The 86,068-nt window shown below is 68.5% G+C and carries 76 protein-coding genes and 2 pseudogenes (1 of these 78 cut by a window edge); 31 read left to right on the top strand and 47 right to left on the bottom strand.

The features are described 5' to 3' along the window. Nucleotides 1–426: 426 nt before the first annotated feature. The 8 genes from AC1DGC_RS18370 to AC1DGC_RS18335 all read right to left on the bottom strand — a co-directional run bounded on the left by AC1DGC_RS18370 (nucleotide 427) and on the right by AC1DGC_RS18335 (nucleotide 11,132). Nucleotides 427–1,641, bottom strand: a complete 1,215-nt coding sequence (locus AC1DGC_RS18370; protein ID WP_259210243.1) for a D-alanyl-D-alanine carboxypeptidase family protein — start codon at nucleotides 1,639–1,641, stop codon at nucleotides 427–429. A 75-nt stretch (nucleotides 1,642–1,716) separates the two neighbouring features. Next, on the bottom strand, nucleotides 1,717–2,964 hold the full coding sequence (locus AC1DGC_RS18365) for a septal ring lytic transglycosylase RlpA family protein (RefSeq protein ID WP_478048529.1): 1,248 nt from the start codon (nucleotides 2,962–2,964) through the stop codon (nucleotides 1,717–1,719). Beyond that, the gene (gene mltB, locus AC1DGC_RS18360; RefSeq protein ID WP_449336382.1) at nucleotides 2,961–4,106 is read right to left on the bottom strand and encodes a lytic murein transglycosylase B; all 1,146 of its coding nucleotides are present in this window, start codon (nucleotides 4,104–4,106) and stop codon (nucleotides 2,961–2,963) included. The genes AC1DGC_RS18365 and mltB overlap by 4 nt, the downstream gene beginning before the upstream one ends. A 1,024-nt stretch (nucleotides 4,107–5,130) precedes the next feature. Continuing rightward, on the bottom strand, nucleotides 5,131–6,243 hold the full coding sequence (gene rodA, locus AC1DGC_RS18355; protein WP_259210249.1) for a rod shape-determining protein RodA: 1,113 nt from the start codon (nucleotides 6,241–6,243) through the stop codon (nucleotides 5,131–5,133). Then, entirely contained in the window at nucleotides 6,240–8,318 is a 2,079-nt protein-coding gene (mrdA, locus tag AC1DGC_RS18350) for a penicillin-binding protein 2 (RefSeq protein WP_478048528.1), read from the bottom strand. The genes rodA and mrdA overlap by 4 nt, the downstream gene beginning before the upstream one ends. A gap of 1 nt (nucleotide 8,319) precedes the next feature. Then, a complete protein-coding gene (mreD, locus tag AC1DGC_RS18345) occupies nucleotides 8,320–8,805 on the bottom strand; it encodes a rod shape-determining protein MreD (protein ID WP_259210253.1) in 486 nt (161 codons plus the stop codon). Then, entirely contained in the window at nucleotides 8,802–9,956 is a 1,155-nt protein-coding gene (gene mreC, locus AC1DGC_RS18340; protein ID WP_449336384.1) for a rod shape-determining protein MreC, read from the bottom strand. Before mreC ends, mreD begins: the two co-directional genes overlap by 4 nt. Nucleotides 9,957–10,085: 129 nt before the next feature. Next, nucleotides 10,086–11,132, bottom strand: coding sequence for a rod shape-determining protein (locus tag AC1DGC_RS18335; RefSeq protein ID WP_038686189.1), 1,047 nt, complete (start codon nucleotides 11,130–11,132; stop codon nucleotides 10,086–10,088). 284 nt (nucleotides 11,133–11,416) lie between these two features. Here AC1DGC_RS18335 and AC1DGC_RS18330 point away from each other — a divergent pair, with 284 nt between their 5' ends. Further along, complete coding sequence (locus AC1DGC_RS18330) at nucleotides 11,417–12,355, top strand: carbohydrate kinase family protein (protein WP_259210255.1); 939 nt, start codon at nucleotides 11,417–11,419, stop codon at nucleotides 12,353–12,355. A gap of 293 nt (nucleotides 12,356–12,648) precedes the next feature. Here AC1DGC_RS18330 and AC1DGC_RS18325 read toward each other — a convergent pair whose 3' ends face one another. The 4 genes from AC1DGC_RS18325 to ubiE form a co-directional block, all read right to left on the bottom strand. After that, nucleotides 12,649–13,287 (bottom strand): HAD family hydrolase, encoded by a 639-nt coding sequence (locus AC1DGC_RS18325; protein WP_449336385.1) that lies wholly within the window; start codon nucleotides 13,285–13,287, stop codon nucleotides 12,649–12,651. Next, nucleotides 13,284–14,015, bottom strand: a complete 732-nt coding sequence (locus AC1DGC_RS18320) for a hypothetical protein (RefSeq protein ID WP_394164917.1) — start codon at nucleotides 14,013–14,015, stop codon at nucleotides 13,284–13,286. The genes AC1DGC_RS18325 and AC1DGC_RS18320 overlap by 4 nt, the downstream gene beginning before the upstream one ends. A 412-nt stretch (nucleotides 14,016–14,427) precedes the next feature. Then, complete coding sequence (locus tag AC1DGC_RS18315) at nucleotides 14,428–16,356, bottom strand: M1 family metallopeptidase (RefSeq protein ID WP_478048533.1); 1,929 nt, start codon at nucleotides 16,354–16,356, stop codon at nucleotides 14,428–14,430. Nucleotides 16,357–16,517: 161 nt separating this feature from the next. Beyond that, nucleotides 16,518–17,279 (bottom strand): bifunctional demethylmenaquinone methyltransferase/2-methoxy-6-polyprenyl-1,4-benzoquinol methylase UbiE, encoded by a 762-nt coding sequence (gene ubiE / locus AC1DGC_RS18310; RefSeq protein ID WP_259210257.1) that lies wholly within the window; start codon nucleotides 17,277–17,279, stop codon nucleotides 16,518–16,520. Nucleotides 17,280–17,414: 135 nt separating this feature from the next. Between ubiE and AC1DGC_RS18305 the strand changes: the two genes are divergently transcribed. The 4 genes from AC1DGC_RS18305 (at nucleotide 17,415) to AC1DGC_RS18290 (ending at nucleotide 19,326) form a co-directional block, all read left to right on the top strand. Continuing rightward, the gene (locus AC1DGC_RS18305; RefSeq protein WP_259210258.1) at nucleotides 17,415–17,867 is read left to right on the top strand and encodes a nucleoside deaminase; all 453 of its coding nucleotides are present in this window, start codon (nucleotides 17,415–17,417) and stop codon (nucleotides 17,865–17,867) included. A 243-nt stretch (nucleotides 17,868–18,110) separates the two neighbouring features. Further along, entirely contained in the window at nucleotides 18,111–18,398 is a 288-nt protein-coding gene (locus AC1DGC_RS18300; protein ID WP_478048527.1) for a hypothetical protein, read from the top strand. A gap of 62 nt (nucleotides 18,399–18,460) precedes the next feature. Next, nucleotides 18,461–18,802 carry a hypothetical protein gene (locus tag AC1DGC_RS18295; protein ID WP_259210260.1) on the top strand — a complete coding sequence of 114 codons (342 nt, stop codon included), beginning with the start codon at nucleotides 18,461–18,463 and terminating at the stop codon, nucleotides 18,800–18,802. Nucleotides 18,803–18,876: 74 nt separating this feature from the next. Next, entirely contained in the window at nucleotides 18,877–19,326 is a 450-nt protein-coding gene (locus tag AC1DGC_RS18290; RefSeq protein ID WP_259210261.1) for a low affinity iron permease family protein, read from the top strand. Between the two features lie 389 nt (nucleotides 19,327–19,715). On the opposite strand, the gene AC1DGC_RS18285 is transcribed toward AC1DGC_RS18290, so the two are convergent. The 3 genes from AC1DGC_RS18285 to smeD are packed head-to-tail and all read right to left on the bottom strand — an operon-like array spanning nucleotide 19,716 to nucleotide 25,488. Next, nucleotides 19,716–21,107, bottom strand: a complete 1,392-nt coding sequence (locus AC1DGC_RS18285; protein ID WP_478048526.1) for an efflux transporter outer membrane subunit — start codon at nucleotides 21,105–21,107, stop codon at nucleotides 19,716–19,718. Beyond that, nucleotides 21,100–24,288, bottom strand: coding sequence for a multidrug efflux RND transporter permease subunit SmeE (smeE, locus tag AC1DGC_RS18280; RefSeq protein WP_478048525.1), 3,189 nt, complete (start codon nucleotides 24,286–24,288; stop codon nucleotides 21,100–21,102). Before smeE ends, AC1DGC_RS18285 begins: the two co-directional genes overlap by 8 nt. 12 nt (nucleotides 24,289–24,300) lie before the next feature. Continuing rightward, entirely contained in the window at nucleotides 24,301–25,488 is a 1,188-nt protein-coding gene (gene smeD, locus AC1DGC_RS18275) for a multidrug efflux RND transporter periplasmic adaptor subunit SmeD (protein ID WP_449336186.1), read from the bottom strand. Nucleotides 25,489–25,719: 231 nt separating this feature from the next. Between smeD and AC1DGC_RS18270 the strand changes: the two genes are divergently transcribed. Continuing rightward, nucleotides 25,720–26,388, top strand: coding sequence for a TetR family transcriptional regulator (locus tag AC1DGC_RS18270; RefSeq protein WP_259210265.1), 669 nt, complete (start codon nucleotides 25,720–25,722; stop codon nucleotides 26,386–26,388). 200 nt (nucleotides 26,389–26,588) lie between these two features. On the opposite strand, the gene hslU is transcribed toward AC1DGC_RS18270, so the two are convergent. The 8 genes from hslU to AC1DGC_RS18230 all read right to left on the bottom strand — a co-directional run bounded on the left by hslU (nucleotide 26,589) and on the right by AC1DGC_RS18230 (nucleotide 34,123). Continuing rightward, entirely contained in the window at nucleotides 26,589–27,962 is a 1,374-nt protein-coding gene (gene hslU / locus AC1DGC_RS18265) for an ATP-dependent protease ATPase subunit HslU (RefSeq protein WP_259210267.1), read from the bottom strand. Between the two features lie 148 nt (nucleotides 27,963–28,110). After that, on the bottom strand, nucleotides 28,111–28,662 hold the full coding sequence (gene hslV / locus AC1DGC_RS18260) for an ATP-dependent protease subunit HslV (RefSeq protein ID WP_017356659.1): 552 nt from the start codon (nucleotides 28,660–28,662) through the stop codon (nucleotides 28,111–28,113). A 91-nt stretch (nucleotides 28,663–28,753) separates the two neighbouring features. Then, nucleotides 28,754–29,644: a tyrosine recombinase XerC gene (xerC, locus tag AC1DGC_RS18255; RefSeq protein WP_478048524.1), complete on the bottom strand. Its 891-nt coding sequence runs from the start codon at nucleotides 29,642–29,644 to the stop codon at nucleotides 28,754–28,756. A 22-nt stretch (nucleotides 29,645–29,666) separates the two neighbouring features. Beyond that, nucleotides 29,667–30,344, bottom strand: coding sequence for a DUF484 family protein (locus AC1DGC_RS18250; RefSeq protein WP_259210269.1), 678 nt, complete (start codon nucleotides 30,342–30,344; stop codon nucleotides 29,667–29,669). Then, on the bottom strand, nucleotides 30,341–31,192 hold the full coding sequence (gene dapF / locus AC1DGC_RS18245) for a diaminopimelate epimerase (protein ID WP_259210270.1): 852 nt from the start codon (nucleotides 31,190–31,192) through the stop codon (nucleotides 30,341–30,343). Before dapF ends, AC1DGC_RS18250 begins: the two co-directional genes overlap by 4 nt. After that, a complete protein-coding gene (gene lptM, locus AC1DGC_RS18240) occupies nucleotides 31,185–31,427 on the bottom strand; it encodes an LPS translocon maturation chaperone LptM (protein WP_259210271.1) in 243 nt (80 codons plus the stop codon). The genes dapF and lptM overlap by 8 nt, the downstream gene beginning before the upstream one ends. Before the next feature lie 92 nt (nucleotides 31,428–31,519). After that, nucleotides 31,520–31,942: a YbaN family protein gene (locus tag AC1DGC_RS18235; protein ID WP_259210272.1), complete on the bottom strand. Its 423-nt coding sequence runs from the start codon at nucleotides 31,940–31,942 to the stop codon at nucleotides 31,520–31,522. A gap of 60 nt (nucleotides 31,943–32,002) precedes the next feature. Then, nucleotides 32,003–34,123, bottom strand: coding sequence for a S9 family peptidase (locus AC1DGC_RS18230; protein ID WP_478048523.1), 2,121 nt, complete (start codon nucleotides 34,121–34,123; stop codon nucleotides 32,003–32,005). 112 nt (nucleotides 34,124–34,235) lie between these two features. On the opposite strand from AC1DGC_RS18230, the gene AC1DGC_RS18225 reads away from it, so the two are divergent. Then, nucleotides 34,236–35,423 (top strand): pyridoxal phosphate-dependent aminotransferase, encoded by a 1,188-nt coding sequence (locus AC1DGC_RS18225; RefSeq protein ID WP_478048522.1) that lies wholly within the window; start codon nucleotides 34,236–34,238, stop codon nucleotides 35,421–35,423. 676 nt (nucleotides 35,424–36,099) lie between these two features. Here the strand turns inward: AC1DGC_RS18225 and AC1DGC_RS18220 are convergent. Together AC1DGC_RS18220 and AC1DGC_RS18215 are read right to left on the bottom strand one after the other, a co-directional pair. Beyond that, nucleotides 36,100–38,193, bottom strand: coding sequence for a prolyl oligopeptidase family serine peptidase (locus tag AC1DGC_RS18220; RefSeq protein WP_259209566.1), 2,094 nt, complete (start codon nucleotides 38,191–38,193; stop codon nucleotides 36,100–36,102). A 34-nt stretch (nucleotides 38,194–38,227) separates the two neighbouring features. Continuing rightward, nucleotides 38,228–38,587, bottom strand: a complete 360-nt coding sequence (locus AC1DGC_RS18215; protein ID WP_478048521.1) for a hypothetical protein — start codon at nucleotides 38,585–38,587, stop codon at nucleotides 38,228–38,230. A 161-nt stretch (nucleotides 38,588–38,748) separates the two neighbouring features. On the opposite strand from AC1DGC_RS18215, the gene AC1DGC_RS18210 reads away from it, so the two are divergent. Beyond that, nucleotides 38,749–39,354 carry a lipocalin family protein gene (locus tag AC1DGC_RS18210; RefSeq protein ID WP_259209569.1) on the top strand — a complete coding sequence of 202 codons (606 nt, stop codon included), beginning with the start codon at nucleotides 38,749–38,751 and terminating at the stop codon, nucleotides 39,352–39,354. A 9-nt stretch (nucleotides 39,355–39,363) separates the two neighbouring features. On the opposite strand, the gene AC1DGC_RS18205 is transcribed toward AC1DGC_RS18210, so the two are convergent. From AC1DGC_RS18205 to AC1DGC_RS18190, 4 genes are all read right to left on the bottom strand, one after another. Next, complete coding sequence (locus AC1DGC_RS18205) at nucleotides 39,364–39,588, bottom strand: HigA family addiction module antitoxin (protein ID WP_394164248.1); 225 nt, start codon at nucleotides 39,586–39,588, stop codon at nucleotides 39,364–39,366. Nucleotides 39,589–39,619: 31 nt separating this feature from the next. Beyond that, entirely contained in the window at nucleotides 39,620–40,309 is a 690-nt protein-coding gene (locus tag AC1DGC_RS18200) for a methionine ABC transporter permease (RefSeq protein ID WP_259209575.1), read from the bottom strand. Beyond that, nucleotides 40,306–41,313, bottom strand: a complete 1,008-nt coding sequence (locus tag AC1DGC_RS18195) for a methionine ABC transporter ATP-binding protein (RefSeq protein WP_259209576.1) — start codon at nucleotides 41,311–41,313, stop codon at nucleotides 40,306–40,308. Before AC1DGC_RS18195 ends, AC1DGC_RS18200 begins: the two co-directional genes overlap by 4 nt. 141 nt (nucleotides 41,314–41,454) lie before the next feature. Continuing rightward, on the bottom strand, nucleotides 41,455–42,351 hold the full coding sequence (locus AC1DGC_RS18190; RefSeq protein WP_394164247.1) for a DMT family transporter: 897 nt from the start codon (nucleotides 42,349–42,351) through the stop codon (nucleotides 41,455–41,457). A gap of 79 nt (nucleotides 42,352–42,430) precedes the next feature. On the opposite strand from AC1DGC_RS18190, the gene AC1DGC_RS18185 reads away from it, so the two are divergent. Further along, nucleotides 42,431–42,913 (top strand): YajQ family cyclic di-GMP-binding protein, encoded by a 483-nt coding sequence (locus tag AC1DGC_RS18185; protein WP_259209580.1) that lies wholly within the window; start codon nucleotides 42,431–42,433, stop codon nucleotides 42,911–42,913. Nucleotides 42,914–43,013: 100 nt separating this feature from the next. Here AC1DGC_RS18185 and AC1DGC_RS18180 read toward each other — a convergent pair whose 3' ends face one another. The 3 genes from AC1DGC_RS18180 to AC1DGC_RS18170 all read right to left on the bottom strand — a co-directional run bounded on the left by AC1DGC_RS18180 (nucleotide 43,014) and on the right by AC1DGC_RS18170 (nucleotide 46,813). Further along, complete coding sequence (locus tag AC1DGC_RS18180; protein WP_478048520.1) at nucleotides 43,014–44,114, bottom strand: helix-turn-helix domain-containing protein; 1,101 nt, start codon at nucleotides 44,112–44,114, stop codon at nucleotides 43,014–43,016. Nucleotides 44,115–44,203: 89 nt separating this feature from the next. Next, nucleotides 44,204–45,331, bottom strand: a complete 1,128-nt coding sequence (locus AC1DGC_RS18175; protein ID WP_478048519.1) for an NAD(P)-dependent alcohol dehydrogenase — start codon at nucleotides 45,329–45,331, stop codon at nucleotides 44,204–44,206. Nucleotides 45,332–45,346: 15 nt separating this feature from the next. Continuing rightward, complete coding sequence (locus tag AC1DGC_RS18170; protein ID WP_449336192.1) at nucleotides 45,347–46,813, bottom strand: benzaldehyde dehydrogenase; 1,467 nt, start codon at nucleotides 46,811–46,813, stop codon at nucleotides 45,347–45,349. Nucleotides 46,814–47,052: 239 nt separating this feature from the next. Between AC1DGC_RS18170 and AC1DGC_RS18165 the strand changes: the two genes are divergently transcribed. Then, complete coding sequence (locus AC1DGC_RS18165) at nucleotides 47,053–47,646, top strand: DUF1415 domain-containing protein (protein WP_259209588.1); 594 nt, start codon at nucleotides 47,053–47,055, stop codon at nucleotides 47,644–47,646. Further along, complete coding sequence (locus AC1DGC_RS18160; RefSeq protein WP_478048518.1) at nucleotides 47,637–48,437, top strand: SDR family oxidoreductase; 801 nt, start codon at nucleotides 47,637–47,639, stop codon at nucleotides 48,435–48,437. The genes AC1DGC_RS18165 and AC1DGC_RS18160 overlap by 10 nt, the downstream gene beginning before the upstream one ends. Before the next feature lie 350 nt (nucleotides 48,438–48,787). On the opposite strand, the pseudogene AC1DGC_RS18155 reads toward AC1DGC_RS18160, so the two are convergent. The 3 genes and pseudogenes from AC1DGC_RS18155 to AC1DGC_RS18145 form a co-directional block, all read right to left on the bottom strand. Further along, nucleotides 48,788–48,916, bottom strand: a pseudogene (locus tag AC1DGC_RS18155) (M3 family metallopeptidase); the annotation flags it as partial. A gap of 248 nt (nucleotides 48,917–49,164) precedes the next feature. Further along, nucleotides 49,165–49,290: pseudogene (locus AC1DGC_RS18150) on the bottom strand (M3 family metallopeptidase); the annotation flags it as partial. Between the two features lie 260 nt (nucleotides 49,291–49,550). Further along, nucleotides 49,551–51,587 carry a M3 family metallopeptidase gene (locus AC1DGC_RS18145; RefSeq protein WP_478048517.1) on the bottom strand — a complete coding sequence of 679 codons (2,037 nt, stop codon included), beginning with the start codon at nucleotides 51,585–51,587 and terminating at the stop codon, nucleotides 49,551–49,553. Between the two features lie 161 nt (nucleotides 51,588–51,748). On the opposite strand from AC1DGC_RS18145, the gene AC1DGC_RS18140 reads away from it, so the two are divergent. Then, nucleotides 51,749–52,144: a hypothetical protein gene (locus AC1DGC_RS18140; protein WP_259209596.1), complete on the top strand. Its 396-nt coding sequence runs from the start codon at nucleotides 51,749–51,751 to the stop codon at nucleotides 52,142–52,144. A gap of 119 nt (nucleotides 52,145–52,263) precedes the next feature. On the opposite strand, the gene AC1DGC_RS18135 is transcribed toward AC1DGC_RS18140, so the two are convergent. Continuing rightward, nucleotides 52,264–53,376: a PLP-dependent cysteine synthase family protein gene (locus AC1DGC_RS18135; RefSeq protein ID WP_259209599.1), complete on the bottom strand. Its 1,113-nt coding sequence runs from the start codon at nucleotides 53,374–53,376 to the stop codon at nucleotides 52,264–52,266. A gap of 112 nt (nucleotides 53,377–53,488) precedes the next feature. Between AC1DGC_RS18135 and gloA the strand changes: the two genes are divergently transcribed. The 11 genes from gloA to AC1DGC_RS18080 all read left to right on the top strand — a co-directional run bounded on the left by gloA (nucleotide 53,489) and on the right by AC1DGC_RS18080 (nucleotide 64,664). Continuing rightward, nucleotides 53,489–54,016 (top strand): lactoylglutathione lyase, encoded by a 528-nt coding sequence (gene gloA / locus AC1DGC_RS18130; RefSeq protein WP_478048516.1) that lies wholly within the window; start codon nucleotides 53,489–53,491, stop codon nucleotides 54,014–54,016. Nucleotides 54,017–54,180: 164 nt separating this feature from the next. Next, complete coding sequence (locus tag AC1DGC_RS18125; protein ID WP_394164239.1) at nucleotides 54,181–54,609, top strand: VOC family protein; 429 nt, start codon at nucleotides 54,181–54,183, stop codon at nucleotides 54,607–54,609. Nucleotides 54,610–54,733: 124 nt separating this feature from the next. After that, nucleotides 54,734–55,579 carry an extracellular medium-chain-length polyhydroxyalkanoate depolymerase gene (locus tag AC1DGC_RS18120; RefSeq protein WP_478048515.1) on the top strand — a complete coding sequence of 282 codons (846 nt, stop codon included), beginning with the start codon at nucleotides 54,734–54,736 and terminating at the stop codon, nucleotides 55,577–55,579. 76 nt (nucleotides 55,580–55,655) lie between these two features. Beyond that, a complete protein-coding gene (locus tag AC1DGC_RS18115; RefSeq protein ID WP_449336162.1) occupies nucleotides 55,656–56,954 on the top strand; it encodes a putative DNA modification/repair radical SAM protein in 1,299 nt (432 codons plus the stop codon). A gap of 1 nt (nucleotide 56,955) precedes the next feature. Then, nucleotides 56,956–58,419, top strand: coding sequence for a UdgX family uracil-DNA binding protein (locus AC1DGC_RS18110; RefSeq protein WP_478048514.1), 1,464 nt, complete (start codon nucleotides 56,956–56,958; stop codon nucleotides 58,417–58,419). Between the two features lie 134 nt (nucleotides 58,420–58,553). Continuing rightward, entirely contained in the window at nucleotides 58,554–59,570 is a 1,017-nt protein-coding gene (locus AC1DGC_RS18105; RefSeq protein ID WP_259209614.1) for a 3-oxoacyl-[acyl-carrier-protein] synthase III C-terminal domain-containing protein, read from the top strand. Between the two features lie 2 nt (nucleotides 59,571–59,572). Then, nucleotides 59,573–60,565, top strand: coding sequence for an NAD-dependent epimerase/dehydratase family protein (locus tag AC1DGC_RS18100; RefSeq protein ID WP_478048513.1), 993 nt, complete (start codon nucleotides 59,573–59,575; stop codon nucleotides 60,563–60,565). Beyond that, the gene (locus AC1DGC_RS18095) at nucleotides 60,552–61,385 is read left to right on the top strand and encodes an MBL fold metallo-hydrolase (protein WP_478048512.1); all 834 of its coding nucleotides are present in this window, start codon (nucleotides 60,552–60,554) and stop codon (nucleotides 61,383–61,385) included. Before AC1DGC_RS18100 ends, AC1DGC_RS18095 begins: the two co-directional genes overlap by 14 nt. After that, on the top strand, nucleotides 61,382–62,545 hold the full coding sequence (locus tag AC1DGC_RS18090) for an ATP-grasp domain-containing protein (RefSeq protein WP_478048511.1): 1,164 nt from the start codon (nucleotides 61,382–61,384) through the stop codon (nucleotides 62,543–62,545). The genes AC1DGC_RS18095 and AC1DGC_RS18090 overlap by 4 nt, the downstream gene beginning before the upstream one ends. Further along, on the top strand, nucleotides 62,542–63,654 hold the full coding sequence (locus AC1DGC_RS18085) for a GNAT family N-acetyltransferase (protein ID WP_478048510.1): 1,113 nt from the start codon (nucleotides 62,542–62,544) through the stop codon (nucleotides 63,652–63,654). Before AC1DGC_RS18090 ends, AC1DGC_RS18085 begins: the two co-directional genes overlap by 4 nt. After that, complete coding sequence (locus tag AC1DGC_RS18080) at nucleotides 63,651–64,664, top strand: Rieske 2Fe-2S domain-containing protein (RefSeq protein WP_478048509.1); 1,014 nt, start codon at nucleotides 63,651–63,653, stop codon at nucleotides 64,662–64,664. Before AC1DGC_RS18085 ends, AC1DGC_RS18080 begins: the two co-directional genes overlap by 4 nt. Nucleotides 64,665–64,722: 58 nt before the next feature. Here AC1DGC_RS18080 and AC1DGC_RS18075 read toward each other — a convergent pair whose 3' ends face one another. From AC1DGC_RS18075 to glmS, 3 genes are all read right to left on the bottom strand, one after another. After that, nucleotides 64,723–65,154, bottom strand: a complete 432-nt coding sequence (locus AC1DGC_RS18075; protein WP_259209626.1) for a CBS domain-containing protein — start codon at nucleotides 65,152–65,154, stop codon at nucleotides 64,723–64,725. A gap of 235 nt (nucleotides 65,155–65,389) precedes the next feature. Further along, entirely contained in the window at nucleotides 65,390–66,757 is a 1,368-nt protein-coding gene (locus tag AC1DGC_RS18070; RefSeq protein WP_478048508.1) for a protein-disulfide reductase DsbD family protein, read from the bottom strand. A gap of 190 nt (nucleotides 66,758–66,947) precedes the next feature. Continuing rightward, a complete protein-coding gene (glmS, locus tag AC1DGC_RS18065; RefSeq protein WP_394164229.1) occupies nucleotides 66,948–68,789 on the bottom strand; it encodes a glutamine--fructose-6-phosphate transaminase (isomerizing) in 1,842 nt (613 codons plus the stop codon). 204 nt (nucleotides 68,790–68,993) lie between these two features. Between glmS and AC1DGC_RS18060 the strand changes: the two genes are divergently transcribed. The 7 genes from AC1DGC_RS18060 (at nucleotide 68,994) to AC1DGC_RS18030 (ending at nucleotide 76,744) form a co-directional block, all read left to right on the top strand. Beyond that, on the top strand, nucleotides 68,994–70,262 hold the full coding sequence (locus AC1DGC_RS18060; RefSeq protein ID WP_259209631.1) for an efflux RND transporter periplasmic adaptor subunit: 1,269 nt from the start codon (nucleotides 68,994–68,996) through the stop codon (nucleotides 70,260–70,262). Between the two features lie 31 nt (nucleotides 70,263–70,293). Then, on the top strand, nucleotides 70,294–71,013 hold the full coding sequence (locus AC1DGC_RS18055; RefSeq protein ID WP_259209633.1) for an ABC transporter ATP-binding protein: 720 nt from the start codon (nucleotides 70,294–70,296) through the stop codon (nucleotides 71,011–71,013). A gap of 8 nt (nucleotides 71,014–71,021) precedes the next feature. After that, complete coding sequence (locus AC1DGC_RS18050; RefSeq protein WP_259209635.1) at nucleotides 71,022–72,323, top strand: ABC transporter permease; 1,302 nt, start codon at nucleotides 71,022–71,024, stop codon at nucleotides 72,321–72,323. 16 nt (nucleotides 72,324–72,339) lie between these two features. Continuing rightward, nucleotides 72,340–73,560 carry an ABC transporter permease gene (locus AC1DGC_RS18045; RefSeq protein ID WP_259209637.1) on the top strand — a complete coding sequence of 407 codons (1,221 nt, stop codon included), beginning with the start codon at nucleotides 72,340–72,342 and terminating at the stop codon, nucleotides 73,558–73,560. A 1-nt stretch (nucleotide 73,561) separates the two neighbouring features. Further along, a complete protein-coding gene (locus tag AC1DGC_RS18040; RefSeq protein ID WP_478048507.1) occupies nucleotides 73,562–73,975 on the top strand; it encodes a PDZ domain-containing protein in 414 nt (137 codons plus the stop codon). An 82-nt stretch (nucleotides 73,976–74,057) separates the two neighbouring features. Continuing rightward, on the top strand, nucleotides 74,058–75,401 hold the full coding sequence (locus AC1DGC_RS18035; RefSeq protein ID WP_259209640.1) for a sigma-54-dependent transcriptional regulator: 1,344 nt from the start codon (nucleotides 74,058–74,060) through the stop codon (nucleotides 75,399–75,401). After that, nucleotides 75,398–76,744: a sensor histidine kinase gene (locus AC1DGC_RS18030; protein ID WP_394164227.1), complete on the top strand. Its 1,347-nt coding sequence runs from the start codon at nucleotides 75,398–75,400 to the stop codon at nucleotides 76,742–76,744. The genes AC1DGC_RS18035 and AC1DGC_RS18030 overlap by 4 nt, the downstream gene beginning before the upstream one ends. A gap of 108 nt (nucleotides 76,745–76,852) precedes the next feature. Here the strand turns inward: AC1DGC_RS18030 and glmU are convergent, their stop codons facing one another. Continuing rightward, nucleotides 76,853–78,220: a bifunctional UDP-N-acetylglucosamine diphosphorylase/glucosamine-1-phosphate N-acetyltransferase GlmU gene (gene glmU / locus AC1DGC_RS18025; protein WP_449336172.1), complete on the bottom strand. Its 1,368-nt coding sequence runs from the start codon at nucleotides 78,218–78,220 to the stop codon at nucleotides 76,853–76,855. Between the two features lie 85 nt (nucleotides 78,221–78,305). Here glmU and AC1DGC_RS18020 point away from each other — a divergent pair, with 85 nt between their 5' ends. Beyond that, entirely contained in the window at nucleotides 78,306–78,689 is a 384-nt protein-coding gene (locus AC1DGC_RS18020) for a GtrA family protein (RefSeq protein WP_394164226.1), read from the top strand. On the opposite strand, the gene AC1DGC_RS18015 is transcribed toward AC1DGC_RS18020, so the two are convergent. The 7 genes from AC1DGC_RS18015 to AC1DGC_RS17985 all read right to left on the bottom strand — a co-directional run. Beyond that, complete coding sequence (locus AC1DGC_RS18015) at nucleotides 78,680–80,893, bottom strand: hypothetical protein (protein WP_478048506.1); 2,214 nt, start codon at nucleotides 80,891–80,893, stop codon at nucleotides 78,680–78,682. The two genes, AC1DGC_RS18020 and AC1DGC_RS18015, sit on opposite strands and share 10 nt — an antisense overlap. Nucleotides 80,894–80,973: 80 nt before the next feature. After that, entirely contained in the window at nucleotides 80,974–81,396 is a 423-nt protein-coding gene (locus tag AC1DGC_RS18010) for a F0F1 ATP synthase subunit epsilon (RefSeq protein WP_005411127.1), read from the bottom strand. Between the two features lie 112 nt (nucleotides 81,397–81,508). After that, on the bottom strand, nucleotides 81,509–82,915 hold the full coding sequence (gene atpD / locus AC1DGC_RS18005; RefSeq protein ID WP_017354878.1) for a F0F1 ATP synthase subunit beta: 1,407 nt from the start codon (nucleotides 82,913–82,915) through the stop codon (nucleotides 81,509–81,511). A 37-nt stretch (nucleotides 82,916–82,952) separates the two neighbouring features. Then, nucleotides 82,953–83,816, bottom strand: a complete 864-nt coding sequence (gene atpG / locus AC1DGC_RS18000; RefSeq protein ID WP_259209679.1) for a F0F1 ATP synthase subunit gamma — start codon at nucleotides 83,814–83,816, stop codon at nucleotides 82,953–82,955. Between the two features lie 108 nt (nucleotides 83,817–83,924). Then, on the bottom strand, nucleotides 83,925–85,472 hold the full coding sequence (gene atpA, locus AC1DGC_RS17995; RefSeq protein ID WP_259209681.1) for a F0F1 ATP synthase subunit alpha: 1,548 nt from the start codon (nucleotides 85,470–85,472) through the stop codon (nucleotides 83,925–83,927). A gap of 44 nt (nucleotides 85,473–85,516) precedes the next feature. Next, nucleotides 85,517–86,044 (bottom strand): F0F1 ATP synthase subunit delta, encoded by a 528-nt coding sequence (locus AC1DGC_RS17990; RefSeq protein WP_259209683.1) that lies wholly within the window; start codon nucleotides 86,042–86,044, stop codon nucleotides 85,517–85,519. A 3-nt stretch (nucleotides 86,045–86,047) separates the two neighbouring features. Next, on the bottom strand, nucleotides 86,048–86,068 hold the end of the coding sequence (locus AC1DGC_RS17985; protein WP_038686094.1) for a F0F1 ATP synthase subunit B. It continues 450 nt past the right edge of the window; only the last 21 of its 471 coding nucleotides appear in the window; its start codon lies off the right edge, out of view; the stop codon is at nucleotides 86,048–86,050.

The following is an 86,068-nucleotide window of genomic DNA, read 5'->3' as shown; positions in this document are numbered from 1 at the left end:
CCTATGCCCTTTCCGGCGAATGTCCCCCGGCGTCGGCCTGCGGCCGCCCCCTCCTCCTTTATTTCGCCTCCAAGGGCATAGGCGCCCAGCGCCCGATCCACCGACAGCCAGAAGCCTCGCTTCCACCTGCTTACCGCAAGCCGAGCCCCGTGGCGGCCGGTGGGCTCCCGGGCAAAATAAGGAAGGAGGTCGCCAGGCCGGTGAACACTACGCCAGGGGTCTACCGGCCGCGAGGGGCCCTGACGCTGGCGACAAGCCCCACTGAAAAAGTGCCCCGATCCCAAAGCCGCCCGGACCACCCGATCACACGCGTACAGCCGTACGCCCTCTGCAACAGCCCCTGAAAAAAAACGCCCCTCCATCGGGGGAAAGAACCCAAAAAAAGACCGGCTTTCGCCGGTCTTTTTTCAATTCAGTGGTGCCGGATCACTCCGATTCCCACCACATCCAGAAGCTGTCCCACAGACGCTTGAAGAAGCCGGCCTCTTCCACCGCGGCCACCGCCACCAGCGGCGCCTCGGCGACGGTCTTGCCGTCCAGGGTCACCTTCAGCGTGCCGATCTGCTGGCCCGCGGTGAACGGCGCCTCCAGCGTCTTGGGCACGTCGATGGTCGGCTTCAGGTCGTTGTAGCGGCCGCGCGGCACGCTCACCAGCAGCGGCTGGGCCACGCCCAGCTGCACCGTGTCGGCCTTGCCCTTCCACACCTTGTGCTCGGCCACGGCCTTGCCCGGCTCATACATGCGGTGGGTTTCGAAGAAGCGGAAGCCCCAGTTGAGCAGCGCCAGGCTGTCATCGGCACGCTGCTTCTCCGAGCTGCCGCCCAGCACCACCGCGATCAGGCGCTGGTCGCCGCGCTGCGCCGAACTCATCAGGCAGTACCCGGCTTCGGACGTGTGGCCGGTCTTGATGCCGTCCACGCTGCCATCGCGCCACAACAGCAGGTTGCGGTTGGGCTGCTTGATGCTGCCCACCGTGAATTCCTTCACCTTGTTGTAGGCGTAGGTTTCCGGGTAGTCGCGCACCATCGCCCGGCCCAGCAGCGCCAGGTCGTAGGCGGTGCTGTGATGGCCCGGCGCGGTCAGGCCGTGCGCGTTGACGAAGTGCGAGTTCTTCATGCCGATCTTGGCGGCATAGCTGTTCATCAGCGAGGCGAAGGCTTCTTCGCTGCCGGCCACGTGCTCGGCCAGGGCGATCGCGGCATCGTTGCCGGACTGGATCGCCATGCCCTTTTCCATGTCTTCCAGGCGCGCGGTCTGGTTGACCGGGAAGCCGCTGTAGCTGCCATCGGTACCGGCGCCACCTTCGCGCCAGGCGCGCTCGCTCATCATCACCTGGTCGTCGGGACGGACCTTGCCGTTCTTGACCTCGGCGGCGACCACATAGGAGGTCATCACCTTGGTGATGCTGGCCGGGGCCAGCTGTTCATGCTCGTTTTCGCCTGCCAGGACCTGGCCGGTGGCGTAGTCCATGAGGACCCACGCCTTGGAAACGCTGGGCTTGGGCGCTGGCGGGGTGGCGACGGTGGCCGGGGCGGCGGCAGGCGCGGGCACCGGCTGCGGGGCCGGCTGCGGGGTCTGGGCGGAGACCATGCCCACGAACAGGGTCGTGGCCATGGCAGCAGCGGCAAAGCGGAATTTCATCGGACAGCAAGCTCCAGGGAGGGCGCCAAGGGTGGAGAGGTTGGGTATGGGCATTGTAGGCCCATGCGACGGCGGTCAGTCTTTCACGATCTGCGGCGAGCCAAAGCCCAGACCGGCGATGCGGCCGGCAAGTTCCGAGGCACTGGCGTGGTCGGCCGCCGGCACGCGCAGGCGCCACAGCGTGCGGCCGCCGCTGACGATGTCACTGATGCTGGCCCCGACGATGCCGGCCGACGACAGCTGGCCGAGCGCACGGGTGGCGTTGTCGCGGCTGGCGAAGCTGGCCACCTGCAGGAACACGCTGCCCACCTGCTGGGACAGGCTTGCCGGCGCGGTTGCCGGCACGGGTGTCGGGCGGGCTACCGGGCGCGGCGGCACGACGGCAGCCACCAGCGGCGCGGCCGGCAGCGCACTGACGGTCACCGGCGCATCGTCGATCTGCGCGGCCTGGGTCGCGGCCGGCCGGCCACTGGCCACCGTGGCACCCGTGTAGGCCGGGGCCGTGGTGGCCGGCAGCCGGCCGACCAGCTTGTCCATGTCGCTGGGCGAGCGCGTCGGCGCGGCGGCCGCCACGCTTGCGGCGGCACGACGCTCACGACGCTCACGACGCGAGGGCTTGTCGGCCAGCAGGTTGTCTTCGCCCGGGGTCAGCGCGCGCACTTCGACGTTGCCGGTGCCGCGCTGGGTGATGCCCAGGCGGACCGCAGCGGCATAACTGAGGTCGACCACCCGGCCATCGTGGAACGGGCCACGGTCGTTGACGCGCACGATCACCGACTCGCCGTTGTCCAGGTTGGTGACCCGCGCAAAGCTCGGCAGCGGCAGGGTCTTGTGCGCCGCGGTGAAGGCGTACATGTCGTACACCTCGCGGTTGGAGGTCAGGCGACCATGGAACTTGGCCCCGTAATAGGAGGCGGTGCCCTTCTCGGCATAGCCGCTGGTCTTGTCCAGCACCTGGTATTGCTTGCCCAGCACCACGTACGGCGACTTGTTGCCCACCGGTGAACGCGGCAGATCCACCACCTCCGGCTCGGGGATGCAGGCCACGTTGGGGATATAGGTGGGGGTGCTGTCGTTGACCCCCGGCTTGTACAGCCCACCGGCACGGTAGTCGCCGCGGGTGCTGGGGTCTTCGGTGGCGGCCTTGTACGGCGACCCTTCCGGGCAATGCGACGGGCGCCCGCCCTTGCCCTGCACCACCGTGCCGCTGCCGGGCTTGGCGCTGCCGGCGCTGGCCGGCTTCTTCGGCGCGCTGCTGCAGGCGGCGAGCGCCAGGATCAACAGACCGGGGACCAGCCATCTGCAACGTGCGCGTGCGTTCATGCCGGCGGCAGCTCCTGACCGGCGATGGCCTCGGACAACTGGTACACGGCCATCGCGTACATCTTGGAAAGGTTGTAACGGGTGATCGCGTAGTAATTCTGGAAGCCCAGCCAGTACTGCTTGCCGGTGCTGCCTTCGAGCGTGATCGGGGTGGCGGTCAGGCCCGCGGGCACCGCCACGCTGGGCTGGTAGCCGCGCTGGGCCAGATCGGACAGGGTCCAGGTCGGCGCCCATTCGGTGGGATCGAACGCCTCGCGCCCGGCGGCCAGCGTGGCCGGCACGGCGACCGGACCGCCGCGCACCCAACCGCCCTTCTTGACGAAGTAATTGGCGATCGAGGAGAACACGTCGTCATAGCTGTTGAACAGGTCGCGACGGCCGTCGCCGTTGCCGTCCACCGCGAAATCCAGGTAGCTGGACGGCATGAACTGGCCCATGCCCATCGCGCCGGCGTAACTGCCCTTGATCGCGAGGATGTCGAGCTTCTCGTCGCGGGTCAGGGCGAACAGGCGCGCCAGTTCATCGCGGAAGTAAAGCTCGCGGCGCACTTCGCGTTCGAGCTTGGCCGGGTCGCCGCTGCGCGGGTAGTTGAAGGCCAGCGTGTACAACGCATCCAGCACGCGGTAGCTGCCGGCGTTGCGGCCGTAGCTGGTCTCCACGCCGATGATCGCCACGATCACCTCGGCCGGCACGCCGGTGCGCTGCTGCACGCGGGCGAGTTCGGCGCGGTGCTCGGCGAGGAACTTGCGGCCGCCATCGATCCGCGCCTGGCTGATGAACATCGGCCGGTATTCGTTCCACGGCTTGACCCGCTCGGCCGGCCGCGACATCGCCGCGATGATCGGATCGCGCACCTGCGCCTGGGCCAGCGTGGCCTCGATCTGCGCGGCGGGGATGCCGTAGCGTTGGGCGGTGTCGCGCACGAAATTGGCGCGGGCCACCGCGAACGGCACCGGGGTCAGGTCCACCGGCGTGGCGTTGGCCGCGGCGGCTTCCGGCGCGGCCTCGGCCGGCCCCTTGCTCGCATTGACCGGCTTGTTGGGCGCACCCGAGGCCTGCGGCGTCGGGGATGGAGAGGGCGGCTGGGTCGCGCAAGCGACCAAACCGAGCGTGAGCATGCAGGCCAGAGTGCGTCGAATCATCGCGGCAGGTTAGCAGGTCAAGGATGAATTAAAACCCCTAACACCATGAATCACAACGAATTGCCCGCGAAAAGGGACAATCGTTAACACCGCGTCTAGATTGATCGCAGTCACATTCCCTATTCAGTAGAGGATGGCGTCGGCGTGCCCGAACGCACCGACGCCCATGGACAGCGTCGAAGCGACGGCCAGGTAGATGGACGCTGATAGTGCCAAGGGTGGAGAACCTGCATGCGGGAAGCGCAGCGACGGATGCGGGGCGCGGGGCCCGGTGTATTGTCTGGATCACTGAAGCAGCGGGCGAAAGAGGTTCCGCCGGTTGCGTCCCCATCCCCATGGACGCAACCGGCCAAAACCGACCAGGTCGGTACCGGCGCGGCGCGCAACTCCCCAGCGCGCGCCTCGCCCCTGATACCCGTCAGGTCAACTGCTCCCCGCCAAGCTCCCCATGTGCGTCGCTTGGCTCGACACACCTCTGCTGGCGGGCCGCCATTGTGCCGGCCGTTTACGACAAGTCCATTGATCCGAATCAACTCACGTCATATTTGTGCGCCGCATCCCACTTTACCGTCACTTTGTTGACGACACCTGCACCAAACCCGCCAAAAGCTGACGCGATCAGCCTGTTCATGCGCGAATCTGTCGCCCCGTAGAGCCACCCATGGGTGGCGGCGAGGGATGCCCACCATCTCGTAGAGCCACCCACCCCATGGGTGGCTGGACGCGGTGCTCGATCTAAGCGCGCGGTGCCGGATCGAAGCCCGCGCGGTGCCGGGCCGAAGAGCAGCCACGCATGGCGTGGCTCTACGGGTTGCCGATCTCGTAGAGCCACCCCATGGGTGGCTGGACGCGGTGCCTGATCGAAGCGCGCGGTGCCAGATCGAAGAGCAGCCACGCATGGCGTGGCTCTACGAGTTGCCGATCTCGTAGAGCCACCCCATGGGTGGCTGGACGCGGTGCCAGATCGAAGCCCACGCGATGCCAAACCGACGCCCACCCACGCATGGCGTGGCGCTACGGGACTTCAGCCGTAGCCGCCGTGCACCGGCTGGTGCTTGCGCGCGGCCATCACCAGGCCGAACCCGGCCAGCAACGATACCGCCGAGGTGCCGCCGTAGCTGATCAGCGGCATCGGCACGCCCACCACCGGCAGCAGGCCGGAAATCATGCCGCCGTTGACCAGCACGTATACAAAGAACGCCAGGCCGGTGGCGCCGGCCAGCAGCCGCGAATACGAATCGCGCGACTGCGAGGCGATCCACAGGCAGCGCCCGATCACCACCAGGTACAAGGCCAGCACGGTCGCCACGCCGATCCAGCCGAATTCCTCGCTGAGCACCGAGAACGCAAAGTCGGTGGTCTGCTCGGGAATGAAGTTCAGGTGCGACTGCGAACCCTGGCCCCAGCCCTTGCCATCGAACCCGCCCGAGCCGATCGCGATCTTGGACTGGATGATGTTCCAGCCGGCGCCCAGCGCATCCATCTCCGGATCCAGGAACATCATGATGCGGTCCTTCTGGTAGGGCCGCAGCAGCCAGAACCACGCCACCGGCGCCGCCGCCGCCACGCCGCCGACCGCCACGCCCACCCACCACCACGGCAGGCCGGCCAGCAACAGCACGAACGCGCCGCTGGCCGCGATCAGCACACCGGTGCCGAAGTCCGGCTGCAGCATCACCAGCCCGGTCGGCACGCCGATGATCACCGCGCTGACCATCACCGTGGAGAAGCGCGGCGGCAGCGGCATGCGGTGCAGGTACCAGGCCACCATCATCGGCAGGCTCACCTTGAGCAGCTCGGCCGGCTGCAGGTAGAACAGCTTCAGGTCCAGCCACTGCCGCCCGTACTTGCCGGTGCCCAGCACGAACACCGCCAGCAGCGGGATCATCGAGATCGCATAGATCAGCGGGGTCGCCGAGCGGATGCGCAGGATCGACGCGCGCGAAATCGCCCACATCGCGCCCAGCCCGACCACGAAGCGCGCGCCCTGCGCGAACACCAGGCCATCGCCGCCGGCGCTCTTGAGCACCGCCAGCCCGATCAGCATCAACGCGCCCAAGGCCAGGCACAGCACCCAGTCCAGCGAGCGGCTGAAGCGCACGACCATGTCGGTCGCCCAGCGCAGGAACACGTTCATCGGGCACGCTCCGGCGCGCCGGGCGCGGTCGGCGCCGGGGCGGCGGCAGGCAACGGCGCGCCCGGCAGCGGTGCCGGGGCCGGGGCCGGTGCAGGCGGCACGCCGACCACGATCGGCAGCGTCTCCAGCGCGGCGGCGGCCGCATCGCCGGCGGCGCGCGCGTTGCTGTCGCTGCCGTCGAAGGCCGTGATCCCGATCGCGGTGGTGCCGCGCTCGCTGTCCAGCGGCTCCAGCCCCTCCGGCATCTTGCCCAGCAGCCACGCATCGAACAACTTGCGCGCGATCGGTGCGGCGGCCGAACCGCCGTAGCCACCGCCTTCCACCGCGATCGCCACCGCGATCACCGGGTTCTCGGCGGGGGCGAAGCCGACGAACAGCGAACGGTGGCGCAGGTGCATGGGCAGGCTCTTCGGGTTCACCGCGGCGGTACCGCGGCGGCTGATCACCTGCGCCGTACCGGTCTTGCCGGCAATGGTGTACGGCGCGCCGGCGGCGGCGCGCGCGCCACTGCCGCCCGGCCGCATCGTGCCCATCATGCCCTCGCGCACGGCCTGCAGGTTGCTGGCGCTGGGGCTGACCGGCTTGCTGTCGCCGACCGGCATCGCGGTCCAGTCGGCATCGAAACCGGCGCGCTGCTGCATCACCAGGTGCGGCGTGCGCAACTGGCCGTTGCCGATCCCCGAGACGCCATGCACCAGCTGCAACGGGGTGACCTTCCAGTCGCCCTGGCCGATGCTCACGTTGACCGTGTCGCCCGGGTACCAGCGCTCCTTGCGGGTCTTGTACTTGTGCTGCGGCGAGGGCAGGATGCCGCCGATCTCGCCGGTCAGGTCGATCCCGGTCGGCTCGCCGAAGCCGTAATAGCCCATGTAGTGGTCGAAGCGGTCGATGCCCATGTCCAGGGCCAGCTTGTAGTAGTACGTGTTCACCGACTGGGTGATCGACTTGCGCAGGTCGGTCCAGCCGTGGCCGCCACGGTTGGCATCGCCCCAGCCGCGCGAAGTGCCCGGCAGGTAGAACATGCCGGTGGAGAGGATCTTGTCTTCCGGCTTGCGGGTGCCGCTGTCCAGGCCGGCCAGGCCGATCAACGGCTTGATGGTCGAGCCCGGCGCCACCCCGCCCAGCACCAGCCGGTTGAACTGCGGGCGCGAGGGGTTGCTGTTGAGCGCCTGGAAATCGGCGTGCGAGATGCCGTTCACGAACAGGTTCGGGTCGTAGGACGGCAGGCTGACCATGGCCAGGATCTCGCCGGTGCGGGGGTCCATCGCCACCGCCGCGCCCTCGAACTCGCCGAACGCGGCCACCATCGCCCGCTGCAGGTCTGCGTCGATGGACAGCCGCAGGTCGCTGCCGGACTGCGCCGCGACCCGGCCGATGGTGCGGATCGCGCGGCCCTGTACGTTGGTCTCGACCTGCTCGTAGCCCACTTTGCCGCGCAGCTGCTGCTCGTAGAAGCGCTCCAGCCCGGACTTGCCGATATGGGTCAGCGCCGCGTTGCCCTCGCCGAGGATCTCCAGGTCCTTGTCATCCACCCGGCCGACGTAGCCGATGATGTGCGCGAACAGGTCGCCGTAGGGATAGCGACGGGTCAGGTACGGCTCCAGCTCCACGCCTGGATAGCGCCAGCGGTCGACCGCGAAGCGGGCCATTTCCTCATCGCTGACGCGCAGCTTGAGCGTGACCGGCAGGAACTTGCGGCGGGCCTTGCGCGACTTGTTGAAGGTCTCGATGTCCTCCGGGCTGAGGTCGAGGATCCTGGCCAGCCCGGCCAGGGTGGCATCCATGTCCTTGACCTTGTCGGGGGTGATGTCCAACCGGAACGCAGGCACGTTCTCGGCCAGCAGCCGCCCGTTGCGGTCGTAGATCATCCCGCGCCCGGGCACCACCGGCCGCGGCTTGATGCGGTTGGCTTCGGAGCGGGTGGCGTAGATGTCGTGGTCGAGCACCTGCAGCTTGAAGTACCAGCCGCCCAGGCCAAGCAGGCAGACCAGCACGCCCAGGAAGCCCAGCGCGGCACGGCGCCGGAACTGCTCGGCTTCGGCGTGGGGGTTCTTGGCCTGGCGGCGCATGTACATGTCAGCGCCCGCGACGCCCGAAGCGGACGGCGTCGAGCAGCACGAACAACAGCGGCCACAGGGCCATGCCCAGCAGCGGCGCCCACCAGTACGACCACGGCAGGGTCGGCTCGCCGACCACGATATGCACCACCGCACTGACGATGCGGTCGTTGAACAGCAACCCGCCGATGGCCAGCATCTGCTGGGACATCGGGAAGAAACGGATGCGCGCGCGGAAGCGCTGCAGGATGAAGGTCAGCATGACCAGGCGCAGCGCCTGTTCGCCGAGCACCCCGCCATACAACAGGTCGGCCACCACGCCGCTGGCGAAGGCGATGCCCAGCCCGACCCGGTCCGGCGCTTCGATCACCCAATAGGCCAGCACCAGCGCCAGCCAGTACGGGCGCAGCGGCTGCAGCAGCGCCGGCAGCGGCAGCAACCCCAGCAGCAGCGCCAGCACCACGCTGACCGGCAGCACCCACGGTTTGTCGCGCAGGCGGCTCATTCGCGGTTCTCCACGGATTCGGCCGGCCGAGCGTGGCTCGGCACGACCGGAGAGGTGGCTGCGGCAGAGCCCCCGTGTTGTTGAAGGGGGCGCGCCGGCGACGCGGGGTCTACGGAGGATGCGCGGGCCGGTTGCGCCGCAGGTGCGGTCGGCTCCAGCGGGCGCGCAGAAGGCGTCGGGTTGGCGGGGGATGCCCCGCCGGCAGCCGGATTCGCCGCAGACGGATCGGGCTGAGGCGGTTCGTGCGCCGCAGGCAACGGCGCTGCCGGCCCACCGGCCTCATCCTGCAGACGCAGGTTGGGCGGAATCCGGATCGCCGCGCCGGGGCGCAGCAGGAGCACGTCGCGGCCACGGTCCAGCTGCGCGGCTGGTTTCAGTTCGCCGACCAGGAAGGCGTGGCTGTCGTCGGGGCGCAGCGCGGTGATCTTGCCGACCGGGAAGCCGGCCGGGAACCGCCCGCCCAGGCCGGAGGTGACGATCTCATCGCCCACCTCCACGCCGGCGCTGAGCGGGATGTCGCGCAGCTCCAGGGTGTCGCCACGGCCATAGACGATCAGCCGCACGCCGTTGCGTGCCACCGTGACCGGCACTGCGTGGTCGGGGTCGGTGAGCAGCAGTACGGTGGCGTTGCTGCCGGTGGTGGCGATCACCTGCCCCATCAGCCCGCCCGAGTCGATCACCGCCTGGCCGATGTGCACGCCATCGCGGCTGCCGGCGGCCAGCACCAGGCGCTGCCGGACCGGGTCCAGGTCGATGTCCAGGATCGGCGCCAGCTGGACGTCCAGGCCACTGCGCTCGGCCACGTTGAGCAGCTCGCGCAGCTGCGCGTTGTCCAGCGCCGCGGTCTGCAGGCGGGTCAGGCGGGCATTGGCGATCAGCAACTGGTTGCGCAGCTCGCGGTTTTCATCGACCAGCTGGCCGTGGCTGGCCGCGTTGTCCTTGACCTGGGTGCCGAGCTTGCCGGGCAAGCCGGCCAGCGCCCACACCGGCTGCACCAGTACGTTGGCCTGGGCGCGCAGGCGCGACAGCCAGCCGGCCTGGTCGTCGAGCACGATCAGGGTGATGGCCAGGGCCAGGTAGGCGAGCAGCCGCAGCGGACTGGCGGCATCGCCCTGGCGGGAGGCTACGGGAGGACCGGCGTAGGGCGGCACGACTGGCTTCGACTGGAGGCAAACAGGAGGGGGATGCGACAACGCCCCGGCGCTGCGATGCCCGGCGTGCCAGGCACGCAGCGGGCATCACGCCGCAGGGGCGTGTCCATGGAGCAAGGCGGGTGCCGCTTACTCCGGCGCAAAGAACTCGTTGCCGTGCATGTCCACCAGCTCCAGCGCACGACCGCCACCGCGGGCCACGCAGGTCAGCGGGTCGTCGGCCACCTGCACGTGCAGGCCGGTTTCTTCGGAGATCAGGCGGTCCAGGTCGCGCAGCAGGGCGCCACCGCCGGTGAGCACGATGCCGCGCTCGGCGACGTCGGCGCACAGTTCCGGCGGGGTCTGTTCCAGCGCCAGCTTGACCGCGCTGACGATGCCCGAGAGCGGCTCGTGCAGGGCTTCCAGCACCTCGTTGGAGTTGATCTTGATCATCTTCGGCACGCCCTCGGCGAGGTTGCGGCCGGAGATTTCCATCTCGATCACTTCCGCCTGCGGGTAGGCGCAGCCCAGTTCCACCTTGATGCGCTCGGCGGTGGCTTCACCGATCAGCATGCCGTGGTTGCGGCGCACGTAGTTGGTGATCGACTCGTCGAAGCGGTCGCCGCCGATGCGCACCGAGGCCGAGTAGACGATGCCGTTCAGCGAGATCACCGCCACTTCGGTGGTGCCGCCGCCGATGTCGATGACCATCGAGCCACGCGCCTCGGTCACCGGCATGCCGGCGCCGATCGCGGCGGCCATGGGTTCTTCGATCAGGAACACGTCACGCGCACCGGCCTCTTCGGCCGATTCCTTGATGGCGCGGCGCTCGACCTGGGTCGAGCCGGCCGGCACGCAGACCAGCACGCGCGGGCTCGGGCGCAGGAAGCGCGACTTGTGCACCTTCTTGATGAAGTGCTTGAGCATCGCCTCGGTGTAGGTGAAATCGGCGATGACGCCGTCCTTCATCGGGCGGATGGTGGTGATATGGCCCGGGGTACGGCCCAGCATCTGCTTGGCTTCGGCGCCGACGGCAGCCACGGAACGGGTACCACCGATGGCGCGATCCTGGCGCACGGCCACCACGGACGGCTCGTTCAGCACGATTCCCTGCCCGCGCACATAGATGAGGGTGTTGGCCGTGCCCAGGTCGATGGACAGGTCATTGGAGAACATGCCGCGCAGTTTCTTGAACATCTGGGAGTTGATCCTGGGGGTGTCGCGCCCAACGCGGGATGGCGAAAAAATGGGCAGAATTCGAGGGCGACAAGCCTAGCAATCCCCCTGTGTGCGAGCAAGGACAAATCTGGTGCAACGCAAGCCTTCACGGCCATTCAGCCGATTTTTCATGTCGCCCGAGGGCCCCGGTTCTGGCCCAAAGCCGCCTCACCCGTTAACCTTTGCGCCGCAGGGCGCCTCACGGCGCCGTTTCGTTGCCCGCCCGGCGGGCCTCAAACTCCTTTCCGCATAGGCCTTAATCGATGTCCGCTTTGATCTGTGGTTCTCTTGCCTTCGACACCATCATGGTGTTCCCGGACCAGTTCAAGAATCACATCCTGCCGGACAAGGTGCACATCCTGAACGTGTCCTTCCTGGTGCCGCGGATGCGTCGTGAATTCGGGGGTTGCGCAGGCAACATCGCCTACAACCTGCACCTGCTGGGTGGCGATCCGATCCCGATGGGCACGGTGGGGTCGGACTTCGGGCCCTACCGCGAGTACTTCCAGGGCCTGGGCATCGACCTGACCCGGGTCAAGGTGATCGACGAGCTGTTCACCCCGCAGGCGTTCATCACCACCGACCACGACAACAACCAGATCACCGCCTTCCACCCGGGCGCGATGATGCGGTCCTACGAAAACCACGTGAAGGACGTGCCGGGCGTGACCCTGGGCCTGGTCGGCCCGGACGGGCGCGAGGGCATGATCCAGAACTCGCAGGAGTTCTTCGACGCGGGCGTGCCGTTCATCTTCGACCCGGGCCAGGCCATGCCGCTGTTCAACGGCCCGGAACTGCGCACCTTCATCGAGCAGGCCGACTACGTGGTGGTCAACGACTACGAGTCCAACCTGCTGCAGGAGCGCACCGGCTGGGACGAAAAGGCGATCGTGAGCCGGGTCAAGGCCTACATCACCACCCGCGGCCCGAAGGGCGCGGTCATCCATACCCCGGAAAAGACCTACGACATCCCGCCGGCGCACGAACGCCGCGTGGTCGACCCGACCGGCTGCGGCGATGCGTTCCGCGCCGGGCTGATCTACGGCATCGAGAAGGGCTACGACTGGCTGACCATCGGCCGCATGGGCAACCTGATGGGCGCGCTGAAGGTCGAGCACCCGGGCACGCAGAACCAGCGGTTCACCTTCGATGAGTTCAACGAGCAGTTCAAGCAGCAGTTCGGTTACGCCCTGACGGCGTAACCGCACTGCCCGCGCATTCCGGCTGGACCCCGCGCCGTTGGCGCGCCCCCTTGGACACCAAGGGGGCTCTTCACCCAGACGGTGGATCGGGGACGTTTCAGCGCAGCGCCGGGCCATGCCCGGCGGCTTGCAGGTCCGTCGCCGCGGCACCGTGAATCGTTCGCCGTCCCCGGCGGTAGGCGTTGCAGATCATCGCTTCCGTCACCTCGATCACGGATGACGGCGGACGATCGGCATTCCGATCCTGGCGGCGTCGCCGAGCCGGCATAGCGCCTGCCCCACCGGGGCCGCGATCAGGCCGCAGGGCCCTTCCCTGCCCACTCCGCCAGCACGGCGCCGCAATCGGCGCGATGCCAGCACGCCAGGCCCGGCCACGGGTTGTCCGGGGCGTTGACGAGCAGCGTGCGGGTGCCGGCGGCGCGGCCGCATTCCAGGTCGAAACGGTGGTCGCCGACCATCACGAGCTGCTGTGGGTCCGCCTGCCAGCGCCCCACGAAGTACTGCAGCCCGGCCGGCGACGGCTTGGGCGTGGCCTCGTCGCGGCCGACGATGTCATCGGCGCCGAACGCGTCAGCCAACCCGATGGCCTGCAGCGTCACCTGCGCCAGTTCGCGCGCGTTGCGGGTGAGGATGCCCAGCCGGCAGCCGGCACTGTGCAGCGCGCGCACCAGCGCCACCGCGCCAGGGGCTGCGCGTGCGCCCTCGGCGAGCTCGCGCTCATGGGCAAGCAGCCACGCGTGCTTGGCGTCGGCCTCGTCGGCCGGCAGCGCGGCCAGATGGGCGAGGATGTCCTCCCCCGACGGAATCGCCAGCGCGCGCTTGATCTGCTCGAAATCGTGCACCGCGACGGTCAGCGTGCCGTCCATGTCGAACACCCAGTGACGCATCGCCGACAACGGCGGTGCCGGCGACGCCAGCGCGGTGCCGGTCATTGCCACCACGTCGGCATGCGGTGGGTATCCACGCCACCGGTCTCGAACACCGCGGTACGCGTGCCACCGGCTTTGACCGGGAATTCGATGCTGATCACCTTGGCCTTGCGCGCCAGCGTCCACAGCGCCTTCTGGTCGGTGATGAACATCGCGATGGCTTCGTCGGTTTTGGGCCGCCACGCGGCCATCGCGATCGGCTTGCCGCCATCCACGCTCACCTGCACCTTGCACTGCGGGCAGCGGAAGTCGCCGGCCTGCAGCACCAGGTAGGCATGCCGCTTCCACTCGGGGTGGTCGCGGAACACCAGCTGCACCGGCTTGGCGCCGCTGCCATCCACGTCCACGCGTTCCTTGCTGTAGATTTGCGCCGAGACCTGGCTGCCCTTGCTGCCCACCGGGATCTGGTTGTACTGCCACAGCCCCTGCATGCGGCGCAGGTCGCGCGCCGCGTCGCCCTTGGCCTGGACCTCGGCGAAGCCCGGTTCGATGCGGGCGGCCGCGTCGGTGTCCTTGTACTGGTCAAGCAGGGCGCCGCCGTGGATGCGCGCACGCTCCCAGTCCTGCGACGCCACGGCCATGTCGTACTGCTTGGCCACGCCCTCGGCCTTTTCTTCCTGCTGCGCCCTGGCGGCCGCAGCGGCGGCTTCCTGCGCCTTGCGCGCTTCCTCGGGGTTGCTGCAGGCGGCCAGCGCGAACGCGCAGGCGGCGGCCAGGATCAGTCGTTTCATTGCGTACTCCGTGATTGGCAAGGCGCCCGATGGCGTCACCCAACTACTGTATCGTCTGAGGCGGCGAAGAGCAGCCGGGCATGGCCCGGCTCTACCCAATTGCATTGTGTCCCGACGCGTAGCCGGGCATGGGCCGGCTCTACCCACTTGCATGGTGTCCCGACGAGCAGCCGGGCATGGCCCGGCTCTACCCAATTGCTTGATGTCCCGAGGCGCAGCCGGGCATGCCATCGGTGCGCGGCGCATGCCCGACCGGCATCGCGCGCGTCTCGCACGGTACCGGCCCGGTAGTGCCGAGCCATGCTCGGCAGCGGCACCGCATGGACACAAAAAAACGGCGGGTTTCCCCGCCGTTTTCAGGCATTGCCTCGCACCGTAGCCACTGACCGGCCATGCCGGCCAGCGACGGGCATTATTTGGCGCTTGCCTTGTCCAGCATGTCCTGCACCGACGCGGTGGTGATCGGGTGGTAGCCCGGCTTGGCCTTGTCGAAGGCGGCCTTGGCGAACGCCAGGCCTTCCGGGGTCTTCACCAGTTCGGCGTAGATCGGCAGGATCAGCTTGCGGCGGCCGACGCGCTCGATGAACGCCGCGGCCGGTTCATTGGCCGCCGTGTAACCGCTGCGGATCGCCAGCGGATACCAGCGCATCGCGATTTCGCCGTTGGCGGTGCCGGTGAAGTGGTAGGCCTTGTCCAGCGCCGCCAGCTTCTCCACCGGCAGGGTCTTGCCCAGGCCGTCGATGAAGTGGACCCACTCCTGGGTGCCCCACTCGCTGCTGATCTGCACGTTCGGCAGCGTGTCGCTGCCCTGCCAGGCGATGCGCGCGGTGTCGACGATGGAGAAGTTGCGCGAGCGTGCCTTGGTGGCGAACGCCGGGATGCCCGGCTCGTCCAGCCACGCCTTCAGCTCGGCATCGGTGACCGCGCCAGGCTTCTTGGACAGCAGGTTCTTCTTCAGGTACACGACGAACTGGTCGGTGTTCGCGCTCTGGAAGGCATGGTCATCGAACCAGCCGCGCAGGAACGGATCAAAGGTCTCGCGGCCAAAACGCTGCTCCAGGAACTGCAGGAACCACGCGCCCTTGACGTAGGCCACCTGGCTCAGCGCATCGTCGGGGTCACGCTCGGTCAGCGGCGGCAGGGCCAGCGCCTGGTCGGCCGGGCTCATGTCCTTGACCTCGGCCAGCAGGTCGTTCTGGTCGATTTCGCGCTCCATCTCGGCCATTTCCTGGCCGTACAGCGCTTCGGTGATGCGGCCCTGCACGTAGGTGGTGAACCCTTCGTTGAGCCAGATGTCCTTCCAGCTGGCATTGGTCACCAGGTTGCCCGACCAGCTGTGCGCCAGTTCATGGGCGACCAGCGAGACCAGCGACTTGTCGCCCACGATCACGGTCGGGGTGGCGAAGGTCAGGCGCGGGTTTTCCATGCCGCCGAACGGGAACGACGGCGGCAGCACCAGCATGTCGTAGCGGCCCCAGCGGTACTCGCCGTACAGCTTCTCGGCCGCGCCGATCATCTTCTCGGTGTCTTCGAACTCCTTGGCGGCCTTGCCGACCATGGTCGGTTCGGCCCACACGCCGGAGCGGCCGGAGATCGGCTCGAACACCAGGTCGCCGGCGGCGATGGCCAGCAGGTAGGACGGGATCGGCTGCGGCATCTTGAAGGTGTAGTCACCGTCACGCGCGGCCTTGGGATCGTTGTCGGCGCTCATCAGCACCATCACGTCCGGGCGCGAGACCACGTGCGCGCTGTAGGTGAAGCGCACGCTCGGGGTGTCCTGCAGCGGCACCCACGAACGCGCGTGGATGGCCTGGGACTGGCTGAACATGAAGGGCAGCTTCTTGCCCTCGGTCATCGACGGCTCCAGCCACTGCAGGCCCGAGGCGGTCGGGGCGGTGTGGTAGGTGATCACGACCTTGCCCGGCTGTTCCGGTGCGTCGATGCTCAGCTTGCTGCCGAACACCTTGTCGGCCGGGGCCAACGCGAACTGGAGCGGGGCGGCCTTGCCGTCCGCGCCGATCGCCTCGACCTTCTCCACCGTGAGTTCGCGGGTATCCAGCACCAGCTGTTTGGCCGCCTTGTCCTTCCACTCCAGGGTGTAGGTCGCGGTGCCGCCGATCTGCTTGGCGTCGAAGTCCAGCTTCAGGTCCAGCGCCAGGTCCTTGACCACCACCTTGTCCGGCTCGGCATAGGAGCTTTCATCATGGCTGCGGCTGTCGGCTTTCATGGCAGTGCTCGCCGGTGCGGTGGCGGTGGGCGCGGCCGTCGGGGCGGCCGGTTCTTTGGAGCAGCCGGCGGCCAGCGCCACGGCCAGGGGAATCAACAGGAACGGAGATCGCATGGACATCGGGACCGATCAGGGTGAAACGACCAGTTTACCCCCTGGCCGCACCGCCCGGGCAGCGGTGCCGTCCCGCCTGCGCATTCAGCCTGATCGGTCCGCCGGCGCGGCGCAGGAGGCGCGCACCCCTGGCGCGCGCCTGCAGAACGCAGCGCGTGGGGTCAGATCTTGTAGCCGGAGTGGATCGACACGATGCCGCCGGTCAGGTTCTTGTAATGGCAGCGCGCGAAGCCGGCCTCGCCCATCATCGTCTTGAGCTGTTCCTGCGGCGGGTGCTTGCGGATGCTCTCGGCCAGGTACTGGTAGCTGTCGCCATCGCGGGCGAACAACTGGCCCAGCTTGGGCAGGATCTTGAAGGAGTGGAAGTCGTAGATCGGCTTGAACCAGTCCGCGGTGACTTCGGAGAACTCCAGCACGCGGGCCTGGCCGCCCACTTTGAGCACGCGGTACATCTCGCGCAGGCCGGCGTCCTTGTCGGTCACGTTGCGCAGGCCGAAGGCGATGGTCACCAGGTCGAAGCTGGCGTCCGGGAACGGCAGCGCCTCGGCGTTGCACTGCACGTACTCCAGGCCCGAGACCAGGCCCCGGTTCATCAGCCGGTCGCGGCCGACCGAGAGCATGCCGGCGTTGATGTCGCCCAGCACCACCTCGCCGTCCTCGCCCACGCGCTCCTTGATCAGCGCGGCGATATCGCCGGTGCCACCGGCCAGGTCGAGCACGCGGTCGCCCGGCTTCACCTGCGCGGTGGCCACGTAGTAGCGCTTCCACGCCCGGTGGATGCCCAGGCTCATCAGGTCGTTCATCAGGTCGTAGCTGCGCGCGACCGAGGTGAACACTTCGCCCACCAGCTTCTGCTTGTCCTTGGCGGCGACATCGCGGAAGCCGAAATGGGTGGTGCCAGTCTTGTAGGGGGATTCGCTCATGGCCGGATTATCGCACCGCTGGGCACGCGGCGGCACCTCCGCGCTGCGACCCGGTGCCGCAGGGCCGCCACGCGGGCCGCTGCCGCGGCGGCGACAGGCCACTATCATGGCGGTCCAGATGCCTACGGATTGCCCATGATCAGCACCCCCGACTACGCCGCCCTGCTTGAAACCGCCATCGCCGAAGCCCGCCAGGGCCTGGCCGAGGGCGGCATCCCGATCGGCGCGGCGCTGTACCACACCGACGGCCGCCTGCTCGGCTGCGGCCACAACCGCCGCGTGCAGGAAGGCGATCCGTCGGTGCACGGCGAGACCGATGCGTTCCGCAAGGCCGGGCGCCAGCGTCGCTACCAGGACACCATCATGGTCACCACCCTGGCCCCGTGCTGGTACTGCAGCGGGCTGGTGCGCCAGTTCAACATCGGCACCGTGGTGGTGGGCGAATCGGTCACTTTCCAGGGCGGCATCGAGTGGCTGCGCGAGAACGGGGTCAAGGTGATCGACATGCAGAGCCAGGCCTGCATAGACCTGCTCGGCGGCTTCATCAGCGCCCACCCCGAGGTCTGGAACGAAGACATCGGCGAGTAATGCGCGTGGCGGCGCGCAATCGCGCCGTTGCCAGGCGCTGCGACCGCGTGTCGCAGCGCGCGCTGTTCTGAACGCTTCAGTTCCATACAGACAGGTGAACACGCTGTGCTGGCAGCGTATCAGGCACCCGAGCGGGCGCTGCGCGCACGGCTGGCGCACCTGCTGCATACGCTGCGCTAACAATCGCGCGGTAGCCACGGCCTATGGTGGGTGCACAGGGGGCAGCAACGTCGAGGAGACGTCATGAATGCCCGAATAGCCTGCACCGCGCTGGATCCGGCGTTATCCAACGCCTGGACACAGTTGCAGGTGCTCCATGCCCAACACGACAACGGCGCCCCCTTCTGGAGCGCCTACCAGGCCATCCAGGCGGCGCTGACCGAGGCCCACCCGCACGAGCGCGTGGCGGTGTGCAACCAACTGGCCACGTTCGCCGAGCGCCTCGGTGCGGTCGAGCACGCGCACCTGCTCGGCGAGTCGCCGGCTGAACTTTTCAGGCTCCGCGGCCACGCCGACTCGACATCACCATGACGCTGCATGCACTGCGCTTTACGCACTCTGATCCAACCCCTTCCCTGCATATCGACACCACCATGTCTTCCGCCCAGCTTTCCATCCCCGCCGTGATCGACGTTGACGCGGAAGTCGCCTACTGGCGCCAGCGCCACGCCGACGGCACCCTTGGCAGCGGCACTGGCTCGTTCGGCCACTACGTGCCGTGGATCAAGTTCGCCTGCGATTCGCTGATCACCCAGCCGCGCGCCAGCGACGAGCAGCGCGACGAATCCTTCCAGACCCAGTACGCCCTGCAGATCATGCCGCGCCTCAGCGAAGACCAGGCGCGCGCCTTCGTCGAAGAGGTCTGGGAGCACGTGTACCTGAGCAGCCGCCACGACGTCGCCGCCCGCCCGCGCCTGGGTGCCGCCCGCGTCTGACTCGGCGCAGACTGCACGGCGCGTACACGGCGCGCCGCCAATGATGTGGCACCGTCGCTACCCTGCCGTGCCGCATGAAACTCCGCAGTATGTTCAACCTGGTCGCCAAGAAGGCGGCCTACGCCGCCGGTACGCCCTGGACGTTCCTGGCCGCGCTGTCGATCGTGCTGCTGTGGGCGGTCAGTGGCCCGATCTTCAAGTTCAACGACACCTGGCAGCTGGTGATCAATACCGGCACCACCATCATCACCTTCCTGATGGTGTTCCTGATCCAGCACAGCCAGAACGCGGACGCCGCCGCGGTCCAGATCAAACTGGACGAACTGATCCGGGCGACCGCCGAGGCCAACAACGAACTGCTCGACTTGGAAGAACTGGACGAGGAGCGGCTGGAAGAGATCCGCAGCGAATACGAGCGCATGGCACGCGAAGCCGGCGATGCGCTGGAGCGCGCCCGCCGCTGCCATGGCGACGGGCGCAAGGACGATCCGCGTCATGACCGGGCGGATGAACCGCGCTCATGAGCGCGTTGATGGTCACGACGATGACCGGGGGAGCCGACGGGTAGAGCCGACTGTTAGTCGGCTGCTGTCCGCTCGTCGGCATGGCCAGCCGACCAACGGTCGGCTCTACCGCGGTGCATGGCCAGCCGCGACCAACGGTCGGCTCTACCGCGCTGCATGGCCAGCCGCGACCAACGGTCGGCTCTACCGCGCTGCATGGCCAGCCGACCAGCGGTCGGCTCTACCGCGCTGCATGGCCAGCCGACCAACGGTCGGCTCTACCGCGGTGCATGGCCAGCCGACCAACGGTCGGCTCTACCGCGCTGCATGGCCAGCCGACCAACGGTCGGCTCTACCGCGGTGCATGGCCAGCCGACCAACGGTCGGCTCTACCGCGCTGCGCGCCTCGCTCAGCCGCGCTCGTGCCAACCGCCGCCCAGCACTTTGTACAACGCCACCTGGTTGGACTGCTGCGCCAGCTGCGTGCTGACCAGCGACTGCCGCGCGGTGTAGGCGGTGCGCCGCGCGTCGAGCAGGGTGAGGAAGCTGTCCAGGCCGGCATCGTAGCGGGCCTGCGACAGGCGCTGGGCCTGGTCGGCCGCGGCCACCAACGCCTGCTGCGAGGCCAACTGCGCATCCAGGCTGTCGTTGAGGGCCAGCGCATCGGCGGCCTCGCGGAAGCCGGACTGGATCGCCTTTTCGTACTGCGCCAGCGCGATGTCGCGGTCTGCGGTGGCCACGCCGAGGTTGGCGCGCAATTTGCCGCCCTGGAAGATCGGCACGGTGAGCTTGGGAATGAAACTCCACGCCCGCGTGCCGCCATCGAACAGGCCGGACAGCGCCGAAGAGGCCGAACCGACGCTGCCGGTGAGGCTGATCGAGGGGAAGAACGCCGCCCGCGCCGCGCCGATGTTGGCATTGGCCGAGAGCAGCGTGTGTTCGGCCGCCATCACGTCGGGGCGCCGCAGCAGCACCTCGCCCGGTACGTTGCCCGGCAGCGCGCGCACCGCGGCCACCTGGTTGATTTCGCCGCCGGGCAGCAGGCCATCGTCGATCGGACCACCGGCCAGCAGCACCAGCGCATTGCGGTCCTGCGCGACCTGCCCGCTGAAACGGGCCACGTCGGTACGCGCGGTTTCCACCAGCGTCCGGGTCTGGCTGAGTTCCAGCGAGGATGCATCGCCCAGCTGATGCCGGGCCTCGGTCAGCCGCAGCGAGTCCTCGTAGGTGGCCAGGGTCGCCCGGGTGATCGCCAGCTGTTCGGTGTCCGCGCCCAATGTCAGCCACGCATTGGCCACTTCGGCCACCAGGCTCAGCTGCGCGCTGCGCCGGTTGGCGGCCTGGGCGAAGTACTGCTGCAAGGCCGCCTGGCTGAGGTTGCGCACGCGCCCGAACAAGTCCAGCTCGAACTCGACCACGCCGAGATTGGCGCTGAACTGCTCGGTCACCGGGGTGTCGCCGCCACTGCGGGTCATCTGCCCCTGCGCAGCGATCGCCGGCACCCGGTCGGCACGCTGGATGCGGTACTGCGCACGCGCTTTCTCGACATTCAGCACGGCCACGCGCAGGTCGCGGTTGTTGGCCAGCGATTGGTCGATCAGCGACTGCAGGCGCGGGTCGCTGAAGAAATCGCGCCAGCCGATGTCGGCCACCTCGACGGTGGCCGCGCCGCTGTCGGCGCGGGTCGCCGGCCACTGCGCCGGGATCGCCGGGGCGACCTCGGTGCTGGCCGGCACCAGCGTGGCGCAGCTGGACAGCGCGATCGCCACCGCGGCGGCAAGCAGGCAGGAAGCCTTATTCATGGGTACCACCCTCCGGCGTGTCGCCGTTGTTGCGTGTATCGGCCACGGTGCCGGTGCCGCCCTTGCGCAGCGAACGGTTGAACACGCGCTGCACCACCACGAAGAACAGCGGGATGAAGAACACGCCCAGCAGGGTGCCCACCACCATGCCGCCGAGCACGCCCGTACCGATCGCGCGCTGCGCGCCGGAGCCGGCACCGGAGGCGATCGCCAGCGGCAGCACGCCGAGGCCGAAGGCCAGCGAGGTCATGATGATCGGGCGCAGGCGGTCGCGCACCGCGTGCATGGTGGCCTCGATCAGGCCGGCACCCTTCTCCAGGTTTTCCTTGGCGAACTCCACGATCAGGATCGCGTTCTTGCTGGTCAGGCCCACCGTGGTGAGCATCGCAACCTGGAAGTAGATGTCCCGTTCCATGCCACGCATGCTGTTGGCCAGCACCGCACCGAGGATGCCCAACGGCGCCACCAGCAGCACCGAGGTCGGCACGCTCCAGCTCTCATACAGCGCCGCCAGGCACAGGAACACGATCAGCAGCGACAGCGTGTACAGCAGCGGGGTCTGCGAACCGGCCTGGCGTTCCTGGTAGGACAACGCGGTCCATTCGATCTCGAAGCCCGGCGGCAGGTCCTTGGCGATGCGCTCGATCTCGGCCATGGCATCGCCCGAGGCCACGCCCGGCGCGGGCTCACCCTGGATCTCCATCGCCGACACGCCGTTGTAGCGCTCCAGGCGCGGTGAACCATAGTCCCAGCGCTTGCTGGCGAAGGCACTGAACGGCACCATTTCGCCCTGCGTGTTCTTGACCGACCACAGGTTGAAGTCGTCCGGATTCATGCGGAAATCCGCATCGGACTGCACATACACGCGCTTGACCCGGCCACGGTCGATGAAGTCGTCGATGTAGCTGCTGCCCCACGCCGCGGCCAGGGTCTGGTTGACCGAGGCGACCGACAGCCCCAGGGCATTGGCCTTTTCCACGTCCACGTCGATGCGCAGCTGCGGCGTGTCTTCCTGGCCGTTGGGCCGCACGTTGGCCAGCAGCTTGCTCTGCCCGGCGCCGCCGAGCAGCTGGTTGCGCGCGTTGAGCAGGGCCTCGTGGCCCTGGCCGCTGTTGTCCTTCAGGAAGAAGGTGTAGCCCGAGCCGATGCCCAGTTCCGGCATCGCCGGCGGCGGGAAGGCGAAGATGAAGGCGTCCTTGATCTGCCCCAGCGCGCCCATCGCACGCCCGGTGATCGGGCCCACGCCCTGGTCGGCACTGCGCTCCTTCCAGTCCTTGAGCTTGATGAAGGACATGCCCGCGTTCTGGCCCATGCCGGCGAAGCTGAAGCCCTGCACCGAGAACACCGATTCGACCGCCTCGGTCTCGTTCTTCAGGAAGTGCTCTTCCAGCTTGTACATCGCCTCCAGGGTGCGCTCCTGGGTGGCGCCGACCGGCGTCTGCACCAGCGCCATCAGGATGCCCTGGTCTTCATTGGGCAGGAACGAGCTGGGCAGGCGCATGAACATCACGCCCATGATCAGCACGAGCGCGGCGAAGATCGACATGAACCGCCACGGCCGCGCGAGGATGCCCTTGACGCCCCGCTGGTAGGTGTCGCTGGAGCGGTCGAAGCCGCGGTTGAAGCCGTTGAAGAAGCGACCCAGCAGGCCCTTGTGCGCCACGTGGTGCTCGCCCTTTTTGAGCGGCTTGAGCATGGTGGCGCACAGCGCCGGGGTGAGCACGATGGCGACCAGCACCGACAATGCCATCGCCGACACGATCGTCGCCGAGAACTGCCGGTAGATGACGCCGGTGGAGCCGCTCATGAAGGCCATCGGCACGAACACCGCCGACAGCACCAGGCCGATGCCGACCAGTGCGCCGGTGATCTGGCCCATCGACTTGCGGGTGGCTTCCAGCGGCGACAGACCCTCTTCGGACATGATGCGCTCGACGTTCTCCACCACCACGATGGCGTCATCCACCAGCAGCCCGATCGCCAGCACCATGGCGAACATGGTCAGCATGTTGATCGAGAAGCCCAGCGCGGCCAGGATGCCGAACGTCCCCAGCAGCACCACCGGCACCGCGATCGTGGGGATCAGGGTGGCGCGGAAGTTCTGCAGGAACAGGTACATCACCACGAACACCAGCACGATCGCTTCGATCAGGGTCTTGATGACGCCCTTGATCGAGACCTGCACGAACGGGGTGGTGTCGTAGGGCACCACCGACTCCAGCCCGGCCGGGAAGTTGGCCTTCATGTCCTCCAGTGCGGCGCGCACGCCATTGGCCGTATCCAGCGCATTGGCGCCGGTGGCCAGGGTGATGGCGATACCGGTGGACGGCTTGCCGTTGTAGCGGGTGACGAAGTCGTAGCTCTCCGCGCCGAGCTCGACCCGGGCCACGTCGCCTAGGCGCAGCTCGCTGCCGTCGGTGCCGCCGCGGACCAGGATGTTGCGGAACTGTTCGGGGGTCTGCAGGCGATCCTGGGCATTGATGGTAGCGTTGAGCTGCTGGCCCTTGACCGACGGCGCGCCGCCGAGCTGGCCGATGGCGACCTGCGCGTTCTGCGCGGTGATCGCCGCGGTCACTTCATCCACCGACAGCTTGTAGGTGTGCAGCTTGTTGGGGTCCAGCCAGATGCGCATGGCGTACTTGCCGCCAAACACCTGGATGTTGCCCACGCCCGGCACGCGGCTGAGCGGATCGACGACATTGGAGCCGACGTAGTCGGAGATGTCGTTGGCATCCATGCTGCCGTCGTTGGAGACGAAGCCGATCACCTGCAGGAAGCCGCTGCTCGACTTGGCCACGTTGATGCCCTGCCGCTGGACTTCCTGCGGCAGCAGCGGCATGGCCAGCTGCAGCTTGTTCTGCACCTGCACCTGGGCGATGTCCGGGTTGGTCCCGCTCTCGAAGGTGAGGGTGATGGTGGCCTGGCCATTGGCCGAGCTGTTGGAGGAGAAGTAGATCAGGCCATCGATGCCCTTCATGTTCTGCTCGATGATCTGGGTCACCGAGTCTTCGACCACCTTGGCCGAGGCGCCCGGGTAGGTGGCGCTGATCTCGACCGCGGGCGGGGCGACTTCGGGGTACATCGAGACCGGCAGCTTCACCACCGCCAGCGCGCCGGCCAGCATGATGATGATGGCGATCACCCACGCGAAGATGGGGCGATCAATAAAGTAACGAGCCATGGGATTCTCCGCTTACTGCTTGTCGGCCGAGGCCGGGGCTGCAGCGGCGGGCGCGGCCGGCGTGGCCGGCGCGGCCCCCCGCTCGGTGGCCTGCACGGGCATGCCCGGCTGGATCTTCTGCAGGCCTTCGACGATGACCTTGTCACCGGCCTTCAGGCCGTCCTCGACCAACCACGCGCTGCCCACCGCGCGGCTGACCTTGACCGGGCGCACGTCGACCTTGTTGTCCTTGCCGACCACCATCGCGGTGGTGTCGCCCTTGGGATCGCGGGCGATGCCCTGCATGGGCACCAGCAGGCCGTTCTCGCGCACGCCGCTGCCGACCTGCGCACGCACGTACATGCCGGGCATCAGCACCTGGTCGGGGTTGTCCACCTTGACCCGCAGCGCGTAGCTGCCGGTGGTGGGATCGACGCTGACTTCGGAGAACTCCAGGGTGCCCTTGTGGGCGAACTCGGTCCCGTCGTCGAGCAGGATGGTGACCGGCAGGGTCTGGTTGTCCTGCAGGCGGCCGCTGGCCAGTTCGCGGCGCATCTGCAGCAGTTCGCTGGCCGACTGGGTCAGGTCGACGTAGATCGGGTCGAGCTGCTGCACGGTGGCGAGCGCGTCGGCCTGGCCGGCGCTGACCAGCGCGCCCTGGGTGACCGAGGACTTGCCGATGCGGCCGCTGATCGGGGCGGTGATGCGCGCGTAGCCGAGGGTGACGTTGGCGGCGTCCAGCGCGGCCCTGGCGGCACCGACATCGGCCTCGGCCTGCTTCTGCGCGGCCACGGCGTTTTCCAGGTCCTGCTTGCTGACCGCATCGACCCTGGCCAGTTCGGTGATGCGCTTGGCGCTCAGGCGCGCCGCGTTGGCAGTGGCCTCGGCGCGGGCGAGCTGGGCGCGGGCGCTGTTGGCCTGGGCGCGGTAGCTGGCGTCGTCCACCTGGTACAGGGGCTGGCCGGCAGTGACCAGGCCGCCCTCGGTGAACAGACGCTTGGCGACGATGCCGCTGACCTGGGGGCGCACTTCGGCCACCAGGAAGGCGTTGGTGCGACCGGGCAGTTCGCGGGTGAGGCTGACCTGTTCGCTCTTGAGGGTGGCAACGGTGACCTGGCCCGGGCCGCCCTGCGGCCCCTCCTGCTCACCGCCGCCACAGGCGGACACGGTCAAGGCGATCGCGAGGGACAGCGCGAGAAGACGGTACGGGGATCGGGACATGGTGGGGGCTCACAGGAAACGAAAAGGGTCGCCTGCAGCACTACCCCGCCTTGAAAAGCGACGAATGACAGCCAACAGGTCGGCAAATACAGCAAATCTGACGACTCCGGCGCTGCCGCGGCTACGCGCGCACCTCGCCGAGGTTCAGTGGGACAGAAATATACATACATGCATGTTTGTTTGTAAAGCGGTACAATTCAGGTCGGTTTCATCCAGCAACTGCACAGCGCAATGGCCAGAAAAACCAAAGAAGAGGCGCAGGCCACCCGCGCGGGCATCCTTGATGCAGCGCAGGCCTGTTTCCATGAATACGGCGTGGCCGGGACCAGCCTGGCGATGATCGGTGCGCGCGCGGGTTACACGCGCGGCGCGGTGTACTGGCACTTCAAGAACAAGACCGAAGTGCTGACCGCGATGATCGACCGCGAGCGCATTCCGTTCATCGAGCGCCTGCGGCGGACGACCTCGTCCAAGCGCAACACGCCGGTGCTGGACCTGCGCTCGGCGCTGCTGGTGTCCTTCCAGGAGCTGGCCGACGACGAGCGGCTGCGCAACATGATGGAGATCATGCTGCGCAACGATCTGTCGGTGGAGAGCCAGGCGATGCAGGCGCTGCAACTGGAAGCATCGCGCGAGGAGCTGGCCATTTTCGCCGCCGCGTTCGAGCGCGCGCGCGAGTTGGGCCAGTTGCGCGAGGGGGTGGACGTGGACACGGTGGCGCGCATCGTGAGCACGAGCCTGACCGGCGTGCTGTACAGCGCGATGCTGGAGCCGGAACTGTTCGAGATCAAGCGCGATGGCCTGCAGACGCTGGATGCCATCCTGAGCGCGTTCGTGAAGCCGGGTGTGTTCACCCCGGGCGCGGCGCCGACGGCGTTGCCGACTGAGGACGAGGCGTAAGGCCTGACGCCAAGACTCGAACGCCAAAGGCGCTCATTGGCGTCGCTGGCCAGGCTGGGCAGGTGCGGCAGGAAAGGCGTCGTGCTTACCCTGCGACGGCCCTTGGCAAAAGACGCTTCCCTCCGACGGGAGAAGAGCCAAAAAAAAAGCGGCGACGCTTTCGCGCCGCCGCTTTCCTACCACCCGACCGGTGTGATGCGTTACAGGATGTAGCGGCTCAGGTCCGGGTCCTGCACCAGCTCGCCCAGGTGCGCATCCACGTAAGCCTTGTCGATGCTGATGGTCTCGCCATCGCGGTCCGGGGCCTCGTAGCTGAGCGTGTCCAGCAGGCGCTCCAGCACCGTGTGCAGGCGGCGGGCGCCGATGTTTTCCTGGCGCTCGTTGACCTGGAAGGCGATCTCCGCGAGGCGGTCCACCGCATCGTCGGTGAACGTCATCGCCACGCCTTCGGTCTGCAGCAACGCTTCGTACTGCTTGGTCAGCGCCGCCTTCGGTTCGGTGAGGATGCGCACGAAATCCTGCTTGCTCAACGCGCCCAGCTCCACCCGGATCGGGAAGCGGCCCTGCAGCTCCGGGATCAGGTCGCTGGGCTTGGCCAGGTGGAACGCGCCGGAGGCAATGAACAGGATGTGGTCGGTCTTGATCGTGCCGTACTTGGTGGACACGTTGGAGCCTTCCACCAGCGGCAGCAGGTCGCGCTGCACGCCTTCGCGCGAGACATCGCCGCCGCCCACGTTGTCGCCGCGCTTGGCCACCTTGTCGATCTCGTCGATGAACACGATGCCATGCTGCTCGCAGGCCTCGATCGCCGCGCTGCGGATGTCGTCTTCATTGACCAGCTTGCCGGCCTCTTCCTCGATCAGCAGCGGACGCGCCGCCTTGATGCTCAGCGTGCGCTTCTGCGCCTTGCCGCCGCCCATGCTGGAGAACATCTGGCGCAGCTGCTGGCCCATTTCCTCCATGCCCGGCGGGGTCATGATGTCCATGCTGACGTTGGCGGTGACTTCCAGCTCGATCTCGCGCTCGTCAAGCTCACCGTTGCGCAGCATGCGGCGGAACTTGATCCGGGTCTCGTTGTCCTGCGCCGATGGCTCGTTGCGCGCCGCCTCGGCATCGAAGCCGATGCCCACGCTGCGGCGCGGCAGCAGCGCATCCAGGATGCGGTCTTCGGCGCGCTCCTCGGCCTGGGTGCGCACGCGCACCTTGGCCTGCTCGCGATACAGCTTGACCGCGGTGTCGGCCAGGTCACGGATGATCTGTTCCACGTCCTTGCCGACATAGCCGACTTCGGTGAAGCGGGTGGCTTCGACCTTCACGAACGGCGCGTTGGCCAGCGTGGCCAGGCGGCGCGCGATCTCGGTCTTGCCCACGCCGGTCGGGCCGATCATGAGGATGTTCTTGGGCATCACCTCGTTGCGCAGTTCGGCCGGCAACTGCATGCGGCGCCAGCGGTTGCGCAGCGCGATGGCGACCGCACGCTTGGCATCGTGCTGGCCGACGATATGCCGGTCCAGCTCCTGCACGATCTCGCGCGGGGTCATGGTGGCGGAAGAAACTTCGATCTTGTGCGGCATGGATGTGCTCACGAGGATATGGGGTGGAATGACGTATCACCGGCCTGCCTGGCAGCGACGTAACGCTGATGCAGCGCCACGCCATGCGTGGCTGACCGGAAACCGCAGCCACGCATGGCGGGGCTCTAGCGAGCGTTGACCCTGCGGGTCAAAGCTCCTCGACCACCACGTTGCGGTTGGTGTAGATGCAGATGTCGCCGGCGATGTTGATCGACTCGGTGGCGATGGTGCGGGCGTCCAGTTCGGTGTGCGCCAGCAGCGCGCGCGCGGCCGACAGCGCGTAGGAGCCACCGGAGCCGATGGCGATGATGCCGTCTTCCGGCTCAATCACATCGCCGGTGCCGCTGATGATCAGCGAGGTGTCCTTGTCGGCCACCGCGAGCAGCGCCTCGAGCTTGCCCAGGCGGCGCTCGGTGCGCCAGTCCTTGGCCAGTTCCACCGCGGCGCGCTGCAGCTGGCCATGCTTTTCCAGCTTGGCTTCGAACAGCTCGAACAGGGTGAAGGCATCGGCGGCCGCGCCAGCGAAACCGGCCAGCACCTGGCCCTCACGACCCAGCCGGCGCACCTTGCGGGCGTTGCCCTTCATCACCGTGTGGCCGAGGGTGACCTGGCCATCGCCGGCAACCGCGACATGACCGTTGCGGCGCACCGAGATGATGGTGGTGGCGTGAAACACATTGGGATTCTGACTGGGGTCCATGGAGCCTCCGGGGTGACAGAGACTGAGGTGGGGTCGTTGCCGGGGGCTTCAACCCACCCTGCCCTGCGCCCGGGTGACGCAGCGGATCGATTCAGCTTTCGTTGCCGTTCTTGCGCCGCTTGGCACGCGGGTGCGCGGCGTCGTAGACCTTGGCCAGGTGCTGGAAATCCAGGTGGGTGTAGATCTGCGTGGTGGCGATGTCGGCGTGGCCAAGCAGCTCCTGCACGCCACGCAGGTCACCGGACGATTCCAGGATGTGGCTGGCGAAGCTGTGCCGCAGCATGTGCGGATGGACGTGCTTGAACAGGCCCTGGCGCTGGGCCAGCTGGCGGATGCGGATCTGGATGGCGCGCTGGGTGATCGGGCCACCCTTGCGCCCGGGGAATACCGGCTGGCCTTCGCCCCCGCCGCTTTCGCCGCGCCAGCCTTCCAGCGCGGTGCGCGCGTGCGAGCCGAACGGTACGCGGCGCTGGCGGTTGCCCTTGCCCATCACGTTGACCAGACCGGTGGCGAAATCCAGGTCGCGCCAGATCAGCGCGCACAGTTCGCTCAGGCGTAGCCCGGAGGAATAGAACAGCTCCAGCAGCGCGCGGTCGCGCAGGCCCAGCGGGCCATCGGTGGGCAGTTCCACCAGTTGCACCGCCTCGTCGGCATCGAGCACCTGCGGCAACTTGCGCGGTGCCTTGGGAGCCTTCAGGCCCGCCGCGGGGCTGGCGTCGATGCGCTGGTGCTTGAGCAGCCAGGCGTAGAAACTGCGGTAGGCCGACAGCCGCCGCTGCAGTGACGTCGGCGACAGCCCGCGACGGTGCTCGGCCGCGATGAACTGGCGCAGCTGCTCGCCGTGCAGGGTCTCGATCACCGCGCCCTGCCCCTGCGACCAGTGCGTGAGCGCGTCGAGGTCACGCCGGTACGCGTCCAGCGTATGCGCCGACATGCGCCGCTCCACCTGCAGGTGCGAGAGGAACTCGGCGGCGGCGCTCATGGCAGCGGGGTCGCGACCGGGCTCAGCCCTGCGCGAAGCGCGTCAGCGCCACGCCCAGCGACTCGCCCATCATGCGCAGGAACAGCGTGCCCATGCCCGGATAGAATCGGTTGGCATCGTGGCTGCCCACCGCGATCAGGCCCACGCCCGGCAACGGCAGCAAGGCACTGGATTGCACCTCGCCGACGCGCTCGCCATAGAGCACGGCGTTCTTTTCTGGCTGCAGGCGGCCACAGATCGGTTCGCCATCCTGGAGGCAATCGCGGAACGCGGCCAGGGCCGGACTGTCCGCGGCGATCACCTGCAGCCACGGTGCCTGCTCCAGTCCGGCCACCGGGTGCAGCAGCACCAGCCGCACCAGGTCACCGGCAAAGTCTTCTTCCAGCGAGGCGGCCATGGCACGCAGGGTATCGGCGGCCGAGGTCTGCTTCATCAACGCCAGGGTCAGCTGGTGGGTGCGCACTGCCAGGCGTTCGTTGACCTGCGCGTTGGCGGCCAGCTCGGCCAACCGCCGCGACAGCTCGCGGTTCTTGTCGCGCAGCACCTCGAGCTGGTAGCTGGCCAGCGAGGCGGTCGGGCCGTCGTCGCGCGGCACGACCAGGGTGAGGGTCAGGTCGGGGAACTGCTTGAGGAAGGCCGGGTGCCGACGCAGCCAGGCGGCGACGTCATGCGCAGCGATCTTTTCGACGGTCTCGCTCATGGGTTCCACTCCCCTTCAAAGACGAACGCTGCCGGGCCGGACATCACCACCTGGGCGTCGTCGGCCGGCCAGCGCAGGCGCAGGTCGCCGCCCGGCAGCGACAGCGTGGCATCGCGCTCGAGCCGGCCGCGCTGCATCATCACCACCGCCGCGGCGCAGGCACCGCTGCCACAGGCCAGGGTTTCACCGACGCCGCGCTCGTACACGCGCAGGCGCGCATGCCGCGGGTCGATCACCTGCACGAAGCCGACATTGACCGACTGCGGGAACGTGGCGTGCTGCTGCAGCAACGCGCCCAACCGCTCCACCGGTGCCGCGTCGACCAGGCCGACCTCGATCACCGCATGCGGATTGCCCATCGATACCGCCCCGAAACGCACGGTGTCGCCCTGCAGGGGCAGCAGGTATTCATCGCGGGCGCGGGCGAAGCCGAGCAGCGGCACCTGCGCCGGTTCGAAGCGCGGCACGCCCATGGCCACCGCGTACTGGTCGCTGCCGAGGCGCTCGATGGTGTGGGTGGCCAGCGGGCTGTCGATGGCGAAGCGGTCGCCGCTGGCCGCGCCATCGCGGACCAGCCAGGCCGCCACGCAGCGCGCGCCGTTGCCGCACTGCTCGGACTGCGAGCCGTCGGCGTTCCAGATCCGGTAGGACGCGACCGAGCCCTCGGCACGCGGCGGCTCGATGGTCAGGATCTGGTCGCACCCCACGCCGGTATGGCGGTCGGCCAGGTGCGTGGCCAGGGCCGGGCTGGGTTCGGGCGTACCGTCACGCAGGTCCAGCACCACGAAGTCATTGCCGGCACCATGCATCTTGCTGAAGCGCAGCGCGGTGGACGCGGCCTTAGTCATTACCGTCTTCGGACTTCAGCGGCGCATCGACCGGATCGGGCACCACCGGCGGGGTGTCGGTGTCATCCACGGCGGCCGGCGGCGGGGTGGCGTCGGTGGCCGGTTCGGCGACTTCCTCGACCGGCACCGGCTTCTGCGGCAGTACCAGCGGGCCCTTGTTGCCGCAGGCGGCAAGGAGAAGCAGCGAGGCCGCTGCCAACGGAATCAGGATTCGGTTGCGATGGGGGATGCTCATGCCCCGAGTATAGCCGTGCCCTCTTTGGCCGAGGGTATCGATTCAGTGAATGGGGTAAAGCCACCCCATGCGGGGCCTGGCGGTGCCACGCGTCATGAGGCCGGCGGCAGCGGCCGGCTCCACAGCCAGATCGCCACCACGGTCATGCTGCCGATGGACAGCCACTTCACCCAGGCGATCGGCACGCACCACAGCATGATGCCGGCGCACGCGGTCATGGTCAGGGTGGCCATCCATTTGGCGTAGCGGCTGACCGCACCGTGGGCCTGCCAGTTGACGATGGCCGGGCCGAAGCGCGGGTGCTGCAGCAGCCAGGTGTGCAGGCGCTCCGAGCCGCGCGAGGCGGCCCAGGCAGAGATCAGGATGAAGACGGTGGTGGGCAGGCCCGGCACGAAGATGCCGACGATGCCGGTGCCCAGGCTGGCATAGGCCAGCAGCCACCACGCCCATCGGAACCGCACCGGCGGCCGCGGGGCCGGGGCATCAGGAACGTCGGGGCGCTCGGGAAGAGTCATGCGCGCAGCATAGCGAGCCAGGGCGGCCACCGCGATGGTCGCCGCCCTGCCCGCCATGGGTCATTTCGCCGCAGGCGTCACCCCGAGCTGGTCGAGCACGAACGCATACGCTTCGGCCAGCTCGTGATAGCGCTGGAAGCGGCCGGACTTGCCGCCGTGGCCGGCCTCCATGTTGGTGCGGAACACGATCGGATGCGTGCCGGTGTTGTCATCGCGCAGCTTGGCCACCCACTTGGCCGGCTCCCAGTACTGCACCTGCGAATCCCACAGGCCGGTGCCGACGAACAGCGCCGGGTAGGCCTGCTTCTTCACGTTGTCGTAGGGCGAGTAGCCGAGCATGTAGTCGTAATACTCGCGCTGCTCGGGATTGCCCCACTCGTCGTACTCGTTGGTGGTCAGCGGGATGCTCGCATCGAGCATGGTGGTGACCACGTCGACGAACGGCACCTGCGCGACCATCACCCGGTAATCCTGCGCCGCCTGGTTGGCCACCGCGCCCATCAGCAGGCCGCCGGCACTGCCACCGGAGGCGGCCACCCGGTTCTTGGATGCATAGCCGAGGCGGACCAGTTCGCGGGTGACGTCGACGAAGTCGTTGAAGGTGTTCTGCTTCTTGAGCAGCTTGCCGTCCTCGTACCAGGCGCGCCCCATTTCCTCGCCGCCGCGGATATGCGCGATGGCATAGACCACGCCGCGGTCGAGCAGGCTGACCACGGTCTGGCTGAAACCGGGATCCATGGACATGCCGTAGCTGCCATAGGCGTACTGGTACAGCGCGGCGCTGCCGTCCTTCTTGAAGCCGTTGCGGTAGACCAGCGAGACCGGCACCTTGACCCCGTCGCGCGCGGTCACCCAGACGCGCTCGGTGGTGTACTGCGAGGGGTCGTAGCCCAGCACCGGCTGCTGCTTGAGCTGGCGACGCTCACCGGTGACGGTGTTCAGCTCGAAGGTGGTGGTGGGGGTGGTCATCGAGTTGTAGGCGTAGCGCAGCCACGGGCTGTCCGGCTCCGGGTTGGCGGCCAGGCCCATCGAGTAGGCCGGCTCGTCGGCCTTGACGTATTCCTGGCGACCGTCCGCATACAGCAGGCGGATCCGCTCCAGGCCGTTGGAGCGCTCGGCAATCGCGCTGAAGCCATCGAACAGCTCGACGCCCTCCACCAGCACCGCGTCATCGTGCGCGACCCAGTCGGTCCACTGCGTGCGCGAGGTGGCATCGGTGGGGGCAATGACGAGCTTGAAGTTCTTCGCACCGGCATCGTTGGTGCGGATCACCCAGCGACCGTTGAAGTGGTCGGCGTCGTACTCGACATCGCGCGCACGCGGGGCCAGCACGGTGAATGCCTGCGGGTCGGCGGCCGGGGCGTAGCGGGTCTCCGAGCTGACCGTGCTGTGCAGTTCGATGGTGAGGAATCTGTCGTCGCGGGTGCGGCCGACGCCCATGTAGAAACTGTCGTCCTTTTCTTCGTAGACCAGCACGTCGCTGCTGGCCGGCGTCCCCAGCACGTGCTTTTTCACGCGCACGGTGAGCAGGGTGTCCGGATCGTTCTCGACGTAGAACAGGGTGCGGTTGTCGTCGGCCCAGACCACGTTCGGCGAGACGTTCTCGATGCGGTCCGGCAGTACCTGGCCGGTGCGCAGGTCCTTGAAGCGGATCACGTACTGGCGACGGCCGACATCGTCTTCGGCCCAGGCCAGCAGGTGGTTGTCCTGGCTGACGTCGGCATCGCCGACATCGAAGTAGTTCTTGCCCTCCGCCATCACGTTGACGTCGAGCAGGATCTCTTCAGGGGCGTCCATGCTGCCCTTGCGCCGTGCCTGGATCGGGTAGTCCTTGCCGGTCTCGAAACGGGTGTAGTACCAGTAGCCGCGATCGCGCGCGGGCACGCTGGCGTCGTCCTGCTTGATGCGCGCGACGATTTCCTTGTACAGGGTGTCCTCGAGCGGCTTGAGCGGCGCCATCACCTGGTCGGTGTACGCGTTCTCCGCGTTCAGGTAGGCCAGCATCTTCGGGTCTTCGCGCTTGTCGTCGCGCAGCCAGTAATAGTCGTCGCTGCGGGTGGCACCGAACGGCGCCTTGACCGTGTGCGGATGCTTCTCGGCGTCGGGCGGGGTCAGCGCGGGGGCGGCATGCACGTTGGAGGTCATCAGGCTGGCAACCAGTAAACAGAGGGCGGGCTTCACGAGATAAGGTTCCTTTCGGGGGAATGCAATGGCGTCCGTGTTCAGCCCAGTCTGGGCGGGCCTGGCGGCGGCGGCAAGCCTGCCGGTGGTCACAGCGCCTATCATCGGCGGCATGAGCACTCCCACGTCCCCGCGCGGCTACAGCCGCCGCAGTCAGGAAATCGAACCCTTCCACGTGATGTCGCTGCTGGCCCGCGCGCAGGCGCTGGAGCAGGCCGGCCACGATGTCATCCACCTGGAGATCGGCGAGCCGGACTTCACCACCGCCGCGCCGATCGTGCGTGCCGGCCAGGCCGCACTGGCTGCCGGCCACACCCGTTACACCGCGGCGCGCGGCCTGCCGGCGCTGCGCCAGGCGATCGCGGGGTTCTACCGCGCGCGTTACCAGTGTGAGATCGATCCGGAACGGATCCTGGTCACCCCCGGCGGCTCGGGCGCGTTGCTGTTGGCGAGCAGCCTGCTGGTGGACCCGGGCAGGCACTGGCTGCTGGCCGACCCGGGGTATCCCTGCAACCGGCACTTCCTGCGCCTGGTGGAAGGCGCGGCGCAACTGGTGCCGGTGGACCCGTCGACGGCCTACCAACTGACCCCGGACCTGGTGGCGCGGCACTGGGACGCCGACAGCGTCGGCGCGCTGGTGGCCTCGCCGGCCAACCCGACCGGCACGGTGTTGTCGGCGGCGCAGTTGGGCGGCCTGTCGCAGGCACTGAAGTCGCGGGGCGGGCACCTGGTGGTGGACGAGATCTACCACGGACTCACCTATGGCATGGACGCAGCCAGCGTGCTGGAGGTGGACGACGAGGCGTTCGTGCTCAACAGTTTTTCCAAGTATTACGGGATGACCGGCTGGCGGCTGGGCTGGCTGGTGGCGCCACCGCAGGCGGTGCCCGAGCTGGAGAAGCTGGCGCAGAACCTGTACATCAGTGCGTCGAGCATCGCCCAGCACGCGGCGCTGGCCTGTTTCGAGCCGGACACGATCGCCGTGTTCGAGCAGCGCCGCGCGGCCTTCCGCGAGCGCCGCGACTACCTGCTGCCGGCGCTGCGCGCGCTGGGTTTCCGTATCGAGGTGGAGCCGGAAGGGGCGTTTTACCTGTACTGCGACGTGAGCGCGTTCACCGACGACGCGCAGGCGTTCTGCACGCACTTCCTGGAAACCCAGCACGTGGCGTTTACCCCGGGCCTGGATTTCGGGCACTACCGCGCGAACGAGCATGTGCGGCTGGCCTACACGCAGGAGGTGCCGCGGCTGGAAGAGGCGGTGGCGCGTATCCGGCGCGGGCTGGAGACGTGGGTGCGGTGATGCGGCAGTGTTTTAGAAGCTTTGGAAGCTGAAAAGCTGCAAAAGCTGCAAAAGCTGAAACGGCGCAAAAGCCGCAAAGGCGGCGAACGGTCGAGCTGGGCGGGGATGTGTGGATTCGCGGGACACGCCGTAAATCCATCCGTGGAGGCTCGCGTACGCCATCCATGGCGTACGACGGTCCCGCGAATCCACACACCCCCACCCCCAGACAACGGGTCGGTGGCCATGGCACAACGCGAAAGCGCCAGCAGAAGGCATCGCCGGCTTCACCGCTCTTTGCTTCCCTGCTTCTTGGTTGAGCACCCGCACACTGTCAAGGGCGGGTACGGGTGGGTTGGCGGGACCGTCATGCGCCATGGATGGCGCATGCGAGCCTACAGGGATGTATTTACGGCGTGTCCCGCCAACCCGCCCGTACCCGCCCAAACCAGCGAAAGCACACACGAGCAGCGGTGGACGTTGACGTTGATCCTGCAGTTGCCTTCGGCACTTGAAAGCCCGCCGCAGGCGAAAGAAAAACCCCAAAAAAAAACGCCACGCATTGCTGCGTGGCGTTGAAACTGGGGTGAGGCCAACCTGACGCCCCACCACCCGGAGGCGGGCCGAAGATGCCTTCGGCTATTCCCTGCGGCTACCGGGCCGATGGGCCATCCCAGCAGTCGAGCAACGCTCGACTCTACCGCAACTGCTCCCACAGGAAGCTATAGGCCAATGCCGACATGTGCGCGGCCTGCGCATTGTTGGCCGCCCCGCCATGACCGCCCTCGATGTTCTCGTAATAGGTCACGTCCTTGCCCGCCGCGATCATCTTGGCCGCCATCTTGCGGGCATGGCCCGGATGCACGCGGTCGTCGCGGGTGGAGGTGGTGAACAGCACCGGCGGGTAGGTCTTGGCCGGATCGAACAGGTGGTACGGCGAGAACGTCTGGATGTAGGACCAGTCGGCCGTATCCGGATTGCCGTACTCGGCCATCCACGAGGCGCCCGCCAGCAGGTGGCTGTAGCGCTTCATGTCCAGCAGCGGCACCTGCACCACCACCGCCCCGAACAGCTCCGGGTACTGGGTGAGCATGTTGCCGGTGAGCAGGCCACCGTTGCTGCCACCCTGCACGCCCAGGTGCTTGGCCGAGGTGATCTTGCGGGTCACCAGGTCGCGGGCGACCGCCGCCATGTCCTCATACGCCTTGTGCCGGTTCTGCTTCAGCGCGGCCTGGTGCCAGCGCGGACCGTATTCGCCACCACCACGGATGTTGGCCACCACGTACACGCCGCCCTTCTCCAGCCACGCCCGGCCCATGCCGCCGGAATACGACGGGGTCAGCGAGATTTCGAAGCCACCGTAGCCGTACAGCAGGGTCGGGTTGCTGCCATCGAGCTTCATGTCCTTGGCATGCACCACGAAGTACGGCACGCGGGTGCCGTCCTTGCTGGTGGCGAAGTGCTGCTCGATCACCTTGCCGTCGGCATTGAAGAACGCCGGCATGGTCTTGAGCACTTCCGGCTGCTTGCCGATCTCGGCCAGTGCCAGCGTGGTCGGGGTCAGGTAGTCGGTGACCGTCATCCACACTGCGTCGCTGTCATCGGCATCCACCGCACCCACGGCCACGGTGCCGAAGGCCGGCGCGCCGGTGAAGGCGCTCTTCTTCCAGCCGCTGTCGGTCGGGGTCAGCACGCTCAGGCGGCTCTTGACGTCGTCCAGCACGTTCAGCACCAGGTGGTTCCGGGTCCAGCTGCTGCCGGCCAGCGAGGTGGTCTCGGTCGGCGCGAACAGCACCTCGAAATCACGCTTGCCGGCGATGAAATCGTCCAGCTTGGTCACCAGCAGCGAACCGGCGGTGTAGGTCTTGCCGCCCACCGTCCACGGCTCGCGCAGCTCCAGGGTCAGCCACTGCTTGCGCAGGCCCTTCTCGGCCGAGTTGGGTGCATCGATCTTGGTCAGCGTGCCGTCGTCGCCGCGCAGGTAGACCTCGTTGTTGTAGAAGGCCAGCGTGCGGCTGACCAGGTTGCGCTCGTAGCCGGGCGTGTCGTCGTGCATCGCCGCGATGTACATGTCATCCGGCTTGCCCTCGTAGACCACGCTCGCCGAGGCCATCGGAGTACCGCGCTTCCACAGCTTGGCCACCCGCGGATAGCCGGAGCTGGTCATCGTACCGTCGCCGAAATCGGTATAGACGAACACCGTGTCGCGATCGATCCAGTTCAGCCCGCCCTTGGATTCCGGACGGAAGAAGCCGTCCTTGATCCAGGACTTGTTGGCCAGGTCGAACTCACGGGTGACGTCGGCATCGGCACCGCCGCGCGACAGCGCGATCAGGCAGCGCGAGTAGTCCGGGCGCAGGCACTCGGCGCCATGCCATACCCAGTTCTCGCCTTCGGCCTTGTTCAGCGCGTCCAGGTCGAGCACGGTTTCCCACGTCGGCGACGCCTTGCGGTACTCGGCCAGCGTGGTGCGGCGCCAGAGGCCGCGCTCGTGCTGCTTGTCCTTCCAGAAGTTGTAGTAGTAGTCGCCGATCTTCTGCACGCCGGGGATCTTGGCGTCCGAATCGAGCACCTCGCGGATGCTGGCTTCCATCTGCTTGAACGCCGGGGTCTGGGCCAGGCGCCCCTCGGACTTGGCGTTCTGCTGCTTGACCCAGTCAAGCGACGCGTCGCCGGTGACGTCTTCCAGCCAGGCGTAAGGGTCGGCGGGGGCGTCAGCGGCCATGGCGGTGCCTGCCACGGTGGCGGACAGCAGGCCTGCCAACAGGCAGGCGGAAGCGATTCGGGACATTGGGGCTCCAGACAGTCATAGGCCCCGGACGCTATCACACGGGCTGGCCCGCGCCCCCGTGTCGAAGGTCAGGGCGCGCGGCGCGCGGGACCATGCGCGCCGTGCGGCGCCTGGCCTGCGGGCCACGCCGGCGACGGCTGCGGCGTTGCAGCAGGGCCTGCGGCAGGCGGAAGCGGTACAGGCTCCACCAGGCCAGCCACGGCATGCCGACCAGCCACATGGGCATCCAGCCCAGCCACTCGCTGCTGCCACGGGCTGCCGGCCACACCAGCACCAGCGCCAGGCCCGCCAGGGCCACCTGGCGTACGGCCCGCAGCACCTGCGGATCGGGGCAGGTGCCGGCACGCGCGGAGCGCTGTGAACGCGGGCAATGACGCGAAGACGACAAGGACATGACACGACTCCGTGCGAAAGTGATGCGTCACCTTGCCGTGCCACCATCTCACCGGCTGCGACCTGCCGACGCAGCGGCTACGGCAAGCGTGAACGCCACCATTGACGTTCTCCCCCGTCCCACCCACCATGCCCGTGCCAGCCACTGGAGCCTTCTGCCGCATGTCTCTGAACCGCCCGCTTCGCGCTCTCCTGTTGCTGTCGACGCTGTCGCTGCTGTCCGCCTGCGCCTTCCGCCACGAGGCCAAGCCGACCCCGGCGCCGGAGGCCGCCAACGCCATCGGCGCCCCGATCGACCTGCAGCGGTTCATGGGTACCTGGTACGTGATCGGCCGGGTGCCCAACCCGGTGGAGCGCGGCCACGTGGCCAGCGTCAACGAGTTCAGCCTGCGCGGCGACCAGAAGGTGAGCATCACCTACCGCTACCGCAACGGCTTCTCCGAACCGCTGCAGCAGCTGACCGTGCGCGCCTCGGTGGACGAGGACAGCGGCAACCACAACTGGCGCACCTGGTTCTACAAGATCGTGCCCACCCACACCCGCGTGCTGGAAGTGGCGCCGGACTATTCGTGGGCGATGCTTGGCTACCCGGGCCGCGAAATGGCCTGGATCTTCGCGCGCAAGCCGGACATGGACAAGGACCTGTACAAGGAACTGGCTACCCGCCTGCGTGACGAGTACGGGGTCAATACCGACAAGCTCAAGCGCGTGCCGCAGCACCCCGAGCAGGTGGACCGGCTGGGCTATGAGGTGCCGAACGTCCGGTAAGGGCGGCGGTCAGGCCGCCTCGCGCGGCTGCACCCTGCGCTCGATTTCCTGACGGGTCGGCAGCGTCTTCAGATCGTACTCGGCCTGGAGGGCCAGCCACGACGCGGCGTCGCCGCCGAAATGACGCGCCAGGCGCACCGCGGTATCCGCCGTTATGCCACGGGTTTCATGCACGATGGCGTGCAATCGCGTCGGCGGCACATCCTGGGGCCATGCCACGTCGCCCCTGGGCATGGCGTACCGACCAACGGTCGGTACCGACCGGTCATTTCCGGCTGTAGTGCGAGACCAGGCGGTCGCCGATCATCTGCAGCACCTGCACCAGCACCAGCAGCAGCACCACGGTGACCAGGGCCACGTCGGTGTGCGAGCGCTGGTAGCCATCGCGGAAGGCCAGATCGCCCAGGCCGCCGGAACCGATCGCACCACCCATCGCGGTGAAGCCGATCAGCGCGATCACCGTCACGGTGGCGCCGGCGATCAGGCCGGGGCGCGCTTCGGGCAGCAGCACCCGGGTGACCAGCTGCCAGGTGGTGGCGCCCATCGCCTGGGTGGCTTCGATCACGCCACGGTCCACTTCGCGCAGGGCGGTTTCCACCAGCCGTGCATAGAACGGCGCCGCGCCGATCACCAGCGGCACGATCGCGCCACGGACGCCGAGCGAGGTGCCCATCATCCACAGCGTGAGCGGGATCAGCACGATCATCAGGATGATGAAAGGCACCGAGCGCAGCAGGTTGACCAGCAGCGCCAGCGCGCCATACAGCACCGGCTTGCGATGCAGCTGCGGCGAACCGGTGAGGAACAGCAGCACGCCCAGCGGCAGGCCGATCAGCAGCGTCAGCGGCAGCGAGCCGCCGAGCATCAGCAGCGTATCCAGGGTGGCCTGGCCGATATCGGCCCACTTGCCTGCGTCCAGGTGGCGGAAGAACCCGCCGGCGGTAGCCAGGATCATCGACGCAGCTCCTCGAGGTGGACACCGGCGGCAACGAAGCCGGCCTGTGCGGCCGCCACGTCACCGCCGACCAGCGATACCGTCAGCTGGCCATAAGGCGTGTCCTTGATCCGGTCGATGCGGCCGGACAGGATGTTGTAGTCCACGCCGGTCTCGCGCGCGATGCGCCCCAGCAGCGGTTCGTAAGTGTCGGCACCGAGGAAGGTCAGGCGCACGATGCGGCCGGCGACGGCGTCGAAATCCTTGTGCAGCTCGCCTTCGTCCACCTGCTCCGATTCGCTGACGAAGCGGCGGGTGGTGGGGTGCTGCGGGTGCAGGAACACCTGGGTGACCGGGCCGGTCTCGACCAGGTGGCCGGCATCGAGCACGGCAACGCGGTCGCAGACGCGGCGGATCACGTCCATCTCATGGGTGATCAGCACGATGGTCAGGCCGAGTTCGCGGTTGATCCTGCCCAGCAGCTTGAGCACCGAGGCGGTGGTCTGCGGGTCCAGCGCACTGGTGGCCTCGTCGCACAGCAGGATCTGCGGGCGGGTGGCCAGGGCGCGGGCGATGCCCACGCGCTGCTTCTGGCCGCCGGACAGCTGCGCCGGGTACTTGGTGGCGTGCGCTTCCAGGCCGACGGTGCGCAGCAGTTCGTCCACGCGCGCATCGATCTCCGCGCGCGGGGTGCCGGCCAGTTCCAGCGGGAAGGCGACGTTGGCGGCCACCGTGCGCGAGGACAGCAGGTTGAAGTGCTGGAAGATCATGCCGATCTTCCGGCGCAGCACGCGCAGGCCGTCGGCATCCAGCGCGGTGACGTCCTCGCCCCCGATCAGCAGCCGCCCACCGGTGGGTTCTTCGAGCCGGTTGATCAGGCGGATCAGGGTCGACTTGCCCGCACCGGAATGGCCGATGATGCCGAACACTTCGCCGGCCTCGATGGTCAGGTCCAGCGGCTGCAGCGCGGCAATCGCGCGGCCGCCGACGGCATAGGATTTGTGCAGGCGCTGGAACTCGATCACTTCGCGGTCAACCGGGGCATCGACGGGAGGGGGCGTGCAGCCTACCAGCGCGGGACGGCCCTGGCCCGTGCGGCAGCGCGCAATGATATTCCGTTTGGTTCTAAGCCGACGTGATCGGGCCCGCTGTGGGCCCGGCACGGCTCACGGGTGGTCCAGCGGGCTGGGCGGCTGGACCTGGCGGACCCGCTCGCGGTGCAGCAGGTACAGGCCGGAGGCGACGATGATCGCCGCGCCCAGCCAGGTCGCCCCGTCCGGCAGCGCGCCCCAGAACAGCAGGTCCCAGCCGATCACCCAGACCAGCCCGGTGTATTCCAGCGGCGCGATCAGCGAGGCCTCGCCCAGCTGGAAGGCCCGGGTCAGCGCAACCTGCCCGCCGGCCCCGGCCAGGCCCATGCCGGCGATCAGCGCGGCGTGGCCGAGCTGCAACGGCTGCCAGTCGGGGATGGCCAACAGCCCGGCACCCACGGCCATGATCACCAGGAACCACACCACCATCGACTGCGGGGTATCGGTGCGGGTGAGCATGCTGACGGTGATCGCGGCCACCGCGTAGGCGGTCGCCGCCAGCAGCACCATCAACCCGGGCACCGAGATGAAGCCGCCCACGCCCGGGCGCAGCACCACCAGCACCCCGACCAGGCCGATGCCGATGGCGATCCAGCGGCGCGGGCCGACGTGCTCGCCCAGCAACGGCACCGACAGCGCGGCGATCAGCAGCGGGGCGACGAAGTAGATGGTGTAGGCGGTGGACAGCGGCAGGCTGCGCAGGGCGTAGACGAAGCAGCCGATCATGGCCATGCCGAGCACGCCGCGCAGCAGGTGCAGGGCCCAGCGCCGGGGCACCAGCGAGCGCGGGCCGGCGGTGGCCAGCACCCAGACCAGCACGAACGGCAGCGAGGCCGCGCCGCGCAGGAAGGTGACCTGCAGGGTGGGATAGCTGGCCGAGAGCTGCTTCATGCCGGCGTCCATCAGCGAGAAGCAGGCGACCGCCATCAGCATCCAGGCGACGGCACGGGTGGGGGATTTCTGCATGTTCATGGCCCATTATCACCGGCATGGCCGGGGCGTCCACGGTGGCTTGATAGAATGTGGGCATTCACCCGCTGGAGTTTCGCCCATGCCCTCTTTTGACGTTGTTTCCGAAGTCGACATCCACGAGTTGACCAATGCGGTCGACCAGGCCAACCGCGAGCTGTCCACGCGCTTCGATTTCAAGGGGGTGGAGGCGAAGTTCGTGCTGGAAGACAGCGTGATCACCCAGTCCGCGCCGAGTGACTTCCAGTTGCAGCAGATGACCGACATCCTGCGCCAGCGGCTGACCGCGCGGAAGATCGACGCGGCGTGCCTGGAGTTTGGCGATATCGAATCCAATCTGGCCGGTGCGCGCCAGAAGATCACGGTCAAGCAGGGTATCGAGCAGAAGGTGGCCAAGAAGATCGCGGCGAAGATCAAGGAAGCCAAGCTGAAGGTGGACAGCCAGATCAACGGCGACAAGCTGCGGGTGACCGGCAAGAAGCGCGATGATCTGCAGGACGCGATGGCGCTGCTGAGGAAGGAGACCTTCGAGGTTCCGCTGCAGTTCGATAATTTCCGCGATTGATCCAACGCCGATCGGCCGCGTGGCGCCGTCCAAGGGCCGGCACTACCGGCCGGTCGCGCGGATTCGGTGATGCCGGCCGTGGGCCGGCACCCCCGCGCCGCTACCCGCGCAGGTGCTTGTACAACGTGGTCCGCGAGATCCCCAGCTGGCGTGCCGCGGCGGCGATGTTGCCCTCGTGCGCCGCCACGGCGTCTCGCACGGCCTGCGTGCCCTGTGCCCGCAGTGACGGCATGCCGGCCCCCCGCGCGGTGGCCGTCGTGCCCCGCCCTGCCCGCGCGGCCAGCGGCCCCCGCAGGTACTGCACGTAGACTGCATGGTCTTCGTCCAGCCGCACCCGGTGGGCCGGGCCGGCCAGCAGCAGGCGGCGGCGCTGGTGGACGCTGGCGCCGGCGAACAGGCCGTGCAGGGTGAGGAGCGGCAACGGCCCGCGGCGCGGCAGGCCGAACAGGCGTCGCGCCACCCGGTTGGCCGCGCGCACGCGCCCGTCCTCCTCGATCGCCAGCAGTCCCTGCAACGGCGACTGCAGCCAGCGCGCGTCGTGCTGCACGGCCAGCAGGTGGCAGGGCCGGTGTTCGACCATCAGCCGGTTCTCGGTGGACAGCGCGGCCTGGCGGAAATAGCCATGCAGCAGCTCCGCATCGCGCTCGCCGGTACCGGTGATGTCCAGCGCGCCGAGCACTTCGCCATCCAGCCCATGCAGCGGCACGCTCAGGCAGAACACCGCGGCGAAGCGGTCCAGGTAGTGTTCGTTGCCGCGCACCAGCGCCGGGGTGTCGTCGGCCAGGCTGCAGGCCGGCGCGGTGGTCCCGATGTCGATCTCGCGCAGGCGCCGCCCGACCTGGATCGGGCGCAGCACCGGCACATCGGCCAGGCCATGCTCGCGCTGGGCCACCACCATGCCGTCGGCGTTGACGCAGAACAAGGTCCACTGGCGTCCACCGAAGGCGGCCCAGAGATGGTCCAGGTCGTCGCGCACGCAGCGGGCCAGGCGGCGGTCGGCCGGGGCCTCCAGGCGCGGGCCGGCGGCGGCCAGGGGCGCGTAGTGCGGCTCCTGCCGGGGCTGCACCCCGGCCTGCCGCGAGCGCTCCCACGAGCGCTGCACCGACGGCGCCAGCAGCGACTCGGCCAGCGCCCCGCCGTCGGCGAAACGCTGGCGCGCGGCCGCCAATGCCAGTTGCTGCTCCCGCTGCATGCCGCCCATGGGTGTTCCTCCAAACCGGACCTGGAGCGTACACCCGTGATGCTGACTGACCGCACCGTCGCAGGCCCGTGGGCCTGCGACGGTGCGTTTCACTTGCCGATGGTCAGGATCGGCTTGAGGGTGATGCCACGGGTGCTGTCTTCGGCGGCCTGGTTGATCTGGTCCAGCGGGTAGAACTTCACCAGCTTGTCGAACGGGAAACGGCCCTGCTGGTACAGCTGCACCAACTGCGGAATGAACACCTTGGGCACGCTGTCGCCCTCGACGATGCCGCGGATGCTGCGCCCGCCGAGCAGCAGGTTGTTGACGTCGAACTCGGCCTTGGTGCCGAGCTTGGGCGCACCGACCACGCCGATCACCCCGCGCCCGCCAAGCGCCTCGATCCCCTGCGCCAGCACCTCGGGACGGCCGGTGGATTCCAGCACGAAGTTGGCACCGCCCCCGGTGATCGCGCGTACGGCGTCGACCACGTCCACGTCGCGGCTGTTGATGACGTGGGTGGCGCCGAGCTCGGTGGCCAGTGCCAGCCGCGACGGCACCACGTCGATGGCGATGATGGTGGTGGCCCCGGCCACGCGCGCGGCCATCACCGCGCTCAGGCCGACCGCGCCGGCACCGAAGCTGGCAAAGCTGCTGCCGGGGGTGACCTGGAGCGAATTGATCACCGCCCCGGCACCGGTCTGGATGCCGCAGCCGAGCGGGCCGAGCAGTTCGATCGGGGCGTCGTCGGGCACCTTGATGGCGTTGTTCTCGCGGCTCAACGCATAGGTGGCGAACGAGGACTGCGCAAAGAAATGATCGTGCAGCGGGGTGCCGTCCGGCGCCTGGATCGCGGTGGAACCGTCCAGCGCGCCGCCGCCGAAGTTGAGCCCGAAGAAGTCCTTGCAGTACGCGCCATGGCCGCCGCTGCAGGGGTTGCAATGGCCGCAGGCACCGTAGGTAAGCACCACGTGGTCACCCACCTTCAGGTCCTTCACCCCCGGGCCGAGCGCTTCGACCACGCCCGCGCCTTCATGGCCGAGCACCGCCGGCAAGGGCACGGGGTAGTACTGGTCACGCACGATCAGGTCGGTATGGCACAGCCCGGTGGCGATCACCCGCACCAGCACCTCGTCGTCCTGCGGCGCGCGGATGCGCGCGGGTTCGATGGTGAAAGGCTGTTCCTTCCCGCGCACCACGGCCACGGTGATGTCGCGCAGTTCTGCAGTTGCACTCATGTCGGTTTCCTTCGCTCAGATCGGGTAGGCGGGCGCTTCGCCCTTGACGGTCAGCCACTGCCACTGGGTGAACTCGTCGATGTTGGATGGACCGCCGATGCTGGTGCCATTGCCGGAGGCACCCACGCCCCCGAACGGGTTGATCACTTCATCGTTCACGGTCTGGTCGTTGATGTGCAGCAGCCCGGTGCGCAGGCGCTCGCCCAGCTTCAGCGCGCGCCCGACGTTGCTGGACACGATCGCCATCGACAGGCCGTATTCGCTGTCGTTGGCCAGTTCCACCGCCTCGTCGTCGCTGTCGAACGGCACCACCACCGCCACCGGCGCGAAGATTTCCTCGTGGAAGGCCGGGTTGTCGCGGCTGACGTCGCTGAGCACGGTGGGGGCGAAGAACAGGTCCTGGTACGTGCCGCCGGTGGCGAGCGTGGCGCCTGCGGCCTGCGCCTCGGCGACGAGGCGGGCGGCGTGGTCGCGCTGCTGGGCGTTGATCAGCGGGCCGATCGCCACATCGCCGGTGGCCGGGTCCCCGACCTTGAGCGAGGCGGCCTTGGCCACCAGCTTTTCCAGGAAGCGCGCGTAGATGCCGCGCTGGACCAGCACGCGGCCGGTCGCCATGCAGATCTGGCCCTGGTGCAGGTACACGCCCCACGCCGTGTTGGCGATGGCCAGGTCGATGTCGGCGTCATCCAGGATGATCAGCGAGTTCTTGCCGCCCAGCTCCAGCGACACCTTCTTCAGGTGCTTGCCGGCCGCTTCACCGACCTTGCGGCCGGCGCCGGTGGACCCGGTGAACTGGATCATGGCGATGTTGGGGTCGCTGGTGAGGGCGGCACCCGCCGCGCCGTCACCGGGCAGCACGTGCAGCAGCCCCGCCGGCAGCCCGGCCAGTTCGAACAGGCGCGCGATGACGAAGCCGCCGCACACCGCGGTGCGCGGGTCCGGCTTGAGCACCACCGCATTGCCCAGTGCCAACGCCGGGGCGACGGCGCGCATGGCCAGGTAGAGCGGGAAGTTGAACGGGGCGATCACCCCGACCACGCCCAGCGGGCGGCGCCGCGCCAGGTTGAGCCGGCCCGGCTCGGACGGCAGCACCTCGCCGATGCTGCGCGAGGGCAGCGCGGCCGCTTCATGCAGCGCCTTGGTGTTCACCTTGGCCTCGAAACCGGCCTTGAGACGGGTCGAGCCGCTTTCGCGGACCAGCCATTGCACGATCTCATCGTTGTGCTGCTCGGCCAGCTGCGCGGCACGGCGCAGCACCTGGGCACGCGTCTCGTAGGGCGCGGCCGCCCACTCGCGCTGGGCCTTGGCGGCGGTCGCGGCGGCGGCGGCGATCCCGGCCGGATCGGTCATCGCGATCCGGCCCAGGGCGGTGCCGGTGGCCGGCTCGATCACGTCCTGGGTGCTGGCACCGGCCTGCCAGGCACCGTCGAACAGCTTGCCCGACCACACGTCGGCGGGGAGGAAGGGGGAGGTTGCTTGCATCGGTTGACTCCTGTTGACGCAGGACGGCCAGGGCCGTCTTCTGCACATGGTTCACCCAGGCATTGGATACCCGCGCACGCGCACTGCCTATTGGCCGTTGGCGGACATGACGCAAGCCCCTGCCTGTACACGGGTTTCGAGCATGACCGGTGTCCAGTTAATGGACAGTAGGCGTGGCCGCCACGTCCTCACGGCCGCGCGCCGTACAATCATCTGCCCAGCCCGCGATACCGCCCGCCATGAACGACCACGCCTTCACCGACGACAGCGCCCCGGACGGCCCCGATGTCATCGCCGAAACCCGGACCTGGCTGGAGCAGATCGTGATCGGGCTGAACCTGTGCCCCTTCGCCAAGGCGGTGTACGTGAAGAACCAGGTGCGCTTCGTGCTCAGCGATGCGACCACGCCGGAGGCCCTGGTGGAGGAACTGGCCGAAGAGCTGGTGCTCCTGCGCGATACGCCGGCCGAGGAAATCGATACCACGCTGATCGTGCACCCCGAGGTGCTGACCGATTTCCTGGACTACAACGATTTCCTCGACAACGCCGATGCGGCCATCGAAGCGCTGGACCTGCAGGGCATCCTGCAGGTGGCCAGCTTCCACCCGCAGTACCAGTTTGCCGGCGTGGCCCCGGATGACGTGAGCAACTACACCAATCGCTCGCCCTACCCGACCCTGCACCTGTTGCGCGAAGACAGCGTGGAACGCGCGGTGGCCGCCTTCCCCGATCCGGACGTGATCGTGGAGCGCAACATCGAGACGCTGGACAAGCTGGGCGTGGAAGGCTGGACGCGCCTGCTCGGGCGCAAGGACAACTCGCGATGCCACTGACCCCGGCCATCACCGACTGGACCACGCAACCGCTGCGCGACCGCGTGGTCGTGGTCACCGGCGGCGCGCAAGGCGTGGGCCGCGGCATTGCCCAGGCCGTGCTGGGTGCCGGTGGCAGCGTGATGATCGCCGACCTGGATGCCGATGCCGGCAAGGCCTGCCTGAAGGAGTGGGCGTTGCCCGAGCGGGCGGCGTTCCAGCGCGCGGACGTGGCCAGCGAGCGCAGTGTGCAGGCGCTGGTGAAGGCCACGCTGAAGCGCTTCGGTCGAATCGATGGGCTGGTCAACAACGCCGGCATCGCCAGTGCCCATGGCACGCCGCTGGCGCGGATGACGCTGGCCGAATGGCAGCGCCGGCTGTCCAGCCTGCACGGCGCCTTCCTGTGCAGCAAGCATGCGCTGCCGGCATTGCGCGAGCACGCCGGCGCCATCGTCAACATCGCCTCCACGCGTGCGTGGCAGTCCGAGCCGGACAGTGAAGCCTATGCCGCGGCCAAGGGCGGGCTGGTCGCCTTCACCCATGCGCTCGCGTTGAGCGAAGGCCCGGCCGTGCGGGTCAACAGCATCAGCCCCGGCTGGATCACCACCGATGCCTGGCAGGCGCCGGCCCGCCGGCGCGCGCCCAAGCTGTCGCGCCGCGACCATGCGCAACACCCGGCCGGCCGCGTCGGCCAGCCGGGTGACATCGGCGCGCTGGCGGTGTTCCTGCTGTCGGACCTGTCCGGCTTCATTACCGGCCAGGACCATGTAGTCGATGGCGGCATGACCCGGAAGATGATCTTCGCAGAATGAATCCCGGCCGCAGGGCGCGGACGGTGCGCATGGCCTGGACGGCTCGCATGGCATGGACGGCTCGCATGGCCTGGACGGCGCGTATGGCTCGGACGGCGCGCATGGTCCCGACGGCACGCATGGCCCGGACGGCGCGTATGGCCCGGCGGTGCGCATGGCCCACGGTGCGCATGGCTTGGACGGCGCGCATGCCGCATACGGCACGCACGGCGCACACGACCCGGTAGAGCCGAGCCATGCTCGGCTGACGCGGTGCAGACCCATAACGAAGGGCGGACACCGTGGCGACGGCAGGCACCGTGATGAAGGGCAGCCGAGCATGGCTCGGCGCTACCCTGGCGGCTCGGCGGTTATCCGGCCATGCCGTTGTGCCGCAGCAGCGCATCCACGCTCGGCGCACGGCCGCGGAAGGCGGCGAAATTCTCCGCCGCACTGCGGCTGCCGCCCCGTGAGAGCACTTCATCGCGGAAGTGCGCACCGCCCGGACGGCGCGCACGGCCACACGCCCTGCATGGCACGCATTGCCCGGACTCCGCGCATGGCTTGGACGGCGCGCATCGTGCCGACGGCGCGCATGCCCCAGACGGCCCACACGACCCGGTAGAGCCGAGCCATGCTCGGCTGACGCGGTGCAGATCCATAACGAAGGGCAGACACCGTGACGACGGCATGCACCGTGATGAAGGGCAGCCGAGCATGGCTCGGCGCTACCCTGGCGGCTCGGCGGTTATCCGGCCATGCCGTTGTGCCGCAGCAGCGCATCCACGCTCGGCGCGCGGCCGCGGAAGGCGGCGAAATTCTCCGCCGCACTGCGGCTGCCGCCCCGTGAGAGCACTCCATCGCGGAAGTGCGCACGGCCCGGACGGCGCGCACGACCACACGCCCCGCATGGCACGCATTGCCCGGCCTCCGCGCATGGCTTGGTCGGCGCGCATCGTGCCGACGGCGCGCATGCCCCATACGGCGCGCACGGCGCAGACGACCCGGTAGAGCCGAGCCATGCTCGGCTGACGCGGTGCAGACCCATAACGAAGGGCAGACACCGCGGCGACGGCAGGCACCGTGATGAAGGGCAGCCGAGCATGGCTCGGCTCTACCCTCGCGGCTCGGCGGTTATCCGGCCATGCCGTTGTGCCGCAGCAGCGCATCCACGCTCGGCGCGCGGCCGCGGAAGGCGGCGAAATTCTCCGCCGCACTGCGGCTGCCGCCCCGCGAGAGCACTTCATCGCGGAAGCGCTTGCCGGTCTCGGCGACCTGGCCCGGCGCCTCTTCGAATGCGGCATAGGCGTCGGCGCTGAGCACTTCGGCCCACTTGTAGCTGTAATACCCAGCCGCGTAACCGCCGGCGAAGATGTGGCTGAACTGGTGCGGGAAGCGATTCCACGCCGGCGGACGGTTCACCGCCACCTCGTCGCGCACGCGTTCGAGCACCTGCAGCACGGTGTCCTGGACCGGATCGAAGCTGCTGTGCAGCTGCATGTCGAACAACGCGAATTCCAGCTGGCGCACGGTGAACATGCCGCTCTGGAAGTTGCGCGCGGCCAGCATGCGGTCGAACAGCGCGCGCGGCAGCGGCGCGGCGCTGTCCACGTGGGCGGTCATGCCCTGCACGCGGTCCCACTCCCAGCAGAAGTTCTCCATGAACTGGCTCGGCAGTTCCACCGCGTCCCATTCCACGCCGTTGATACCCGCCACGCCAAGCTCGCCGATGCGGGTCAGCAGCTGGTGCAGGCCATGGCCCATTTCGTGGAACAGGGTGGTGACCTCGTCATGGCTGAAGGTGGCCGGCTTGCCCTCGGCGCCCTTGCCGAAGTTGCATACCAGGTACACCAGCGGGGTCTGCACGCCGGCCGCGGTATCGCGGCGGTTGCGGCAATCGTCCATCCACGCCCCACCCCGCTTGCCTTCGCGTGCGTACAGGTCGAGGTAGAACTGGCCCACCAGCGCGCCCTGCGCATCCACCAGGCGGAAGAAGCGCACGTCCGGATGCCAGACCGGCGCGCTGTCCGGCTGCACCTGCAGGCCATACAGCCCCTGGATCACGCTGAACAACCCGTCCAGCACCTTCGGCTCGGTGAAGTACTGCTTCACCTCCTGCTCCGAATAGCTGTAGCGGGCCTGCTTGAGTTGTTCGCTGGCAAAGGCCAGGTCCCAGGCCTCCAGCGTGGCCAGCCCCAGCGTGTCGCGCGCGAACGCGTCCAGCTCGGCACGGTCGCGCTGCGCGTGCGGCTTGGCGCGCGCGGCCAGGTCGCGCAGGAAGCCCAGCACCTGCGGCGCGTCTTCGGCCATCTTGGTGGCGATCGAGTACTCGGCGTAGTTGGCAAAGCCCAGCAGCGCAGCCAGCTCGGCACGCAGTGCCAGCACGCGATCGATGTTGGCGCTGTTGTCCCACGCGGGATCGCCGAACTCGGAGGCGCGCAACGCGTTGGCGCGGTACAGCGCCTCGCGAAGCGGGCGATGCGTGGCATAGGTCAGCACCGGCAGGTAGCACGGCATCTGCAGGGTGAGCTTCCAGCCCGGAAGACCGTCCTTCTCCGCCGCCGCCCGCGCCGCGGCGATCACATCGTCGGGAAGCCCGACCAGTTCAGCCGGATCGTCGACATGCAGCGACCAGGCATCGGTCGCATCCAGCACGTTCTGCGAGAACGTTGCCGACAGCGCCGACAGCGCTTCCTTGATCGCACTGAAGCGCGCCTTGCCGGCATCATCCAGCTCGGCGCCGCCCAGTCGGAAATCGCGCAGGGCGTTGTCCAGCACTTTGCGCTGGGCGTCATCGTAGTGCGCCGCCTCCGGGGCGGCCGCCAGCGCGCGGTACTGCTGGAACAGCGCCAGGTTCTGGCCCAGCGCGCTGCCGAAGCGGGTCACCTTGGGCAGGTTGGCGTTGTAGGCCTCGCGCAGCGCCGGCGTATTGACCACGCCCTGCAGGTGGCCTACCTGGCCCCAGGCCCGCCACAAACGCTCGGTGGCATCGTCCAGCGGCACCACGAAACTGGCCCAGGTGACCGGGCTGACGGTCTCTGCTGCCTTCACCGCAGCGTCGGCGTCGGCCAGCAGCGCGTCGATGGCCGGGGCGATGTGCTCGGGCTGGATCGCGTCGAAACGCGGCAGGCCGGAAAAATCGAGCAGGGGGTTGGTGGGGGTCACAGGCATCTCCAGACAACGGGGCCGCGGCAGCGGCATTCGCCCACGATATGGCATCGCCCCCGGGCCCGCGCAACCCCTCGCGGGCAGCCCGGGCGGCCGATGTTCACGCGCGGCAGACGGGTGCGGGCCGACGCTGCGGTTTCCCACGCCGGTGTCGCGGAGCGCCCATGGACGGAATCACCCACGCACTGCCGGCATTCGCGTTGATCGGCACCGCCAGCCACGCCGAACTGGACTGGATCGCCGCGCTGGGCCAGGCCGACGAACAGGCCCGCCATCGCGCGGCCCTGCAGCACGTGGTCGGCGCGCAGCGCGGGCTGCTGCAGGACGACCAGCTCTGGTACCCCTACGAGGTGATCGAGCGCGGCGCGGCGCGCTGCGAACCCGGGCACGAGCGCGAGTTCGTGATGTGCACGCTGCTGGTGCTGCTGGCCGTGCATGCGGGCCAGCGCGTGGGCGTGGACCTGGCCCTGCAGTTCGACGACCTGGCCGCCACCTACGAGACGCTGCCGCCGGTGCTGCGCGATACGGTGCTGGATGCCTACCAGTCCCTGACCGGCTGAAGCCCACGTAGAGCCGACCGTTGGTCGGCTGCACTAGACGTTGCGATGGACGTTGCGCTGGGCGGTGAGGTTCACGGAACCCGCTTGGCGGGCAGCCGACCAACGGTCGGCTCTACACCTCAATACAGCGCCTCAAGCGACGCGCAGGGCAACGCCGGCAAGCCCTGCCCGGCCACCGCCGCGGCGATCACCGCATCGGTCTGGTCCACGTCGATCCCCTGCCTGGGATACCAGTCCGGGTTGTAGTAACTGTGCGCATAGCGCTCGCCGCTGTCGCACAGGATGGTCACGATCGAGCCGCTGCGGCCGGCCTGGCGCATCAGCTCGGCGGCCTGCAGCACGCCGATGAAGTTGGTCCCGGTGGAGCCGCCGACGCGGCGTCCCAGCTGCCGGCTCACATGCCGCATCGCGGCCAGGCTCAGCGCATCGGGCACCTTGACCATCGCATCGACGCTGGTCGGGATGAAGCTCGACTCCACCCGCGGCCGGCCGATGCCTTCCACCCGCGAACCGCCGCTGCAGGTCAGCTCGCGCCACGGCTGGCCGGCCAGCGCAGCGCAGTAGCCGTCGTAGAACACCGAGATTTCCGGGTCCGCGCACAGGATCCGGGTGTCGTGCCGGCGGTAGCTGACGTAGCGGCCGAGCGTGGCCGCGGTGCCGCCGGTGCCCGGGCTGCACACGATCCATTCCGGCACCGGGTGCGGCTCCTCGGCCATCTGCTTGAAGATGGATTCGGCGATGTTGTTGTTGGCACGCCAGTCGGTGGCCCGCTCGGCGTAGGTGAACTGGTCCATGAAGTGGCCGCCGGTCTCGCGGGCCAACGTTTCCGAATCGCAGTTCAGGTCGCAGGCGCGTTCGACCAGGTGGCAGCGGCCGCCATGGAACTCGATCGCGGCGATCTTTTCCGGCGAGGTCGTGGCCGGCATCACCGCGATGAACGGCAGCCCCAGCAGGCGCGCGAAATACGCCTCGGACACGGCGGTGGAGCCGCTGGACGCCTCGATCACCGGGCGCCCCTCGCGCAGCCAGCCATTGGCCAGCGCATACAGGAACAGCGAGCGCGCCAGGCGGTGCTTGAGGCTGCCGGTGGGGTGGCTGGATTCGTCCTTGAAGTACAGGTCGATGCCGGGATGCCCGGGCAGGTCCATCGGGATCAGATGGGTGTCGGCCGAACGGTTGAAATCGGCTTCGATCTTGCGGATGGCGGCAGCCACCCATTCACGCTGCGACATGGCCAGGACTGTGCAAGGAGACGCAGCATTCTACGTCGCCTTGCGACCACCCCGCTAAAATGGGGGCCGACGGCCGTGATTTCCGCGGCCCCCGCTGCCCCAGGATCCCCCCATGACCCTTGCTTCCCTGCAGTCCCAGCCCGGCGTCGCCGCCGAGGTGCCGGCCGAAACCACCGGTTTCGTGTTCAACCACACCATGCTGCGCGTCAAGGACAGCGCCGCGTCGCTGGACTTCTACACCCGCGTGCTCGGCTTCCGCCTGATCGACCAGCGCGACTTCGCCGAGGCCCAGTTCAGCCTGTACTTCCTGGCCCTGCTGCCGGCCGGCACGGTCATCCCGGAAGGCGACGATGCGCGCCGGGTGTGGATGGCCGGCATTCCCGGCGTGCTGGAACTCACCCACAACCATGGCACAGAGACCCAGGACGGCCCGGTCTACCACGACGGCAACAGCGACCCGCGCGGTTTCGGCCACCTCTGCGTGTCCGTGCCGGACATCCAGGCCGCCTGCAAGCGCTTCGATGCCCTCGATGTGCCTTACCAGAAGCGCCTGGAAGACGGCCGCATGAAGCACCTGGCCTTCATCAAGGACCCGGACGGCTACTGGGTGGAGATCATCTCCAACACCCCGATCGCCTGAGCCCCGCGCGATGGCCGGTGCGCGCCTGGGCGCGGATACCGGCCGATGGGCGCCACGTCGCTGGACGGTACGCGGCGACGTGGTCAGCAAGGTGCACGGGGCGGCAATGCCCCCCTCGCGTGCCGGTGGTATACCTGCGCGACCGCCCAACCTGTGGAGTGCGCATGGAAACCATGGAACTGCATCGCGGCCGCCTGATCGACCACCTGCAACTGGTGGTCAGGGACCTGCCGGCCAGCCGCCGCTTCTACCAGGCCGTGTTCGACACCCTCGGCATCCCCATCGGCGGCGAGGGCGACACGTACTTCTGGGCTGACGAACTGTTCATTTCCAGCGCCGACAGCGAGGCCGCCGCCGGCCAGCTCACCGGCCGCCACCACCTCGCCTTCCAGGCGCGTGACCGCGCCACCGTGGCGGCCTTCCACAGCGCCGCCCTGGCCAGCGGTGGCAAGGACAACGGCGCGCCGGGCGAACGCCCCTACCACCCCGGCTACTACGCCGCGTTCGCGCTCGACCCGGACGGCAACAACATCGAAGTGGTGTTCCATGGCCCGGCCACCTACAGCGCCGATTCGGTGAAAGTCACCTTCTAGCCTCGCGCTCGCGCCGCGTTCACGCCGGCATGCTGGAATGCCGGTGCAACGGGGCGGCCGGGGAATGCCCGGCCTGCGATCTGGAACGCCGCGTCCACCGACGCGGCCTGGCAGGGAGCTCGGCATGCATCGGTTTGGTCGTCGTCCTTTGATCCTGCTGCTGTGCCTGCTGGCGTTGCCATGGAGCAGCGCACTGGCGCAATCGCGCTGCACCGAACGCGCGCGCACGCTGCTACGGCCAGCGGAAGTCAGCTGCACCCATCAGACCGCGTGGATCGATTCGGGTGTCGTGGGGCAGCGGCGGGTCACCTACCAACTGCCGGTCGGCACGCCACCGGCCCGGGGCTGGCCGGTGGTGCTGCTCTACCAGGGCTCGTTCTTCGCGCTGGACGACTTCCACTACGCCGACAGCGACCCGTTTGGCGGTTTCCACGAAGGCAAGCTGGTCCAGCGCCTGCTCGACCACGGCTATGCGGTGGTCGCGCCGGCCGCACCCGCCGATCTGTTCTGGCAGACCAACCTGCCCGGGTTGTCCAGCACCTATGAGCTGGGCACCGACTACGACTTCCTCGGCAACGTGTTCGATGCGATCGCCGCCGGCACGTTCGGCCCGCTCGATCCGCTGCGCCGGTATGCCACCGGCATTTCCAGCGGCGGCTACAACACCAGCCGCATGGCGGTGTCCTTCCCCGGCGAGTTCCGCGCGTTGGCGGTGCAATCCGGGTCGTATGCCACCTGCGGCGGGCCGATGTGCACCGTACCCGACGTGCTGCCGGCCGACCATCCGCCGACCCTGTTCCTGCACGGCTTCATCGATCCGGTGGTGCCGTGGTGGACGATGAACGCGTATTACGGCCGCCTGCAGGCGCAGGGGATCGAGACCGCGCTGTACACCGAATCACTGGGGGCACATGCGTGGTTTGCCAGCTCGCCCGCCCGCATCGTGGCCTGGTTCGACGCGCATCCCTGAACCGCTGAAGATGAACCCTTCATCTTCCGTACGGGCGATCTCACAGGATGAGACTGCCCTGCCCTAGCGTTTGCGCATGGAGACCATACGCAAACTGGCGATCCTGGCCGATGCCGCCAAATACGACGCGTCCTGTGCCTCCAGTGGCGCGGGGCGACGCGATTCGCGCGCGTCCGGTGGCATCGGCAGCACCGATGGCCCCGGCATCTGCCACAGCTACACGCCCGATGGCCGCTGCGTGTCGCTGCTGAAGATCCTGCTGACCAATTTCTGCATCTACGACTGCGCGTACTGCGTCAACCGCGTGTCCAGCAACGTGCAGCGCGCGCGATTCAGCGTGGACGAGGTGGTCGCGCTGACCATGGACTTCTACAAGCGCAACTACATCGAAGGGTTGTTCCTCTCCAGCGGCATCATCCGCAACGCGGACTACACCATGGAGCGCATGGTCGAGGTGGCACGCGTGCTGCGCGAAGAGCACCGCTTCGCCGGCTACATCCACCTCAAGACCATCCCCGAAGCGTCGCCGGAGCTGCTGGCCGCTGCAGGTCGCTACGCCGATCGTCTCTCGATCAACATCGAGTTGCCCACCGAGGCGGGCCTGGCCAGCTTCGCGCCGGAGAAATCGCTGCCCTCCATCCGCGGCGCGATGGGTGAACTGCGCTGGCGGATCGAAGAGGCGAAGGAGGCCCGGAAGGGCGATGCGGCCGCCGGTGCCATCGCCACGCCCGCGCCCCGTGTGTCGCGTGCGCGGCCGCGCCCACCGAAATTCGCGCCCGCCGGCCAGAGCACGCAGATGATCGTGGGGGCCGACGGTGCCAGCGACCAGCAGATCCTCACCGCGGCCGACAACCTGTACGGCAACTACCGCATGCGCCGGGTCTACTACTCGGCCTTCAGCCCGATTCCCGATGCCAGTCGGATCCTGCCGCTGCAGGCGCCCCCACTCGCACGCGAGCACCGGTTGTACCAGGCCGACTGGCTGCTGCGTTTCTACGGCTACGGCGTGGAGGAGATCACCGATACCACCCAGGGCGGCATGCTCGACCTGGACATCGACCCCAAGATGGCCTGGGCGATCCGTCATCCCGAGCGCTTCCCGGTCGACCTCAACCTGGCCCCCAAGGAACTGCTGCTGCGCGTGCCCGGGCTGGGCGTGCGCAACGTCAAGCGGGTGTTGATGGCACGCCGCCAGGTGCGCCTGCGCGTGGCCGACGTGGCGCGGTTGCGCGCGCCGATGAGCAAGCTGCTGCCGTTCGTGCAACTGGCCGACCACCACCCGCGCAAGCAGCTGGACGACCCCGCCACGCTGCGTGCGCGGCTGGCGCCGCCGCCGAAACAGGGCTCCCTGTTCGACAGCCCTGCCGCGCACTGAGATGGCACGCTGGACGGTACGCATCGACCCGGCGTGGTCGCTGGATGCCTGGCGCGATGCCGCGCGGCTGGCGCTGCGCCGGGGCGTGGCGCCGGAGCAGCTGGACTGGCTGCAGGACCAGGAGCACTCCCTGCTGGACGCGCCGCCGCTGCCGGCGAGCGAGGACGCCGGCGACGGGACCGGCGACGCGCCCACTTACGTATCCAAGGCCTTCGTCGAGCTGGCCGCCACCTGCCTGTGCCATCGCGATCCGCAGCGGCTACCGTTGCTGTACCGGCTGTTGTGGCGGATCGCCCGCGGCGAGCGCGGCCTGCTGTCCAACCCTACCGACCCGGACGTGCTGCGCGCGATGGCGCTGGCCCAGGCGGTCCGCCGCGACACGCACAAGATGAAGGCCTTCGTGCGCTTCCGCGAAGTGCCGGGCGAGCAGGATGCCTTCATCGCCTGGTTCGAGCCGGAGCACCACATCGTGGACCGCGTCGCGCCCTTCTTCGCCCGCCGCTTCACCGGCATGCGCTGGGCGATCCTGACCCCCTCGCGCAGCGTGCGCTGGGACGGGCAGGCACTGTCGTTCGGCGCGGGCGGCCGCCAAGCCGATGCCCCGCTCGAGGATGCGCGCGAAGCGCTGTGGCGCACCTACTACGCCAACATCTTCAACCCGGCCCGGCTCAACACGCGGATGATGCAGCAGGAGATGCCGGCCCGATACTGGAAGCACCTGCCCGAGGCCACGTTGCTGCCCGCCCTGGTGCGCGATGCCGGCGACCGCGTGCAGGACATGCACGACCGTGCCGCGCAGGCCCCGCAACGCCGTATCCCCGAGCGCAGCATCGCCCTGCGCGGGCCGGCCACCGCCACGGGCGACGACCTGGACGCGCTGCGCACGGCGGCCGCCGCCTGCCGCCGCTGCCCGTTGTGGGAGCCGGCCACCCAGACCGTCTTCGGCGAGGGGCCACGCGATGCCAAGGTGATGCTGGTGGGCGAGCAGCCCGGCGATGCCGAGGACCTCAGTGGGCATCCCTTCGTCGGCCCTGCCGGCCAGTTGCTGGACCAGGCCCTGGGCGAACTGGGCATTGATCGCAGCACCCTGTACCTGACCAACGCGGTCAAGCACTTCCGTTTCGAGCGGCGTGGCAAGCGGCGCATCCACAGCACGCCGCAGGTGACCCATATCAACGCCTGCCGCCCGTGGCTGCTGCGCGAGATCGAGCACGTGCGCCCGGCGGTGATCGTGTGCCTGGGGGCCAGCGCCGCCACGGCGGTGTTCGGGGCGGGGTTCAAGCTGATGGACAACCATGGCCGCTGGCATGCGCTGGAAGACGGCACGCGCGCTTTCGCGACGGTGCACCCGGCGTGGGTGCTGCGGCAACCGGCCGGGACCGCGCGCGACGCCGCGTACCGGTTGCTGCTGGATGACCTCGCCCGGCTGCCGCGCGCAGGCGACAGCGCCGACCCGGCCACCTGAGCCGCCGACGCCTGCCGCCGATCCCGCCTCCATTTGCTACCCTTCGCACCGTCGGTTGCACCCTGCAGCTACCGCGTGCCGTGGTTCGCTCCATCGAACAAGGCCGCGCAATTTCCTGCGAGGCGACGGCTCGAATGGATCACGACTTCCCCCGCCCCATCCCGCTGCGCATCGTGGCGACCGGCGAGTACATCCCGTCGCGCCGCATCGAGTCGAGCACGTTCGACCAGCGCTGGGGCAAGCCTGCCGGCTGGACCCGGCGCCACGCCGGCATCGATTACCGCCATTTCGCCGGTCCCGACGAATCCGCCTCGATGATGGCCGCACACGCCGCGCAGGACGCACTGCAGCGTGCCGGGCTGCGTGCCGACCAGGTCGACGTGGTGATCAGTGTCGGCGGGGTCATGGAACAGGCCATCCCCTGCACGGCCGCGCTGGTACAGCGGCGGCTGGGCCTGGCCGGCAGCGGCATCCCCGCCTTCGACGTCAATGCCACCTGCCTGGGCTTCCTGGTCGCCCTGGACCTGGTCGCGGCAACCCTGGTCACCCGGCGCTTCCGGCGCGCGCTGCTGGTGGCCGGCGAAGTGGCCTCGGCCGGGCTCAACTGGGACGACACCGATACGGCGGCGTTGTTCGGCGACGGTGGCGCGGCGGTGATCGTCGAGGCCAGCGAGGACGACACCGGGTCGTGCCTGCTCGCCTCGCACATGGAAACCTTCAGCGAAGGCACCGAGTTCTGCCAGGTCCGCGCCGGCGGTACGCGCGTGCGCCTGGCCGACGGCGCCGAAGCGTTCGCCGCTGCCTCGCACTTTGAGATGTCCGGGCGCTCCACCTACCGGCTGGCCGCGCAGAAACTGCCCGGCTTCATGCAGACGCTGTTCCAGCGCGCGGGCGTGACCGTCGACCAGGTGCCGTTGCTGGTGCCGCACCAGGCCAGTGCCAAGGCGCTGGACCACCTGCAACGCGCGCTGCGGCTGCCGCCCGGCTCGCTGGTGCGGATCCTGCAGACCCACGGCAACCAGATGGCGGCCTCCATTCCCCTGGCACTGCACCACGCGATCACCGCCGGCGACCTGCGTCGCGGCCAGCTGTTTGCGATGGTCGGCTCCGGGGCTGGCCTGTCCTTTGCCGGCGCAGTGCTGCGGTACTGAGCATGGCGCAGATCCTGGTCACCGGTGCCTCCGGCTTCATCGGCCACCATGTCGCCCTGCGGTTGGCCGCCGCGGGCCACCGGGTCATCGCCACCGGGCGTGACCGCACACGCCTGCAGACCGGCAACGACGCGATCGACAGCGTCACGGCCGACCTGGCGAGCGACCCGCTCGATCCGTTGCTTGCCGGCTGCGAGGTCGTCGTGCACTGCGCCGCGCTCTCATCGCCGTGGGGCCGGGCCGCGGATTTCCAGCGCGCGAACGTGACCGCGACGGAGCGGTTGCTCCAGGCCGCGGGACGCCAGCAGGTGCGACGCTTCATCCACCTGGGCTCACCCAGCATCTACTTCCGGTTCGACGACCAGTACGGCCTGGGCGAGGCGTTCGAGCCGCCGGCACGCTGGATCACCGACTATGCGCGCAGCAAGTGGGAATCCGAGTGCCGGGTCCGCGCGGCCGCCGGCCCGCGCATGCAGACGCTGAGCCTGCGCCCGCGCGCGGTGTACGGCGAAGGCGATCGCGCGATCCTGCCGCGCGTGCTGGCCAGCGCCGCGCGCGGCTGGTTTCCGCTGGTCAACGGCGGGCGCGCCCTGATCGACGTCACCCACATCGACAACCTGGTGGCGCTGGTCGCGCACTGCGTGGACGCCGAGCTGCCCGGCGATGGGCGTGCCTACAACGTAAGCAACGGCGCGCCCGTGCAGGTGCGCACGCTGCTGGAAACGCTGTTCGCCGCGCTCGGCATGGAGGCGCGGATGCTGCCGCTGCCGCGCGTGCCCGCCCTGGCACTGGCCACGGTGGCCGAGCAGCTGGCGCGGCTGCGGCCCGGCCAGCCCGAGCCGCGCCTGAGCCGTTACGGCGTCGGTGTGCTCGGCTATTCGCAGACGCTGGACATCGGCCGCGCGCGGCGCGAGCTGGCGTACCAGCCACAGACCGACCTGGGCGCCAGCCTGGCCCGCTACGCCGACTGGTGGAGGGCGCATGGTCACGCTTGAATGGCGACTCTACGAAGCCGGGTACTGCACGCATCCCGAGCGGGCCACCCGCCAGGGCGCGCCCGCGCGTGCCTGCGAGTTTCCTGCGCTGGTGGCGCTGCTGAAGCACCCGACGCTCGGCTGGATCCTGTTCGACACCGGCTATTCCGAGCACTTCCTGCAGGCGACGGCGGCGTTTCCCGAGCGGTTGTACCGCATGGTGACCCCGGTCCACCTGTCGCCACGGGCATCGCTGGCCGCCCAGCTGCGCCGCGACGGCATCGCCCCCGGCGACATCGCCTGGATCGTGGTATCGCACCTGCATGGCGACCACATCGGCGGCCTGGCGGATTTCCCGCAGGCCCGCGTGGCCTGTTCGCGCGAGGCCTGGGACGATCTGCAGGCACGCACGCGGGTGGGCGCGCTGCGCATCGGCCTGCTGCCGGCGCTGCTGGCATCGTGGAAGGACGCCCCGCCGCGGTGGTTCGAGGCGAAGGCCAGCGTGCCGCTGCCGCCACCGTTGGACGCGTTCGAGCGCGGCATCGACCTGTTCGGCGACGCCAGCCTGCTGCTGGTGCCGCTGCCCGGGCATGCCGCCGGCCACTACGGCGCCGTGTTCGACGACGGCCACGGCCCGGTGTTCCTGGTCGCCGATGCCAGCTGGTCGTCGCAGGCGATCCGCGACAACACGCCGCCCCCGGCGCTGGTCACCGCGTGGCTGGGCAGCACCGCCATCTACCGCGACACGCTGGCGCGGCTGCATGCGCTGCACCACGCCGCGCCAGAGGTCCGCCTGGTGCCTTCGCACTGCCCGGAATGGCGCCCGGAGCCGCAGGCATGAGCGGCCGGGTACTGATCCTCGGCGGGCGCGCCCCGGTCGCGCTGGACCATGCGCGCCGCTTCCATCGCCTCGGCTGGCACGTGCAGGTGGCCGACAGCATTCCCTGCCGGCTGACGGGCTGGTCATCGGCGGTGGCCGCGACCCACGCGCTGCACCCGGCGCGTTTCGACGCCCGGGGCTTCGCCCGCGACCTCAACCGCATCGTCCGCGACCAGCGCATCGACCTGGTGCTGCCCACGTGCGAAGAAGCGCTGCACCTTGCACGGCACCGCGCCGCCCTGCCGGCATCCCTGCACGTGGCCGTGGACGCCTTCGACACACTGGCCGCCCTGCACAGCAAGTGGGACTTCCTGCGCATCGCCCGGCAGCACGGCATGCCGGTGCCGGACAGCGCCCGCGTGCACACGCTGGCGCAGGCGCGTGAGTGGGCGCAGGGGCGCGCAGTGGTGCTGAAGCCGGAATTCTCGCGCTTCGGCGTGCACGTGCGCCTGTACCCGCAGGGCATTCCCGCCGATGCCGCCGTGCTTCCCGCGCTGGGAGCCTGGGTGGTGCAGGACTACCTCGCCGGCGATGAGCTGTGCAGCTACGCCATCGCCCACCAGGGCCGGCTGCTGGCCCATGCGATCTATCGCCCCACGTATCGGCTTCGCCGCAGTTCCAGCTACTACTTTCATCCCGTGCAGCGGCCTGCAGTGCGGGATGCGGTCGCCGCACTCGTCCGCGGCACGCACTACAGCGGCCAACTGTCCTTCGACTGGATCGAGGCCGCCGACGGCAGCGCGCGGGCCCTGGAGTGCAATCCGCGCGCGACCAGTGGCCTGCACCTGTTCCCCAGCGACGTCGACCTGCCGGCCGCGCTGCTCGGCGAAGGCGGACTGCGTGAGCCGGTGTCGCCCCGGGCGCGGATGATCGCCGTGCTGATGGCCACCGCGGGCCTGCAGGATGCATTGACGCGTGGGCAGCCTGGCGCGTGGCGCGCCGACTGGCGGCGCGCCGACGACGTCATCGCCGTCCCCGGCGACCGCCGGCCCCCGCTCGGCAGTCTTCTCGATCTGGCCTCCTACGGCCGGTTGGCGCTGCGCCAGGGCTGCACCCTGCGCGAAGCGGCCACGCGGGATATCGAGTGGGATGGCGAACCGCTGCAGGCCGTGCAGGAATGAACGCAGCGGCCGCCGCGGACGCACGCTTCGCGGCCAGCGCACGGGCCTTCGCAGCCCTCCACGCCGGGCCCGGCGCGGGCACGCGGGTACCCAACCTGCATGCGCGCATCGACACCCTGGCCACCGCGGCCGGCGACCTGCCCGTCAGCGTGCATGACGGCCGCGCCGGCGATGCCTGGGTCTGCTCCCCGCGCACCACCTACGCCGACTACGCCGCCGAGGAAGGCGCGCGCTACCTGCCGGCCTGGGCCGCACCGCTGTCGCTGCGCCTGATCGCCTCGCTCGGCGGTTCGCTGCAGTGGAGCGGGATCGACCACGCGGTGTCGATCAACAACTGGCTGCTGTCCACCAACCTGTATCCCGCCCTCGCCCTCGTCGACCCCGCCGCCCTGCTGCAGGAAGCCGTCGCCCGCTGGCCCCGGCACACCGTGTGGTTCCGCTCGCTCAACGCGCACGACAATGCCGATTGGCTGGCGGCGCTGCAGGCCGCCGGTTGCCACCTGGTCACCAGTCGCCAGGTGTATCTGTACGACGATGTCGACCTGCGGGCGTGCCGACACGGCAACCTCAAGGCGGACCTGGCGCTGCTGCGCAAGACCCCCTTGCGGCATTGCCGCGACCAGGACGTCACCGACGCCGACTACGCGCGCATCGCCGAGCTCTACGCACTGCTCTACATCGGCAAGCACTCGCGCTTCAATCCCGTGTACGACGCGCAGTTCCTGCGCCTGTGGCACCGCGCCGGCCTGCTCACCTTCGAAGGCTTCCGCAGCGACGACGGCCGCCTGGCCTGCGTGCTGGGCCTGTTCCGGCAGGGCCGCACCGCCACCGCCCCGATCGTCGGCTACGACACCGCGCAGCCGCAGAAGATGGCGCTGTATCGGCTGGCCACCGCGTGCGCCTATCGCGCCTGCCTGGACAACGGCTGGCGCCTGAATTTCAGCGCCGGCGCCGCCGGCTTCAAGCGGCTGCGCGGTGGGGTGCCGGCCATCGAATACAGTGCCGTGTACGCGCGGCACCTGCCCCGGCGCACGCGCACCGCGGTCGCCGCGCTGTCCACCCTCACGTGCCGGCTTGGCACGCCCCTGCTGCGCAGATTCGGCCTATGACCGCCTGGCATCCCTTGTTGTTCACCCACTGGTACGCCGTGGCCCGTTCCGACGAGGTGCGCGCCCGGCCCGTGGCCGTCACCCTGCTGGACACGCACGTGGCGCTGGCACGCACCGAGGGCGGCACGCTGATCGCGCTGGAGGATCGCTGCCCGCACCGCCATGCGCCGCTGTCGGCCGGCTGCGTCAGCGGCGAGCGTCTGGCCTGTCCGTACCACGGCTGGTCGTTCGATGCTGATGGGCGGCTGTGCGAGGTACCCGGCCTGCCGTCGGACACCGCACCACCCACTGTCCGCGTGCGCCACTTCGCCACCTGCGAACTCGACGGGTTCATCTGGCTGCGCCCCGGCGATGCCGGCGCCGACCAGCCCCATGCGATGATCCGCGCGACCGACCCGCGCACCCGCCGTTTCCTGTGGCGCACGCGCTGGTCGGCGCACGTGGTCGATGCGATGGAGAACTTCCTGGATCCCCTGCATACGCATTTCATCCATGCCGGACTGGTCAGGCGCGATGGGCAACGCGTGCAGGCCACGGCGCGGTTCAGTCCCACCGACGCTGGCTTCACGGTGGACTATCGCGGCATGCCGTCGCAGTCGGGGCTGCTGTATCGGCTGTTCGAATCCGAGCGCACGGCCGAGCGTGCCCACTTCGCCGCCCCGGGCAGTGCCCGCCTCGAGTACGGCTACGCCAACGGCAGCCGCGTAGTGATCGACCTGCACTTCACCCCGCGCACGGCCGCGGAGACCGATGTGTTCATCACCCTGCACGTCGAGGGCCGCTGGGCGCCGGCGTGGGCGGTGCGCGTGTTCGCCTGGCCGTTCCTGAAACGGGTGAATGACCAGGACATGGCCATGCTGGGGCTGCAGGCGCGGAACAAGCACCGGTTCGGGCAGCGCAAGGGCGCCTCTACCTCGCTCGACATCGTGCGTGGCACGTTGGAGCACTTCTGGACACACGGGGAACTGCCGACGGACGCGCCGGCCCACGACGTACGGATGATGCTCTAGACGCGCACGTGCCGGTCGCAGGACCGGCACGTTGCGCTATCCGATACCGACGGTGGCGTCAGTGCGCCGCCATGTAGATGTCCTGCAGCACCGCCTTTTCCAGCTCCAATTCGCTGAGCAGGTTCTTGACGATATCGCCCAGGCTGAGGATGCCGACCAGCTTGGCGTCCTCGGTCACCATCAGGTGGCGGTGGCGCGAGTAGGTCATCAGCGCCATGGCCTGCTTCAACGTCGCATCCGGCGCAATGCCTTCCAGCCCTGCCGACGGCAAGGTGGCGATGACCCGACGGCCCGCCTGCGGGCCGTCATCGGCCAGGCTGCGCACGATGTCCTTCTCGGAAATGATCCGGACCGGTGCATCGTCCTTCATCACCACCAGGGCAGCGATCTTGTGCGCGCTCATCTTGTGCGCGGCAGCACCGATCGTGTCGTCCACATCGATGGTCACGATGGTTTCTTTCTTGGATTGCAGGAGTTCGCGGACGTTCATTCTTGTTTCCTGTTACAGGTTACTGAAGTCGAGAGATGCGCCTGGTTGCAGCGGGGTCGGCAGCACGGCGTGCGCCCGGCCCGCGGTCACTCGATTCTACGACCGCCTCCTGGCCCAGGAGTTTGCAAATCTGGGACAGATCGTCGTTGAAAACCGCTGACGACCCCGAGAATGGCACCGCGGATAAAACCGTCGCTGAATGCCAGCGCCAGGCCCGGCTAAAGTTCAGCCAGGGTCAGCCGCGTGGCGCCTGCACGCCGGTGTCCGGCGCCGGCGCCGGCACCGCGCCGTCCACCGGCGCCAGGGCACGGCGCATCACGTCCAGGGTCAACACCTGCGGCAACACCTCGCCCTGCTGGTGCGGGCGGTAGAGCACGTACAGCGGGATGCCCGGCGCGTTGTGCGCTTTCAGCAGTTCGCCCACCAGCGGGTCGCTGTGGGTCCAGTCGGCCTTCATGTACACCGTCGCGGTGTCCTGCACCAGGGACTGGAAGCGCTCCGTGCCCAGTACGGTCTGCTCGTTGGCGATGCAGGTGATGCACCAGTCGGCGGTCACGGTGAGCAGCACCTGCCGACCCTCCTGGCGAGCCTGGGCAAGATCGCGGGCGAGGTACGGCGTGGCGCCTGCCAGCTTCGACGGCCGCGTGGCCGCGCCGTCGTCCGTCGGCACGCGCTGCACCATCACGACCGACAGCAGGCTGGCACCAATCACCACCGCCCCCAGCGCCTTGCGCCAGGCCTGGCTGCGCCAGCGGCCCTGTTCGAACAGCCACAGGCCCAGTGCCAGCACCACCGCGGCAACCAGGATGATCGCGACGGCGTCCATGCCTTTCTGGTTCCCCAGCAGCCAGACCAGCCACACGGCCGTGAGCAGCATCGGGAAGGCCAGCAGCACCTTGAGCGTTTCCATCCACGCACCCGGCCGCGGCAGCCAGCGCCCCAGCGCGGGGAAGAAGCCGATCAACGGGAACGGCAGCGCAAGGCCCAGGCCCAGCATCAGGAACACCAGCAACGCCGCGGCCCACGACGCACTGAACGCATACACCAGCGCCGGGCCCATGAAGGGCGCCACGCAGGGGCTGGCAACCACGCAGGCCAGTACGCCCGACCAGAAATCACCGGCATACCCGGTCTTTCCCAGCAACCGCTGTCCGGTGCTGCCGACCGCACCGCCCAGCGTGAACATCCCGGCCAGGCCCAGGCCCACCAGCACCATCAGCCACGCCAGCACGGCCACGAACGCGGGCTGCTGCAGCTGGAAGCCCCAGCCCAGCACGCTGCCGGTGGAGCGCAGCGCCAGGATGATGGCGCCGATGGCGAGGAAGGACAGCAGCACGCCTGCGGTGTAGGCAAGCGCGTGCCGGCGCAGCTGCGCCGGTTGGCTGCCGCTGCCCAGCACCGACAGCACCTTCAATGACAACACCGGCAACACACACGGCATCAGGTTGAGTACCAGCCCACCCAGCAACGCCATGGCCAGGACCGTGCCGAACGCGTCGGGGAGTGCAGGCGCCACCGCCAACGGAGTGGCCTGCGCCACGGTGGTGACCAGCAGCGCGGCAACGGCGAGCAGCAGGCGGAAAACGGGGTGTACCGAACGCATTGGGGTGTCCTGCCATATCGGGAGGCACTGCGCGGGTCGAGACGATCCAGCGCAGCGCGGGCCAACCACCGTAGTGGGAGCGCCCTGGCAGGTCATTGCAACAAGTACGAAAAGCACGCGGCCGCATTGCGCGGCCGTCGTGTGTCCAGGCATCGATGACGGCAGGCCAGGCTGGCCTGCGCGTCCTGGGTTACTCCACCGTTACGCTCTTGGCCAGGTTGCGCGGCTTGTCCACGTCGGTGCCGCGTGCCAGCGCGGTGTGGTAGGCCAGCAGCTGCACCGGGATGGTGTGCACCACCGGGCTGAGCACGCCGGCATGGCGCGGGGTGCGGATGACGTGCACGCCCTCGGACTCGGCGAAGTTGCTGTCCTGGTCGGCGAACACGAACAGCTCGCCGCCGCGCGCACGCACTTCCTGCATGTTGGACTTGACCTTCTCCAGCAGGCTGTCGTTCGGCGCGATCACCACCACCGGCATGTCTTCGTCGACCAACGCCAGCGGGCCATGCTTGAGCTCGCCGGCCGGGTAGGCCTCGGCGTGGATGTAGGTGATCTCTTTCAGCTTGAGCGCGCCTTCCAGCGCGATCGGGTAATGCAGGCCGCGACCGAGGAACAGCGCGCTGCTCTTGCGCGCGAAGCGTTCGGCCCAGGCCGCGATCTGCGGTTCCATGTTGAGCGCGTGCTGCACGCTGCCCGGCAGGAAGCGCAGCTGCTCCAGGTACGCCGCTTCCTGGGCGGCGTCCACGCGGCCGTGCAGCTTGCCCAGCACCACGGTCAACTGGAACAACGCCGCCAGCTGGGTGGTGAAGGCCTTGGTCGAGGCCACGCCGATCTCGGCGCCGGCGCGGGTGTAGCAGACCAGCTCGCTGGCGCGCGGGATCGCGCTTTCCGGCACGTTGCAGATCGACAGCGTGTGCAGGTGGCCCAGCGACTTGGCGTACTTCAGTGCCTCCATCGTGTCCAGGGTTTCACCGGACTGGGAGATGGTGACGATGAGGTGCCTGGGGTTGGCATACGCGGCGCGGTAGCGGTACTCGCTGGCGATCTCCACGCTGCACGGCAGGCCGGAGATGGATTCGATCCAGTAGCGCGCGGTCAGGCCAGCGTAATAACTGGTGCCGCACGCGAGGATCTGCACGCCCTCGATGCCGGCCAGCACGCGTTCGGCGTTCTTGCCGAACAGCTCGGCCGGGAAGCCACCGGCGTCGATCGCCGCCTCGATGGTGTCGCCCAGCGCGCGTGGCTGCTCGTGGATTTCCTTCTGCATGAAATGGCGGTACGGGCCCAGTTCCAGCGACGCCAGCGACACGTCGGACAGGTGCACGCCACGGTCCACCGGCTGGTTGTGCTCGTCGTACACCTGCACGCCGTCGCGGCGCACGTCGGCGGTGTCGCCCTCTTCCAGGAAGATCACCCGGCGCGTGGCCGAGATGATCGCCGAGACGTCCGAGGCGACGAAGTTCTCGCCCTCGCCCAGGCCGACCAGCAGCGGGCAGCCCATGCGCGCGCAGACGAAATGGTCCGGCTCGGCACGGCTCATCACCGCCAGCGCGTAGGCGCCGGTCAGTTCCTTCACGGTGCGCTGCAGCGCCGCCAGCAGGCTGTCGCCGCCCTTGAGGTGGTGGTGCATCAGGTGCGCGATGACTTCGGTGTCGGTCTGCGACTCGAACACATAGCCCAGCGCGCGCAGCTTCTCGCGCTGTTCCTCATGGTTCTCGATGATGCCGTTGTGGACCAGGGCCACGCCGTGGCTGATGTGCGGGTGGGCATTGGCCTCGGTCACCCCACCATGCGTTGCCCAGCGGGTGTGGCCGATGCCGAGCATGGCGTCGAAGCCTTCGCTGGCGGCGGCCTTCTCCATCTCGGCCACGCGGCCGGTGCGGCGCACGCGGCGCACGTCCGGCTGGGCCTGGCGCTGGTCGAGCACGGCGATGCCGGAGGAATCGTAACCGCGATATTCCAGTCGCTTCAGGCCTTCGATGAGGACCGGTACCACGTCGCGATCGGCGATCGCTCCCACAATGCCGCACATAGATTCTGACCCCAGGTATCGAGCCTCGCATTCTAGCGTGGCGCCCACGCCCGGGACGCCGCTGTCCGCTTAACGAAAGTGTCCGGGCCGCTGTCCGCGGACACCCGGACAGCGCGGGCACCCGCGCAACCCATTGATTTGACAGACACAAAACTTGGCACGGGATCTGCTTGGTACACCGCAACCCAACCGCGAACGAGCCCGATGATCCGCGACACTTCCGCCCAGGACCAGACCCTCTCCGTTGCCGGCACGGCAGCCCCGTGGAAGCGCTGGCTGTGGCCGGGCCTGGCCGCGCTGGTGGTCCTGCTCGCGATCGGCTTCGCCGCCCGCGCCTGGCTGGGCGCGAGCCGTTCCTTCGACGCCAGCCGCGTGCGCGTGGCCGAGGTCAAGCGCGGCGACCTGGTGCGCGACATCGCTGCCGACGGCCGCGTGATCGCGGCCAACAGCCCGATCCTGTATGCGATCTCCGCCGGTACGGTGGACCTCAAGGTCGTGGCCGGCGACGTGGTCAAGAAGGGCCAGGAGCTGGCGGTGATCGACAGCCCGGAGCTGCGCAGCAAGCTGGCCCAGGAACAGGCCACCCTGGCCGGCCTGGAAGCCGAAGCCAGCCGGGCCAACCTGGATGCCACGCTGGCGCGGGCCAAGTCGCGCAAGGAAACCGACCAGGCCAGCATCGAACGCCAGGCCGCCGACCGCGACCTGCAGCGCTACCAGCGCGGTTTCGACGGCGGCGCCGTGCCGCAGATCGACCTGGCCAAGGCCACCGACACCCTGAAGAAGGCCGACATCCAGCTGGCCAACGCGCAGACCGATGCGCGCCTGCAGGGCCAGGGCGCGGACCTGGACGCACGCAACAAGCACCTGCTGGCCGAGCGCCAGAAGGCGGTGGTGGCCGAGGTCCAGCGCCAGGTGGATGCGCTGACCCTGCGCGCACCGTTCGACGGCCAGGTCGGCCAGGTGCAGGCCACCCAGCACACCAACGTGGTCGCCAACGCGCCCATCCTGGGCGTGGTCGACCTGTCGCGCTTCGAGATCGAGATCAAGGTGCCGGAGAGCTTCGCCCGCGACCTGGCCATCGGCATTCCGGCGCAGCTGACCAGCGGCAACGGCCAGCCGTTCCCCGGCGAGATCAGCGCGGTCTCCCCGGAAGTGGTGGCCGGTGAGGTCAACGCCCGCATCCGCTTCTCGGACAAGCAGCCGCAGGGCCTGCGCCAGAGCCAGCGCATGCAGGCACGGGTGGTGCTCGATACCCGCCGCAACGTGCTCAAGGTCGAGCGCGGCCCGTTCGTCGAACAGGGCAACGGCCAGGCCTACGTCATGAACGGCAGCACCGCGGTGCGCCGCCCGGTCAAGCTCGGCGTCAGCAGCCTGGGCGAAGTGGAAATCCTCTCTGGCCTGCAACCCGGCGATCGCGTCGTGGTGTCCGGCAGCGATCTGTTCGGCGATGCCGAGCAGGTCTCCCTCAACTGATACTCCCAACGAACTGCAAAGGAAAACAGCCATGCTCGAGATGCGCTCGGTCGCCAAAGTGTTCCGCACCGAACAGGTGGAAACCCATGCCCTGCGGTCGCTCGACCTGCACGTGCGCGAAGGCGAGTTCGTGGCCGTGACCGGTCCGTCCGGCTCGGGCAAGACCACCTTCCTCAACATCGCCGGCCTGCTGGAAACGTTCACCAGCGGCACCTACCTGCTCGATGGCCAGGACGTCAGCACGCTCGGCGACGATGCACGCAGCCGCCTGCGCAACCAGAAGATCGGCTTCATCTTCCAGGGCTTCAACCTGATCTCCGACCTCAATCTGTTCGACAACGTCGACGTGCCGCTGCGCTACCGCGGCATGCCGGCCGCCGAGCGCAAGCAGCGCATCGAGAAGGCGCTCGGCCAGGTCGGCCTGGGCTCGCGCATGAAGCACTATCCGGCCGAGCTGTCCGGCGGCCAGCAGCAGCGCGCGGCCATCGCGCGCGCGCTCGCGGGCAGCCCGCGCCTGCTGCTGGCCGACGAACCCACCGGCAACCTGGACAGCCAGATGGCCCGTGGCGTGATGGAACTGCTGGAGGAGATCAACGCCGCCGGCACCACCATCGTGATGGTCACCCATGACCCCGAGCTGGCCGCCCGTGCCCAGCGCAACGTGCACATCGTCGATGGCCAGGCCACCGACCTGGTGCGTGAGCCGGTGCTGGCCACCCCGCGCGCTGTTGTCGCCACCGCCAACGACTGAGGCCCACCATGCTCGCCTACTATTTTCGACTGGCGCTGCGCAGCTTCCGGCGCAACAAGATACTGACCGCGCTGATGGTGATCGCCATCGGCCTGGGCATCGGCGCGTCGATGACCACGCTCACCGTGTTCCACGTGCTGTCCGGCGATCCCATCCCGCAGAAGAGCGACCGCCTGTTCGCCGTGCAGGTGGACCCGCGGCCGATGCTCGGCTACCAGGCCGGCGAAGAGCCGGAGGACCAGGTGACCCGCTTCGACGGCGAAGCACTGCTGCGCGAGCGGCAGGCCAAGCGCCAGGCGCTGATGACCGGCGGCGGCGTGACGGTGGAACCGGACAAGGCCTCGCTGCGCCCGTTCGACACCGACGCGCGCTACACCTCCACCGACTTCTTCGCGATGTTCGACACGCCCTTCCAGTATGGCCGTGGCTGGCCGGTCGCCGATGACGATGGCCATGCCCGGGTCGCGGTGATCTCGCACACGCTCAACCAGAAGCTGTTCGATGGCGCCGACAGCACCGGCAAGGCGATCCGGATGGACGGCAACACGTTCACCGTGGTCGGCGTGCTCGACGAGTGGAACCCGAACCCGCATTTCTACGACCTGGAAACCGGGCGCTACGGCAGCAGCGAAGACGTCTACCTGCCATTCTCCACGGCGATGGATCTCAAGCTCGGCCGCAATGGCAACATGAACTGCTGGGGCAACAGCAACGGCGATGAGACCGCGGTCAACGCCCCCTGCACCTGGCTGCAGTACTGGGTGGAACTGCCCTCGGCCAGCGACGCGGCGGACTACCGCGCCTACCTGGAAAACTACTCGTCGCAGCAGAAGGCCGCGGGTCGCTTCCAGCGCCCGTCCAACGTGCGCCTGCGCAACGTGATGGAGTGGCTGGACTACAAGCAGGTGGTGCCCAGCGACGTACGCCTGCAGTTGTGGCTGGCGATGGGCTTCCTGCTGGTCTGCCTGATCAACACCGTGGGCCTGCTGCTGGCCAAGTTCCTGCGTCGCAGCGGCGAGATCGGCGTGCGCCGCGCCCTCGGCGCCAGCCGTGGGCAGATCTTCCTGCAGTCGCTGGTGGAAGCCGGCACGGTCGGCCTGGCCGGTGGCCTGCTCGGCTTGGTACTGGCCTTGATCGGACTGTACGCGGTGCGCCAGCAGCCGGTGGACTACGCCAAGTTGGCCACCCTGGATGGACAGATGCTGCTGCTGACCCTGGGCCTGACCCTGATCGCCAGCCTGCTGGCCGGGTTCCTGCCGGCGCTGCGCGCCATGCAGGTCACGCCCGCCATCCAACTCAAAACGCAGTAAGGATCCGGAGCACATCATGGATATCCGTCCCATCCTCACCACGCTGCGCCGGCACAAGACCGCCGCCGCCTTGATCGTGCTGGAAATCGCGCTCACCTGCGCGATCGTCTGCAACGCGCTGTTCCTGATCGGGCAGCGCATCGACACCATCAGCCAGCCCAGCGGCATCGCCGAGAAAGAGCTGCTGGAGGTGCGCCTGGGTGGCATCGGCAAGCAGGTCAACGTCGAGGCCCGCACCCGCGAGGACCTGGCGGCGCTGCGCGGCATCCCCGGGGTGAAGAGCGCGGTGGCGATCAACCAGCTGCCGTTCCGCCGCAACTCCTGGAACAGCAGCCTGTCGCGCGTTCCCGACCAGGAGCGCCCGACGCTGAGCGCCGCACAGTACTTCGCCCGCGAAGGCACGCTGGACACGCTGGGCGTCGAGTTGATCGCCGGCGCCGACTTCCAGCCCGGCGAATACCGCGAATACGACGAGGTGGCCAACGACCCCGAATCGGAAACCAAGGGCAGCTCGGTGATCCTGAGCAAGTCCGCCGCCGACAAGCTGTATCCCGACGGCGACGCGCTGGGCAAGACCGTCTACAGCGGGCGCATGCCGCTGCGGGTGACCGGCGTGGTCAAGGAACTGGGCCGTCCCAGCCGGGTCGAGGGCAACACCCAGCACTCGATGATGCTGCCGGTGCGCATGTCCTACGACATGGGCTTCTACCTGATCCGGGTCACCGATCCGGCGCGCCGCGATGAGGTCCTCAAGGCCGCCGTGGCCGCGCTGGAACGGGTGGACTCCAGCCGCCTGGTACGCGCCAAGGTCACCTATGAGGAGACCCGCAACAAGTACTTCGCCAACGATCGGGCGATGGTCGGCCTGCTGATCACCGTCTGCGTGGCACTGCTGGTGGTGACCGCACTGGGCATCGTCGGCCTGGCCAGCTTCTGGGTGCAGCAGCGCACCAAGCAGATCGGCATCCGTCGTGCGCTGGGCGCCACCCGCGGGCAGATCCTGCGCTACTTCCAGACCGAGAACTTCCTGCTGGCCACGGTCGGCATCGTGCTCGGCATGTTGATGGCCTACACGATCAACCTGTACCTGATGAACAACTACGAGCTGCCGCGCATGCCCATCAGCTACCTGCCGATCGGCGCGGTGCTGCTGTGGCTGCTCGGCCAGATCGCCGTCTTCGGCCCGGCCCGTCGTGCCGCCGCCGTTCCCCCCGCCGTCGCCACCCGGAGTGCCTGATATGCGCAAGACCGTCCTCTCCACCCTCGTACTGTCCTTCCTGCTGGCCAGCGCCCCCGCGCTGGCCGCCACCACCACCGAGACCGGGCGCCTGGAATGGCGCGAAGGCGACCATCACCTGGTTGTGGATGCCAGCCAGGGCATCGTCCGCGTCACCACCACCGAGCCGGCCAACTACTTCGGCGCGCGCAGCGGCGACCGGATCCTGCGCATCGACGGCAAGCCGGTGCGCAGCATCGACGACCTCACCGGCTACCTGGCCGCCAGCAGCCGGTCGCAGGTCCCGATGACGGTGCTGCGCAAGGGCAACCAGGTGACCGTCAGCATCGACCCGGCCGCATGGGGCAAGGTGCTGCCGCCCGCCCCGCCGGCTCCCCCGGCGCCGCCACCGCCGCCGCCGCGCCCGGGCACCTGAGCCTGCACGCAGGGCCGGCTGCCCGCCGGCCCTGCGCTCCGGTACTCTCTGCCTGTCCACATTCCCTCTTTCCTGCCGACGCATGCCTTCGATCCTGATCATTGACGACAACGCCAGCGTCGGCACCGCACTGGACGTGCTGTTTTCGCTGCACGACATCGACACGCTGCACGCGCTGTCGCCGGACGCCGGGCTGGCGCTGCTGGAGCAGCAGCCGGTGGACCTGGTGATCCAGGACATGAACTTCACCGAGGACACCACCTCCGGCGAGGAAGGCGAGGCCCTGTTCGGCAAGATCCGCGCACGTCATCCCGACCTGCCGGTGATCCTGCTGACCGCGTGGACCCACCTGAGCAGCGCGGTGGACCTGGTCCGCGCCGGTGCCGCCGACTACCTGGCCAAGCCCTGGGACGACCGCAAGCTGCTGGTGACGGTCAACAACCTGCTGGAACTGTCCGAGACCCGCCGCGAGCTGGACCGCCGCCGCGACCGCGAGCAACGCGAGCGCTCGGCGCTGGAAGCCCGCTATGACCTGCGCGGCGCGGTCGTGGCCGACCCGGCCAGCGAACGGGTGGTGAACCTGGCCTGCCAGGTCGCGCGCTCGGCACTGCCGGTGTTGATCACCGGCCCCAACGGCGCCGGCAAGGAGAAGATCGCCGAGATCATCCAGGCCAATTCACTGGTGGCCAAGGGGGCGTTCGTCGCGCTCAACTGCGGCGCCATTCCCGCCGAGCTGATCGAGGCCGAGCTGTTCGGCAGCGAGGCCGGCGCGTATACCGGCGCCAACAAGGCGCGCGAGGGCAAGTTCGAGGCCGCCGATGGCGGCACGCTGTTCCTCGATGAAATCGGCAACCTGTCGCTGGGCGGGCAGATGAAGCTGCTGCGCGTGCTCGAAACCGGGCGCTTCGAGCGGCTCGGCTCCAACCGCGAGCGCCAGGTCAAGGTGCGGGTGATCAGCGCCACCAATGCCGACCTGCCCGCGATGATCCGCGACGGGCAGTTCCGCGAAGATCTCTACTACCGGCTCAACACCGTGGAGCTTGCGCTGCCGCCTCTGGCCGAACGCCCCGGCGACATCCTGCCGCTGGCCGAACGCTTCCTGGAGGGCGACAAGCCGCTGTCGACCGCGGCCGCCACCGCCCTGCAACGGCATGCGTGGCCGGGCAACGTGCGCGAACTGCGCAACGTGCTGCAGCGCGCCGAGTTGCTCGCCGCCGGCCCACGCATCGAGGTGGCCGACCTCAACCTGCCGCGTGCCGCCAGCGCACCGCGCCCGGCCAGCCCGGCCGCCGACCCGGACCGCAGCCACATCGAGGCGGCGCTGGCCCGCAACCACGGCATCATCGCCCAGACCGCCGCCGAACTCGGGCTGAGCCGCCAGGCGCTGTACCGGCGCATGGACCGCCACGGCATCCCCCGCGAATGAAGCGAGGCTCGTTCACCCTCCGTCTGTTCCTGCGCCTGCTGCCGGTGCTGGCGCTGGCGGCGGCCTTCCCGTGGTACCTGGCGTATTGGCTGGACCACGGCTGGCTGATCACCCTGGTCTCGGCGGTCGTGCTGCTGTCGCTGATGTGGTGGAGCCTGCGCCGCGCCACCGCGCCGGTACGCTCGCTGCTGCGCGCGTTGTCGGGCACCACCAGCAGCTACCGCGACGGCGAATACAACTTCGGCGTGTACTGGCCGGGCAACGATGAACTCGGCGACCTGGTCAAGGCGCATCGCGAGCTCGGCGACGTGCTGCGCGAGCAGCGCCAGGGCCTGGTCCAGCGCGAACTGTTGCTGGACACCATGGTGCAGAACACCCCGGTGTCGATGCTGCTGCTGGCCAATGGCGGCGATGGCGTCCAGCGGGTGGTGTTCTCCAACCTGGCCGCGCGCCGCCTGCTGCACAACGGCTGGAAATTGGAAGGCCAGCGCATGCAGGACGTACTGGAGACCATGCCGGTGGAACTGCGTGATGCGATCGTGCGCGGGGGCGACAGCCTGTTCGCCGTGCGTGCCGAGGACAGCGACGATGAAGAGGACGAGCAGGTCTACCACCTGTCGCGGCGCAACTTCCATCTCAATGGCCGCCCGCACGACCTGCTGCTGATCCGCCTGCTGACCGCCGAACTGCGCCGCCAGGAAGTGCAGACCTGGAAGAAGGTGATCCGGGTGATCAGCCACGAGCTCAACAACTCACTGGCACCGATCGCCTCGCTGGCCCATTCCGGTGGCGAGCTGGTACGACGTGGCAAGACCGAGCGCCTGGAAGAAGTGTTTACCACCATCGAGGACCGCGCCCGGCACCTGGAGGGCTTCATCCGCGGCTATGCGCGTTTCGCCAAGCTGCCGCAGCCGCAACTGCAGAACGTGCAGTGGCTGCAGTTCCTGACCAGCCTGCAGCACCAGATCCCCTTCCGCATGGAGGGGATCAGCGACGACGTGCACAGCCGGGTCGATATCGCCCAGCTGGGCCAGGCGCTGTTGAACCTGCTCAAGAACGCGCACGAAGCCTGCGGCGAAGCCGAACCGCCCAACGACGACGTCCAGGTGCGGCTGACCCGGCTGCCGCAGTGGCTGCGCCTGGAAGTGCTGGACCGCGGCCGGGGCATGAACGAGGCGGTGCTGCAGAATGCGTTGATGCCGTTCTATTCGACCAAGCGCAATGGCACCGGGCTCGGGCTGGCACTCACCCGTGAAATCGTCGAAGCCCACGGCGGCCGTATCTCGCTGCAGAACCGCCGCGAAGGCGGCCTGTGCGTGGCGATCTTCCTGCCCATCGCCTGACGCGCGGCTGGCAGCCGCGCGGCGGCATGCCCCGGGAGGGCCGGCCGCGGGCCGGCAACCGCCTCGATCCGGCATCGGCCGATGGCCGGCCAACGGCCATCAGCGGGATCAGGTTTTCTTCACCGGGCGCTTCCAGCCTTCGATGGTTTCCTGCCGCGCACGCGCCACCGTCAGCTTGCCGTCCGGCGCATGGCGGGTGACCACCGATCCGGCCGCGATGGTCGCGCCCTCCCCGATCACCACCGGCGCCACCAACGCGCTGTTGGAGCCGATGAAGGCGTTGTCGCCGATGGTGGTCTGCGACTTGTTCACCCCATCGTAGTTGCAGGTGATGGTGCCCGCGCCGATGTTGACCCGCGCACCGATCACTGCATCGCCCAGGTAGGTCAGGTGGTTGGCCTTGCTGCCCGGCCCCAGGATGACCTTCTTGGTTTCCACGAAGTTGCCCACGTGGCTGCCGGCGGCGAGCACCGTGCCCGGGCGCAGCCGCGCGAACGGCCCGATATCGGCCGCGCCTTCGCTGACCACCCCGTCCAGGTCGCAATGCGGCTTGACCACCGTACCTGCCGCCAGGCGGACATCCTTGAGCCGGGTGAACGCACCGATGCTGACGCCATCACCCAGCTCGACGTGACCTTCCAGGATCACGTTGACGTCGAGCTGCACATCGCTGCCGACCACCACGGTGCCGCGGATGTCCAGCCGTGCCGGGTCCAGCACGCGCGCACCCTGCGCGCACAGCGCACGCACCGCGCGCAGCTGCCAGGCGCGCTCGAGCTGGGCCAGCTGCCACGGATCGTTGGCGCCCTCGGCTTCCTGGGCGTCCTCGACGAAGGCCATGTCGGCCGGGGTGTAGTCGTGCGACGCGGCGGCGAACACGTCGGTGAGGTAGTACTCGCCCTGCGCATTGCTGTTGGACAGCTGCGACAACCAGGTGCGCAGCGCGGTCGACTCGGCGGTGATGATGCCGGTGTTGATGGTCCGGATCGCCAGCTGCTCGTCGCTGGCATCCTTCTGTTCCACGATCGCGGCCACGCGGCCCTCGGCGTTGCGCACGATGCGGCCGTAGCCGGTCGGGTTGGCGACCTCGGCCACCAGCACCGCCAGCCGGCCCGGCTGCGAGAGCAGGTGGCGCAGGGTGTCGGCGCGGATCATCGGCACGTCGCCGTACAGCACCAGCACGGTGGCCGCGTCGGGCACGTTCGGCATGGCCTGCTGCACCGCGTGGCCCGTACCCAGCTGCTCGGCCTGCTTGGCCCAGACCAGGTCGCCCTGGTCGGCAAACGCCTCGCGCACCGCCTCGCCACCGTGCCCGTAGACCACGTGGATCGCATCGGGTTGCAGCGCACGCGCGGCATCGATCACGTGGGCCAGCATCGGCCGGCCGGCGATCGGCTGCAGCACCTTGGGCAGGGCCGACTTCATGCGTTTGCCGGCACCGGCGGCGAGGATGATGACGTGCAGGGCTTGGGTCATGGGGCAACGCAGCGTTCGTTGGTAGTGGCGTGGATTCTAGAACGAGTGGGGTTAACATGCCGCCTTCTCCCCGTCTGTAGCGTTCGTGAGCCTGATCCGCCAAGGCGCCAGTTACATCGTCATCGGCCTGATCCAGCTTGGGGTGGACTGGTCCGTGTTCGTGGCCGCCACCGCGCTGGGCATGCCGGTGTCGCCGGCCAACCTGCTCGGCCGGGTATGCGGCATGCTGCTGGGGTTCTGGCTCAACGGCCGGCACACCTTCGCCCGCGACGGCCAGCATCGGCTGGGCTGGCAGCGGTTCGCGCGCTTCCTGGCGCTGTGGGCGGTGTTGACCGCGATCAGCACGGTGCTGGTGAGCCTGGCCGCCAGTCAGCTGGGCCTGACGTATGCATGGCTGGCCAAGCCGCTGGTCGAGGGTGGGTTGGCGGCGGTGTCGTTCCTGGCGATGCGGCGCCTGGTCTATCGCTGAGCGCCTGGCCCTGCCCGCCAGTGCGCAGGCAGCAGCCCATCCTTCCATAGCGCCAGCGGACCATAACGAAGCTGCAGCACGTGCGCGCCGGCAGGTACGCATACCGCGCGGAACAGGCCATTGGCGCGCCACACCGGCATGTCCTCGCCGTCGGCCTGCGCCCGCCAGCCCGGTGCGTGCACTTCGTTGATCACCACCCATGCAGGTGCATCGGCCTGGTAGGCCACGCGCAGCCCAACCGGCTGGTAGTGGACCGCGGCGATCCGCACCCGACCGGCCTGCACCTCGGCGCAGGGGCTGCGTGCATCCGCCGGCAACCACAGCTGCTGACGGAAGTCGGTGGCGGCGAAGGCCTGCGGATCGGGTAGTGCCCCGGCGTGCCGCCGCACGCTGCGCGGGACGAGGAGGCGCGGCAGCACGCTCGTGCGCTCGGCAACGAACAGGACGCCGTCGCCGCTGCTGCCCGGGAACGGCGCGGTCGCCATCTGCCAGCGTAGTCCGAGCAGGTCGTACAGCGGCGCCTCCCAGTCCGGTGTCCACGCCGTGGCGGGTTTGTCCTGCACGCGCGTCGGTGGCTCGCCAGGCATGCCCACCGCCTGCAGGTAACGCGCATCGATCATCGGGTTGTAGCCGTTGACCAGCGCCAGCCGCTGCACGCTGGCGCCGTTGGTCAGCGCGCGCAGGCCGAACACCGCGGCGCGGTCCGGGATGCCGTCGCCGCGTTGCGCGGCCAACAGGCGATAGGCGCGTTGCGCGGGACCATCGCGATCGCCATCCAGCACCGATTTGGTCGCGCTGCCGGTGTTGACGTCGGTGCCGACGTTGAACAGCAGCATGTCCACCACCAGCACGGCCAGCACCATCGCCGCGCTGGGGCGCGTGGCAGCGCGCACGGCCAGCCCCATCAGCATTCCGCTCACCAACAGCCAGGCGAGCGCCGCCGGATGCGCCGGGAGTACCCAGCGCAGGGTCATCAGTACCAGCACGCCGATGGCCAGCAGCGACGGCCAGTGCGGGCGCATGCCCGATCCCATGCGCGCCTGCTGCAGCGCCTGCGCGGCCAACCAGGCCGCCGCCGGCACCACCGCGAACAGCGCATCGGCCGGCCGCCGGAACAGGTCCAGGCCCGGCAACCAGGTGAACAACCACGGGAACAGTGGCGTCCGCCCGCCCAACGCCCACGCCACGGCGAGCACGATCACCGCCAGCGCGATGCGCGCCCGCCACGGCTGCGCGCGCACCACCGCCGCGCCCCACCCCAGCCACAGCGCCAGCGGCACCGCGCCCAGGTAGAGGTAATCCTGGGTGATGTCGCCCGGGCCCCAGTAGTGGCCGCGGCCCTGCTCGAAGACATTGCCCGACAACAGCGTGGCCAACGTCTGCCAGTGGATGCCACCGCCAACGCTGGTCGCCAGCGTGATCACGCTGCGGTTGGTGGACGGCAACCATGCCAGCGTCGACAACCACTGCGGTGCGCTGATCAACGCCGCCAGCGTGGCGGTGGCCACGACCCCGAGCAGGATCCGCCCGCGTCGCCCCGGCGGTGCACGCACCACCGCCGCCAGCGCATACAGCGCGCAGCCAAGCACGATGAGGTACGTCACCTGGGTCAACTGCAGCGCGCACAGCCCGCCACTCACGCCGGCCAGCAGCGCATCGCGCAGGCGCCCCTGCCGGCGCAGTCGCGACAGGCCCAGCCACAGCCACGGCAGATAGCTGAAGCTGACGATCATCGGCGTGTGCTGCAGGCGCGAGGCGGCGACCGCGCCGAACATCATCACCAGCGCGAACACCAACTGCGGCGCGCGCGCCAGGCCGTAATGGCGGGCCAGGCGCACGCTGCCGATGCCACCGCCCAGCACGTGCAGCAGCACCACCACGGTGAACCCGTGCAGCGAGGTGGGCGCCAGCAGCATCGGCAGCATCACGCTGGGCTGGAAGCTCATCATCTGCGGGTCGGCCACCTGCGGGTAGCCGCCGTACAGGTACGGGTTCCACCAGGCCGCCTGCCCGTGCAGCCATTGCTGGGCCACGAAGCTGACCGCGGGAAAGAACTGCTGGGCGGCATCGAAGGGGATGATCCGCAGGCCCAGCAGCCAGGGCAGGCACAACAGCGCCCAGAGCGCGATCAGGCACGCCTCGGTACTGGCCAGCACGCGATGGCGCCGCCCCGGGATGCCCACCTCGGTCTGCCGCTGCTGCATGCGCTACTCCGTTGCCGAAACCCCAAACAACAACGCCGGCAAAATGCCGGCGTCGTCGGGTGTCACTGCTGCTGCAGGCCTCAGTGCTTGAGGGTCTTGCGCAGACGCTCCAGCGCCTGCAGCTGCACGACCGCCTCGGCCAGCTTCTGCTGCGCCTCGGCCACTTCCATCGCTTCACCACGGTTGGCCAGGATGCGCTCGGCTTCTTCCTTGGCCTTGCGGACCGAGGCTTCATCGATGTCCTGGGCGCGGATGGCGGTGTCGGCCAGCACGGTCACGACCTGCGGCTGCACCTCGAGGATGCCGCCGGAAATGGCGAAATCCAGCTGCTCGCCATTCGGCGTGGTCACTACCACCTTGCCCGGCTTCAGGCGGGTGATCAGCGGGGCGTGCTTGGGCGCGATGCCCAGCTCGCCCAGCTCGCCGGTGGCCACGACCAGGGTCGCCTCACCACGGAAGATTTCCTGCTCGGCGCTGACGATGTCGCAACGGATGGTGCTCATGTAACTCTCTTCGCTAGGGGGCGGGTTGGACCCACCGCAGGGATTCCGCAGCGGTGGGCGCAGGCCCACCCCGTGTCACGGTCGGGACGGGCGTGTGCCCGTCCCTGCCGCATCAGGCCTTCTCGGCCATCTTCTTGGCCTTCTCGACCGCTTCTTCGATGCTGCCGACCATGTAGAACGCCTGCTCCGGCAGGTGGTCGTACTCGCCATCGACGATGGCCTTGAAGCCACGGATGGTGTCCTTCAGCGACACGTACTTGCCCGGCGAGCCGGTGAACACTTCGGCCACGTGGAACGGCTGGCTGAAGAAGCGCTCGATCTTGCGGGCGCGCGACACGGCCTGCTTGTCTTCTTCGGACAGTTCGTCCATGCCCAGGATGGCGATGATGTCCTTCAGTTCCTTGTACTTCTGCAAGGTCTGCTGGACACGCTGGGCGGTGTCGTAATGCTCGTGGCCGATGACCAGCGGGTCCATCTGGCGGCTGGTCGAATCCAGCGGATCCACGGCCGGGTAGATACCCAGCGAGGCGATCGAACGCGACAGGGTCACGGTCGAATCCAGGTGGGCGAAGGTGGTGGCGGGCGACGGATCGGTCAAGTCATCGGCCGGCACGTAGACGGCCTGGATCGAGGTGATCGAGCCATTCTTGGTCGAGGTGATGCGCTCCTGCAGGACGCCCATTTCCTCGGCCAGGGTCGGCTGGTAGCCCACTGCCGACGGCATGCGACCCAGCAGTGCCGACACTTCGGTACCGGCCAGGGTGTAGCGGTAGATGTTGTCCACGAACAGCAGCACGTCCTTGCCCTTGCCGTTCTCGTCCTTCTCGTCGCGGAAGTACTCGGCCATGGTCAGGCCGGTCAGGGCGACGCGCAGACGGTTGCCCGGCGGCTCGTTCATCTGGCCGTACACCATCGCGACCTTGTCCAGGACGTTGGAGTCCTTCATCTCGTGGTAGAAGTCGTTGCCCTCACGGGTACGCTCGCCCACGCCGGCGAACACGGACAGGCCGCTGTGCGCCTTGGCGATGTTGTTGATCAGTTCCATCATGTTGACGGTCTTGCCGACGCCGGCGCCGCCGAACAGGCCGACCTTGCCGCCCTTGGCGAACGGGCACATCAGGTCGATGACCTTGATGCCGGTTTCCAGCAGCTCGGTGGCCGGGGACTGGTCTTCGTACGACGGCGCTTCGCGGTGGATTTCCCAGCTGTCGCTGGCGGCCACCGGGCCGGCTTCGTCGATCGGACGGCCCAGCACGTCCATGATGCGGCCCAGGGTGCCTGCACCGACCGGCACCGAGATGGCGCGTTCGGTGTTGGTGGCGACCAGGTTGCGCTTCAGGCCGTCGGTGGAGCCCAGCGCGATGCAGCGGACCACGCCGTCACCCAGCTGCTGCTGCACTTCCAGCGTGATTTCGGTGTTGTCCACCTTCAGCGCGTGGTACACCTTCGGCACCGACTCGCGGGGGAATTCGACGTCGACGACGGCGCCGATGATCTGAACGATCTTGCCCTGACTCATTGCTGCAATCCTCTAATGTGTGCTTTGACTGTGCGCGTCAGACTGCTGCCGCGCCGCCGACGATTTCGGAGATTTCCTGGGTGATCGCTGCCTGGCGCGCCTTGTTGTAGACGAGCTGCAGGGTGCCGATCAGCTTGTTCGCGTTGTCGCTTGCCGACTTCATCGCCACCATGCGGGCCGCGTGCTCGGACGCCACGTTTTCCAGCACGGCCTGGTACACCAGCGATTCGATGTAACGCGTCATCACGTGCTCGAGCACGGTCGCGGCATCGGGTTCGTACAGGTAGTCCCAGTCGTGGTGCGCGACCTGCTTCTCAGCGGCCGGCAACGGCAGCAGCTGGTCGAAGCTGGCCTTCTGGGTCATCGTGTTGATGAAGCGGTTGTAGACCAGGTAGACGCGGTCGACCTTGCCCGAGGTGAAGGCATCGAGCATCACCTTGATCACGCCGATCAGCTGTTCCAGGTGCGGGACGTCGCCCATGTGGGTGACGCTGCCGACCATGTCCACCTTGACCCGGCGGAAGAAGGTGGATGCCTTCTGGCCGATGGTGACCACGTCGATGTCCGCGCCCTTGTCCTGCCACTCGCGGACTTCGCCGAGCATCTTGCGGAACAGGTTGTTGTTCAGGCCGCCGGCCAGGCCGCGGTCGGACGAGATCACGATGTAGCCGACCCGCTTGACCTCGTCACGCTGGACCAGGAACGGATGCTGGTAATCGGTGCTGGCCTGGGCCAGGTGGCCGATCACCTGCTTCATCGCCTGCGCATACGGACGCGACGTCTTCATCCGCTCCTGCGCCTTGCGGATCTTGGAGGCCGAGACCATCTCCAGCGCACGGGTCACCTTGCGGGTGTTCTGCACGCTTTTGATCTTGGTTTTGATTTCGCGACCGCTTGCCATCTCTTATTCCCGTGGCGCGGGGCACATGCCCCGCGTTTGACGTAGAGCGGAGCCATGCTCCGCTGCTTTCAGCCCGGCGGAGCAACGCTCCGCGCTACAGGACCGGTATTACCAGCTGCCGGTGGTCTTGAACTCGGCGATGCCCTTCTTGAAGGCCGCTTCGATGTCGTTGTCCCAGCCGCCGGTGGCGTTGACCTTGCCGATCAGCTCGCCCTGGGTGTTGGCGAAGTGCGCGTGCAGGCCTTCTTCGAACGCCAGCAGCTTGTTGACCGGCACGTCGTCGAGGTAACCCTCGTTGACGGCGTAGATCGACAGCGCCTGGTTGGCGATGGACATCGGCGCGTACTGCTTCTGCTTCATCAGCTCGGTGACGCGCTGGCCGCGCTCGAGCTGCTTGCGGGTGGCTTCGTCCAGGTCCGAGGCGAACTGCGCGAACGCAGCCAGCTCGCGGTACTGGGCCAGCGAGATACGGATGCCGCCGGACAGCTTCTTGATGATCTTGGTCTGGGCCGCACCACCGACGCGCGACACCGAGATACCGGCGTTCACGGCCGGGCGGATGCCCGAGTTGAACAGGTCGGTTTCCAGGAAGATCTGGCCGTCGGTGATCGAGATCACGTTGGTCGGCACGAACGCCGAGACGTCACCGGCCTGGGTTTCGATGATCGGCAACGCGGTCAGCGAGCCGGTCTTGCCCGTGACGGCGCCGTTGGTGAACTTCTCCACATACTCTTCGGACACGCGCGCAGCGCGCTCGAGCAGGCGGGAGTGCAGGTAGAACACGTCGCCCGGGTAGGCTTCGCGGCCCGGCGGACGCTTCAGCAGCAGCGAGATCTGGCGGTAGGCCACGGCCTGCTTGGACAGATCGTCGTACACGATCAGCGCGTCTTCGCCGCGGTCCATGAAGTACTCACCCATGGTGCAGCCGGAGTAGGCGCTGATGTACTGCATCGCAGCCGACTCGGACGCGGTGGCAGCCACAACGACGGTGTGCGCCAGGGCGCCGTTTTCTTCCAGCTTGCGCACGATGTTGGCCACGGTCGAGGCCTTCTGGCCGATCGCGACGTACACGCACTTGATGCCGGTGTCCTTCTGGTTGATCACCGCATCGATGGCCAGGGCGGTCTTGCCGGTCTGGCGGTCACCGATGACCAGCTCGCGCTGGCCGCGGCCGATCGGGATCATCGAGTCGACCGACTTGTAACCGGTCTGCACCGGCTGGTCGACCGACTTGCGCCAGATCACGCCCGGCGCAACGCGCTCCACCGGCGCGGTGGTCTTGGCGGCGATCGGGCCCTTGCCGTCGATCGGCTCACCCAGCGCGTTCACCACGCGGCCGAGCAGTTCCGGACCGACCGGCACTTCCAGGATGCGACCGGTGGTCTTGGCGACGTCGCCTTCGCGCAGCTGCTGGTAATCACCCAGGACCACGGCGCCGACCGAGTCGCGCTCCAGGTTCAGGGCCAGGGCGAAGGTGTTGTTCGGCAGTTCGATCATTTCGCCCTGCATCACGTCGGCCAGACCGAAGATGCGCACGATGCCGTCGGACACGCTGGTCACGGTGCCTTCGTTGCGCGATTCCGCGGCCAGCTTGACCTTCTCGATGCGGTTCTTGATCAGTTCGCTGATTTCGGAGGGGTTGAGCGTGGTTGCCATCGTCAAGTCCTAGTGCCGGCGGTCACGCCGGACGTTAAATGAATTCAGTTAGCGAGCGCGGTCTGCAGGCGCGACAGCTTGCCCTTGAGCGAGCCATCGATGACCACATCGCCGGCGTCGATCACGGCGCCGCCGATCAGCGATGCATCGACCGCGGTCGTCACGTCCACCTCGCAGCCGAAGCGCTTGCGCAGCGCGGCCTTGATGGCGTCCAGCTCGGATGCGGACAGTTCGGTTGCCGAGGTGACCGTGGCCTTGACCACGTGTTCGGCTTCAGCGCGCAGCTGGGCGTACATGCCGGCGATTTCCGGCAGCAGCGGCAGACGGTGCGCGTCGGCCAGCAGGGCCAGGAAGCGACCGAAGGTCTCGCTGGACGATTCCGGGGCCAGCAGCGCGACGGCATCGCCGCGCTCCAGTTCCGGGTTCGACAGCAAGGCCGCCACGCGCGGGTCGGCGGCTACGTGGGCGGAGAACGCAAGCGCGTCCGACCACGGCGCGAACGTGCCTTCGTCGCGCGCGGTCGCGAACGCGGCGCGGGCATACGGGCGTGCAAGCGTGAGGGCCTGGCTCATCGATCAGATCTCCGATGCCAGCTC

The organism is Stenotrophomonas sp. 05N37 (assembly GCF_056397365.1).
Note: the sequence above shows the minus strand (reverse complement) of the source record. Positions and strands in the feature narration are given on the sequence as shown.

Bases quoted from the DNA above. Each gene is read 5' to 3' on its own strand.
- AC1DGC_RS18370 (WP_259210243.1), bottom strand. From the start codon at position 1,641: ATGAAATTCCGCTTTGCCGCTGCTGCCATGGCCACGACCCTGTTCGTG.
- AC1DGC_RS18365 (WP_478048529.1), bottom strand. From the start codon at position 2,964: ATGAACGCACGCGCACGTTGCAGATGGCTGGTCCCCGGTCTGTTGATC.
- mltB (WP_449336382.1), bottom strand. From the start codon at position 4,106: ATGATTCGACGCACTCTGGCCTGCATGCTCACGCTCGGTTTGGTCGCT.
- rodA (WP_259210249.1), bottom strand. From the start codon at position 6,243: ATGAACGTGTTCCTGCGCTGGGCGACCGACATGGTCGTGCGCTTCAGC.
- mrdA (WP_478048528.1), bottom strand. From the start codon at position 8,318: ATGTACATGCGCCGCCAGGCCAAGAACCCCCACGCCGAAGCCGAGCAG.
- mreD (WP_259210253.1), bottom strand. From the start codon at position 8,805: ATGAGCCGCCTGCGCGACAAACCGTGGGTGCTGCCGGTCAGCGTGGTG.
- AC1DGC_RS18335 (WP_038686189.1), bottom strand. From the start codon at position 11,132: ATGTTCAAGAAACTGCGCGGCATGTTCTCCAATGACCTGTCCATCGAC.
- AC1DGC_RS18330 (WP_259210255.1), top strand. From the start codon at position 11,417: ATGTCCGCTTTGATCTGTGGTTCTCTTGCCTTCGACACCATCATGGTG.
- AC1DGC_RS18325 (WP_449336385.1), bottom strand. From the start codon at position 13,287: ATGACCGGCACCGCGCTGGCGTCGCCGGCACCGCCGTTGTCGGCGATG.
- AC1DGC_RS18320 (WP_394164917.1), bottom strand. From the start codon at position 14,015: ATGAAACGACTGATCCTGGCCGCCGCCTGCGCGTTCGCGCTGGCCGCC.
- AC1DGC_RS18315 (WP_478048533.1), bottom strand. From the start codon at position 16,356: ATGCGATCTCCGTTCCTGTTGATTCCCCTGGCCGTGGCGCTGGCCGCC.
- ubiE (WP_259210257.1), bottom strand. From the start codon at position 17,279: ATGAGCGAATCCCCCTACAAGACTGGCACCACCCATTTCGGCTTCCGC.
- AC1DGC_RS18305 (WP_259210258.1), top strand. From the start codon at position 17,415: ATGATCAGCACCCCCGACTACGCCGCCCTGCTTGAAACCGCCATCGCC.
- AC1DGC_RS18300 (WP_478048527.1), top strand. From the start codon at position 18,111: ATGAATGCCCGAATAGCCTGCACCGCGCTGGATCCGGCGTTATCCAAC.
- AC1DGC_RS18295 (WP_259210260.1), top strand. From the start codon at position 18,461: ATGTCTTCCGCCCAGCTTTCCATCCCCGCCGTGATCGACGTTGACGCG.
- AC1DGC_RS18290 (WP_259210261.1), top strand. From the start codon at position 18,877: ATGAAACTCCGCAGTATGTTCAACCTGGTCGCCAAGAAGGCGGCCTAC.
- AC1DGC_RS18285 (WP_478048526.1), bottom strand. From the start codon at position 21,107: ATGAATAAGGCTTCCTGCCTGCTTGCCGCCGCGGTGGCGATCGCGCTG.
- smeE (WP_478048525.1), bottom strand. From the start codon at position 24,288: ATGGCTCGTTACTTTATTGATCGCCCCATCTTCGCGTGGGTGATCGCC.
- smeD (WP_449336186.1), bottom strand. From the start codon at position 25,488: ATGTCCCGATCCCCGTACCGTCTTCTCGCGCTGTCCCTCGCGATCGCC.
- AC1DGC_RS18270 (WP_259210265.1), top strand. From the start codon at position 25,720: ATGGCCAGAAAAACCAAAGAAGAGGCGCAGGCCACCCGCGCGGGCATC.
- hslU (WP_259210267.1), bottom strand. From the start codon at position 27,962: ATGCCGCACAAGATCGAAGTTTCTTCCGCCACCATGACCCCGCGCGAG.
- hslV (WP_017356659.1), bottom strand. From the start codon at position 28,662: ATGGACCCCAGTCAGAATCCCAATGTGTTTCACGCCACCACCATCATC.
- xerC (WP_478048524.1), bottom strand. From the start codon at position 29,644: ATGAGCGCCGCCGCCGAGTTCCTCTCGCACCTGCAGGTGGAGCGGCGC.
- AC1DGC_RS18250 (WP_259210269.1), bottom strand. From the start codon at position 30,344: ATGAGCGAGACCGTCGAAAAGATCGCTGCGCATGACGTCGCCGCCTGG.
- dapF (WP_259210270.1), bottom strand. From the start codon at position 31,192: ATGACTAAGGCCGCGTCCACCGCGCTGCGCTTCAGCAAGATGCATGGT.
- lptM (WP_259210271.1), bottom strand. From the start codon at position 31,427: ATGAGCATCCCCCATCGCAACCGAATCCTGATTCCGTTGGCAGCGGCC.
- AC1DGC_RS18235 (WP_259210272.1), bottom strand. From the start codon at position 31,942: ATGACTCTTCCCGAGCGCCCCGACGTTCCTGATGCCCCGGCCCCGCGG.
- AC1DGC_RS18225 (WP_478048522.1), top strand. From the start codon at position 34,236: ATGAGCACTCCCACGTCCCCGCGCGGCTACAGCCGCCGCAGTCAGGAA.
- AC1DGC_RS18220 (WP_259209566.1), bottom strand. From the start codon at position 38,193: ATGTCCCGAATCGCTTCCGCCTGCCTGTTGGCAGGCCTGCTGTCCGCC.
- AC1DGC_RS18215 (WP_478048521.1), bottom strand. From the start codon at position 38,587: ATGTCCTTGTCGTCTTCGCGTCATTGCCCGCGTTCACAGCGCTCCGCG.
- AC1DGC_RS18210 (WP_259209569.1), top strand. From the start codon at position 38,749: ATGTCTCTGAACCGCCCGCTTCGCGCTCTCCTGTTGCTGTCGACGCTG.
- AC1DGC_RS18205 (WP_394164248.1), bottom strand. From the start codon at position 39,588: ATGCCCAGGGGCGACGTGGCATGGCCCCAGGATGTGCCGCCGACGCGA.
- AC1DGC_RS18200 (WP_259209575.1), bottom strand. From the start codon at position 40,309: ATGATCCTGGCTACCGCCGGCGGGTTCTTCCGCCACCTGGACGCAGGC.
- AC1DGC_RS18190 (WP_394164247.1), bottom strand. From the start codon at position 42,351: ATGAACATGCAGAAATCCCCCACCCGTGCCGTCGCCTGGATGCTGATG.
- AC1DGC_RS18185 (WP_259209580.1), top strand. From the start codon at position 42,431: ATGCCCTCTTTTGACGTTGTTTCCGAAGTCGACATCCACGAGTTGACC.
- AC1DGC_RS18180 (WP_478048520.1), bottom strand. From the start codon at position 44,114: ATGGGCGGCATGCAGCGGGAGCAGCAACTGGCATTGGCGGCCGCGCGC.
- AC1DGC_RS18175 (WP_478048519.1), bottom strand. From the start codon at position 45,331: ATGAGTGCAACTGCAGAACTGCGCGACATCACCGTGGCCGTGGTGCGC.
- AC1DGC_RS18170 (WP_449336192.1), bottom strand. From the start codon at position 46,813: ATGCAAGCAACCTCCCCCTTCCTCCCCGCCGACGTGTGGTCGGGCAAG.
- AC1DGC_RS18165 (WP_259209588.1), top strand. From the start codon at position 47,053: ATGAACGACCACGCCTTCACCGACGACAGCGCCCCGGACGGCCCCGAT.
- AC1DGC_RS18160 (WP_478048518.1), top strand. From the start codon at position 47,637: ATGCCACTGACCCCGGCCATCACCGACTGGACCACGCAACCGCTGCGC.
- AC1DGC_RS18145 (WP_478048517.1), bottom strand. From the start codon at position 51,587: ATGCCTGTGACCCCCACCAACCCCCTGCTCGATTTTTCCGGCCTGCCG.
- AC1DGC_RS18140 (WP_259209596.1), top strand. From the start codon at position 51,749: ATGGACGGAATCACCCACGCACTGCCGGCATTCGCGTTGATCGGCACC.
- AC1DGC_RS18135 (WP_259209599.1), bottom strand. From the start codon at position 53,376: ATGTCGCAGCGTGAATGGGTGGCTGCCGCCATCCGCAAGATCGAAGCC.
- gloA (WP_478048516.1), top strand. From the start codon at position 53,489: ATGACCCTTGCTTCCCTGCAGTCCCAGCCCGGCGTCGCCGCCGAGGTG.
- AC1DGC_RS18125 (WP_394164239.1), top strand. From the start codon at position 54,181: ATGGAAACCATGGAACTGCATCGCGGCCGCCTGATCGACCACCTGCAA.
- AC1DGC_RS18120 (WP_478048515.1), top strand. From the start codon at position 54,734: ATGCATCGGTTTGGTCGTCGTCCTTTGATCCTGCTGCTGTGCCTGCTG.
- AC1DGC_RS18115 (WP_449336162.1), top strand. From the start codon at position 55,656: ATGGAGACCATACGCAAACTGGCGATCCTGGCCGATGCCGCCAAATAC.
- AC1DGC_RS18110 (WP_478048514.1), top strand. From the start codon at position 56,956: ATGGCACGCTGGACGGTACGCATCGACCCGGCGTGGTCGCTGGATGCC.
- AC1DGC_RS18105 (WP_259209614.1), top strand. From the start codon at position 58,554: ATGGATCACGACTTCCCCCGCCCCATCCCGCTGCGCATCGTGGCGACC.
- AC1DGC_RS18100 (WP_478048513.1), top strand. From the start codon at position 59,573: ATGGCGCAGATCCTGGTCACCGGTGCCTCCGGCTTCATCGGCCACCAT.
- AC1DGC_RS18095 (WP_478048512.1), top strand. From the start codon at position 60,552: ATGGTCACGCTTGAATGGCGACTCTACGAAGCCGGGTACTGCACGCAT.
- AC1DGC_RS18090 (WP_478048511.1), top strand. From the start codon at position 61,382: ATGAGCGGCCGGGTACTGATCCTCGGCGGGCGCGCCCCGGTCGCGCTG.
- AC1DGC_RS18085 (WP_478048510.1), top strand. From the start codon at position 62,542: ATGAACGCAGCGGCCGCCGCGGACGCACGCTTCGCGGCCAGCGCACGG.
- AC1DGC_RS18080 (WP_478048509.1), top strand. From the start codon at position 63,651: ATGACCGCCTGGCATCCCTTGTTGTTCACCCACTGGTACGCCGTGGCC.
- AC1DGC_RS18075 (WP_259209626.1), bottom strand. From the start codon at position 65,154: ATGAACGTCCGCGAACTCCTGCAATCCAAGAAAGAAACCATCGTGACC.
- AC1DGC_RS18070 (WP_478048508.1), bottom strand. From the start codon at position 66,757: ATGCGTTCGGTACACCCCGTTTTCCGCCTGCTGCTCGCCGTTGCCGCG.
- glmS (WP_394164229.1), bottom strand. From the start codon at position 68,789: ATGTGCGGCATTGTGGGAGCGATCGCCGATCGCGACGTGGTACCGGTC.
- AC1DGC_RS18060 (WP_259209631.1), top strand. From the start codon at position 68,994: ATGATCCGCGACACTTCCGCCCAGGACCAGACCCTCTCCGTTGCCGGC.
- AC1DGC_RS18055 (WP_259209633.1), top strand. From the start codon at position 70,294: ATGCTCGAGATGCGCTCGGTCGCCAAAGTGTTCCGCACCGAACAGGTG.
- AC1DGC_RS18050 (WP_259209635.1), top strand. From the start codon at position 71,022: ATGCTCGCCTACTATTTTCGACTGGCGCTGCGCAGCTTCCGGCGCAAC.
- AC1DGC_RS18045 (WP_259209637.1), top strand. From the start codon at position 72,340: ATGGATATCCGTCCCATCCTCACCACGCTGCGCCGGCACAAGACCGCC.
- AC1DGC_RS18040 (WP_478048507.1), top strand. From the start codon at position 73,562: ATGCGCAAGACCGTCCTCTCCACCCTCGTACTGTCCTTCCTGCTGGCC.
- AC1DGC_RS18035 (WP_259209640.1), top strand. From the start codon at position 74,058: ATGCCTTCGATCCTGATCATTGACGACAACGCCAGCGTCGGCACCGCA.
- AC1DGC_RS18030 (WP_394164227.1), top strand. From the start codon at position 75,398: ATGAAGCGAGGCTCGTTCACCCTCCGTCTGTTCCTGCGCCTGCTGCCG.
- glmU (WP_449336172.1), bottom strand. From the start codon at position 78,220: ATGACCCAAGCCCTGCACGTCATCATCCTCGCCGCCGGTGCCGGCAAA.
- AC1DGC_RS18015 (WP_478048506.1), bottom strand. From the start codon at position 80,893: ATGCAGCAGCGGCAGACCGAGGTGGGCATCCCGGGGCGGCGCCATCGC.
- AC1DGC_RS18010 (WP_005411127.1), bottom strand. From the start codon at position 81,396: ATGAGCACCATCCGTTGCGACATCGTCAGCGCCGAGCAGGAAATCTTC.
- atpD (WP_017354878.1), bottom strand. From the start codon at position 82,915: ATGAGTCAGGGCAAGATCGTTCAGATCATCGGCGCCGTCGTCGACGTC.
- atpG (WP_259209679.1), bottom strand. From the start codon at position 83,816: ATGGCAAGCGGTCGCGAAATCAAAACCAAGATCAAAAGCGTGCAGAAC.
- atpA (WP_259209681.1), bottom strand. From the start codon at position 85,472: ATGGCAACCACGCTCAACCCCTCCGAAATCAGCGAACTGATCAAGAAC.
- AC1DGC_RS17990 (WP_259209683.1), bottom strand. From the start codon at position 86,044: ATGAGCCAGGCCCTCACGCTTGCACGCCCGTATGCCCGCGCCGCGTTC.